The sequence below is a fragment of the Janthinobacterium sp. GW458P genome, assembly GCF_002127585.1.
Taxonomy (GTDB): domain Bacteria; phylum Pseudomonadota; class Gammaproteobacteria; order Burkholderiales; family Burkholderiaceae_D; genus Janthinobacterium.
Genome location: NZ_NEGZ01000016.1, coordinates 1 through 88,973 on the forward strand (window position 1 = coordinate 1; position 88,973 = coordinate 88,973).

The 88,973-nt window shown below is 61.6% G+C and carries 77 protein-coding genes, 1 tRNA gene and 2 pseudogenes; 63 read left to right on the top strand and 17 right to left on the bottom strand.

What is annotated here, in order from left to right; translation table 11 throughout:
• Nucleotides 1-53: 53 nt before the first annotated feature.
• A pseudogene (locus CBW50_RS11705) lies at nt 54-1,432 on the top strand (IS3 family transposase).
• 153 nt (nt 1,433-1,585) lie between these two features.
• Here CBW50_RS11705 and CBW50_RS11715 read toward each other — a convergent pair.
• Nucleotides 1,586-3,931 carry a penicillin-binding protein 1A gene (locus CBW50_RS11715; RefSeq protein WP_086145716.1) on the bottom strand — a complete coding sequence of 782 codons (2,346 nt, stop codon included), beginning with the start codon at nt 3,929-3,931 and terminating at the stop codon, nt 1,586-1,588.
• 291 nt (nt 3,932-4,222) lie between these two features.
• Here CBW50_RS11715 and pilM point away from each other — a divergent pair, with 291 nt between their 5' ends.
• The 10 genes and pseudogenes from pilM to CBW50_RS11765 all read left to right on the top strand — a co-directional run bounded on the left by pilM (nt 4,223) and on the right by CBW50_RS11765 (nt 18,246).
• A complete protein-coding gene (gene pilM, locus CBW50_RS11720) occupies nt 4,223-4,864 on the top strand; it encodes a pilus assembly protein PilM (RefSeq protein ID WP_086145717.1) in 642 nt (213 codons plus the stop codon).
• Nucleotides 4,861-5,433 (top strand): PilN domain-containing protein, encoded by a 573-nt coding sequence (locus CBW50_RS11725; RefSeq protein ID WP_086145718.1) that lies wholly within the window; start codon nt 4,861-4,863, stop codon nt 5,431-5,433. Before pilM ends, CBW50_RS11725 begins: the two co-directional genes overlap by 4 nt.
• Before the next feature lie 16 nt (nt 5,434-5,449).
• Entirely contained in the window at nt 5,450-6,472 is a 1,023-nt protein-coding gene (locus CBW50_RS11730; protein ID WP_086145719.1) for a pilus assembly protein PilP, read from the top strand.
• A gap of 86 nt (nt 6,473-6,558) precedes the next feature.
• Nucleotides 6,559-7,890: pseudogene (locus CBW50_RS11735) on the top strand (type IV pilus secretin PilQ); the annotation flags it as partial.
• Between the two features lie 121 nt (nt 7,891-8,011).
• Nucleotides 8,012-10,180, top strand: coding sequence for an Ig-like domain-containing protein (locus CBW50_RS11740; RefSeq protein WP_226936294.1), 2,169 nt, complete (start codon nt 8,012-8,014; stop codon nt 10,178-10,180).
• 12 nt (nt 10,181-10,192) lie between these two features.
• Nucleotides 10,193-11,839: a bifunctional shikimate kinase/3-dehydroquinate synthase AroKB gene (gene aroKB / locus CBW50_RS11745; protein ID WP_086145778.1), complete on the top strand. Its 1,647-nt coding sequence runs from the start codon at nt 10,193-10,195 to the stop codon at nt 11,837-11,839.
• A 2-nt stretch (nt 11,840-11,841) separates the two neighbouring features.
• A complete protein-coding gene (locus tag CBW50_RS11750) occupies nt 11,842-12,978 on the top strand; it encodes a deoxyguanosinetriphosphate triphosphohydrolase (protein WP_086145721.1) in 1,137 nt (378 codons plus the stop codon).
• A gap of 209 nt (nt 12,979-13,187) precedes the next feature.
• Nucleotides 13,188-13,898, top strand: a complete 711-nt coding sequence (gene dsrO, locus CBW50_RS11755; protein WP_086145722.1) for a sulfate reduction electron transfer complex DsrMKJOP subunit DsrO — start codon at nt 13,188-13,190, stop codon at nt 13,896-13,898.
• A 3-nt stretch (nt 13,899-13,901) separates the two neighbouring features.
• On the top strand, nt 13,902-15,014 hold the full coding sequence (gene nrfD / locus CBW50_RS11760; RefSeq protein WP_086145723.1) for an NrfD/PsrC family molybdoenzyme membrane anchor subunit: 1,113 nt from the start codon (nt 13,902-13,904) through the stop codon (nt 15,012-15,014).
• 10 nt (nt 15,015-15,024) lie between these two features.
• A complete protein-coding gene (locus CBW50_RS11765; RefSeq protein ID WP_086145724.1) occupies nt 15,025-18,246 on the top strand; it encodes a molybdopterin dinucleotide binding domain-containing protein in 3,222 nt (1,073 codons plus the stop codon).
• Here the strand turns inward: CBW50_RS11765 and CBW50_RS11770 are convergent.
• From CBW50_RS11770 to mutM, 5 genes are read right to left on the bottom strand one after another with little or no spacing between them, the layout of a single operon-like run.
• Nucleotides 18,243-18,857 carry a response regulator transcription factor gene (locus CBW50_RS11770; RefSeq protein WP_086145725.1) on the bottom strand — a complete coding sequence of 205 codons (615 nt, stop codon included), beginning with the start codon at nt 18,855-18,857 and terminating at the stop codon, nt 18,243-18,245. The genes CBW50_RS11765 and CBW50_RS11770 overlap by 4 nt on opposite strands.
• Entirely contained in the window at nt 18,854-20,647 is a 1,794-nt protein-coding gene (locus CBW50_RS11775; RefSeq protein ID WP_086145726.1) for a sensor histidine kinase, read from the bottom strand. The genes CBW50_RS11770 and CBW50_RS11775 overlap by 4 nt, the downstream gene beginning before the upstream one ends.
• Nucleotides 20,647-21,810 carry an A/G-specific adenine glycosylase gene (gene mutY / locus CBW50_RS11780; RefSeq protein ID WP_086145727.1) on the bottom strand — a complete coding sequence of 388 codons (1,164 nt, stop codon included), beginning with the start codon at nt 21,808-21,810 and terminating at the stop codon, nt 20,647-20,649. Before mutY ends, CBW50_RS11775 begins: the two co-directional genes overlap by 1 nt.
• A 34-nt stretch (nt 21,811-21,844) precedes the next feature.
• Entirely contained in the window at nt 21,845-23,746 is a 1,902-nt protein-coding gene (locus tag CBW50_RS11785; RefSeq protein WP_086145728.1) for a dynamin family protein, read from the bottom strand.
• 35 nt (nt 23,747-23,781) lie between these two features.
• Nucleotides 23,782-24,618: a bifunctional DNA-formamidopyrimidine glycosylase/DNA-(apurinic or apyrimidinic site) lyase gene (gene mutM / locus CBW50_RS11790; RefSeq protein WP_086145729.1), complete on the bottom strand. Its 837-nt coding sequence runs from the start codon at nt 24,616-24,618 to the stop codon at nt 23,782-23,784.
• A gap of 166 nt (nt 24,619-24,784) precedes the next feature.
• Here mutM and CBW50_RS11795 point away from each other — a divergent pair, with 166 nt between their 5' ends.
• From CBW50_RS11795 to pth, 7 genes are all read left to right on the top strand, one after another.
• On the top strand, nt 24,785-26,575 hold the full coding sequence (locus CBW50_RS11795) for a tetratricopeptide repeat protein (RefSeq protein WP_086145730.1): 1,791 nt from the start codon (nt 24,785-24,787) through the stop codon (nt 26,573-26,575).
• Nucleotides 26,576-26,636: 61 nt separating this feature from the next.
• Nucleotides 26,637-27,287: an outer membrane lipoprotein LolB gene (locus tag CBW50_RS11800; protein ID WP_086145731.1), complete on the top strand. Its 651-nt coding sequence runs from the start codon at nt 26,637-26,639 to the stop codon at nt 27,285-27,287.
• Nucleotides 27,284-28,168, top strand: a complete 885-nt coding sequence (ispE, locus tag CBW50_RS11805; protein ID WP_086145732.1) for a 4-(cytidine 5'-diphospho)-2-C-methyl-D-erythritol kinase — start codon at nt 27,284-27,286, stop codon at nt 28,166-28,168. The genes CBW50_RS11800 and ispE overlap by 4 nt, the downstream gene beginning before the upstream one ends.
• A 78-nt stretch (nt 28,169-28,246) precedes the next feature.
• Nucleotides 28,247-28,323, top strand: a tRNA-Gln gene (locus CBW50_RS11810).
• Between the two features lie 150 nt (nt 28,324-28,473).
• Entirely contained in the window at nt 28,474-29,424 is a 951-nt protein-coding gene (locus CBW50_RS11815; protein ID WP_034753270.1) for a ribose-phosphate pyrophosphokinase, read from the top strand.
• Nucleotides 29,425-29,589: 165 nt separating this feature from the next.
• Nucleotides 29,590-30,198 (top strand): 50S ribosomal protein L25/general stress protein Ctc, encoded by a 609-nt coding sequence (locus CBW50_RS11820; RefSeq protein WP_086145779.1) that lies wholly within the window; start codon nt 29,590-29,592, stop codon nt 30,196-30,198.
• Nucleotides 30,199-30,313: 115 nt separating this feature from the next.
• Nucleotides 30,314-30,898: an aminoacyl-tRNA hydrolase gene (pth, locus tag CBW50_RS11825; protein ID WP_086145733.1), complete on the top strand. Its 585-nt coding sequence runs from the start codon at nt 30,314-30,316 to the stop codon at nt 30,896-30,898.
• Here pth and CBW50_RS11830 read toward each other — a convergent pair whose 3' ends face one another.
• Nucleotides 30,899-31,996, bottom strand: a complete 1,098-nt coding sequence (locus CBW50_RS11830; protein WP_086145734.1) for a serine hydrolase — start codon at nt 31,994-31,996, stop codon at nt 30,899-30,901.
• 117 nt (nt 31,997-32,113) lie between these two features.
• Between CBW50_RS11830 and CBW50_RS11835 the strand changes: the two genes are divergently transcribed.
• The 18 genes from CBW50_RS11835 to CBW50_RS11900 all read left to right on the top strand — a co-directional run bounded on the left by CBW50_RS11835 (nt 32,114) and on the right by CBW50_RS11900 (nt 45,934).
• Nucleotides 32,114-32,689, top strand: a complete 576-nt coding sequence (locus CBW50_RS11835) for a hypothetical protein (RefSeq protein ID WP_086145735.1) — start codon at nt 32,114-32,116, stop codon at nt 32,687-32,689.
• Entirely contained in the window at nt 32,689-32,922 is a 234-nt protein-coding gene (locus CBW50_RS11840; RefSeq protein ID WP_086145736.1) for a helix-turn-helix transcriptional regulator, read from the top strand. Before CBW50_RS11835 ends, CBW50_RS11840 begins: the two co-directional genes overlap by 1 nt.
• 152 nt (nt 32,923-33,074) lie before the next feature.
• Nucleotides 33,075-34,166 (top strand): redox-regulated ATPase YchF, encoded by a 1,092-nt coding sequence (gene ychF / locus CBW50_RS11845; RefSeq protein ID WP_086145737.1) that lies wholly within the window; start codon nt 33,075-33,077, stop codon nt 34,164-34,166.
• 225 nt (nt 34,167-34,391) lie between these two features.
• Nucleotides 34,392-35,561: an integrase arm-type DNA-binding domain-containing protein gene (locus CBW50_RS11850; protein ID WP_086145780.1), complete on the top strand. Its 1,170-nt coding sequence runs from the start codon at nt 34,392-34,394 to the stop codon at nt 35,559-35,561.
• Entirely contained in the window at nt 35,558-36,382 is an 825-nt protein-coding gene (locus CBW50_RS11855) for a hypothetical protein (protein WP_139842480.1), read from the top strand. Before CBW50_RS11850 ends, CBW50_RS11855 begins: the two co-directional genes overlap by 4 nt.
• 123 nt (nt 36,383-36,505) lie before the next feature.
• On the top strand, nt 36,506-36,685 hold the full coding sequence (locus tag CBW50_RS30325; RefSeq protein WP_086145739.1) for an AlpA family transcriptional regulator: 180 nt from the start codon (nt 36,506-36,508) through the stop codon (nt 36,683-36,685).
• The gene (locus CBW50_RS28805; protein ID WP_139842481.1) at nt 36,682-37,185 is read left to right on the top strand and encodes a hypothetical protein; all 504 of its coding nucleotides are present in this window, start codon (nt 36,682-36,684) and stop codon (nt 37,183-37,185) included. The genes CBW50_RS30325 and CBW50_RS28805 overlap by 4 nt, the downstream gene beginning before the upstream one ends.
• A complete protein-coding gene (locus CBW50_RS28810) occupies nt 37,182-37,469 on the top strand; it encodes a hypothetical protein (RefSeq protein WP_139842482.1) in 288 nt (95 codons plus the stop codon). The genes CBW50_RS28805 and CBW50_RS28810 overlap by 4 nt, the downstream gene beginning before the upstream one ends.
• A complete protein-coding gene (locus tag CBW50_RS11865; RefSeq protein WP_086145740.1) occupies nt 37,469-39,238 on the top strand; it encodes a replication endonuclease in 1,770 nt (589 codons plus the stop codon). Before CBW50_RS28810 ends, CBW50_RS11865 begins: the two co-directional genes overlap by 1 nt.
• Nucleotides 39,239-39,372: 134 nt before the next feature.
• A complete protein-coding gene (locus CBW50_RS11870; RefSeq protein WP_226936296.1) occupies nt 39,373-39,711 on the top strand; it encodes a single-stranded DNA-binding protein in 339 nt (112 codons plus the stop codon).
• Nucleotides 39,712-39,732: 21 nt separating this feature from the next.
• Nucleotides 39,733-39,819 (top strand): tail virion protein G7P-2, encoded by an 87-nt coding sequence (locus CBW50_RS30330; protein WP_226936322.1) that lies wholly within the window; start codon nt 39,733-39,735, stop codon nt 39,817-39,819.
• Between the two features lie 301 nt (nt 39,820-40,120).
• Nucleotides 40,121-40,336 (top strand): major coat protein, encoded by a 216-nt coding sequence (locus CBW50_RS11875; RefSeq protein WP_086145741.1) that lies wholly within the window; start codon nt 40,121-40,123, stop codon nt 40,334-40,336.
• A 66-nt stretch (nt 40,337-40,402) separates the two neighbouring features.
• Nucleotides 40,403-41,974, top strand: coding sequence for a hypothetical protein (locus CBW50_RS28815; protein ID WP_139842483.1), 1,572 nt, complete (start codon nt 40,403-40,405; stop codon nt 41,972-41,974).
• A gap of 23 nt (nt 41,975-41,997) precedes the next feature.
• A complete protein-coding gene (locus CBW50_RS29345; protein ID WP_172404744.1) occupies nt 41,998-42,408 on the top strand; it encodes a hypothetical protein in 411 nt (136 codons plus the stop codon).
• Nucleotides 42,409-42,418: 10 nt separating this feature from the next.
• Entirely contained in the window at nt 42,419-42,721 is a 303-nt protein-coding gene (locus tag CBW50_RS11885) for a hypothetical protein (protein ID WP_070345888.1), read from the top strand.
• Between the two features lie 198 nt (nt 42,722-42,919).
• Nucleotides 42,920-44,074: a zonular occludens toxin domain-containing protein gene (locus CBW50_RS11890; RefSeq protein WP_086145743.1), complete on the top strand. Its 1,155-nt coding sequence runs from the start codon at nt 42,920-42,922 to the stop codon at nt 44,072-44,074.
• Nucleotides 44,071-45,360, top strand: a complete 1,290-nt coding sequence (locus tag CBW50_RS11895) for a type II secretion system protein GspD (protein WP_086145744.1) — start codon at nt 44,071-44,073, stop codon at nt 45,358-45,360. Before CBW50_RS11890 ends, CBW50_RS11895 begins: the two co-directional genes overlap by 4 nt.
• Nucleotides 45,361-45,706: 346 nt before the next feature.
• Nucleotides 45,707-45,934 carry a hypothetical protein gene (locus CBW50_RS11900; protein ID WP_086145745.1) on the top strand — a complete coding sequence of 76 codons (228 nt, stop codon included), beginning with the start codon at nt 45,707-45,709 and terminating at the stop codon, nt 45,932-45,934.
• A gap of 794 nt (nt 45,935-46,728) precedes the next feature.
• Here CBW50_RS11900 and CBW50_RS28820 read toward each other — a convergent pair.
• Together CBW50_RS28820 and CBW50_RS11905 are read right to left on the bottom strand one after the other, a co-directional pair.
• Nucleotides 46,729-47,205 carry a restriction endonuclease subunit S gene (locus CBW50_RS28820; RefSeq protein WP_139842484.1) on the bottom strand — a complete coding sequence of 159 codons (477 nt, stop codon included), beginning with the start codon at nt 47,203-47,205 and terminating at the stop codon, nt 46,729-46,731.
• Entirely contained in the window at nt 47,202-49,160 is a 1,959-nt protein-coding gene (locus tag CBW50_RS11905) for an N-6 DNA methylase (RefSeq protein ID WP_086145746.1), read from the bottom strand. Before CBW50_RS11905 ends, CBW50_RS28820 begins: the two co-directional genes overlap by 4 nt.
• Nucleotides 49,161-49,835: 675 nt before the next feature.
• Between CBW50_RS11905 and CBW50_RS11910 the strand changes: the two genes are divergently transcribed.
• The 9 genes from CBW50_RS11910 to CBW50_RS11950 all read left to right on the top strand — a co-directional run bounded on the left by CBW50_RS11910 (nt 49,836) and on the right by CBW50_RS11950 (nt 61,172).
• A complete protein-coding gene (locus tag CBW50_RS11910) occupies nt 49,836-50,354 on the top strand; it encodes a sigma-70 family RNA polymerase sigma factor (protein ID WP_086145747.1) in 519 nt (172 codons plus the stop codon).
• Nucleotides 50,355-50,357: 3 nt separating this feature from the next.
• Entirely contained in the window at nt 50,358-51,326 is a 969-nt protein-coding gene (locus CBW50_RS11915) for a FecR domain-containing protein (protein ID WP_086145748.1), read from the top strand.
• A 95-nt stretch (nt 51,327-51,421) separates the two neighbouring features.
• A complete protein-coding gene (locus CBW50_RS11920; protein WP_086145749.1) occupies nt 51,422-53,200 on the top strand; it encodes an ABC transporter ATP-binding protein in 1,779 nt (592 codons plus the stop codon).
• Nucleotides 53,194-54,948, top strand: a complete 1,755-nt coding sequence (locus CBW50_RS11925) for an ABC transporter ATP-binding protein (protein ID WP_086145750.1) — start codon at nt 53,194-53,196, stop codon at nt 54,946-54,948. Before CBW50_RS11920 ends, CBW50_RS11925 begins: the two co-directional genes overlap by 7 nt.
• A 13-nt stretch (nt 54,949-54,961) precedes the next feature.
• Nucleotides 54,962-55,918 carry an ABC transporter permease gene (locus CBW50_RS11930; protein WP_226936297.1) on the top strand — a complete coding sequence of 319 codons (957 nt, stop codon included), beginning with the start codon at nt 54,962-54,964 and terminating at the stop codon, nt 55,916-55,918.
• Entirely contained in the window at nt 55,915-56,865 is a 951-nt protein-coding gene (locus CBW50_RS11935; protein WP_086145752.1) for an iron chelate uptake ABC transporter family permease subunit, read from the top strand. The genes CBW50_RS11930 and CBW50_RS11935 overlap by 4 nt, the downstream gene beginning before the upstream one ends.
• Complete coding sequence (locus CBW50_RS11940; protein WP_086145753.1) at nt 56,862-57,632, top strand: ABC transporter ATP-binding protein; 771 nt, start codon at nt 56,862-56,864, stop codon at nt 57,630-57,632. The genes CBW50_RS11935 and CBW50_RS11940 overlap by 4 nt, the downstream gene beginning before the upstream one ends.
• A gap of 1 nt (nt 57,633) precedes the next feature.
• A complete protein-coding gene (locus CBW50_RS11945; protein ID WP_086145754.1) occupies nt 57,634-58,617 on the top strand; it encodes a siderophore ABC transporter substrate-binding protein in 984 nt (327 codons plus the stop codon).
• Nucleotides 58,618-58,736: 119 nt separating this feature from the next.
• On the top strand, nt 58,737-61,172 hold the full coding sequence (locus CBW50_RS11950) for a TonB-dependent receptor (RefSeq protein ID WP_172404745.1): 2,436 nt from the start codon (nt 58,737-58,739) through the stop codon (nt 61,170-61,172).
• 12 nt (nt 61,173-61,184) lie between these two features.
• On the opposite strand, the gene CBW50_RS11955 is transcribed toward CBW50_RS11950, so the two are convergent.
• Nucleotides 61,185-62,021 carry a MipA/OmpV family protein gene (locus tag CBW50_RS11955; RefSeq protein WP_086145756.1) on the bottom strand — a complete coding sequence of 279 codons (837 nt, stop codon included), beginning with the start codon at nt 62,019-62,021 and terminating at the stop codon, nt 61,185-61,187.
• Between the two features lie 14 nt (nt 62,022-62,035).
• Entirely contained in the window at nt 62,036-62,530 is a 495-nt protein-coding gene (locus CBW50_RS11960) for a tetratricopeptide repeat protein (RefSeq protein WP_086145757.1), read from the bottom strand.
• Between the two features lie 132 nt (nt 62,531-62,662).
• Between CBW50_RS11960 and CBW50_RS11965 the strand changes: the two genes are divergently transcribed.
• The 3 genes from CBW50_RS11965 to CBW50_RS11975 all read left to right on the top strand — a co-directional run bounded on the left by CBW50_RS11965 (nt 62,663) and on the right by CBW50_RS11975 (nt 65,960).
• Nucleotides 62,663-63,757 (top strand): type II asparaginase, encoded by a 1,095-nt coding sequence (locus CBW50_RS11965; protein WP_099375267.1) that lies wholly within the window; start codon nt 62,663-62,665, stop codon nt 63,755-63,757.
• Nucleotides 63,758-63,877: 120 nt separating this feature from the next.
• Nucleotides 63,878-64,729, top strand: coding sequence for an MOSC N-terminal beta barrel domain-containing protein (locus CBW50_RS11970; protein ID WP_086145759.1), 852 nt, complete (start codon nt 63,878-63,880; stop codon nt 64,727-64,729).
• A 142-nt stretch (nt 64,730-64,871) separates the two neighbouring features.
• The gene (locus tag CBW50_RS11975) at nt 64,872-65,960 is read left to right on the top strand and encodes a diguanylate cyclase (RefSeq protein WP_226936327.1); all 1,089 of its coding nucleotides are present in this window, start codon (nt 64,872-64,874) and stop codon (nt 65,958-65,960) included.
• On the opposite strand, the gene CBW50_RS11980 is transcribed toward CBW50_RS11975, so the two are convergent.
• Nucleotides 65,961-67,940, bottom strand: a complete 1,980-nt coding sequence (locus CBW50_RS11980; protein WP_086145760.1) for a monovalent cation:proton antiporter family protein — start codon at nt 67,938-67,940, stop codon at nt 65,961-65,963.
• Nucleotides 67,941-68,048: 108 nt separating this feature from the next.
• Here CBW50_RS11980 and CBW50_RS11985 point away from each other — a divergent pair, with 108 nt between their 5' ends.
• The 8 genes from CBW50_RS11985 (at nt 68,049) to CBW50_RS12020 (ending at nt 74,751) form a co-directional block, all read left to right on the top strand.
• Nucleotides 68,049-69,059 (top strand): SIS domain-containing protein, encoded by a 1,011-nt coding sequence (locus CBW50_RS11985; protein WP_086145761.1) that lies wholly within the window; start codon nt 68,049-68,051, stop codon nt 69,057-69,059.
• On the top strand, nt 69,059-69,592 hold the full coding sequence (locus CBW50_RS11990) for an HAD family hydrolase (RefSeq protein WP_086145762.1): 534 nt from the start codon (nt 69,059-69,061) through the stop codon (nt 69,590-69,592). The genes CBW50_RS11985 and CBW50_RS11990 overlap by 1 nt, the downstream gene beginning before the upstream one ends.
• Before the next feature lie 45 nt (nt 69,593-69,637).
• Nucleotides 69,638-70,249 carry an LPS export ABC transporter periplasmic protein LptC gene (gene lptC, locus CBW50_RS11995; RefSeq protein ID WP_226936299.1) on the top strand — a complete coding sequence of 204 codons (612 nt, stop codon included), beginning with the start codon at nt 69,638-69,640 and terminating at the stop codon, nt 70,247-70,249.
• A gap of 25 nt (nt 70,250-70,274) precedes the next feature.
• Nucleotides 70,275-70,868, top strand: coding sequence for a lipopolysaccharide transport periplasmic protein LptA (gene lptA, locus CBW50_RS12000; RefSeq protein ID WP_086145764.1), 594 nt, complete (start codon nt 70,275-70,277; stop codon nt 70,866-70,868).
• Nucleotides 70,868-71,623 (top strand): LPS export ABC transporter ATP-binding protein, encoded by a 756-nt coding sequence (gene lptB, locus CBW50_RS12005; RefSeq protein ID WP_086145765.1) that lies wholly within the window; start codon nt 70,868-70,870, stop codon nt 71,621-71,623. Before lptA ends, lptB begins: the two co-directional genes overlap by 1 nt.
• Before the next feature lie 4 nt (nt 71,624-71,627).
• Entirely contained in the window at nt 71,628-73,106 is a 1,479-nt protein-coding gene (locus CBW50_RS12010; RefSeq protein ID WP_086145766.1) for an RNA polymerase factor sigma-54, read from the top strand.
• 69 nt (nt 73,107-73,175) lie between these two features.
• On the top strand, nt 73,176-73,538 hold the full coding sequence (raiA, locus tag CBW50_RS12015; protein ID WP_086145767.1) for a ribosome-associated translation inhibitor RaiA: 363 nt from the start codon (nt 73,176-73,178) through the stop codon (nt 73,536-73,538).
• 127 nt (nt 73,539-73,665) lie between these two features.
• A complete protein-coding gene (locus tag CBW50_RS12020) occupies nt 73,666-74,751 on the top strand; it encodes an enoyl-CoA hydratase/isomerase family protein (RefSeq protein WP_086145768.1) in 1,086 nt (361 codons plus the stop codon).
• A 159-nt stretch (nt 74,752-74,910) separates the two neighbouring features.
• Here the strand turns inward: CBW50_RS12020 and rapZ are convergent, their stop codons facing one another.
• The 5 genes from rapZ to ilvA all read right to left on the bottom strand — a co-directional run bounded on the left by rapZ (nt 74,911) and on the right by ilvA (nt 80,417).
• Complete coding sequence (gene rapZ, locus CBW50_RS12025) at nt 74,911-75,774, bottom strand: RNase adapter RapZ (RefSeq protein ID WP_086145769.1); 864 nt, start codon at nt 75,772-75,774, stop codon at nt 74,911-74,913.
• Between the two features lie 338 nt (nt 75,775-76,112).
• Nucleotides 76,113-77,048, bottom strand: coding sequence for an HPr(Ser) kinase/phosphatase (gene hprK / locus CBW50_RS12030; protein WP_034753337.1), 936 nt, complete (start codon nt 77,046-77,048; stop codon nt 76,113-76,115).
• A gap of 36 nt (nt 77,049-77,084) precedes the next feature.
• Nucleotides 77,085-77,567, bottom strand: coding sequence for a PTS sugar transporter subunit IIA (locus CBW50_RS12035; RefSeq protein WP_071079718.1), 483 nt, complete (start codon nt 77,565-77,567; stop codon nt 77,085-77,087).
• A 336-nt stretch (nt 77,568-77,903) separates the two neighbouring features.
• Complete coding sequence (gene queF, locus CBW50_RS12040) at nt 77,904-78,746, bottom strand: NADPH-dependent 7-cyano-7-deazaguanine reductase QueF (RefSeq protein ID WP_086145770.1); 843 nt, start codon at nt 78,744-78,746, stop codon at nt 77,904-77,906.
• Nucleotides 78,747-78,881: 135 nt separating this feature from the next.
• A complete protein-coding gene (ilvA, locus tag CBW50_RS12045) occupies nt 78,882-80,417 on the bottom strand; it encodes a threonine ammonia-lyase, biosynthetic (protein WP_086145771.1) in 1,536 nt (511 codons plus the stop codon).
• 200 nt (nt 80,418-80,617) lie between these two features.
• Between ilvA and CBW50_RS12050 the strand changes: the two genes are divergently transcribed.
• From CBW50_RS12050 to ubiE, 7 genes are all read left to right on the top strand, one after another.
• Nucleotides 80,618-81,109 (top strand): YqaA family protein, encoded by a 492-nt coding sequence (locus tag CBW50_RS12050; RefSeq protein WP_086145772.1) that lies wholly within the window; start codon nt 80,618-80,620, stop codon nt 81,107-81,109.
• A 257-nt stretch (nt 81,110-81,366) separates the two neighbouring features.
• Nucleotides 81,367-85,407, top strand: a complete 4,041-nt coding sequence (locus tag CBW50_RS12055; RefSeq protein ID WP_086145773.1) for a DUF3683 domain-containing protein — start codon at nt 81,367-81,369, stop codon at nt 85,405-85,407.
• A 23-nt stretch (nt 85,408-85,430) separates the two neighbouring features.
• Nucleotides 85,431-85,853, top strand: coding sequence for an HIT family protein (locus tag CBW50_RS12060; protein WP_226936329.1), 423 nt, complete (start codon nt 85,431-85,433; stop codon nt 85,851-85,853).
• A gap of 9 nt (nt 85,854-85,862) precedes the next feature.
• Nucleotides 85,863-86,327: a gamma-butyrobetaine hydroxylase-like domain-containing protein gene (locus tag CBW50_RS12065; RefSeq protein ID WP_086138995.1), complete on the top strand. Its 465-nt coding sequence runs from the start codon at nt 85,863-85,865 to the stop codon at nt 86,325-86,327.
• 96 nt (nt 86,328-86,423) lie between these two features.
• Nucleotides 86,424-86,768: a YciI family protein gene (locus CBW50_RS12070; RefSeq protein ID WP_086145775.1), complete on the top strand. Its 345-nt coding sequence runs from the start codon at nt 86,424-86,426 to the stop codon at nt 86,766-86,768.
• Between the two features lie 2 nt (nt 86,769-86,770).
• The gene (locus tag CBW50_RS12075; RefSeq protein ID WP_086145776.1) at nt 86,771-88,012 is read left to right on the top strand and encodes a sigma-70 family RNA polymerase sigma factor; all 1,242 of its coding nucleotides are present in this window, start codon (nt 86,771-86,773) and stop codon (nt 88,010-88,012) included.
• 29 nt (nt 88,013-88,041) lie between these two features.
• Entirely contained in the window at nt 88,042-88,776 is a 735-nt protein-coding gene (gene ubiE / locus CBW50_RS12080) for a bifunctional demethylmenaquinone methyltransferase/2-methoxy-6-polyprenyl-1,4-benzoquinol methylase UbiE (RefSeq protein ID WP_034753359.1), read from the top strand.
• Nucleotides 88,777-88,973 lie beyond the last annotated feature (197 nt).

The window sequence follows — 88,973 nt, forward strand, 5'->3', positions numbered from 1 at the left end:
TGACCCGTCCTGGAATAAGTTGACACTTTTTCGTTACAGAGAAGGAGTGTCCGATGGAACAAGGGTTTCGACGCAGTCAGCGAGATTACAGCCTGGCTTTTAAATTGAGCGTTGTCGAGCAGGTTGAAAAAGGCGAGATGACGTACAAGCAGGCGCAAACGCGCTACGGAATACAGGGTCGGTCGACAGTTTTGGTATGGTGTCGCAAACACGGCCTGCAGGATTGGACGCATCCCAGGGGCCGAAGCCAACGGRGAGCGACCATGACAGACACACCAGCCAGGCCACTGACGCCAGAGCAGCGCATCAAGGAGCTGGAGCGTCAGCTCAAGGAAGAAAAACAGAAATCCGCGCTGTTCGAGGCGGTTCTCGACGTCCTGCGTGACGAATACGGGGTGCCGGTAAAAAAGCCTTTGGGCAGGTCATCGCGCGCAAGCAAGTCGAAGGATTAAGCGTCGAACGGGCCTGCCGCTGTGTCGGCATCAGCCGCCAAGCGTATTACCAGCGCYGTCAGCGCGAGCGACATTGCCTGGACAGGGCGCAAACTGTCGTCAAGCTGGTGCAGCCGATACGCCTGCGCCAGCCACGCATCGGCACGCGCAAGCTGCACAGCATGCTCGGTGCAGCCTTTTCCGGTGCAAAAATCAAATTGGGACGCGATGGACTCTTTGATATCTTGCGCCAGGAGCGGCTGCTGGTGCAACCACAGCGGGCCTATCATAAGACCACGAATAGCCATCACCGCTTCCGGCGCCATCCCAATTTACTCAAGGAGGGGCCGGGACAAGTGCTCGCCACGCGGCCGGAGCAGGTGTGGGTAGCCGATATCACGTATCTCCCGACCGCCGGAAAATTCGTCTATCTGAGCTTGGTAACGGATGCGTATTCGCGCAAGATCGTGGGCTATCACGTGCACGCAAGCCTGCAAACCGAAGAGGTCAGCGAGGCCTTGAAGATGGCCCTGCGAGCACGACAGCGCAAGAYGCCGCTGATCCATCATTCAGACAGGGGCATCCAGTACTGCTCGACTTACTATCAAGAAATTCATCGTCGTCATGGACTGACTTGCTCCATGACCGACGGCTACGACTGCTATCAGAATGCGCTGGCCGAACGTATCAACGGCATTCTGAAAGGCGAGTTCTTGCTGAATCGACCTGCAGACCTGAAACAGGCGAGCAAAATGGTGGCGCAATCGGTGCGGATATACAACCAGGAACGACCACATACGGCCTTGAAGTACAAAACGCCCGATGCGGTGCATCGGGCGTTTGTGCAGCAATAAATACTGTCAACCTATTTTAGGACTGGACACAAACAGGCGAGCAAAATGGTGGCGCAATCGGTGCGGATATACAACCAGGAACGACCACATACGGCCTTGAAGTACAAAACGCCCGATGCGGTGCATCGGGCGTTTGTGCAGCAATAAATACTGTCAACCTATTTTAGGACTGGACATTAAACACCTAACAAAACCGTAGCGAGCGGATGGGATTTGCGGTTGAGAAGCGGAGCTGTGCTTTAGCACAGTGAGCATCTGAAACCGCAAAGCGCGACGCGCAGCAGGTCTGGTTGGGTGTTTTTAGAACAATTCGTTCTTGACGGCTTCCTTGGCTTTCTCTTCCTCCGGCGTGCCGCGCGCCGCGCCTTCCAGGCTGCCTACGCCCGTGCCCGGTGGATTTTCCGCGTAGTAATACTCGTCGCCCACATGGATCAGGCCTTCCGGCACGGCACGTTCCTCGACGGGAATGCTTTTCAGGGCTTTGGCCATGTAGTTGATCCAGATCGGCAAGGCCAGGCCGCCGCCCGTTTCCCGGTTGCCAAGGTTGCGCGGCTGGTCGTAGCCGATCCAGGCGATGCCGACCAGCTTGGCCTGGTAGCCGGCAAACCACGCATCGATGGAATCGTTGGTGGTGCCCGTCTTGCCCGCCAGGTCAGGGCGCTTCAATGCCATGGCTTTATTCGCCGTGCCGAAGCGCACCACGTCGTTGAGCATGCTGTTCATCATGAAGGCATTGCGCTCGTCGATGACGCGGTTGGCTTCCTCGCCCGCCAGGTCCGGCTTGGCTTGCGACAGGACATTGCCGTCGCTATCGGTCACCTTGGCGATCAGATACGGGTTGATCTTGTAGCCGCCGTTGGCGAATACAGCATACGCGCCGGCCATCTGCAGCGGCGTCACGTTGCCGGCGCCCAGGGCCAGGGTCAGGTAGGGCGGGTTCTTGTCCGCGTCAAAGCCGAAGCGCGTCGCGTATTCCTGGCCGTACTTGGCGCCGATCTTGTGCAGGATGCGGATGGAAATCATGTTTTTCGATTTCATCAAGCCCTTGCGCATGGTCATCGGGCCATCGTACTTGCTGTCGTAGTTCTTCGGTTCCCACGCCTGGCCGCCCGTCTGGCCCGCGTCGAACGAGATCGGCGCATCGTTGATGATGGTGGCCGGCGACAGGCCCCGTTCCAGCGAAGCGGAATAGATGAAGGGCTTGAAGGCCGAGCCGGGCTGGCGCCACGCCTGCGTGACGTGGTTGAACTTGTTGCGGTTGTAATCGAAGCCGCCCACCATGGCGCGGATGGCGCCGTCCGTGGTGCTGGCCGACACAAACGCCGATTGCACTTCCGGCATCTGCGTCAAGACCCAGGTGTTGCCTTCTTGCATGACGCGGATCACGGCGCCGCGCTTGATGCGGCGGTTCGGCGCCGCCTTTTCCGACAGCCAGGCTGCGCCGAAGGTCAGGGCGGGACCGGTAATGGTGATTTCCTCGCCGGCCGAGGTGACGGCCTGGATGGACTTGGGCGAAGCCTGCAGCACCATGGCGGCGATGATGTCATCGCTGTCCGGGTGGTCGGCCAGTTCCGTCTCGATGGCGTCGTCGGCTTCGGCCTTGGTTTTCGGAATCTCGATGTAGGCTTCCGGGCCGCGGTAGCCGTGGCGTTTCTCGTAATCCATCACGCCCTTGCGCAGGGCGATATAGGCGGCGTCCTGGTCGGCCTTGGTGATGGTGGTGTAGACGTTCAGGCCGCGCGTGTAGGTGTCTTCCTTGAATTGCTCGTAGACCAGCTGGCGCGCCATTTCCGACACATATTCCGCGTGCACGCCGAAGGCGCTGCTGTCGGTTTTCACTTTCAGCTCTTCATTCTTGGCTTCCGTGTATTGCTCTGGCGTGATGTAGCCCAGCTGCGCCATGCGCTGCAGGATGTATTGCTGGCGCATGCGCGCGCGTTTCGGATTGACGACGGGGTTGTAGGCCGACGGCGCCTTCGGCAGGCCGGCCAGCATGGCCGCTTCGGCCACAGTGAGGTCCTGGATATTCTTGCCGAAATAGATTTGCGCTGCCGAGGCGAAGCCGTAGGCGCGCTGTCCCAGATAAATCTGGTTCATATACACTTCCAGGATCTGGTCCTTGCTCAGGTTCTTCTCGATCTTCCAGGCCAGCAAGACTTCATATGCCTTGCGTTTCAAGGTCTGTTCGCTGGACAGGAAGAAATTGCGCGCCACCTGCTGCGTGATGGTCGAGGCGCCTTGCTTGGCGCCGCCCGTCAGGTTGTGCAGGGCCGCGCGCGTGATGCCCAGATAGTCGACGCCGCCATGTTCATAGAAGCGGTCATCCTCGATGGCCAGCACGGCTTTCTTCATGACATCGGGAATATCCTTGATGTGCACCATGTTACGCCGTTCTTCGCCGAACTCGCCGATCAACACGCTGTCGGACGTGAAAATCCGCAGCGGCATCTTGGGCTTGTAGTCGGTCAGGGTGTCGAGCGCGGGCAGGTTCGGATAAGCCATGGCCAGGCCGAAGACCACCAGCAGCACGCCGACCACGCCCAGGCCCAGGAATGAGAGCAGGGCCATCAGCAGGAAGCGTTTGGGTTTGCTGCCCTTCTGGGGCGGTTTCGAGCCGGCGTTGCCAGCGGAGGATGAAGATGTCATGCGTCTAATGTCTTTCGGTTAATTATGCCGGTCAATTATAAGCGAGCTTGCCGGGCTGGCAGCGCGCCGTGGCGCTTGCCTGGGGCAGTGTCGAAACTTGCCGATACTCTATATAAGCGTGTATTGGCCGGCTGGCAACCAGGATTTGGTAACAATTAATCTGCGCCAGATCACAGCCGGGCCAGATAGGCGCCGCACGCCGCAGACTCGGGCGTGAAATGCATTTACAAGCGATCGCCACCGGGACTAGGATTTCTGCTGACAGCGGCTATCGCGCAGTGACGTTTCTCCATGAAAAACATATCCATCAGCAGTCTTCTTGCCAGGGGCTTGCTCGGCGTTGACATAGGGCAAGACGCCGTGCGTGTCGTCGAGCTGGTCCGCCGGCGCGGCATGCTGTCGTGCCGCCATTGCGGCGCCGCCGCGCTGGCGCCCGGCGTGATACTGGAGGGTAACGTCGAAGACATGGCGGGCCTGGCGGATGCCTTGCGCCAGGCCCACCGTGACAGTGGCAGTGCTTGCACGCGGGTGGCGCTGGCCATGCCGGCCACAGCCCTGATCACGCATGCGATCCGCCTGCCTGCCGGATTGCCGGAAGAGCAACTGGAAATCCTCGTCGAGCTGGAAGCGGCGCAATACATGCCGTTCGCGCTGGAAGACGCCAACCTGGACTTTTTCATTCTCGGCCCCGCGCCGCCGCTGGCCGGTACCACAGGCAAGGAGGTTGACGTGCTGCTGGTGGCGGCGCGGCGCGCCAGCGTGCAGCGCCGTCTCGACGCGGCCAGGGCGGCCGGCTTGCTGGCCGTCGTCATGGATAGCGAGGCGCTGGCCTTGCAGGCGGCCAGCGCGCAGGGCGGCTGGCAAGCCTTGCCCGAAGGCGGCGCGGCCTACCAGCTGGCCTGGGGCCTGGCCTTGCACCGGTACGCCCGATGAAGACCGCGGCGCAGGGACAGCGCGTCAACCTCTTGCCGTACCGCCAGGCGGCGCGCCGCCGACGTGTCCAAGCACTGCTGTGGCTGCTGACCGGCGGCGCCGGGCTGGGATGGCTGCTGGCGCTGGCCACGGCGCTCTGGCTGCAGGCCAGCCTTGGCGAATCGCTCCGGCGCCAGGAGGGTTGGCGTCGCGCCACGCAGCAGGTGGCGGCAGTCCTTGCCACGGGCAAGCGGGTGCAGGACGAGACGGCGGCGGTGCTGGCGCGCCGGCAGGCTATTGTCGTATTGCAAGAACAACGCAATGCCTGGGTGCACATGCTCGAAGTCCTGGCGCGGTCCATGCCGGCCGGCGTGGTCTTGCGCAGCGTGCGCCAGGAGGCTGCAATGCTGCGTCTGCAAGGGCATGCGCTGGCGCAGGACCACGTCGCGGCATTGCTGCTGGCGCTGGCCGAGGCGGCACCAGCGTCGCAGCCGGAACTGCTGGAAGTGCGCGGCGTGGCCGACGGTGCGGTGGAGTGGACGATACGGCTGGTATGGCCGGCGCCGGCGGCGTCGGCCCCGCCATCCTAGACAGAGGAGGCTGATCATGCTGAGCCTGAAAAAAGCGTCGCTGTGGCCTCTGCCGGCGCGCCTCGCCTGCGCCGCCCTGAGCGCGGCACTGGCGGCCGCGCTGCTGCACCTGGCCTGGATCGAAGGATTGCTGTCCGCCGTACAGGCCGCGCACGGCGAGGAGGCGCGCCTGCGCAGCGCCTATTTTCTGGCCAGGGCCCAGGCGGGTCACCTGCCGCGCTGGCGTGAACAGCAGCACCTGGCCAGTGCCGAGCTCGCCAAGCTGGAACAGCAACTGCCGGACAGCCAGCAACTGGCGGTGCTCTTGTCTGATATCAATGAGGCGGGCCGGGCGCGGGGCCTGCAGTTTGCCCTGTTCAAGCCCGGTGCGCCCCAGCCGCAGGCGCATTACGTGGCGCTGCCGATTGCCGTCCAGCTGCGTGGCGGCTATCACGCCATGGGCGCGCTGATGGCGGACCTGGCGCGCCTGCCGCGCATCGTGACCGTGCACGAGTTGGCGTTGACTGGTGGCAAGGATGGCATGCTGACTCTCGACGCCATGCTGCATGCGTATCGTCTGCCTGATGCGCGGGAGCGGGCCGCGCAAGCCCGTGTGCCGCCGCCGGCCCGGCCCGCGTCACTGGCCTGGCAGGCGGCGCCCGTCTTCGTGCCGCGTGCATATGAAGGCGCGGCCTTGCCCGATCCGTTCGGCGCGCCGCTTGCGGGGCCGCCGCCAGCAACGGCCGGCGTGGCCGGCCCGGATCTGCGCCGTCCGCGCGAACCGCTGGAAAGCGTGGCCATGCCAGCCCTTGCCATGGTGGGCAGCGTGCGCCACGCCGACCGCCTGAGCGCGCTGGTGCAGGCGGGGCAGCATGTGCACCGGGTGGAGGTGGGCCAGCATCTGGGGCAGGATCATGGCGTCGTGACGGCCATCAGCGAACAGGCCGTGCAGTACCGTGAACTGCTGCGCGAGGCGGACGGTTCCTGGCATGAACGGCGCGGCAGCCTGGCCTTGCAGGCGGCGGGAGCGAAGGCCAGCCTGCCCGAGGCGGCGCCGTGAAGCCGCGCCGCATGCTCGTGGCCACACTGCTGTGCCTGCATGCCAGCGGCCTGGCCCAGGAGGCCGTGGTGCATGTGTCGGCCCCGCGCCTGTATGCGGGCGAGAAAATTTCCGTCGACTTCCAGAACGTGGGCGTGCGCGCGGCCCTGCACATCCTGGCCGATGCGTCCGGGCAAAACATCATCGCCAGCGACAGCGTGGCGGGCAACGTGACCCTGCGCCTGCGCGACTTGCCGTGGGACCAGGCGCTCGATGTGCTGCTGCAGGCCAAGGGCCTGGACATGCGGCGCAATGGCAACGTGCTGTGGATCGCGCCGCGCGAGGAAATCCTCGCGCGCGAAAAGCTGGAGCTCGAAACGCGCGCGCAGATCGCGGAACTGGAACCGTTGCAATCGGCCATCTTCCAGCTCAATTACCAGAAGGCCGAAGCATTCCGCACGGTGTTCGGCCTCGATGCGGGCGAGGGGCGCAGCCGCCTGCTGTCGCGCCGTGGCAGCGTGCTGATCGAGCCGCGCACGAACCAGCTGTTCGTGACGGACGTGCCGGCGCGCCTGGAACAGATCCGCTTGCTGATCGCCAGGACGGATATTGCCACACGGCAAGTGATGATCGAGGCGCGCATCGTCGAGGCGAACGACAGTTTCAGCCGCAACCTTGGTGCGCGCCTGGGCTTTACGGACCAGCGCCTGGCGGCGGGCCAGGCGCCCGGCTTTTCGCTGGGCGGCAGCGGCCGCCGCGCGGCCATCGGCGGCAGCTACCAGGGCGTGGGCGAGGCGACGGGGCAAACGGTGGCCGGCAGCGGCGCCTTCGTGCCGAACACGCAGTTCGTCAACTTGCCGGCCGCCAGCATCAATGGCTTGCAGCCGGCCAGTTTCGCCCTGAGCCTGTTTTCGGCGGCCGCCAACCGGTTTTTGAACCTGGAGCTGTCTGCGCTGGAAGCCGATGGCAAGGGCAAGATCATTTCCAGCCCCCGCGTGGTGACGGCCGACAAGGTGCTGGCGCTGATCGAGCAGGGCATCGAATTGCCGTACCAGGTGGCCACCAGCAGCGGCGCCACATCGATCACGTTTCGCAAGGCCAACTTGCGCCTGGAGGTGACGCCGCAGATCACGCCGGATGGCAACGTGGTGCTGGAAGTGGACGTCAACAAGGATAGCGTGGGCCAGGAAACCCGTTCCGGCTTCGCCATCGACACCAAGCATGTGCGCACGCAGGTGATGGTCGAAGACGGCGGCACGGTGGTGCTGGGTGGTATTTATCAGCAGTCGGAACGGGGCACGGACAGCAAGGTGCCGCTTCTTGGCGACATCCCCTTGCTCGGTGTTTTTTTCCGCAGCACGGGTCGCAGTCAAGAAAAAACGGAACTGATGGTGTTTATTACACCGAAAATAGTGGCAGATCGGCCAGCAACACGTTAATGTCACATCTTTACGTTTAAGTAACAATGCAGACGAAAGCGGACTGATGGCGACTATGCGGAATTTTTCTTTAGGCAATATTTCTTGGGGCAGGGCATTGAATTGGCTGGCCTTGCTCGTCATGAGCGCTGTACTGGCCGCCTGCGGCGGCGGCGGCGGCGATCCGACCCTGGGCGTCAAGGATGGGGCGAATGCCGGTGTCGGCAGCGTGGCATTGATTGCCAGTGCGACAACGATAGTGGCGTCGGGGGCGGACGGTACGGAAGTGGTGCTGACGGCTATTGTTAAAAATGCCAGTAATAACGCCATGCAAGGGCAGACGGTTTCATTTACCGCCAGTTCAGGCACCATCAGCAATACCAGCCGCGTCACTGATGCGAACGGCACGGTGACGGAAAAACTCAGCGTCAAGGGCGACGCCTCGCTGCGCGACATCACCATCAAGGCCAGCAGTGGTGGTGTGGAATCGCTTCCGGTGGTGGTGAAGGTCGTGCCCGTCACTTCCGGTATCGCCAGCCTGTTGCTGACGTCTTCCGGCGGCACCCTGGCTTCGTCGGGCGGAACCGGTGTTAACGTGATCGCGTTTGTCAAGGATGCCAACAATGCCGTGGTGCCCAATGCCAGCGTGACATTCAGTGCCAGTTCGGGCGCGCTGGGGGCAACGCAGGTCAGCACCAATGCGCAGGGGCAGGCGTCGGTCAGCCTGAATACGGGCGGCGACGCCAGCTTGCGCACGATCAAGGTCACAGCCAGCGCCGGCGCGCAAACGGCCAGCACGGATGTCGGCGTCAGCGGCACCAAACTGGTCATCAGCGCCTTTTCGACGGTGAACCTGAAGACGAGCACCGACATGGTGGTCAAGCTGGTCGATTCGAGCGGAAATCCGCTGGTGGGCAAATCGGTGGCGTTCAGTGCCCAGGTCAATGCATTGACGGTGAAGGGCGGCGGTTCCAGTCCGGCCCTGACGGACAACAACGGCCAGTTGGTGCTGAGCTACAACGCCCAGGCGGGCAGCAGCGACAGCATCAGCGTCAAGGCGCAGGGCGACAGCGTCCTGCTGCCTGTCGCAATCAATGCCTCCAATTTCACGATTAACGCTGTATCGGGTTCGAATGTGGCGCTGACCACGCTGGCGACGAATACCTGCTATGCGGTCGCGGTGCACAGCGATGTGGCTGGCGTACCACAGACGGGCAATGTGCGTTTCAGTACGTCGCGCGGCACCATCTACCAGGACGCCGCCTGCGGCATAGCCTTGCAAGCGCCGTTGACGCTGGTCGGCGGCAACGCCATCGCCTACGTTCAGGCCAGCGGCGCCGGCCTGACCGCGCTCACGGCAAAATACGAAGGCAGCGGCGTTTCGGTACAGTCGGACGTGGAGTTTGTGGCGCCGCTGACGGCCCAGGCCAGCATCAGCCTGCAGGCCGATCCAGCCGTCATCGGCGTCAATACGGCCGGCAGCACCGCGCAGCGCAGCGCCCTGCGCGCCATCGTGCGCGATGGCACGGCACAAAACAACCTGGTCAAGAATGCCCAGGTCAGCTTCTCCATTCTGAGCGACGCCAGCAACGGCTCACTGAGTTCGCCGTCCGTGGTCGCGACCGACAGCGACGGCATGGCGACGGTCAGCTATATTGCCGGCCAGGCTACGACGGGTGTCGATGGCGTGGTCGTCAAGGCGCAGTTGCAAGGGGTGTCGAACAATGCCGCCACCGTCAAGCTGACGGTGACCAAGAAGGCGCTGTTCATCAGCGCCGGCAGCGGCAATGCGCTTGACGCCTCGGACAGCAGCACCTATCGCAAGACCTATACCGTGTTCGTGACGGACGCTGCCGGCAACCCGGTGCCCGATGTGATCATCACCGCGGCCGCCTGGCCCCGTCATTACTACAAGGGCTACCTGCAGTATTCGCAGGCCGCCACCGCGTGGGTTGTGGCGGCATCGCTGGCATGTGACAATGAAGACAAGGATCGCAGCGGTACGCTGGATCCGAATAATGATTTGAACCTGAATGGCCGCCTCGACCCCGGCATTCCCCTGAATTTGTCGACGGGCGGCAAGACAGACAGCACGGGAACGGCGAACGTGACGTTGACTTATCCGCGCGACAGGGCCAACTGGCTGGACGTCGAATTGACGATTCGTGGCAATAGTTCCGGGACGGAGGCAACTTATGTCGGTTACACTTTGCTTCCGGGGCTGGCTACGGACTTTAACCGCCTGGATGTTTCCCCTCCAGGCGTCATCAGTCCGTATGGGCAGGCCACTGATTGTCGTAACCCAAATTAATTGTCGCAGCAAATGCAAAATCTGTTTTTAGTAGGCCTCATGGGCGCAGGCAAAACCACGATCGGGCGCATCCTGGCCCGCAAGCTGGGCTTGCGCTTTGTCGATTCCGACCACGAGATCGAGGCGCGCACGGGGGCGACCATTCCGTGGATCTTCGAAATCGAGGGGGAAGCGAGCTTTCGCCGGCGCGAGGCCGAAGTCATCCGCGACCTGAGCGCCCAGGAAGGCATCGTCATGGCGACCGGCGGCGGGGCTATTCTCAACGCCGACAGCCGCGCCTACCTGAAGGAGCGGGGCACGGTCGTGTACCTGCGCGCCAGCGTCAGCAACATCCTGGCGCGCACCAGCCATGACAAGAACCGCCCCCTGCTGCAGACGGCCGACCCGCGCAAGAAGCTGGAAGAATTGACGGCGCAGCGCGAACCCCATTACATGGAAGTGGCCGACATTGTCATCGACACGGGCCGTCCTAACGTACAATCGATGGTTCAGACCATCCTGATGCAGCTGGCCAGCCTCGAATGCGAGGCCTCGCCCAACTGCGTCATTCATGCAGAGCCTTCGATGAACGAGCAATCCAAAATGTTGTTGAGCGTAGACCTCGACGAACGCAGTTATCCGATCGCCATCGGTCCCGGCCTGCTGGCCGACGCCGATGCGCTGCTGCGCCATATCAGCGGCCACAAGGTGGCCATCGTCACCAATACCACCGTCGCGCCGCTGTACCTGGGCCGCCTGCAGGCGGCGCTGGCCAGCGATGGCCGCGAAGTGATCAGCATCGTCCTGCCGGACGGTGAAGAATATAAGAACTGGGCCAGCCTGATGCAGATCTTCGACGCGCTGCTGGCCAATAAATGCGACCGCAAGACCACCCTGGTGGCCCTGGGCGGCGGCGTGATCGGCGACCTGACCGGTTACGCGGCGGCCAGCTACATGCGCGGCATCGGCTTCGTGCAGGTGCCCACCACCTTGCTGGCGCAGGTCGATTCCTCCGTCGGCGGCAAGACGGGCATCAACCACCCGCTGGGCAAGAACATGATCGGCGCGTTCTACCAGCCGCGCGCCGTGATCGCCGATACCTCGACCCTGGAAACCCTGCCGGCGCGCGAGCTGTCGGCCGGCCTGGCCGAAGTGATCAAGCATGGCGCCATCATCGACGCGGCGTTTTTCGACTGGATCGAGGCGAACATGGGCAAGCTGATGGCGCGCGACAAGGGCGCGCTCGCGTATGCGATCGCCCGCTCGTGCGAAATCAAGGCCGACGTGGTGCGCCAGGACGAGCGCGAAGGCGGCCTGCGCGCCATCCTGAACTTCGGCCACACTTTCGGCCACGCCATCGAGGCGGGCCTGGGCTACGGCCACTGGCTGCACGGCGAAGCCGTCGGCTGCGGCATGGTCATGGCGGCCGACCTGTCGTGCCGCATGGGCTATATCGACCGGCCGGCCGTGGACCGCATGCGCGCGCTGGTGGCCGCCGCCGGCCTGCCCGTCAAGGCGCCCGACCTCGGTGTCGAGCGCTGGCTGGAATTGATGGAAGTGGACAAAAAGAACGAGGGCGGCGCCCTCAAGTTCATCCTGTTGAAACCGCTGGGCAGCCCGTGCATCACATCCGCGCCGCATGAACTGGTGCTGGCCACCCTGGCCGCCGGAGTACAGTAATCATGACGCCGGAAGACTTCCTCGCCCCGTATGCGGCCCATTCGGCACAGGGGCAGGGACGTCGCTTTGCCGAGGCGGCGCACGCTTCGCGCAGCCAGTTCCAGCGCGACCGCGACCGCATCATCCATTCCTCGGCCTTCCGCCGCCTCGAATACAAGACCCAGGTTTTCCTCAATCACGAGGGAGACCTGTTCCGCACGCGCCTGACGCACAGCCTGGAAGTGGCGCAGGTCGGCCGCTCGATTGCGCGCAACCTGCGCCTGAACGAAGACCTGGTGGAAGCCATTGCGCTCGCGCATGACCTGGGCCACACGCCGTTCGGCCACGTAGGCCAGGACGTGCTCAATGAATGCATGCAGGCGCACGGCGGCTTCGAGCACAACCTGCAAAGCCTGCGCGTGGTCGACACCCTGGAAGAGCATTACGGCGCCTTCGATGGCCTGAACCTGATGTTCGAGACGCGCGAAGGCATCTTGAAGCACTGCTCGCTGGCGCATGCGCGCGAACTGGGTCCCGTGGCCCAGCGCTTCATCGACCGCACGCAACCGACCCTGGAAGCGCAGCTGACCAATCTGGCCGATGAAATCGCCTACAACAGCCACGATATCGACGATGGCCTGCGCTCCGGCCTGATCACCATCAAGCAGCTGGAAGAAGTGGCATTCTTCGGCCGCCTGTGGCGCGATGTGCAGCAGGCGTTTCCCGGCCTGTCCGGCCGGCGCGCCATCTATGAAACCCTGCGCCGCCTGATCACGGCCCTGGCCGACGACCTGATCGTCACCTCGACCGCCCTGATTGCGGAAGCCGCTCCCCGCGACGTCAGCGAAGTGCGCGCCAGTGCGCCGCTGATCCGTTTTTCGGACGCCATGCGCACGGACGCGACGGAGCTCAAGCGCTTCTTGCGGGCGAACCTGTATCGCCATTACCAGGTCAACCGCATGCGCGTGAAGGCGAGCCGCATCGTGCGCGAACTGTACGACAGCTTCATGGCCGAACCGGCGCTGCTGCCGCCCGACTATCAGCTCAAGGATGGCAATGTGACGCAGCAGGCGCGCAAGATCGCCGACTACATCGCCGGCATGACGGATCGTTACGCAATCCGCGAGCACCGCCGGCTGTATTCGCTCGACGAGCTGTAACCCTCATTTTGGGGCCAGTCGCTTCGCGATCGCAACACGCCCCACTGGGGTGCGTTCCCCCGCCGGGTCTGACCCCAATATTCTCCCTTTGTCAATCGGCATGATCATCTAGGCTTCCGCACGATCCCCCCAATATCCCCGTAGCGCCTTCTTTTCTATCATGGCAGCAAGTCAACAAGGGCTTGCCGCCCATAGTCAAGGAGAGTGTCATGATCGAATCGCGCCGCAGTTTCTTGCGCGCCTTGCCCGCCATTACCGTCGGGGCGGCCATCGCGCCGCTGCCCGGCAAGGCCGCCACCAGGGGCGAGGGCGGGCAGCGCTGGGCGATGGTGGTCGACGTGCAGAAGTGCATCGGCTGCCAGGCGTGCACCGTGTCCTGCATCATGGAAAACGCCGCGCCGGAAAACAGCTTCCGCACCGTCGTCTCGACCTATGAAGTCAAGGAAGAGAACCGCTGCGGCACCTACATGTTGCCGCGCCTGTGCAACCACTGCGCCAATCCTCCCTGCATCCCCGTCTGTCCCGTGGGCGCCACCTTCCAGCGCAAGGATGGCGTCGTCGTCGTCGACGGCGACCGCTGCGTGGGCTGCGCCTACTGCGTGCAGGCCTGCCCGTACGACGCGCGCTTCATCAACCATGAGACGGGCAAGGCCGACAAATGCACGTTCTGCGCGCACCGGGTCGACGAAGGCTTGCTGCCGGCCTGCGTGGAAACCTGCGTGGGCGGCGCGCGCATCTTTGGCGACCTGAATGATCCGGAAAGCATGGTGCACCAGCTGCTGACCGAGAACAAGGTCAAGGTGCTGAAACCCGAGCAGGGCACCCAGCCCCACGTGTTCTACCTGGGACTGGACACGCGCTTCGCCGGCCACGTCGAAGGCGAAGCGACTCTTTGGCAACCGAGCAAACACGGGAAATAAACCATGGACAGCCACATCACCGAAATTCTCAACGTCACGCGCGAAGCGGCATGGCTGCCGTGGGCGGTGCAGTATTTTTTCCTCATCGGCCTCAGTTACGGCAGCTTCATGCTGACCCTGCCGTATTTCGTCTTCGGCCGCAAGGCGTATGAACGCCTGGGACGCATCGCGCTTCTGGCGTCCCTCGTCTGCGGCATGACGGCGCCCGTGGCGTTGCTGGCCGACCTGCACGGGCCGGGCCGCTTCTACCATTTCTACATTTACTTCCAGCCGCAATCGTGGATGTCGTGGGGCTCGTTTTTCATTCCCCTGTATCTTGGCTGTCTGATGCTGTACGCGTGGCTGGCGCTGCGCGTGGACTTCGCCGCGCGGGGGCTGGGCCAGGACCGCCTGGCCTTTGCCTACCGCCTGCTGGGACGTGGCGGCGCCGCATCGCGCAAGGCCATCGTCACCGCCGCCGCATTCACCCTGCTCGCCGCCTTTGTCGTGGGCCTGTACACGGGCATGGAAGTGATGGTGGTGCGCGCCCGGCCCCTGTGGTTCACGCCGTTCCTGCCGGCGCAATTTGCCGCCACGGCCTTTGTCGGGGCGGTTGGCCTGGCGCTGCTGTTCAACCGCATCCTGCCAGGGCGCGACAAGGTGCTGGAAGTATCGCTGAATCGCGCGCTGGCCCTGTCGCTGGCGCTGGTGCTGGCCCTGGGCGGCGGCTGGCTGTTCGTCAGTCTGTCCGGCGTGAGCGCCAGCCACAGCATGGCATTTACCCAGGTGGCCGGCATGCCGCAATGGCAGCTCACTGCCGTCTGGGCGGTGCTGTCGTCCATCGTGCCGATGGCGCTGGCCATCTGGCGGCCGGCCACGAGTGGCCTGGCCAATGGTCTGATCGCGCTGCACAGCGCCTGGATGATGCGCTGGACGATTTTCATCGGCGGCCAGAACATCCCGAAAACGGGCGCGGGCCTGTACGACTACCACCTGCCGATGGGGAACGACGGCTTGATGGGCATTATCGGCACGGCCGGCCTGTGGATCGCGCTGCTGTTGCTGATGCTGGAATTTTTGCCATGGGCCGGACGCGTCGTCGCTGCACGCAGCCGTCCCGCCATGGCCACGCACTGAGGAGTCAAAGATGAACGATCAAATACACGACAACGCAAATACCGACGTCCCTGGAGACGAAAACGAAAAGCGCCGCAAGCTGCTGCGCTACGGCGCCATCGGCGGCGGCCTGGCCGCGTTTGCCGCCGGCTTTTCCACCACGGCCGGCCGCATGGTCGACCATGCGCTGGGCAAGGACAAACCCGTACAGCGCTTGCACGGCAATTCCCTGGCGCCCGAGTTTTCCGTCGACACGGCCACGGGCAAGCTGACGCTCAATCCGGACCAGCAGGTCAGCTACACCATGTGCATGGGCTGCACCACGTTCTGCGGCGTGCGCGTGCGCCTGGATAAAAAAAGCGGCAAGGTGCTGCGCGTGGCGGGCAATCCCTACAGCCCCCTGTCGGCCGATCCGGCACTGCCGTATCAGACACCGATACGCGACAGCTTTATTTCCCTGTCGCGTTTCGAGGAAAAGGGCTTGAAGGGACGTTCCACCGCTTGCGGCCGCGGCAATGGCGTGCTGGAACAGATGGAGTCGCCGTTCCGCGTGCTGGCGCCCATGAAGCGCGTGGGGCCGCGCGGCGGAGGCCAGTGGGAGCCGATCGCCTTCGACCAGCTGGTCAAGGAGGTGACGGAAGGCGGCGACCTGTTTGGCGAAGGCCATGTGCAGGGCTTGCGCGCCTTGCGCGAGCTGGAAAAACCGATCGATCCGGCGCAGCCGGAACTGGGTCCGCAAGTCAACCAGGTGGGCCTGATGTGCAGCACCGACGATGGCCGCCTGGCGTTCGGTACGCGCTTTTTCAAGCAGTCGTACGGCAGTTTGAACCTGGTCAACCACGGCTCGTATTGCGGCGGCGCCTACCGCAGCGGCTCGGGCGCCATGTTCGGCGACATGAAGAAAATGCCGCATGCGAAAGTAGACCTGGAAAACACGGAATTTTGCATCTTTGTCGGCACGGCGCCGGGCAATGCGGGCAATCCATTCAAGCGCCAGGGCACCTTGATCGCCAAGGCCCGTTCGGGCAAGCGCGAATTCAGCTACGTTGTCGTCGACCCCGTGCTGACGAATGCGGACAGCCTGGCCGCGGGCGACCGCAGCCGCTGGGTGCCGATCAAGCCGGGCACGGATGGCGCGCTGGCCATGGCCATGATCCGCTGGATCATCGAGCATGAACGCTATGACCGCAACTTCCTCGTGCAACCGAACCTGAAGGTGGCGGAAGCGGCGGGCGAGGCTGCCTGGTGCAATGCCACGCATTTGATCATCAACGAGAAGGGGCATCCGCGCGATGGGCGCTATCTGCGCGCATCGGACATCGGCGCGGTGGAGCTGCCGGAAGAGGAGCGCTACAAGGATGGCGACGCATTTTGCGTGATCGACGCGGCCACGCAAGCGATCGTGCCGCACAACGCCGCCAAGGGCGAGGCGCGCCTGTTCTTCGACGCCCCGCTGGAGGTGGCTGGCGCGCCGCTGCACCTGAAGACGGCCATGACGATGCTCAACGAGGAATCGCAGCGCCACAGCATGGCAGACTATTCCAGCGCCTGCGGCATCCCGCTCGACGTCATCGAAGGCCTGGCGCATGAACTGACCAGCCATGGCAAGCGCGCGGCCGTCAATGCACACGGCGGCATGATGTCGGGCGCCGGCTTTTACAACGCGTACGCGCTGGTCATGCTCAACACCCTGATCGGTAACTTGAACCGCAAGGGCGGCACCCTGGTCAATGGCGGCAGCTTCAAGGATGCGGGACCCGGTCCGCGTTACAACCTCGAGAGTTTCGACGGCGAGATCAAGACATCCGGCATGCCGATCGGGCGCAATGTGCCGTATGAAAAAACCTCGGAATTCAAGCTGAAAAAAGAAGCGGGCAAGGCATATCCGGCCAGGGCGCCGTGGTATCCGAACGCGCCCGCACTGGCGACCGAGTGGCTCACCAGCGCCATGAACGGCTACCCGTACGCCTTGAAGGCGCTGATACTATGGAGCTGCAATCCGGTGTACGGCATCACGGGCTTGCGCGCGCAGATCGGCAAGGAACTGGCCGATCCGAAGAAGATTCCCCTGATCGTCGCCATCGACCCCTTCATTAATGAAAGCTCGGCCTTTGCCGACTACCTGCTGCCCGATACCTTGCTGTACGAAAGCTGGGGCTGGGCCGGCGCCTGGGGCGGCATGCCCGTCAAAATGAGCACGGCGCGCTGGCCAGTGGTCGAACCGCGCGTGCAAAAAACGCCGGACGGCCAGACCATCTGCATGGAATCGTTCTTCATCGCGCTGGCAAAAACGATGGCCTTGCCCGGCTTCGGCCCCGATGCCTTGCAGGACATGGATGGCCAGCGCTTCCCCCTTCAGCGTGCGGAAGACTGGTATTTGCGCGGCGGCGCCAACATTGCCTGGCAGGGCAAGACGGCCGTGCCGGAGGCCAGCGATGACGATATCGCGCTGTCCGGCGTGGCGCGCATCCGCCCCGAACTGGAACGCACCCTGAAGCCGGAAGAGTGGCGCAAGGTGGCCTTCATGCTGGCGCGGGGAGGGCGCTACCAGAGCTATGGCGAGATGTTCGGCCTGCGCCTGCCGCCGCCAGCGAATGCCAAGGCGCCGGCGGCTCCCGTTCCGGTGGCCGACGAGACGCCGTATCCGCAGGACTGGTCCACGCACCGCTACCTGAAGCCCATGATGCTGTACAACGAGGGGCTGGGCGTGAGCAAGAACAGCTTGAGCGGCAAGCGTTTCCCCGGCACGCCCGCGTGGCGAGTGGCGGCATTTGCCGATGGCACGCCCGTGCGCAAAACCTACCCGGCCAGCGAATGGCCGTTCGAGTTGATCAGTTTTAAATCGGCGCTGCAGAATTCCTACAGCATCGGCGCGCGGCGCTTGCGCGGCATCCATCCGGACAACCCTGTCGCCGTGCATCCCGACGATGCGGCGCGCCTGAAGCTGGAGAATGGCGACCAGATTTACCTGGAAACGCCGGGCGGCAGGGCTAGGGCCACGGTGATGCTGCGCCACGGCGTGCAGCGCGGCGTGATCGCCGTCGAACACGGTTTCGGCCACAAGGAGCATGGCGCGCGCGCGCATCGCATCGGCAAGTTGCGCCAGCCCGATGAACCGGCCATCGGCGCGGGCATCAACCTGAACGACCTGGGGCTGACGGACCCGAGCCGCGGCGACAAGAACGTGTTTGTCGATCCGGTCTCCGGCACGTCGGTGCGGCAAGGTCTGCCGGCGCGCATCGTGCGGGCTTAAAGCTCTCCACAGGCCATCAGCAGCCGGGCTACCTCGGCTGCTGAGTGCAGGCCCAGCTTTTCCATCGTGTTATGACGGTGCACCTGCACCGTCTTGTCGCTGATACCCAGCTCGCGGGCGATGACTTTCGAGGCTTTTCCCTCGGCCATCAGCAGCGCCACTTCGCGCTCGCGCACCGTCAGGGTGGCCAGAGCCGTTTGCGCCGTCGTCGCGCTGGCGGCGCGGCGGCTTTCGTCGATGCTGCGCGTGATGGCGCGCGTGACGGCGTCCAGCAGCACCTGGTCCTTGCACGGTTTTTCCAGAAAGTCGCAGGCGCCCGCCTTCATCGTCTGCACGGCCATGGCCAGGTCGCCGTGGCCGCTGAGGAAAATCACGGGCAGGGAAATTGCGTGACGCGACAGTTCCTGTTGCAGTTCCAGTCCGCTCATCAGGGGCATGCGCACGTCGAGCAGCAAACAGCCCGGTACATGGCCATCGTAGCGTTGCAGGAAGTCGCGCGCGGACTCGAAAGCCTCCACTTTCCAACCGGCCGAATCGAACAGATAGGCCAGCGAGCGGCGCATGGCGGCGTCGTCGTCGACGACAAAGATGATCGCATCGCTTTCATTCATGGTGTTTCCTTATCTACTTCCATATGCGTATCTTCGGGCAGGCGGAACCAGACCGTCAAGCCAGGCGCATCGGCGTTGGCGTGGGCCGACAGGCTGCCGCCAAACGACTCGATGATGCTCTTGCTGAGGGACATGCCCAGGCCCAGGCCTTCGGCCTTGGTGGTGAAAAACGGTTCAAACAGGCGCGCCATCTGCGCCGTATCGAGGCCGCAGCCGGCGTCGCGCACGGCCACCGTACAGGCGCCGTTTTCGCGGTGCAGCAGCACGCCAATCGGGTGCTGCGGATGGTCGTTTTCCACCTGCGCGTCGAGCGCATTCTTGAGCAAATTGAGCAGCACCTGCTGCACTTGCTGCGGGTCAGCCAGCACGCGCGGCCCAGCGCGGAGCGTTTCGTGACGCCAGCTGATCTGCGCCTGTGGATGGGCTGCGCGGAACAGGGACACCGCTTGCTCCACGGCGTCGGCCAGGGCGAAGGCCGTGCTGTGCGCGGGACGTTTTTGCGCCATCGCGCGGATGTGACGGATGATGGCGCCCGCGCGTTCGCTTTGGGTGGCGATTTCCTGCGCGCCGTCGAGCAGCGGGGCCGCGTCCAGCCGGCCCGCCGTGATGCGGCGCGCCATGCCGCGCGCGAAATTGCCGATGGCCGCCAGCGGCTGGTTCAATTCATGCGCGATGGCGCTGGCCATCTCGCCCAGGATGGCCAGGCGCGCCGTGTGGTCGAGCGTGGCCTGGCGCTGGCGCGCCTGTTCTTCCAGCGCGCGCTGCTGGTGCTGCGCCGCGCGCAATTGCTCCGTGCGCCGGCTGACCAGGTATTCCACGCGCACCGTATGCACGGCCCAGGCCACCAGCAGGGCCAGCACCAGCAGCATCCAGCCCCAGTAGCGGCGCAGCGCCGTCTCGAACGTCAGCTTGTCCAGGTAGGCGTAGGGGCCGATGCGCAGTTCGCGGAACAGTTCATCGACAATCTGGTAGTCGCTGGGCACCGTCCAGCTGTAGCCTTCGCTGGTGCGCGGCATGGCCAGCAGGGCCTGCGCCACTTTTTTCGCCAGCGCTGGCGGCGTCTGGCGCAGAGCCACGAAGGGCCAGTCCGGATACAGCCGCGACGAGCTGGCGCAGCGAAAGCCGGGAATCGGACGCGTGGTGATCACGCGCAGTTCCTCGGCCCGTACTTCGCCGCGCGCCACCATCTGTTCCAGCAAACAGGTGCGCACGATGCCGGCATCCATGCGGCCCGCACGCACGGCCTCGACGATCTGCTGCGAGGGAAAACCGCTGTAGCGCAGGCTGGCAAAATCGTGCGTGGGATCGATGCCCGCTTCCCGCAGTTCGCGCGCGGCGATCTGGTAGCCGCCAAACGCGTCGGGCGCCACGGCCATCACGTTCTTGCCCGCCAGGTCGGCCAGGTCGTGCAGCGGCGACGCGCTGCGCACGACGATGGCCGAGCCGATGGCCTGGCGCGGCGAGTCCGTCCATGGCGATTCGAGCGTGGCGATGCGGCTGGCGCCGTCGCTGTGTTCGAGCGCCACGTAGTGGCCGCTGCTGGTGATGGCAAAGGCGATGGCCTGCGACTGCACGGCCCGCGTCAATCCGGCCTGGTCGTAGTCGGCCAGGATAAAACGGATGCCGGGAATGCTGGCCTGCAGGTGGCGCGTCACATACGACCAGTCCTGCTGCACGGCGTCGCCGCCCTTGTAGGCCAGCACACCGATGCGTACCTCCGGCAGCGCGTCAGCCGCTTGAACGCCATGCAAACACAGCGCCGTCAGCGCGAACAGTAAAAAACGCCGCACTAGAACATGCTGCGCTGCGCCGCGCGCGCATCGCCGAACAGGTCGAGCAGCAGCTTCTTGATGGGCGCCGGCAGCGGCGCGTCGGCGATTTTCGCGCCGTCGTACCAGACGTGCGTCGCTTCCCCGGCCAGCGTCAGGCGGCGTGCCAGGGTGATGCGGCAGGGGACGATGTGCAGCTTGTAGTGGGTAAATACGTGCACGATGGGCAGCAAGCGCTCCTGCGTTTCGATTTCGCCGAAGGGCGCCACGGCGTGCGCCAGCGCCTGCTGGTCTATTTCTCGCGTTGTATCTTCATCGGCCAGCACATGGCCATCGAGTTCGGGCAGCGACAGCAAGCCGCCCCAGATGCCGGAACCGGGGCGCTGCTCCAGCAGTACCTGGCTGTCGTCGATGATGGCCAGCATGACGGCGTGTTTCTCAGGACTGGTTTTCTTCGGCTTGCGCACCGGCAGATCCTTGGTGCGGCCGGTGGCGTAGGCCACGCAGCGCGCTTGCAGGGGGCAGCGGCCGCAATCGGGACTGCTGCGCGTGCACAGGGTGGCGCCGAAGTCCATCAGGCCCTGCGTGTAGGCTTCAATGCCGGTTTCCGGCAGCAGTGCCTCGGCGCGGCGCCACATGGCTTCTTCGACCCGTTTTTCGCCGGGATAGGCGTCGATGCCGAAGGTGCGCGCAAACACGCGCTTGACGTTGCCGTCCATGATGGCCGCGCGCGTGCCGCTGGAAAACGCGGAGATGGCGGCGGCCGTCGAGCGGCCGATGCCGGGCAGGTCGGCCAGTAGCAGCGGGTCGCTGGGGAAGACGCCGTCGTATTCGGCCACCACGCGCTGCGCGCATTTGTGCAGGTTGCGCGCCCGCGTGTAGTAACCGAGGCCGCTCCACTGCGCCATCACGTCTTCCACCGGCGCGCCAGCGAGGTCGCGCAGGGTGGGGAAGCGTTCGAGGAAGCGCGCGTAGTAAGCGAGGACGGCCGTCACCTGCGTTTGCTGCAGCATGATTTCGGACAGCCAGATCAGGTAGGCGTCACGCGTATTTTGCCAGGGCAGCGCGTGGCGGCCATGCTGCTTTTGCCAGGCGATGACGGTGGCGGAAAAAGTCGGGTCGCTATAATTTTCCAGGGGTGCCCCGTCCGTGGCGGGCGAGAGCGGATGCAGCAGACGTTTCATGCAGGATTCCAGTGTTGTATTCAGTGTGCAGGGTTCATGCGGCGCTGGCGGCGCGCAAGGCGGCCAGCAATTGCGCCAGCTGCGCCTTGTCGCGTTCGAGCGCCGCCAGGCTGGCTTCAAAGCCGGCGATTTTCTGTTCCAGGCTGCCGGTGGCGTCATGGATGCGCTGGATCGAGGCAAAGCGCAGTTTCAGCTGCTCCTTGTATTCGACGATCTGTGCTTCCAGCGGTGCCATGATGACTTTCAGCCAGGCGCTGGCGTCGTCGTTGGCGTTGGTGAAACTGCGGCGCACGCGCGAGGCGATGGTGTCGAAGAATTTTTCCATCAGCACAGTCCTGCTGGTGGTGAGCAGGGTGGCCGTACCGAACTGCTTGTGGTACACGGCTTCGATATCGTCGATTTCCTGGCGATAGCGGGCCAGCGAAAACGGCATCGGCGCGGCCAATGCCAGGCCATGTTCGGTGGCGAATTTGCCGTACATCACCTGCATCATTGCCATGATTTCGGCCGTCTTGCCTTCAGACCGCTCCAGGTTGCTGGCGATGCGTTCGAAGTACTGGCGCATGGCTTCGCGCAGGCCAGTGAAAAAACGGCTGCGCTGCATTGCCGTGCGCACGGCGTCGATGTCGTCGCGCACGATGTCCATGCCCAGACTCGTGTACAGCTCCGTCGACAGGCGGGTAAACACGGCGCGCGTCGCTTGCAGCTTGAACAGGCTGCTGTCGAACTCCTTTTTCTCGATATCGATGCGCCGCATCATGTGCGCGATCACGCTCTGGTTCTTGCCGCGCAGGCTATGCAGCTCATGCAGCTGCTCGGCGCCGCCGCGCGCGCGCGCCGCATACTGCACCTGTTGCGCCGCTTCGATGGCATCGACGTCGAACGCCAGCTGGCGCCGGATGATGTCCTTGCGCGCAGGGATCAGTTCTTCGAACAGGGCCGTCTCCAGCGCCTGCAGGCGGCTTTTTTCCAGCAGCGCGACGTCGTGGTTGATCTTGCCCACCAGGGCTTTCTGCGCCGAGACGGGGAACACCTGGCCAGCGTCCAGGGTCAGCAAATGTGCCACGCTGGCCTGCTGGCGCTCGATCGCTTGCGCCACCTCGGCGTCGCCGCGCAATTCGTCCCACATGCTGTCGATCTTGTTGAGTACGACCAGACGTCCGGCGCCGGCACCGATATGATTGCGCCAGACCTCGATATCGCTGCGCGTCACGCCCGTGTCGGCCGCCAGGATGAACAGCACCGCGTGCGCGTTCGGAATCAGGTTCAGGGTCAGTTCCGGCTCCGTGCCGATGGCGTTCAGGCCGGGCGTGTCGAGGATGACCAGGCCCTGTTTCAGCAGCGGATGGGGGAAGTTGATGATGGCGTGGCGCCACATCGAGATTTCCACCTGGCCGTCCTCATCGACCATCGCGGGCGCGTCCGCGTCGTCGGCGTCGTACAGGCCGTAGCGCGCGGCTTCCTCGATGCTGACTTTTTTCGTCAGGCTGACCTGGCGGATGGCTTCCTGCATGTCGCCGCCCGCGTCGATGTTCAGGGGCAGGACGGTCCAGGCGGCGGGCAGGTCGCGGTAGTCGCTGGTCGACAGGTTCTGCGCGCGCGTCTCGATGGGCAGCAGGCGGATCGACGGCTGCCACGCCGCGTCGTACAGCAGTTCGGTGGGACACATGGTGGTGCGCCCCGCCCCGGACGGCAGGATGCGCTGGCCGTAATCGGCAAAGAAAATGGCGTTGATCAGCTCGGATTTGCCGCGCGAGAATTCCGCCACGAAGGCGACAGATAAACGGTCATCGAGCAGGCGGGAGCCACAGCGGGCCAGGCGCAGCGCGGAGGCGCCGTCGACCAGGCCTGCCGCGCTGGCGGCCTGCCGGTAAGCCTGCAAGGCGGCCAGCACGTCCTGGCGCCATGCGCTGTATTGTTCCAAGTCCCTGACCATCTTGCTCCCTTTAATAATGACCTGCTTTTGACGCGCTATTTCTGGCAATTCACGCAATAAAACGTGGAACGCTGTCCCTGCACGATTTGCCGGATAGGCGCGCCGCACACGCGGCAGGGCTTGCCCGCCCGGTTGTACGTGTAATACGTCTGCTGGAAATAGCCGGACTGGCCGTTTACGCCGATGAAGTCGCGCAGGGTGCTGCCGCCTTGCACGATGGCTTCGGCCAGCACGTCGCGGATCGCCTGCGCCAGTTTCTCATAGCGGGCCAGGCCAATGCGCCTGGCCGGCGTCTTCGGGTTGATCCCCGCGCGAAACAGGCTTTCGGAACAGTAGATATTGCCCACGCCGACGACGATGTCGCCCGCCATCAGCACCTGCTTGATGTTGGTGCCCTTGTTGCGCGTTTTTTCGAACAGCAGCTGGCCCGTGAAGCGGCCCTCGAGCGGTTCCGTGCCCAGGCCGCGCAGCAGTACGTGGCCATCCAGCGGACCGTCGGCCTCGTCGTGCCACAGCACGGCGCCGAAGCGGCGCGGGTCCGTCATGCGCAGCACCTGGCTGCCGCCGTCGGCGTCTTCCACGATCAGATCAAAATGGTCGTGTTTTTGCGCTTCCGTCCCGGGCGGCAGCACGCGCAGGTGGCCCGACATGCCCAGGTGGATAATCAGCGTGCCGTGCCGGAAGTGGATCAGCAGGTATTTGCCGCGCCGTCCCGTCAGGCCGATGGTTTGCCCGGACAGTTGCTCGCCCAGGGCAGGGGGGAAGGGCCAGCGCAGGCCGTCGCGGCGCAGCACGACGGAACGCACGGCGCGCCCTTCGAGATGGGGCGCGACACCGCGCCGTGTAACTTCGACTTCTGGCAATTCTGGCATAGGGCTCGAACGGATAAAAAGCGGATAAAAACAGGCGGGCCGCCGGCTGATGGCTGGCCCGGAGAGCATACGTCACGCCAGCGTATATATTTCGTTACATACGTGAAGTACGCAATCTGCGGGTTGGGCGTAGAATCAAACTTTGCCGTTTAGCCAGGATCAGCCTTTGAAAAACGCTTTCGCCATTGTAACCTTGTCCGCCCTGATGGCCACGCATGCCATGGCGCAGACGCCTGCCGCCCCTGCCGATGCCGCGGCCAGCCCCTCTGCGTCCGCGCCCGCCGCGCAGCAGGAACCGGATGCCGACGCCCAGGCGGACGCCAAGGCGGAGGGCTTGCCCAAGGTCGAACTGAGCAGCGACCTACTGTACAAGCTGACCAAGGCGGAAATGGAATTCAAGAGCGGGCAGTGGCAAGGGCCGTACGTGACGATGATGGTGGCGGCGCAGCAGACGCGCGATCCGCGCCTGGCGCGCCGCGCCTCCGAAATGGCGCTGGCGGCCAAGCAGGGCGGCGAGGCGCTGGCGGCCATCCGCCTGTGGCGCGAGCTGGCGCCTGCATCCGACGAGGCGACGCAGTTTTTCCTTGGTTTCGTCGTCCTGACGGACAAGATCGAAGAGGCGGAGCCGATTTTTGCCGAACGCCTGGCCAATGCGCCGGCGGGGGCGCGCGGCGTGGCCCTGTTCCAGATGCAGCAGATCCTGTCGCGGGCGAATGACAAGCTGTATGCCTACTCGATGGTGACGCGCCTGGTACAGCCCTACCTGGACATGTTCGAGGCCCACCTGGTACTGGCGCAGGGCGCCCTGTCGATCGGCGAGCGTGACCGCGCCATCGGCGAGGCGAACAAGGCGCTGGCCATCAAGCCCAATTCCGAACTGGCCGTGCTGACCCTGGCGCAGGTGACGGGCGAGCCCGAGGCGGCTGGCAAGGTGCTGGCCGCCTTCCTGCAGAAGAATCCGGACGCCGTCGAGGTGCGCGGCGCCTATGCGCGCCTGCTGGTCGAGCAGAAGCAGCTGGAGCCGGCGCGCGAGCAGTTCCTGCTGCTGCTGAAAAGCCAGCCCGATAACGTGGGCGGCCTGTACGCGCTCGGCATCGTGGCGCTGCAGCTGGAAGACACCAAGGGCGCCGAGCAGTACTTCAAGCGCTTCCTGGCCGTGCTCGACAAATCGCCCGGCGACGCGCGCGATCCGTTCAAGGCCCTGATGATCTTGTCGCAGATCGCCGAGACGCGCGGCGACACGGCGGGCGCCATCGCCTGGCTGGACAAGATCGACAACCGCGAATCAAGCGGCTATTTCGATGCCCGCCTGCGCCGCGCCCAGCTGATCGCCCGTGGCGGCAATCTCGATGCGGCGCGCAAGGCGCTGACGGAAATCGAAACGGACGATCCGGCCAACAAGGCGCAGGTGCTGCTGGTCGACGCGCAATTCCTGCGCGACGCCGGCTATGTGCAAAGCGCCTACACGGTGCTGGAAAACGCGCTGCTGCGCTTCCCCGACAATCCTGAATTGCTGTACGACTACGCCTTGCTGGCCGAGCGTCTCGACAAGCTGGACCTGATGGAGGCCAGCCTGCGCCGCGTGATGGCGCTGGCGCCCGACAACCAGCATGCGTATAACGCCCTGGGCTACTCGCTGGCCGAACGGGGCATCCGCCTGCAGGAAGCCCATGCGCTGATCGAAAAAGCCTTGCAGATGGCGCCCGGCGACCCCTTCATCATGGACAGCATGGGCTGGGTGCAGTTCCGCATGGGCAACCTGGCTGCCGCCGAAAGTGCGTTGCGCCGCGCCTATGCCGTGCGCAGCGACCCGGAAATCGCCGTCCACCTGGGCGAAGTGCTGTGGCAGAAGGGCGACAAGGCCGAAGCGCAAAAGCTGTGGCGCGAAGCGCAAGGCAAGGACCCGAAAAACGATGCGCTGAAAAGCACCCTGGCGCGCCTGAATGTCAGTTTGTGATTGTATCGATTAATTCAACTATAAAAAACCAGCGCCATGGCGCTGGTTTTTCCTTGTGCCCATGTTAAAAAAACTCTTTCCCCTGACGCTCGCCTGCCTGGCCCTCTCGGCCTGCTCGACCCTGAGTTCCCCATTCTCGTCCGGCGCCGCGCCATCCGCTACTACCGTCGCGCCCTACCGTGAGCAACTGGAGCTGACGGGCCGCCTGAACGTCGTCTACCAGAAGGATGACAAGCCCGAATCGGCCACCGTCAATTTCAACTGGCAGCAGACGGCCGAGCGCACGGACGTGACCCTGTATTCGCCCGTGGGCAGCACGCTGGCGACGATTGCCGTCACGCCGCGCGAGGCCGTGTTGACGCAGAGCGGCAAGGCGCCGCGCAGCGCGCCCGACGTCGACACCCTGAGCGCGCAGCTGCTGGGCTGGTCCTTGCCCGTGTCGGGCTTGCGCGACTGGCTGCAGGGCTATGCCATGGGCGCCGACGGCAAGCGCTTCGTTGCTTCACCGGCCAACGACAGCGTGACGACCAGGGACGGCTGGCGCTTGCGCTATGTGTCGTGGCAAGAAATAGGGCAAAATGCGGCCGACACTAGACCGGGCGCCTTGCCCCAACCACGGCGCATCGATGCCGAACGCAATGCCAGCGCGCAGGCCGATGCCGTCTCGCTGCGCATCGTGCTCGATCCCGCCCCATCCGCACCAGCACCATGACGTTGACTACCCTGAATAACTGCCCGGCCCCGGCCAAGCTGAACTTGTTTCTGCACGTCAACGGCCGCCGCGCCGACGGCTACCATCTGCTGCAGACGGTGTTCCAGTTGCTCGACCATGGCGACACCCTGCACTTCGCGCTGCGTGACGATACGGTCATCCACCGGGTGACGGCGCTGGCCGGCGTGCCGCAAGAGCAGGACTTGATCATCCGTGCCGCCAGATTGCTGCAGGCGGAAGTGCTGCGCCGCACGGGCGCCTTGCCGCGCGGCGTCGATATCGCCATCGACAAGGTGCTGCCCATGGGCGGCGGCCTCGGCGGCGGCTCGTCCGACGCGGCCACGGCGCTGATGGCGCTCAACCGCCTGTGGCAGGCGGGCTTGACGCGCGAGGAACTGATGGCGCTGGGCTTGCCGCTGGGCGCCGATATCCCGTTCTTCATCTTTGGCGAAAACGCCTTTGCCGAAGGCGTGGGCGAGGCCCTGCAGCCCGTCGCCACGCCGGAATGCTGGTATGTGGTGATCGAACCGGGCGTGCAAGTACCCACCGCCGCAATTTTTTGCGCGGAAGGCTTGACGAGGAATACTGAACCCGTCACAATAGCGGACTTTTCCAGGCACCTCGCAGAAGGAAACGATGCGGGCGGGTTTGGTAAAAATGATTTACAGCAAGTGGCATGCAGTCTTTTCAAGCCGGTAGCAGATGCGGTAGAATGGCTGGGTGCTTACGGTGAGGCCAGGATGACTGGTTCCGGTGCTTGTGTGTTTGGTGCGTTTGGCAGTCAGGAAGAAGCGGATGCGGTGCTCAGCAATGTGCCACCAGTCTGGATCGCCTGGAAGGCTAAAGCGCTGAATCGCCACCCGATGCTCACCATGTTGTAAAGAGCAAAAAAAGATTTTGCTTAGCGTCAAAAAGTCGGTATAATGCTGGCCAACATGACGGCAAGCAGTCAGTAACGTAGGGGAATCGCCAAGCTGGTTAAGGCACTGGATTTTGATTCCAGCATGCGAAGGTTCGAATCCTTCTTCCCCTGCCACCATTTCACCGTAGTCTGTCGATGCGAAGTTGGCGTCCAGTGCGGGAAAAAGCAGATATGCTGCCACGCAGCATATTCTAAACAATGACTGACCGGGCCTATGCCCGGTTAGTGCTTTTCAAGACTTCTATATCACCTCTTGGGACTCCCATGGCTTACGAAAACCTGATGGTTTTTACCGGCAACGCGAATCCAGCGTTGGCAGAGGGGGTCGCAAAAAACCTCGGCATCCCTCTCGGTAAAGCAAACGTTTCGAAATTCTCCGACGGCGAAGTAATGGTCGAGATTAACGAAAACGTGCGCGGCAAGGATGTTTTTGTTTTGCAATCCACCTGTGCTCCAACCAACGACAGCTTGATGGAAATCATGCTGATGGTTGATGCCTTGAAACGTGCTTCCGCCGGCCGCATCACCGCCGCGATTCCCTACTTCGGCTACGCCCGCCAAGACCGCCGTCCACGCTCCGCGCGTGTGGCGATTTCGGCCAAGGTGGTGGCGAACATGCTGGAAGAAGCCGGTGTCGAGCGCGTCCTGATCATGGACCTGCACGCCGACCAGATTCAAGGTTTCTTCGATATCCCAGTCGACAATATTTACGCTTCGCCAATTTTGCTGGGCGACCTGCAAAAGAAAAACTACCAGGATCTGCTGGTCGTGTCGCCGGACGTCGGCGGCGTGGTACGTGCGCGCGCCCTGGCAAAACGCCTGGGCTGCGACCTGGCCATCATCGACAAGCGCCGTCCAAAAGCGAACGTGTCCGAAGTGATGAACATCATCGGTGAAGTCGAAGGCCGCAACTGCGTGATCATGGATGACATGGTCGACACGGCAGGCACCCTGACCAAGGCTGCCGAAGTGCTCAAAGAGCGCGGCGCGAAAAAAGTCGTGGCGTATTGCACGCACGCGGTGCTGTCGGGCCCGGCGATCGACCGTATTTCGGCCTCGCCACTCGATGAGCTGGTCGTGACCGACACGATTCCCCTGTCCGAAGCGGCCCTGGCCTGCGGCAAGATCCGTCAATTGACGTGCGCGCCGCTGCTGGCCGAGACGTTCAAGCGCATCATCAAGGGTGATTCGGTTATCTCGCTGTTTATTGACTAAATAGCGTAGCAGTAAAAGACGTAATGCCTGCGGCGCGACCGGCTTTTTGCCTGTTGCGCCGCAGTGTTTTAGTTTTCGGGGTGTTTTTCACCCATTTTCGAGGATTCCTGGTCGCGGGAATCCTCATAACACAAGGCGCAAGCCTTGTTCTTCTTGGAGTTTCACATGAAAGTTATCGCATTCAAACGCGAATTGCAAGGTTCCGGAGCGAGCCGCCGCCTGCGCATTTCCGGCCAAACCCCTGGTATCGTCTACGGCGGCGCTGAAGCCCCTGTGCTGATCTCGCTCGATCACAACGCCCTGTACCACGCGTTGAAAAAAGAAGTGTTCCACTCGTCGATCCTGGACCTGGAAATCGACGGCGTTTCCCAGCAAGTTCTGCTGCGTGACTTCCAAGTCCACGCATACAAACAACTGGTTCTGCACGCTGACTTCCAGCGCGTTGACGCTAAGCAAGCTATCCACGTGAAAGTGGCGCTGCACTTCGTAAACGCTGACGTTTCCCCGGCAGTCAAACTGCACGGCGCGACCATCAGCCACGTAGCCAACGAAATCGAAGTTTCGTGCCTGCCAGGCCAACTGCCAGAATTCATCAACGTTGACCTGTCGAACATCGACGTCGGTCACTCGCTGCACGTCGGCGACCTGGTCCTGCCAGCTGGCGTGACCGCTGTCACCCACGGCGCCAACCTGACCATCGCTACCGCTTCGGTACCGGCTGGCCACGTTGCTGCTGAAGCCGCTGCTGCTGAAGTTGCTGCTGACAAGAAGTAATTTTGCCGCCGCAGCAATGCGGTAGTTGCAAGGAAAAACCCGCCAGGTTCGCCGCGCGGGTTTTTTTCCGCCTGTTTTCACCGATAATGCTTTCTTTTACATTGCAGACACAGCCATGCCCATACGCCTGATCGTCGGCCTCGGCAACCCGGGACCCGAATACGAACAAACCCGCCACAATGCCGGCTTCTGGCTGGTGGACAATCTTGCCAACAGCTTGCCTGGCACGCGGCTGCAGCGCGATTCGCGCTATAACGCCATGCTGGCGAAAACCTCGATCGGCGGCAACGAAGTCTGGCTGCTCGAACCGCTGACGTTCATGAACCGCTCGGGCCAGTCCGTGGGCGCGCTGGCGCGCTTTTTCAAGATTGCCGCCGATGAAGTGCTTGTCGTGCATGATGAACTGGACTTGATGCCCGGCATCGCGCGCCTGAAAAAGGGCGGCTCGGCCGGCGGCCACAATGGCTTGAAAGACATCACGGCCGCACTGGGCACGCAGGATTACTGGCGCTTGCGCCTGGGCATCGGCCACCCGCGCACCCTGAGCCTGCAGCAGCAGGTGGCCGACTTCGTGCTGCACCGCCCGCGCCGCGAAGACCAGGAACTGATCGAGCAGGCGATAGAAAAATCCCTGCAGGTCATGCCGCAGATCGTCGAAGGCAAGTTCGAGGCGGCCACCATGAAGCTGCACACAGCGTAGTTATTTCCCCGCCTTGCCGAAGCCGGCCATGATGGTTTTCGCCATCTGCTGCTGGCTGGCCTGGGCACTGCTGCCTTCGCCCGCGTTGGCGGCGATCAGCAAGCCGTCGCCGCTGCCGGGCGCCAGGGCGATCAGCGCATGCCAGTAGCCGTTCGAACCCAGATGCGTGAGCACGCGCTGCGGCGCCTGCGGTGGAAAATGCATCACGCCCCAGCCCAATGCCGCATTCGTCTCGCCTTGCGCCGTATGCAGCAAGACATACGTTTCCTTCCTGAGCAATTTCCCCTTGCCCTGCTCGCCCTGCAGTTGATCAAGCGCAAACTTAGCCCAGTCAGCCATGTTCAGGTGAATTTCCCCGTCGGGCGCCATCATCAGCGGATTGCTCGCCATTAAGCCCGCGATGGGCTTGCCTTCCTTGTGGCCCAGGTTCTGCCCGCGCACGGTGGGGCCGAAGGCGGCCTGCATGCCCAGCGGGCCGAACACTTCCGCCTGCATCAGTTCTTCATACGTCTTGCCCGTGACGCGTTCTGCGATGGCGGCGGCAATCATGGCGCCGCTGTTCGAATAATGCGATTCGCCGCGCGGCGTGGCCACGGGCGCGTCGGCCAGCGCGCGCTGCGCGTATTCCAGGCGCTGCAGCGGCAAGGCGCGCGCGTCCGTGTAAGTGGAATTGATCCATGCCTCATCCGGATTGGGCGGCAGGCCGGCGCGGTGCGCCAGCAGATCCATCAGATTGACGTCGCGGTATTCGGCGCGCATGCCGGCACTCAGCGCGGGCAGCATGGTTGAGAGCGGCGCATCCCACGCCAGCACGCCCCGTTCCACCAGCCGCGCGATCAGTGTCACCGTCATGGCCTTGCCGTTGGAGCCGATATTCCACACGTCATCGGCGCGCACGGTGTCGTGGCCGGCATTGGCGCGCAGGCCAGCTTGCGCCTGCGCATCGATCTTGCCGTCGCGGATCACGAGTATGGCCATGGCCGGCACGCTCTTGTCGGCCAGCGCCTGCTGCAGCATGGCGTTCAAGTCATGGGCGCGGGCGGCGCCGCCGAGCAAAAAGGCGGTGCTGCAAACGAGTGCGGCAAGCAGGGTTTTCATGGTGCCTCCAGTCGGTAGGGTAAGGGAATATGCTAAAATGTTCGCAAAACATGATCTAATTATTGTTTTACGATAATTTATTCTAGCAACACTTTCCGCATCCGTATACTTTTGAATATGAAAAAAAATCAGACGGGGCCGGCGGCGCTGAGCCGGCGCGTGCGCTACGGCGTTTCGGGATTCTTTCTGCTGTACCTGCTGCTGACGGTGCTGGGCTGGCTGGCGCCTGCGCCGGCCGCGCAAGGCAGCCTGGGCGGCGTCGGCATGTATGAACTGCTGCTGCAATTGCAGAGCCAGCCATTCGAGCGCCTGGCCGCCATGCCCCTGTGGCAGCGGGGACTGGGCCTGGCGCTGGCCTTGCCAGCCCTGTGCGTGCTGGGCGACGCCGTGCGCCAGCTGGCCCTGGTCTTGCGCCAGTTCGAGCAGGGCGTGTTTTTTACGCCGCAGGTGGCGCGCCACTTTCGCCGCTTCGCCGGCGGCTTGCTGCTGGGAACGGTGCTGACTTTGCTGGAACCGACCGTGCGCGGCATGCTGTTCGGCTTGCTGGAAGAGGGAACGCGCCAGCTGCGCCTGGTTGTCGACCTCACGGGCGGCGACCTGTGGACCTTGCTGCTGTGTTCAGTTTTCTTTGCGCTGGCGCAAATCCTGCATGAAGGCCAGAGATTGGCCGATGAAAACAGCGGGTTCATCTGATGGGCATCGTCGTGCGCCTCGACCTGATGCTGGCCAGGAAAAAAGTGAAATCGAAGGAACTGGCCGCCTTTGTCGGCATCACGGAGCAGAACCTGTCCCTTTTAAAATCGGGCAAGGTGCGCGGCGTGCGTTTCGACACCTTGTCGAAAATCTGCGAAATGCTCGAATGCCAGCCCGGCGACATCCTGGAATTCGATGCGTCGCAGCCGGACGACGGGGATGGCGACAGTTAAGGTCGCCGGGGCGGTTTTTTTGAAGAGTAGGGTGCATAGAGGTACAATTGACCCTTAGAGCATGAATACAGCAAGATTATCCAGAAAACGCCCGCAACGGCCGTTTTGCACCAGCCGCTTGCCGGCAATATTTGATTAATTAAAGGTTTTCCATGAGTCTCCAATGCGGTATCGTCGGCTTGCCGAACGTCGGCAAGTCCACCCTGTTCAATGCACTGACGAAAGCCGGCATTCCGGCTGAAAACTATCCATTCTGCACCATCGAGCCCAACGTCGGCGTCGTCGAAGTGCCGGATCCGCGCATGGATGCGCTGGCCGCCATCGTCAAGCCGGAACGCATGGTCAACGCCATCGTGGAATTCGTCGACATCGCCGGCCTGGTAGCCGGTGCATCGAAGGGCGAGGGCCTGGGCAACCAGTTCCTGTCGCACATCCGCGAAACGGACGCCATCGTCAACGTCGTGCGCTGCTTCGAAGACGACAACGTCATCCACGTGGCCGGCAAGATCAATCCGCTCGACGATATCGAAGTCATCCAGACCGAACTGGCGCTGGCCGACATGGGCACCGTGGAAAAAGCCATCCACCGCGAAAACAAGAAAGCCCGCTCGGGCGACAAGGACGCAGCCAAGCTGCTGGCCATCATGGAACGCATGATGCCTTACCTGAACGACGCCAAGCCCGTGCGCGCCATGGGCCTGGACGCCGACGAAATGGAACTGATCAAGCCTTTGTGCCTGATCACGGCCAAGCCGGCCATGTTCGTGGCCAACGTGTCCGACTCGGGTTTTACCAACAACCCGCTGCTGGACCAGCTGACGGCGTATGCGCAATCGCAAAACGCCCCCATCGTCGCCATCTGCGCGGCCCTGGAAGCGGAAATCGCCGACCTGGATGACGCCGACAAGGGCGCTTTCCTGGCCGACATGGGCATGGAAGAGCCGGGCCTGGACCGTCTGATCCGCGCCGGCTACAAGCTGCTGGGCCTGCAAACCTACTTCACGGCCGGCGTGAAGGAAGTGCGCGCCTGGACCATCCCCGTAGGCGCCACGGCACCGCAGGCGGCCGGCGTGATCCACACTGACTTCGAACGCGGCTTCATCCGCGCGCAAACCATCGCCTATGACGACTTCATCGCCTACAAGGGCGAAGCAGGCGCCAAGGAAGCGGGCAAGATGCGCGCCGAAGGCAAGGAATACGTGGTCAAGGATGGCGACGTGCTGAACTTCCTGTTCAACGTCTAAATTGGGAGTGTTGTTTCATGGCATTTCATTGTGTTTCATGATGCCGAAAAATTCTTGAATTTTTCCTATGAGAGCCGCGAAATTCGCGGCTTTCTCGTTTCTGATTGTTTCACAATATTTCTTGAGTATTCATGAAAATTGCGGGTACATGGGTGGGTACAATTGCTTGGCATTGCGGGTGTTGGTGGGTACAATCCGGTAACTCATCAATTGCCCGGAGACAAGATGCTGACTGACGCACGCTGCCGAAGCGCCAAACCGATGGAAAAGCTCTACCGGCTGAACGATTACAAGGGCTTGTATCTTGAAATCAAGCCGAGTGGCGTGAAGGCATGGCGCTATCGTTTTAAGCTCGGAGGTAAGGAATCGCTTTTTGCGCTTGGCGACTACCCCAGTGTTGGCCTCGCCGATGCCCGCGAAAAATGCGAAGACGCGCGTAAGTTGGTAAGGCTGGGAGTCAGTCCTGTTCAAAATCGACAGTTTGAAAAAATTAGGCGTGAGATGGATTCCGCTAATACTTTCGAGGCCGTTGCAAAAGAATGGTTAGCGTTGAAAGATTGGGAGGATGTGACCAAGACGCGACGGTTGGACATGCTTCAGAGGGTAGTCTTCCCGTCAATTGGGAAGTTGCCCGTGCGACAAATTACATCCGCTCATGTACTCGATATTCTCATGAAGACTGTTAAGCGCGGAGCGCCGTCCGTTGCCGCCGAAGCCAAGCGAACGATGTCGTCGGTGTTCGAACTTGCGGTTGCGACGCTGCGCGCCGATGTCGACCCGGTGTGGGCGGTGCGTAAATCGTTGCCGCCCAATAAAACCCAGCACAAGCGGGCTTTGTCAGTTGAGGAAATTGGCAAGCTGCTTGTTGATTTTGACGGCCACGGAGGTAACTTCCAGACGATCAATGCATTTCGATTGATGTGGTTGACGCTTACGCGACCTAATGAATCGGTTAAGGCAGAGTGGTCTGAGTTCGATATCGAAAATGCGCTTTGGAAAATTCCAGCGCAGAGGATGAAGGCACGTCGAGAGCACCTGCTACCGTTGCCGACGCAGGCGCTTGACTTGCTGAAGGCTATGAGGCCCGTAACGGGGAATACGAAATTCGTTTTCCCAAATCGAGATGACCGTGCGCGCCCGATGGCCGATGCGGCTTTGCGGCAAGCTTTGAAAAAGCTGGGATGGGCGACCAAATATAGTCCGCATGGGACGCGAACAACTGGCTCTACTCGATTGAATGAAATTGGCTTTCGCCATGATGTTATAGAGGCTCAGCTTGCACATGCGGAGCCAAACGCTGTCCGTCGCGCATACAACCATGCCACCTACCTTGAGGAGAGGCGTGTCATGATGCAAAAATGGGCCGACCTTCTGGATGAGTGGAGAAAACAATGACGAGTTCAATGTCTTTTGGTGGCGAGATAGGTGTTCAGGAAAACGATGTTCTGAGGCGTTTTGTCGAGTTTGTCGAAACAGTTCGTGAGTCGCGCAGGAATCGTGGAGAGTCGGTGATTCTGGGCGCGCAAGTGTTTATCGGGAAGTTGCTTGATCTGCGTCGCTTATATGCTGCCCAGCGCGACCGGGAGTGCAAGATCGATGCGGCTCGAGATCGTATTGTGCACATTCGGAAGTTGTCGGTGGCGCTTCTTGATGCAATTCATGGGCTTGATGATTTTGAATCGAGTGTCCTGTTTGAATCGCGTGCTTCTTCTGATGTAGTCGAGTGTACTAGGTGGTTGGCAGGGGCAGCTACATCGCTATCTGGAGGTCATTCTATAGGGCGTAAAGGGGATGTGGTGGTTCGCAATCTTGCATCGGAATTCGTGATCATGTGTATTGAGCACGATTGGCTGCCTATTCGCGTCGCCAATTCGGCCGTGACCGAAGCGGCCACTTCGGATCATTGTCGGTGTCTTACGATGGTGCTTGAGGCGTGTGGCCTGTTGGACCAAGTAGCGTGTTCGAAGGACCGGGCTGATCTGTTACGTACCAAGGCAAGTTCAGCATTACGAAGCTTAAGAAAGGGATTTGACTACGTGGCGGCCCAAAGCGAGGCACAGCGCGAATTCGGCGAATCTTTTCTATACAAAGCGCAGTTCGATGGAAAGACGTTCATTTCCGTCGTGGATGAAAGCGTTTTTGATACCTGGCTCGACGATGACATTGATATCGATTCACTTCCAAACTTCATTCCCCCTGGTGCGCCAGCCGTCTAGCACGGAAACAACTCCCCGTCACGGGCATTAAATGGCCGCTCTAGGCCAGTATTTATTGCCCGTGCCTTCTATCTTTCCCTCTGCCAACATTCTCCCCGGTTTCATTGTCTTTCGGGGAGCGCCATGCGCATTCGTTCATATTCAGATGTTCTAGAAATTCTCGGCATAAGTCGTGTGACGTTGTGGCGTTGGCTGCGTGACGACGGCTCAAATTTCCCACGGCCAGTTTGTTTGGGTAAGCGCAAGTTGGGTTTTGTCCAGAGCGAACTTGATGCGTGGATAGCCGGGAATCGTCGTTCATGAATCAAACTTCCATTGTGAAAAATTCTTGTGGCCATGGCTCTCCTCGCGCACATCCGGTATTTACGTATCGGATTTTCAGTGGTGTAACCATGCTTTCGCAAGGTGCTTTCAACGACTTTTTACTTTGCGTGTTGACCGCTCAGCAGATCAAAAATGAATCCCTTTCGAAACTTTTGGGAAGTGTTTTGCGTGTTGAGGTTATTTATCCTCATGGCGCACGTGTCCCATCTGCGGACCTTTTCGCGGCTGAAGCAGCCCTCGCTGCACCTGCGCCTGGAACTGAGTTTGGTTGTCCGATTCGGAAAAATATAGGTCAACTTGTCGAGTCTCGTCGCGGTTCAGCCTCGCCGAGTTTCATGGTTATTGACAATCTTAGTACGGCGTCACGGCAAAGCTCGAACGTGCACGCGGTAGCGGGTGCGGGCGAATTTTGCCGTGTGTCCGCCGAAGGCGGACCTGCTCGTCAGAATACTTTAAATTCAAAGGAATCTGCGGCATGAAGCGCTCCGTACAAATGCACAATTTAAACCCAGCGATTCGTGCTGTCGATGCAGAGGCTGTTCGTGCCATTTTTTGGTCGCGTGCGTCAATCTCAGCCCGTATTGTTGCTGTTATGGCGGCAGGTTTCCCCATGGAGCGCGCCAATAGCAGTCTAATGTCCTTTGATACGAGCGAGCGAGATATCGTTTGGAGCGCGCTTCAGAATTTGCTTTGCGAGCTTACCGCTATACAAAAATGCATGTGCGGCGGGCATGCCTCCAACGTGGCAAGTAAGGTACATTGATGCTGGACATGGGGATTCCGTCGCGCATGGCCAATGCCGTGCATCGTCTTTTTGGCGGCCTCAATGAGCGTCGTCAGAGGGTTGTCGATGCGGTGCTGAACGACGATCTGCGTTTGCCGCTGGTCGACTTGTGGGGCGCAATGACTTCGCCTGCCGCGATTACCACAGCAGCAGTCCAGGCCGCACGCGAATGCTACCAGGTCTGTGAGCGAGTGCAGACGACTGACGGTATCGAGGCCGGTATTGCCGAGATATGCGCCAGACGCGGCGTGGCCGTGCCGGTGGCCCGAACCGTGGCCGGATACATCGCCCGTGCCGTGGATAAGTGTTGGTGGCGCCGGGCGCTGCGCCGCGAACTAATTCGCCGGTTTGAGTATACCTCTATCCAGCTAGGTTTGACCCATGTGTCCGCTGACCCATATATCAGTCGCGAAACGTGTCTGGCGCAGGCCGCACAAAACTACGCTAACCAGAAAATGCTGGAATCGGTCACGGCCACTAATGAGCACGGTGACGTATACAGCTTGGCCGAACTGGCTGCGCTGGGAATGGGTAACAAGACGTTGCGTCGCGGCGAGTTGATGCTGCGCATACGCGGTTTTGAAGAAATAGCCAGCGCGATGCGTCATGTGGCCATGTTCTGGACGATCACATGCCCCAGCAAATTTCACTCGGTGGGTGGAACAAACGAGAAATACAACGGCGCCACGCCACGCGATGCACAGGACTACCTCGTCGCTGTGTGGGCACTTATCCGTTCGGCGCTGCACCGTCGCGGCATACAGCCGTATGGATTTCGCATTGCCGAGCCTCACACGGATGGATGCCCCCATTGGCACATGCTGCTTTTCGTTGCACCTGAACACCAGGATGAAATGGAGCGCGTGATCCATGCCTACGCTTTGGCCGAAGACGGCGACGAGGACGGCGCGGCAGCGAATCGCGTCAAGCTGGTGCGAATCGAGGCTGGTAAGGGTACGGCTGCCGGCTATATCGTTAAATACGTTAGCAAAAATATCGACGGCACCGCCGTGGGCGATCACAAAACGTTTGAAAACGGCCAGACCTACATCATCGCTCCAGACCTGTTCGGTAATATGGAATTCACGGCATCGCAGCGCGTGACCTACTGGTCACAGGTATGGGGCATTCGCCAGTTCCAACAGATTGGCGGCGTGCCGGTGGGCGTATGGCGCGAGTTTCGCCGCCTGTCGGCTGAGTCTATACAGCACGCGCCGGAGGTAATCCGTGAGGCCTACCAGGCCGCCCAGAAAATCGATTCCGACGATCCATTATTAGCGCAGCAGTGCGATTTCGCCAGGTTTATACGAGCGATGGGCGGCCCGACATGCGGCCGCCGCGCCGTGATCAGGCTGGCGACACGAGCTGAGTCCATACAAGGCCGCTATGAGCTTGAGGACGCGCACAGGCCCGTAGGTGTGTATCTGGCGGCGCAGCCACATACCGTGTATGAATCGACGCGCTACGAGTGGACGATAGACAGGGAGCGCGCCGGGGTGGCCTTTGCCGTTCCTAGGACTAGTGTAAATAAGTATATGCAGCAGGCAAAAGCCGAACCAGCATATCAGCCAAAAAATAAATTTCCTGCTCCATCCTTTGATGATGGGCGCAGCTTTCACCCGGACACCGGCAAGCCTTGCATCAAGGTTGACCACGCTGGGCTTTACATGCGCCACAAGAAACGCCCGCCAGGTACGCCAAGTGTGCACTTAACCTACCTGAGGGAAAGATATCAGAACTTCCACTAGATGTCAGTCATGGCCTTGCGCACGCCGCGTGCCTACTGAAGATTTTTATCAAGCGATTGCGCTTTGTACCGGCGCGCAATCGTGAGAAGTACCACGCAAGCCGGAAATTATGCAGAAAGTTTAGGGGAATAGAAATGGCGGAAGCGAACGTAATGATGAAGGTGGACGACAAGAAGGGCCATCAGGCAAGCAAGGTAATGCAGGTAATGGTGAGTGGTCGTATCGAGGGTTCCAAATCCTATGAGGGAAAGCGCTACACACAGGTGATCACGCCTGCAGCCGATGTCTATTCGCGGCCGCAGATGGTTGAGATTCGTAGCAAAGCTCGTCTGGGCGATAAGGGCGAGGAAATCTCAGTACCGTGTGCGCTGGGCGGTTTCCAGCGCAAGCCGTATGAAACGAAGGATAAGCAAACCGGTGAGGTTGTGAAGGTAGTGCCGGTTGAGCATACGCTCGATCTCATCGAAGAATAATGGTTGCTAGGCGAGGAAGACATGGATGCTGTTTCATCTGAAGTTGTGATTTCAATTGCAGTTGTTGTCTTGTTCGCTCTCGGTTGGATTGCGGGAGGCCAACGATGACCGGCCTGTTCAAGTCGCTCGGGCCGATCCTATTCCTGACAGGACTATTTGTCGCCGCCGTATATCTTGTCAAGTACGTCATTCATCGGATTGTGGACCACAAATGACCATTTACCAGGTTGTCGGCTACTGCCTAACTGCGTTCGGCCTGGGCTATGCGGGAGGCGCGATTCGACGTATTGCGCGTCAGGCTATCGAGTCGCTTGATTAAGCCTGTGATTTGTCACGATAAAGTTTTCGAAGCACTCCCCGGCATTGCCAAACCGGGGTTTTATTAACGGCATTTTTTAGAGAGTCACACATGAAAGTAATCACTAAACAGGCGCTGGTTGCCGCTTCCGCAATGGCCGCTACCGGTGCAGCCTTCGCAGCTGGCGATCCGGGCGTTGAGGCCATTACTGCGCTGTCCGCGCAGGCGCAAACTTATATCACTGCTGCTTTCGCGGTCGCCGTGTTGGTTGCGGGGGGCTTCTGGGGCATCAAGATGATGAAGAAAGCGTTTGGTAAAGCTGGCTAATCTTTTTCCCGATTTACCTTGCGGCCAGCGTTTAATCACGTGGCCGTTTTATATGGCATCCACTCCATGGCATCGTTCAAGAAAACTGTCGTCATCCTATTTGTATCTGCCACGCTTGCGTTCGTGCCAATCCGGTCTCAGGCGATTGTTCCATTGATTGCGGGCTGGCTTTTAGAGATCACGTACGGTTCTATTCTCATCAGCGATATTGTTGCCGGGGTGACTGGCACGATATCTGCAATTTTTTGGTATGAGTGCAATAAGTTTGGAAGTATCAATACGAGTGTGTGTAATAACAAGCCTCCATCGATGCCTGCCGCACAGGCTCCCAAGCCAGCTATCACCGTTAGTCTTAAGCCTGATGCAAAACGAGAAAATCCCGATCCAAAGAAGTTCTCCGACCCGGCCCCAGGTAGTGGCAAGCGCGATGTGACGCCGAAACCGCAGATTGCAGCTAGCGGTAATCCACCCCCTCCACCTCCTGCCGGTCCGATTAGCATTGGTGTCTTTGCACAAAATCCGTCCGAACCGCACAACGATCCTTCTGCTGAGTCTACCCGTATTTGGATGGCCAAACAGTCACATGCCTATGGAGATGGGTATGTTGCCGGTGTTATTACCGTCAAGCAGATGTTTGCGCCAGACCGCGCTTTTCCTTTTGTCGCCAAAGTTGTCACATGCAGGTTTCGTCCAGATATTAATCCTAGCTCCGAAGAAGGGTTGGCTGAGGGCGCTGATTGTCTGGCAAAAGCAGACGCGAGTAATGCTGCCCTAGAAGCGCGTTATCTTACGTCTGCTCGCGATTCATATTGGATTCGCATTCCCTCAGAAGGGTTACGCCCAGGTGACCTTAACGTTAGCACTGATGTTAGAGGCAAAGCTGTTGTGTTCTATGATCAGGCCCGTGATGTCGATGTTAGCTGCGATCCTGGCTACAGTGCGTCGGCTTCTGATTCGAGCAAGTGTGATCTCACGAATGTATCTGCGGTGAAGAAGCCTGCCGATACAACTTGTGAAATTTTGTTCGACCCTGCGACTAAGCAAATGTTGACGGATAAGGCGAACCCGGCGTGTGATGGTTTGTCCGATACGGCCAAACTGACGCTTGCATCCCAGGACGGTTCTCAATCCATCGAGGTGGGCGCCAACGCTGGTAATGGATTCGACATCAGCATTACCAAGTCGGATGGCAGCAAGACGGGCCTCGACACTGGAGTGTACGATCCTGGAACCGGGGGCTATGTCATCGTTCACGTCAACATTACGCCTCCCGAGAAACCCGACAAAGGCTTGGGTTGTGGTGGGCCTGGTCAAAGCGCGTGCAGCGTTGAGTTTGCACGCGACGATGCCACTAGTGTCAAGTCCAGTGATACCAACGCCGCCAACCGGACTGCCGACACAGGCATGAAAGGTAAGCTTGATGCGATTAGCTCAAGTCAGTTCAACTGGTCTTTTATTCCCTCGATACCTACGGCAGTCTGTAAAAATCCCTCGCTCAAAAGTCCCATAGGCAACGTTACTATCAACATGGATATTTGCGTCTGGTTTGACCGTCTCTCGTTCTTTATCAACGCTGTGCTTGGCGTGCTGTGTGTTTACGGCTGCGTTAACCAAATTCAGTCTGCCATTCGGGACTGATCATGAGGCGACTCCCTTTCCTAATGCTGGGTTTATCCGTCATAGGCCTTGCGATGACAGCCTCGGTCAATGCACAGACTACTAGCTCGGCATGTGGCGGCTCTTCGCAGCCTCGTTGCCAAGTCACGGCACCTGCCGATCAAGCCACAACCGATTACACGAAATCAAATACGGACAATATTGGCTCTTGGAATACTTATTCTCAGTCGCAGGTCAATGTCGCATCGAGTCGTTTCACTTGGTCGTTCATTCCTAGAATTCCGACTGCGGCCTGCGTCAATCCCATGATCGATAGCCCCAATGGTAGTGGTGCGGTGATGATGGACATTTGCTCCCCGCTCGCCACCTTTCAGACGTTCATTAATGGCGTCTTGGCTTTCTTCTGTCTGCTGGGCTGTGTCCAGCAAATCCGGGCCGCACTGGCCGTCAACTAGGAGCATCATCATGTGGGCAACTCTTATTGGTTATCTCGGTTTCGAGAACACCGCCAAAGTCGGGATGCGCGTTTGGGCAGTCACCACGCTAACGGCGATGGTCGCCGCGCTGTGGGCCGCTGGCCAAGTCTGCGCAAACGTTGTTTGCGGTCCCGTCATTCAAGGCATTAGCCAGTCTCACCCTAACTTCGCAGTGGGCTTGTCGCTTGCATTCAACCCGGTCACGTACACGCTCGCCAGCGTCTATTGCAGCGTGTGGGCAGCATGCGCCCTATACACGTACAAGAAAACGATCCTCGATAAGTTGATTTGACATGGTCGTCTCTACGATCTGGCGAGCCGCTACTTGTCCGCTGACGCGGTATGTCAGTTTTACATCTACAAGAAACGCACTTTAGATAAATTGGTTTAATGATGGTCATTTATAAATTTTTTTTGGTTTTTTTGGCTGGCTTGGTTGTTGGTTTTCTTATCGGCTTGTTCTCGTCTAAGCACTATTGGAGACTGTGATATGGCTGTCTACGCAATCACCGGCAAGCTCGGAAGCGGCAAGGGCAAGGGCGCGATGAAGCTATTGCGCGACTACCTGCGCGCTGGCAAGCGCGTTGCGACAAACTGTGACGTGTTCATGGAGCATATGATGCCAGGGCAGTCGAAGCAGACCGTTATTCGCGTACCGGATAAACCCACGTCGGCGGACCTGTACGCCATCGGCTCAGGCAACCACTTCATCGACTTCGAGCCTGTGCTCAAATATTCCGCCAAGGGGTTCGAGTACACACCGCCCGCGCCGCAGCTTCTCCCCGGTTTCGATGAGTCGCACAACGGGGCGCTATTCCTCGACGAATGCGCGTCCTGGTTGAATAGCCGGGACTTCCAAGCTGGCGGACGTAAGGAGCTGCTGGAATGGGCGATCCATGCACGTAAGTACGGATGGGATGTGTACTTCATCTGCCAGAACATCAGCCAGATTGACAAGCAGCTGCGTGACAGCCTGTTCGAGTACGTGGTGCGTATGAGCCGCCTCGACCGAATGAAAGTGCCGTTTGTTTCGGCCGCGTTCAAGCTGATCACGGCAGGCCTCAGCGACGGATCACTGCCTCGCATGCATATCGGCGTGGTGCGCCTCGGTTGCTCTCCGGATGGCGTCGTAGCCGACCGCTGGCACTTCCGGGGTGATGACCTGAACCGGGCCTATAACACCACACAAGTGTTCTCGGACAGCTACCCGCATGCTATCCATTGCTTGCTACCTAGCTGGCACTTGCAGTCACGCACCGGCATCCGTCCTGGCTTCGTTGGCCCTGTACGTATTCCCCAGGACTACGAACTTCTCGCAGTCCGCCCGATTCCTCCCAAACCACCGCACAAGCACATGACCAAGTTTCTCGCAATCGCTCTAATATTTGGCCTCGTACTCGGGGGCGTAGGCTCTCATGTACTTGGGCCGATGTTTTTCACCCCCTCTGCCGCCGTGGCCGATGCCGCCAAGCCTGCCAAGTTCTCCGAGACCGTTACCGGCAAAGGGTTTCTCACCAATTCCGGTTCTGTGAGCGTGGTTCTTTCCGATGGCCGTGTTGTATCGCCCCTTCACTTCAAGTCTGGTGCCAGCGGCTGGGAGGCTGAAATCGAGACAGGGCTGTGGGTCAGAGGAGGTGCGCAATGAGACGCTTCCTGTCTTCCCTGATCCTTGCCCCGGTCTTGGCGTTTGCCGCACCTGCTTCGGCTCCGGTTTCAATGAGCTTCGATGCTACGCCGCTGATAGCGTTTGGCGAAGCTATGTTCAAGGCGATCATGCACCGGGACTTTGTGGTATCTCCCGACGTTATCGGAATCGATAAACGAATTACGATCAAGGTAAAGAACATCGACCTCGCCGAGCTGCCACGCTTCGTTGAAGACCTGCTGCTTCGCGAAGGAATTGCGACGACGCTCAAGGGCGGTATCTACTACTTGTCGCTGAACCGTGAGAGCGGCCCTCAGAATGTCATTGCGAGCCAGCAGCTACCTGCGCACTCGGCTAGTCAGGCAATGAGCTTCACCAGCCCGCAAATCGCGCCGATTGGCATCGATGGTCACGTGTTGGAAAATGCCGTTGGTTTTCAAACCAGGAAGGAAGACGAAGAGTCGGAACTTTTTGCGCCAATTCACCGGACCAGCGAGTTTGTAGCCGCAGTCGTCTCCGCTGGTTTCGGCGCCAAGGCTGCCACCGTCGCTGGCGAATTGGTGGTGCTTACTGGCTCTAAAGCAGCTGTTTCCAAGATGCTTTCGTTGTGCCGCAGTCTCGACACGCACGCCAAGATGGTCGACGTCTCCGCATCGTGGATTGAAGTCACTAACAGCAGCGGCTCTGGCCGTGGCATTTCATTGGCGGCTTCCTTTCTGGGGGCCAAGCTGGGAGCCTCGCTCGGTACAACTAATTCGGGTTCGGCCATCAGTCTGAAGAACACACGCTTTGAGCTGGTGATCGATGCGCTGAATAGCGATACCCGTTTCAAACAGGTTACGAACAGCCGTCTTGTTGGCTATGACAGGACCAAGCTTAAATTGACGGTGGGTGACAAGACGGCCACTGTTTCCAGTAGTGGCAACGACAATGCAGGCAATCGGGTTCAAAACATCGTGTATACGCCGTCCGGGGTCATCATTGATGCCTTGCCTCGGGTATTGGGGAGCGGAGAGATTAGCCTGGACGTGGACGCGCAGATCAGTAGCTTTAAAGCAAATAGTAGCGGGCTTGTCGGGTCTCCGACACTTATCCTGCGCCAGTTGACCACCACCGTAGGTCTCAAAGACGGTGACGTAATACTGTTGGGCGGCTTGCAGGATACTCAGTCGTCGGAATCGAAATCCGGGTTGAGTTTCCTACCTGCATCCTGGTCCGCTGGGTCGGACAGCAAGACTCAGACCGATCTAGTGCTCGTGGTATCGGCAAAGGTCTTAGAGGACTAAGGTAAATTGTATTGCGATTTGCACCAGCTGCAACAGGCTGATGAACGAACGTTTCATCGCCGTATGTTGTTGCGATTCCGGGATTATCATGGGATCGTTGTACGGGGTAATGGCTCAACTAAGTGAGTATGGCAACTCGGCTCAAACGCGACTGGCTCTCGGCTTCTGAGTGTTTATGCGTACATATTTTGGGCTTCGTCCGTCAGGAAAGTTTGAAGGCCTTGACCGATTTTATCAACGAAAATTTATCGTGAAAAGCCGCTAATACCTAGCTGTCGCCACTGACGCCGAAGCGACCAAGGCTATGGGAAATCGTTGCCCCCTATCAATGACCCGAGGAGAAATAATGAAAACATATGTTCGCCTGACTGATGCCGGTTTCGCCGCCCAGATGGAAGATGGGCGTTGCATCGAGCGCTTCGATTTGTTTGACCTGGCTCATGAGCTACACGCTGCTGGTGTAAATGCTGATGATGTGTCTTGCGGCGATTGGCGCGAAGGCGAGCATGTTTTGATGTCAGGCCAGCAGGTCGCCTTGAAATTTGAGTTGCGCCGACTCGGGCTGCGCACATGATTCTATTCTTGGGTGTTGCAGCTGAAGTCGAGTTGTCCCTGAGCGTCAAACCCGAGTGGCCCTAGTAATCTGAGTGTTTATGCGTATACCGTCTCAGCCTCATCGGTCATCTTAATCTTTAATTCGCGCGCGATGCGCGACACCGAAGCTCCTTCGATCAAGGTACGCAGCGCACCGCTGTGAGTTTGAAATCTTCGCCGTGCTGGCGATACGGACCGCGTTTGGCCTGGATGGGGAGTGGTTGAATTATTGTGTCCATAAATAAATTTGTGGACACAATCAATTTGCATCCCAAACGCCATCATGGGCGGCAAGGCCGTTCACGTACAGACGGCGCTGGGATTACCAGGAACTATATTCCAGACGAAAGGTTCTGTTTTCAGTACTGCGGAACTGAGCTACGATACCTCGCTTCTCTCTGCACTTACGAGATAGAAAGAGCGTCGTTGCAGCAGTGACGGGTACCTTATTTGCAAAACTCGGGGTAAAGGCGAGGAGACAAGAAAGCGCGCCAGCGGGCCGGTCTTTCGCTTTAGCGGCCTGATCCCCGTGAAGGGGATCACTTGATGTATCATGGCGCCCCTCCAGGGCGACAGCCGTTGTCTGGGGAATCGTCAACTAAGTGCCAACCGCATCAGAGAAAAGTTTGACGCGGCGACTAGCTTTTATAGTGAGACTGAAGCGCCCCCACTTTTTGGGGGCAAATGGTCAACTTAGGGCATTCAACAGTTGATTTTGATGACGACGATTACTAGTAATATACTCGGCACTGCGTTGTACAGTGCTGAGCAGTTCTATGGTTTGACAAGACTGCCCAAAAAACCGCTCCATTCTTTCGCTACGCCTTCGAACGAATCATGCACCCAAGTCGGAATTTCGCTAATCGCGGGAATCGGTATGTCCTTTAGAGTTCGATTGGCTTGACGACCGTAATTGAACCTGTATTTATTTGCGCGAATGCACATACAATAGTACAGTTTCTGCTCGAGTGACATCTCTAACTTAGGACGTAGAAAATATAGATCTCGGCCGGAGTAAAAAGGCTCTAATTGCACAAACGTTTCGAGAACAGAGCCGCCTCCGGCTACAGTTAGCACACCTGCTTCGATAGGGGTGACATCGGAAATCACCTGAACTTTCCCTGTGACGCCATTATTCTTCGCAGAACGTCCAACAAAATTGATACCATTTGCGTCGCGAATTAACTTATTAAGTTCTAAGTTAACGCCGTATATAACATCAAAAAGCTCTGATATCGGAACGAGTTTCATTCGTCCTCTCCCTCTATTTCTTCATCTGATTCTGCCGCTTCGTTTACCAAACGGCTCAAAAGGAATTTCTTTACTGTACGCTCGAAGGAAGCCTTGCCTAGGTGAGCGTAATCTGTTTCAAGATATGCCTCAGCGCACCATTCATCGGATGCGGATACATGCTTTGTTACACTGGTTCCGACGATAACTTCACGGTTCCTGAACATGTCTACCCAGCTGTCTCTAATTAAAGGCCAGCGCTGGTCTGGGTCAATGCGACCTCGATGCCTAACTACTGAGTAGCCGTCGTCTTTCCAGTAGCCAAACCAAGTCTTCTTCTTGCTTGTAGCATGAGGGACATGGGCCGTAAATACCATGATGCACGTTATCGTGCCGACCGGATAAAATAGCAGGTCGGGCATAGACATTACCGCTTCGAGTGTATGATGTTTCAGTAATTCACCCTTGGCGGTATGAGGGGCTATTGCGCATGACATCGGCATAATTGCTACGCCAATACCATGTGGCCCTAGGCAGTCCAGCATATGTTTCGTAAAGTACAGCTCATGCAGGCTCGCGTCGCTTTGCGAAAACGGAGGATTTAACATCCCCGCCGTCGCTGCATGTTTTTTTATTGCTTTGGTAATGGCAGTGTCAAAGCAGGAGCCTTGATAAAGATTTGCCTTCCCATCACCCCGAAGAATCATATTGCTAGCTGCAAGCGCGAACATATTCGGTTGCTGCTCGACACCTATTAAGCCATTTGCTTTAATGGTTGCTCTATCTACTTCGGTAATTGCATCTCGAATCATGTGGTGCATAGCAGAAACAAGGAAGCCGCCAGTTCCCGCGCAGATATCTAGCACTTTGCTATTTTTGTCCACGTTCGCCAGCAGAGCGAATAACTCAGTAATATGACGTGGTGTTAAAACTATACCAAGTGCTTTTTTATCGCCACTGGTATATTTCAAGAATTCACCGTAGAACTGCCCTACGACATCGAAATCGTGGTAAACACTGATGAAGGGCCAGACTCTTTCGTTTAATGCCTTCACCAATTCATGCAAAATTCCTTTTGGAAACTGGGAAGTCGCACGACCAAGCTCAGGGTGCACTGCAATACTTGAGTATGGCTGCACCATGTTGTCTTTTTTAGCTTCGGGTATATCCGCAGAACGAATTTCGTCTTTTATGACACGCATCCATTCGCGTTGTAAGTTTTCCGGGCTGTGAGCGTGATAGCTTACTGAAAACGCTTTGTTACGAAGAGCTATGAGGGTGCCACTTACTAGCAACGGCTTCTCACTCTCGGTCAGTTTTGCGTGGTCGCGCATGAATGCATGAAGTTCACCAGCAAAGCTCATCAATTCACCAAAGCGCAGCTTTTGCACTTTGGGGTCAAAAGTTGCATGTTCGACATAATCTGACCATCCGATTATGTTATTGATACTTTTTCCGTCTTTTGTTACCAGTGGCGAAGGGCGCGGCGCACCCTTTGTATGAAGATATGTCGATACCTTCATGCTACTTTTCGTCTCTCCGCTTACTGCCACGGCTATAACGTTAAATTCCTTGGATAAATGACGCGCGTAATGTAAAGCGCCATCGGCCGCGAAGCGTTGAATTCGTTTGACAGCGTCTACATCAGTTTCAGACAGGTCTATGCCTTCGATGAGTTCATCAATTCTCGAACTAGCGTGATCTTTAACGTCGGCTTTGCATTCAAAAATAACAATAATATCCGGAGTAATGATATCGCTAATTATAAATTCAGGGGCGCCGATGCCACCCTTCCCTGATTTGCTGGCCGCCTTGAGCAATTTTCGGACTGCATCGGAGTTGCTTTTCTGCTCCTCTACTGCGATGGTGCCTTCTTCATCATAGTAGTTTAGTGCCATTAATGAATTGCGGACTAAGTTCTCGGTTTTCCTCTCATTTTTGGACTTCGAGAGTGGTTTTATTGTGGGAAGCGACATGGATTTCTAGAGTGCTGGCGGCTTACATGCGGATTGCTTGGCGCCAATTGTAACCGCGTAAGTATATAGCAGATAACTACGTCGTTAGCTAGGGGTAAAGCGCTGCCATGACCTCGGCGGCGAGGGTGTAGCACTTGCGTAGCACCTCCGTCGCGCTTATTCTCGGTATCATTGAGCAAGCTGGAGCTAGTCAGAATGCCCGGACATATGCCCTCCGATATCGTAGCCCGCGCAGTCGTCGGAAATTTGCATTGGGATTCCCGTGGCCGGCTTAAGAGTAGAAGAGGGCGGGATATCCCAGTGTTGCTCTTGGGGAAATATTTTAGGAGAGCCATGCTCGTCAGTTTTTGTATAGCCTTGGTGAAAGTGGGTACGTTAGTGAGTACAGAAGAGGATGGTGTGTATGTTTGTTAATTTAATCAACCATATATGATCGAACTTTCTGTTCAACGTCTGATCCAGACCTGGCCCCATGCGGGGCTGCAACGAACCCTGCAAGTCATTGATTTGCAGGGTTTTTTATTGCCCGTTTGTTTGATCCCATCGCCTTGCCATGCCGCGCGTTCCGGCCCGGCCGGTTGCGCCTGTCTTGCTTTTTCGCATACAATGAGAATAATTCTCATTTATATTGATGCGCCTGCCGTCCCGCTGGCCATCGACCACAGGAAGGGTATCGTGAGCACCGCCGAGTTAGCGCTTCAGCAGCAAGTGAGCAGTCTGTACACCGACCACCATGGCTGGCTGCGGGGCTTGCTGCGCCGCAAGCTGGGCAATGCCATCGATGCGGCCGACCTGGCGCACGATGTGTACCTGCACCTGATGAAGACGGGGCGCGTGCCGCCGGCCGGGGAATCGCGCCGCCACCTGACGCAGATCGCCAACGGCATGGTCATCGACCTGTACCGCCGCCGCCAGATCGAGGCGGCCTACCTGGAAGTGCTGGCCCTGGCGCCCGAAGCGCTGGCGCCGTCCGGGGAAGAGCGCGCGCTGGTGCTCGAAGCGCTGGCGCACATCGACGCCGTGCTGCACCGGCTGCCTGCCAAGGCGCGCACGGCATTGCTGTTATGCAAGCTGGATGGCCTCAGCTACCGCGATATCGCCGCCGAATTGCAGGTGTCCGTCTCGTCCGTGGAAAAATACATCGCCGCCGGCCTGCTGGCCTGCTACCAGGCCCTGCACGGGCAGGACGCCTGAGCCATGGAAGTGGTGATTGCACCGGCCATCGTGCAGCAGGCGGCCCAGTGGATGGCGCGCCTGTGGTCCGACGACGCCAGCGATGAGGACCAGGCCGATTGCGCCCGCTGGCGCGCCGCCCATCCGCACCACGATCTCGCCTGGCAGCGCCTGCAGGCGTTCGAAGGCAAGCTGCACAGCGTGCCGCGCGACGTGGCCCGCCATGCGCTGCGCGAACCGGCTCCCGCCGCCTACCTGAACCGCCGCCGCGCCCTGACACTGCTGACCGTGCTGCTGCCCGTGGGCGGCATGCTGTATGCGGCGCGCGGCACGGACGCCTGGCAAGTGGCCACGGCTGGCCATAGCACAGCCACGGGCGAGGTCCGCGAGATTACCTTGCCTGATGGCACGCGCGTGATGCTGGCCTCGGCTTCCGCCGTCGACGTGCGCTTCGACGCCGGCGAGCGCCTGCTGGTCTTGCGGGCCGGCGAAATCCTCGTCACCACGGCCCACGATCCCGACCCGGCGCAGCGGCCGTTCCGCGTGCAGGGGCGCCACGGCACGGTGCGGGCCCTCGGCACGCGTTTTACCTTGCGGCAAGACGAATACACGTCGCGCGTGGACGTCTTCGAGGGCGCCGTCGAGATACGCCTCGCGCATGCGCCCGGCAACGCCGTGGGCGTCGCCACGGGCTACGGTGCCGTCTTCTCGGCCGACATCGTGCAGTCTGCCGCCCCCGTGCCGGCCAGCGCGGCGGCCTGGACGAAGGGCGTGCTGGTGGCCGACCACATGCGCCTCGATGAGCTGCTGGCCGAACTGGCCCGCTACCGGCCCGGCCTGCTGCGCTGCGATCCGGCCGTGGCCGGCTTGAGCGTCAACGGGGTGTTTTCGCTGCGCGACACGGACCGCGCGCTGCACAACCTGGCGCTGGCCTTGCCGGTGCGGATCGTTGCGCGCACGCGCTTTTGGGTCACGGTGCAAGCGGCTGCCTGACAATGTTGCGGGCCCGATTGAGGGTTTTGTCATCTCGTTCGGGATATAGGGTGAGAGCCACTCTTTTCTTTTGACACCATGCCTGTCCTTTTTTCATGAGCACCCATGACGCGGCCCCGGCCGAAACCAAACAGCCTGGCCCCATCAGGCGGATACTGCAGCCCATCCGCGGGCGCCTGATCGCCGCCGCCATGCTGGCCGCCAGCGGTTCCATGCTGACCCTGGCGCCGCTGGCGGGCATCGCGCGGATCGCGCACAGCGCCTTTGCGCCGGCGCACGGCGATATCTGGCCCATCATCATCGCCAGCGTCGCCTGCCTGTTCCTCGGCATGGCGCTGATGTCGCTGGGCGAGCTGGCCGCCCACCTGGCCGACAACCGCCTTACCCACCAGCTGCGCCTGCAAGCGATGCAGCGCCTGGGGCAGGTGCCGCTGGGCTGGTTCACCAGCCGGGCCTCGGGCGAGGTCAAGCAGGCGATGCAGGACGACATCAACACCCTGCACAGCCTCACCGCGCACTTTTATACAACGACGGGGCGCGCCGTGGGCGCCATCGCTATCTCGGTGGTGTACCTGTTCGCCATGGACTGGCGCCTGGCCCTCATCGCGATATTACCGTTTCCCGGTTTTTTCCTGTTCTTCGGCCGGGCCATGAAGGCCAGTAGCGGCAACATGGCGCAATTCGTCGCCGGCATGGGACGCATCAACAATGCCGTGGTGGAGTTCGTCAACGGCATTCCCGTGGTCAAGGCCTTCGGCGCCACGGGACGCGCGCACGGCAGCTACCGCGCGGCCGTCGATGCGTTTGCCGATGCGTTTGCCGCGTTTACGCGGCCGCTGGTCGGTTCGATGGCCAATGCCAATGCGCTGATCGCGCCCGTCGCCGTGCTGGGCGTGGTGGTGCTTGCCGGTACCGTGTTCGTGGCGCTGGGAGCGATGGCGCCCGTGGACGTGCTGCCCTTCGCCCTCGTGGCGCCCGGCATTTCCGCGCCCATGCTGCTGCTCCATTACCTGACGCACGACCTCAACAACGCCACCGGCGCCGCCCAGCGCGTACTGGCCTTGCTCGATACGCCCGTGCTGGCGCAGCCGGCGCCCGGCCAGCAGCAGTTGCCGAACGGCACGGAGATCCGCATGGAAGGCGTGGGCTATGCCTACGACGGGCAGAACAAGGTGTTGTCCGGCTTCAATTTGACCTTGCATCCCGGCACGGTGACGGCCATCGTCGGCGCTTCCGGTTCCGGCAAGTCGACGCTGGCGCGGCTGCTGCTGCGCTTTTTCGACCCGACCGAGGGGCGCATCACCCTGGGCGGCGTCGACCTGCGCCACATCGCCACGCCCGAGCTGTACCGGCGCATCGGTTTCGTGCTGCAGGAAGTGCGGCTGATCCACGCCAGCGTGCGCGAGAACATCGCGCTGGGGCGGCCATCGGCCAGCGCGCGCGAGGTCGAAGCGGCGGCGCGCCTGGCGAACATTCACGAACGCATCCAGGCCTTGCCACGCGGCTACGATTCCGTCATCGGCGAGGACGCGCAGCTGTCCGGCGGCGAGCTGCAGCGCGTGAGCATCGCCCGCGCCGTGCTGCTTGATCCAAACGTGCTGGTGCTCGACGAAGCGACGGCCGCGGCCGATGCGGAAAACGAAGTGGCGATCCAGGATGCGCTGTCGCGCTTTGCCCGGGGCCGCACCTTGCTCGTGATCGCGCACCGGCTCGACACCATCATGCACGCCGATCACATCGTCGTGGTTGACAACGGCGCCATCGCCGAGCAGGGCAGCCATGCCAGCTTGCTCGCAGACAAGGGCCGCTACGCGCAATTGTGGGCGCTGGGCGGCTATCAGGCATCCCCGGAAGAGGCTCCCCCATCATGCTGAAGACCTTCATTCAACTGCTGGGCGACGATGCGCCCGTGTTCCGCCGCTACTGTGCCATGGCGCTCGCGTATGGCGTGCTGAGCGGCTTGACGATCACGGCGCTGGTGCTGGCCCTGGGCCGCCTGCTGGCCGGCGACGCGGGCGGCGCGGCCCTGTGGCTGCTGGTGCTGCTGGCGGGGCTGGTGGCTTGCTGGGGCTGGCGGCGCCAGGTGGAAAAGGCGGGCGTGCGCGTGGGCGTGACGGTGCTGCAAGGGGCGCGCCAGCGCCTGGGCGACCATGTGGCGCGCCTGCCCGTCGGCTGGTTCACGCCGGAAAACACGGCGAAACTGGGCCATGTCATCACGCAGGGCATGATGAACGTGGCCCAGCTGCCCGCCCACGTACTGACGCCCGTGATCTGCGGCGCCGTCACGCCCGTGGTATTGCTGGCCGCGCTGTTCGCGCTGCACTGGCCGCTCGGCGTGACAGCCTTGCTGGCGCTGCCCCTCCTGGCAGCTGCCTTGCGGCTGACGGCGCACCTGGGCCAGCGCGCCGACGATGCTTATCACCGCCATTTTGCCCGGACCAGCCAGCGCCTGGTTGAGTTTGCGCAAGCGCAATCCGTCTTGCGCGCATTCGGCGGTGACGGCACGCGCTTCCTGCAGCAAGCCATCGACGGGCAGCGCCACGCGGGTACGCGGCTCATTTACCTGTCGGCGCTGTCGTCGGTGCTCAATGCCTGGGCCGTGCAAGCCATCTTTGCCGCCCTGCTGGCCGCCGCCGCGCTGTGGTTCGATAGCCGCCTTGGCAGTGTGCTTGAAACGGCAGACGCCATCGCCGTCATCGTGGCGCTGCTGCTGGTGGTGCGCTTCGTCGACCCGCTGCAGGAAGTGGCCAGCTACGGCGAAGTGCTGCGCGGCGCGCGCGGGCCGCTCGATGCTGCGCGCGATATTTTCGCCGTGCAGCCCTTGCCGGAAGCACACCAGCCGCAAGCGCCGCGCGACGGCGCGGTCGAATTGCGCCATGTGCACTTCCGCTATGCACAGGACCAGCCCGACGCATTGACAGATATCAATCTGCAGATTGCGCCGGGCAGCATGACGGCGCTGATCGGCGCTTCCGGTTCCGGCAAGACGACCCTGGTGCGCCTGATCGCGCGTTTCTTTGACGCCAGTGCAGGCGCGGTGCTGGTGGGCGGCGTCGATGTGCGGCACATGTCCAGCGAGCAATTGGCAGGGCAGATCAGCCAGATCTTCCAGGACAGTTATCTGTTCCAGGGCAGCATCGCCGACAATATCCGCCTCGGCAAGCCGGGCGCCACCGATGCCGAGGTGCTTGACGCGGCGCGCCAGGCGGGCGTGGCCGAAATCATCGCCCGCCTGCCGCAGGGGCTGGACACGCCCGTGGGCGAGGGCGGCGCGCGCCTGTCCGGCGGCGAACGCCAGCGCATCGCGATTGCCCGCGCGCTGGTCAAGGATGCGCCGATACTGCTGGTCGACGAGGCGACGGCCGCGCTGGACGCGGAAAACCAGGCCGCCATCGCCGAGGCGCTGGCGCGGCTGCGCGGCAAGCGCACGGTGATCGTCATCGCCCACCAGCTGTCGACGGTGGCCATGGCCGACCGGATCGTCGTGCTCGACGGCGGCGTGCTGCGCGAGCAGGGCGCGCCAGCCGCCTTGCGCGCGCAGGGCGGCCTGTATGCGCATTTCCTGGCCCAGCGCCAGGCGGCCAAGGGCTGGCGCATCGCCGCACCGGGGCGCCAGCCTTGAACGGGATGACGATTTGACCCGCGCGCGTCTGTTTTTCCTGTTCTTTTTGCTGTGTGGCGCCTCGCTGCTGGTCGGCGTGCGGAATATTGCCTGGACGCAGCTGTTTGCACCGTCTGACGCGCTGTTCGCCGATGCCTGGCTGACCCTGACGGCCAGCCGCCTGCCGCGCCTGGCGGCGCTGGTGCTGACGGGCGTGGGCCTGTCCGTCTGCGGCGTCATCCTGCAGCACATCGTGCGCAACAAATTCGTCGAGCCGGCCACGTCGGGCGGCCTCGACGCGGCCAAGCTGGGCATCCTCGTCGCGCTGACCGTGGCGCCTGCGGCGGGCACGGCGGGCAAGATGGCGTTCGCGCTGGCCTTCTGCCTTGCCGCCAGCGCCTTGTATGTGGCCCTGATCCGCCGCATCCGCTTCAAGAACACGATTCTGGTGCCCGTCATCGGTCTCGTGTATGGCGGCGTGCTCAGCGCCGTGGCCGAGTTTTATGCCTACCGCAACAACATCCTGCAAAGCATGCAGGGCTGGCTGCTCGGCGATTTTTCAAAAATCGTCCAAGGCAACTATGAAATCATCTACCTGGTCCTGCCCATCGTTGCCCTCACGTATCTGTACGCGCAGCGTTTTACGGTGCTGGGCATGGGAGAGGGGATGGCCACCAGCCTGGGACTCAATTATGGCGCTACGGTGGCGCTGGGCCTGATGCTGGTGGCCGTCACGGTGGCGGCCACGGTCATCACGGTAGGGGCGATTCCGTTTGTCGGGCTGGCCATCCCGAACCTGGTGGCCTTGCGCTACGGCGACAACCTGGGCCGCACCCTGCCCATCGTCGCGCTGGGCGGCGCTTCGCTGCTGCTGGCCTGCGACATCGCGGGGCGCTTGCTGATCTACCCCTTCGAGGTGCCCATCGGCCTGACGGCGGGCGGCGTGGGCGGCCTGCTGTTCCTCATATTGATCATCCGGGGGCGGCAATGAGGCGCATGGTGACGCAGCGGACGCTGTGGCTGGCCGTGCTTGTTTTGGCGCTGGTATTCCTTTGCGCTGGCGCAAACTTCGATGTGGATTACATCCTCCCCAAGCGCCTGGCGCGGCTGGCCGCCATCGCCATCGGCGGCGTCTGCGTGGCCGTGTCGTCGATCGTGTTCCAGACCATCGCCGGCAACCGGATACTGACGCCGGCCGTCATGGGCTACGAAGCCGTGTATCTGCTGCTGCAGTCGCTGCTGGTCCTCGTCATGGGCATGCACAGCGTCGTGCTGCTGGGACCGAACGGCAATTTCGCCGTGTCCATCGCGCTCATGCTCGCGTATTCCTGGGCCATCCATTACTGGCTGTTTCGTGATGGCAAGAAAAACGTGTATTTCCTCTTGCTGCTGGGATTCGTGCTGACGATGGTGATCGGTACGTTCACCCAGTTCATCCAGCTGCGCATCAGCCCCGGCGAATTTGCCATTTTGCAAGGATTCAGCCAGGCCTCGTTCAACAAGGCGCAGCCCGCGCAGTTGCTGTACGCGGCCCTGCTGGCGGGCGCCGCCGGCGTGGCCGTGCTGACAACCTTGCCGGCGCTCGATGTGCTGGCGCTGGGGCGCGAGCAGGCCATGTCGCTGGGCGTCGACTACCGGCGCATGGTGCGGCTGCAGCTGGCGCTGATCGCCGTGCTGGTGGCGGTATCGACGAGCCTGCTGGGTCCGACGGCCTTCATGGGCATCTTTGTGGCGAACACGACTTATGCCCTGGCCCGCACGGCGCGCCATCGCGTGACCTTGCCGCTGGGCTGCGTCATCGCCATCGCCATCTTCCTCGCCGCCCAGCTGCTGGTCGAGCACGTTTTCAATTACCGGACCACGGTCGGCATCCTCGTCAACCTGGTGTGTGGCGCGTATTTCCTCGCGCTCATGGTCCGCACCCGGGGCACCGCATGATCCACGTCAAACAGATTAAAAAAAGCTACGGCAGCAAGCGCGTGCTCGACAACGTCAGCGTGCAGTTTCCCAAGGGCAAAGTGACATCCTTGATCGGCCCCAACGGCGCCGGCAAGACGACCTTGCTGATGCTCATCGCGCGCCTGCAGGAAGCGGATGGCGGCGAGATTGTGGTGGACGGTCGCCGCATTGGCGATATCCGCATCGGCGACTATGCGCGGCAGGTGGCCACGCTGCGCCAGTCGCCCGATTTTCATTTGCGCCTGACGGTGGAGGAGCTGGTCGCCTTCGGCCGCTTTCCCTACAGCCGAGGTAACCTGACGCCGCAGGACCGGCAGGCGATCGCCGATGCCATCGCCTTTTTGTCGCTGGAATCGCTGCGCACCGCCTACGTCGATGAGCTGAGCGGCGGCCAGCGCCAGATGGCTTTCCTGGCCATGACGATTGCCCAGCAGACGGATATTTTGCTGCTCGACGAGCCGCTCAACAACCTCGACATGAAGCACGCCGTGCAGATCATGCGCGCGCTGCGCCGCCTGTGCGACGAGCAGGGGCGCACCGTGATCCTGGTGATCCACGACATCAATTTCGCCGTCAATTACTCGGACCACGTCGTCGCCATGCAGGGCGGCGCCGTGCGCTGTTCCGGCCCCGCGCACGAGGTCGTCACCGAGCAACGTTTGCGCGCCCTGTACGACATCGATTTCCACATCGTGCGCGACGAGCGCGGCTGTGTCTGCAATTACTTCACCCCCACAGGAGCTTGACATGATCTGCAACCAACCCCGCCTGGCGCTGGCCATGCTGCTCGCCGCCGCGGCCATCCTGCAAGGCTGCAGCGACAAGACGGCGACAATGCCGCCGGCGCCCGCCGCTGCCGCCCCGCAGCCGGCGTTTGCGCCCATCACCATCGTGCACAAGCTGGGCACGACGGTGATTGCGCAGCGTCCGCAGAAGGTGGCCGTGCTCGACATGAACGAAGTCGATTTCCTCGACCAGCTGGGCGTGCCCGTGGCCGGCATGGTGAAGGATTACGTGCCGCACTTTCTCGCGCGCTACAGGGATGACGAGGCCATCCGCGACCTGGGTGCCATCGTGCAGCCCAATCTCGAACACATCCACGCGCTTCAGCCCGACCTGGTGCTGATGACCTCGATCCAGGCCAGCCATTACCAGGACTTGAGCCAGATCGCGCCCACGGTGCATTTCGACGTCGATTACCAGAACAGCGAGAGCAAGCACATCAGCGTAGTGAAGGAGCACTTGCTGACCCTGGGGCGCATCTTCGGCAAGGAGGATATTGCACGCCAGAAAGCGCAGGAGCTGGACGACAAGGTGGCGGCCGCGCGCAAGGTGACGCTGGTCCGCCCCGAGAAGGCGCTGATCGTGCTGCACAATAACGGCGCCTTCAGTGCATTCGGCGTGCAGTCGCGCTACGGTTTTGTTTTCGATGCGCTGGGCGTGAAACCGGCCAGCACGGCCGTCGAGGCGGGCTTGCACGGCCAGCCCATATCCAGCGAGTTCATCCAGCAAGCCAATCCCGACATCATCTACGTCATCGACCGCACGGCCGTGATGGAGCACCGTCCCGTCATGACGGCCGAGCAGATGGCCAACCCCCTCTTGCGCCAGACCAATGCCTGGAAGAACGGCCGCGTCGTCTTCGTCGATGCCGATGCCTGGTACATCACGGCGGCCAGCGTGACGTCGCTGCGACGGGTGATCGACGACGTGCTCAAGGGCTATCAATAAGATATCTTATTTTTGTAATGATTCGTATTTGCATTGAGGGTTTTGCCTTTTCGTTCGGGAGATAGGGTGAGAACAAGCAATCTTCCCCTCTGAAAAGGACTTAACTTATGGCAACACGCATGGCGACACGCCACCTTCCCGCCTTGACCCTGGGCCGTATCGCCACCGCCGTGCAACTGGCGCTCGTCACGGGCTTGACCATGGGGGCGCTGGGCGTGGCGGCTCCGCCGGCCTGCGCGCAAGCGGCGCAGGCCCGCCAGGCGTTCAGCGTGCCGGCCGGCTCGCTGGGCCTGGCGCTCAACAGCTTCGCGGCGGCGGCCGGCATCGAACTGACGGTCGATGCAGGTTTACTGCAGGGCAAGAATAGCGCCGGCCTGTCCGGCAGCTACAGCGTAGCCGAAGGATTTTATGAATTGCTGCGCGGCCAAGGCTTGCAGGCCGTGCGCGAGGGCAATGGCAGCTATACGCTGCGCCGCGAACCGGCACAGAATGCCGCGGCAGAGGCCGCAGCGACCATGCCGGCCGTGACGGTGTGGGGTAAAGGCAATACCGTGACGGAGGTCTATGCCGGCGGGCAAGTGGCTGCCGGCGGCCGCGTGGGATTTCTTGGTGACAAGGATTTCATGGAAACGCCGTTCAATACCATCAGCTATACGGACCAGTTCATCGAAGACCGGCAGGCGCGCGACATCACCGATGTGATCTCGGCCACCGATCCCACCGTCTTCAGCAGCGGCATGACGGGCATCATCGGCGAAAACTATTCGATACGGGGTTTCAGCTCCGCCACCAGCGATGTCGCGTTCGGCGGACTGTTCGGCGTTTCGCCCGTGTACCGCACCTCGCCCGAAATGTTCGAGCGCATCGAAGTGCTGAAAGGGCCGTCGGCCTTGCTCAACGGCATGCCGCCGGGCGGCTCGGTGGGCGGCAGCATCAACCTCGTGCCCAAGCGCGCGGGCGAGACGCCGCTGGCGCGCGTGACGGCGTCGTACATGTCCGATGCGCAATGGGGTGGGCATGTTGATCTGGGTCAGCGTTTTGGCGAAAATAAACAGTTCGGCATCCGCGTCAACGGCGTCTACCGCGACGGCGACGGCGCCATCGACCACCAGAAAAAGAAGACCCGGCTCGCGTCCGTGGGGCTGGACTGGCGCGGCACAGGCGCGCGCCTGTCCGCCGACCTGTACAGCAGCGAAGACCGCGCGCGGGGCTTGAACCGGGGCGTCAACCTGGCCGCCGGCCTGCCCGTGCCGCGTCCGCCGAAACCGGAAACCCTGCTCAACCCGAGCTGGGCCTTCTATGACACGCGGGACAAGGGCGCGCTGCTGCGCGGCGAATATGACGTGAACGCACAGCTGATGGCGTATGCGGCCATCGGCGCCGGCAAGGCCGATTACCAGTCGACGGGCGCCTATCTGATCCAGGTGTTCAATACGGCCGGCGACTACCGCACCAACCTGGCCGATCTCGGTTTTAACCTTGAAAAACAATCGGCGGAAGTGGGCGTGAAGGGCAGGTTCCGCGCGGCCGGCATCGGCCACCAGTGGGCGGCCAACGCCACGTATTACCACCACACGGACCAGCAGTTCGGCCGCAGGAATACCCTGGCGCAGGACTGGATCACGAATATCTACCGCCCCGTATGGGGACCTGCCACGCGCTTTGACGCAGCGCAAATCTCGAAGACGGCACTGCGCCTGGCCAGCTATGGCCTGGTCGATACTGTGTCGTTTGCGCAGGATCAAGTGCAGCTGACGGCGGGCTTGCGGCGCCAGGAGGTGCTCAGCGACAGCTTCAACGTCAGGACGGGCGCGCGCAGTTCCCGCTATGACGCCGCCGCCACGACGCCGGCCGTCGCCCTGCTGGTCAAGGCCGCCAGAAACGTTGCGCTGTACGCCAATTACATCGAAGGCCTGAGCCAGGGGGCGACGGCGCCCATGACGGCGGCCAACGCGGGAGAGGTCTTTGCCCCGTATAAATCGAAGCAGATGGAGGCCGGCGTCAAGGTCGACCTGGGCGAATTCGCCCATACGCTCAGCCTGTATGAAATCAAGCGGCCCAGCAGCTATGTCGACCCGGTCAGCAATGTCTTTTCCTTTGGCGGCGAGCAGCGCAACCGCGGCGTCGACTGGGGCTTTTTTGGTTCGCCCGTGCGCGACGTGCGCCTGATGGGCGGCGTGGCGTATGTCGATCCGGTCTTGAGCAAGACGGTGGGCGGCGCCAACCAGGGCAAGCAGGCAGCGGGCGTGCCCAGGCTGCAGGCCAAGCTGGGCGTGGAGTGGGATGCGCCCGCCATTCCCGGCGTGACTCTGACGGCGAACGCGACGGCGGCGTCCAAGCAGTACCTCAACGAAGACAACTCACTGTCCGTGCCGGGCCGCACCGTGTTTGACCTGGGCGCGCGCTATGCCACCCGCGCCGCCGGCCGGCCCTTGACCGTGCGCGCCAGCGTGAGCAACGTGGGCAACAAGGCGTATTGGGCGCTGCCGCAATGGACCAGCCTGGGCCTGGGCGCGCCGCGCACGGTCATGCTGTCGGCCACGACGGAGTTTTAAGCCGTCTTGCCGCTAATCGTCCGGGCCCCGTGCCTGCCTGTCCGAGCGTTGCCACGTCCACATCAGGCCGATGCCGGCCGAGGTGCCGCTGTTCTGGCGCAACAGGGGGCTGGCGCGGTTGGCGGCGCCTGTGTAATTGTCGTAGCGCAAAAAGGCAAAGACGCGCCAGTCCCGCTGCAGCCGGTAAGAGCCGCCCAGGCCCAGCCGCGTGAGCATCAGCCCGCTTTTTGCCGCATACGCCGGGCGTTCCGGGGTGGCGAAGGCGGCGCTGACGCCATACAGGTAATCGTTGATGCCGCCATTGCCCAGTACGGCGCCGAGGCTGGCGTCGAGGTGCCATGCCTGGCGGTCGCCCTGCAGCGCATACACGAGGCGCGGTTCGAACGTGGCGCCCTGGCGGCGCAGGCCGCCGCGCGCTTCGATGACGGCGCGCAAGGGCAGCTCCAGGCCCAGGCGGCTGTGTTGTGTCGGCTCGGCCAGCTTGATTTTCAGGCGCGGGCCAAATTCCAGCAAAGTCCCCAGGTCCGGCATGCCGCGCCGGGCCGGTACGTCGCTGGAGCGGGCCGGCAAGGACAGGGCAAAACCGATATCGAAATCGAGGCGCTCCGTATCGAGCAGGCGCGCGCCCACGCCGGAGCGGTCGGCGCGCAGGACTTTGCCGCGATAAATCAGATAGGGCAGGGCCAGGGTGCGCGTCGAACGTTCGCCGGCGCCCGGATAGGCAGGCGTGACAGCCGTGCCGCCGAAGATGCCCGCTTCCCATAAAGGCAAGGCGGCTTCGACGGCATACGCGGGCGCGATGGCGGCAAAGAGGGGGGATAGTGCCAGCAGCGTGCGTGTCACTCTCATCGGCATCCCCCGTGCTATGGCGGTGTTCCGCAAGGCTTGCCCACCGGCAGCGATTCCCGGTCGGTAAATGCGCCCAGCGCCCAAGATTGATGAAAGCCCAGTTCATTGCGCACGGCCAAGGCTTGCGTCGCCTTGCCCTGGCGTTCATATTGGTCGATCAGCGCCTTGTAGCTGAGGGCGCTCGAGTATTCGCTCTTCTTTGCCAGCGCGATGGCCTGGCGGAAATGAAATTCGGCCGCATCGTAGCGGCAGGCCCCGCTGGCGGCGCGTCCCGCCTGGTGATGCAGCCGCGCCTGCCAAGCGAAGTCGCCATGGCCCAGTTCGGCATTCTCGGCCGCGGCCGCGTAGCTGCGCATGGCTTGCGCCCAGTCGCCCTGGCTGGCCGCTTCCCGCGCGAACTGTTCCTGCTGCGCCGCCGCGCGCAGTTCGATTTGCGTGGAGCAGGCATTGAGCGCGATCAAGATCAGCGGCAGGACGAGGCAGGAGCGGAAGGGGCGTAATGTGGACATGGCGCCACTGTAGCGCGGATAAGGGCGCGCACGTTTGCGCGGGACACATGAATTGGGGATTTGTGCGCCATTGATGACATATAATTTGCACACGACTTTGTTATCTTTGACACATCACCGAACGGGAGCACCATGTTTTCACGTAAATTCCATTCCTGTGCACAGCTGATGCTGGCCACCTTGCTGATGGGCTTTGTCGCCGCCTCGCCCGCGCGCGCGCAGGAAGCGGCCGTCAAGTTGCCGAATGTGGTGATCCTGGCCACGGGCGGCACCATCGCCGGCAGCGGCGCCGACAGCACCACCACCGTGGGCTACACCTCGGCCACCGTGGGCGTCGAGCGCTTGATCGCCGCCGTGCCGGAACTCAAGAAAGTGGCGAATGTGAAAGGCGAGCAAGTGTTCCAGATCGCCAGCGAAAGCATGGGCAACAGCCACTGGCTGACCCTGGCCAAGCGCATCAATGTGCTGCTGGCCTCCGCCGACGTCGACGGCGTGGTCGTTACGCATGGCACCGACACCATCGAAGAGACGGCGTATTTCCTGAACCTGACCGTGAAAAGCCACAAACCGGTCGTCGTGGTGGGCGCCATGCGTCCGTCGACAGCCATTTCGGCCGACGGCCCCATCAACCTGTACAACGCCGTGTTGCTGGCGGGCAGCAAGGAAGCCGTGGGCAAGGGCGTGCTGGTGGCCTTGAACGACCAGATCAACGCCGCGCGCGAAGTGACCAAGACGAACACCTCGACCACGGACACCTTCAAGTCGCCGGAACTGGGCATGCTCGGCTACATCCAGGGCAGCAAGCCCTTCTTCTACCGCCAGTCGACGCGCAAGCACACCCTGGAGTCGGAATTTGACGTCAGCAAGCTCGACGCCTTGCCGCAAGTGGACATCGTCTACGGCTACGCCAACATGAACCGCGTCGGCATGGACGCCTTCATCGCCGCCGGCGCCAAGGGCATCATCCACGCGGGCGTGGGCGACGGCAGCGTGGCCGCGCAAATGAAGCCGGCGCTGGTGGAAGCGCGCCAGAAGGGCGTGCTGATCGTGCGTTCGAGCCGCGTCGGCCAGGGCATCGTGGCGCGCAATGGCGAAGCCAACGACGATGAACTCGACAGTGTCGTCTCCGATACCCTGAACCCGCAAAAAGCCCGCATCCTGCTGATGCTGGCCTTGACCAAAACCAATAGTACGCAAGAAATCCAGCGTATTTTCTACACATATTGATCGTCGTCACGCCGGCCCGGCCACTGCGGCTGGGCTTGGCGGATTTACGCTTGCCCGCTTTGCTGCCATACTGCGTTTCTGAATAACTTCCTGGCAGAAGTTGCAATACTGCCCCGGCCCATGGCTATCCTGTCCGACATCATTCTGTATCCCATCAAATCCTGCGCCGGCATCCACCTGCGCGAGGCGGTCCTCACGCAGTCGGGGCTGATGAGTGAGCACGTATTCGACCGCGAATGGATGGTGGTGGACCCGCAGGGCCGCTTCCTGACCCAGCGCGAACATCCGCGCATGGCGCTGATCGTGCCGCGCATCAAGGCCGCCACCCTGGAATTGCGCGCGCCGGGCATGCTGCGCCTGGAAATCGAGCTGGGCTTGCCGGATCCGCAACATGCGCCCATGCTGGAAGTGCAAGTGTGGGACGATGCCGTGCGCGCCTACGACTGCGACGAAGTCACGGCCACCTGGTTTTCGCAGGCCATCGGCGTGCCATGCCGCCTGGTGCGCTTTCACCCGGACGTGGTGCGCGCCACCAGCACCAAGTGGACGAATGGAATTGCCGCATCGACCATGTTTGCCGATGGCTACCCGGTGCTGATCGCCGGCAGCGCCTCGCTGGCCGACGTCAATGACAAGCTGCGCGCGGCCGGCCGCGAGGCGCTGCCGATGAACCGTTTCCGCCCGAACCTGGTCATCGGCGACATCGGCGCCTTCGAGGAGGACTACGCGGCGTTCCTGCAATTCGGCGCTACCATATTAAAACCCGTCAAGCCGTGCTCGCGCTGCCCGATTCCGTCGGTGGACCAGGCGACAGGCGTGCCGGGGCCGGATCCGCTCGACGTCATGCAAGGTTACCGTGCCAGGCCCGAGCTCGACGGCGCCATCTGCTTCGGCATGAATGCCATCGTCACGCAAGGCGGCGATGAGCGTATTGTGGTGGGACAAGACATCGGTTTCGAACTGGCATTTTAAGCGCGGCGCCCGCACAGAAGGGTTTAAGGTTTCTATGAATCAAGCAATACCGCCAGAGCCGGGCCAGCCGGGGAACGATGCCGTCGCACCGGCCCAGCGCGTTGCCAGCCTCGAAGCCGAGAATCAGGCCTTGCGCGCGCGCATGGCCTTTCTGCTGGAACAGGTTGAGCGCAACCACGACATCATGTGCCGCCACCAGGCGTTCGACCTGGAAATTGTCGGCGCGTCCACCTTTCCCGAGCTGATCGGTACGATATTCCGTACCCTGCCCGTGATTTCCGACCTTGACGGCGTCACCCTGAGCCTGCTCGACGAGGATGACGATATCTTGCTCGTGATGGAAAAGCTGGGCGTCGATTTCAGCGCCTTTCCGCAGTTGCTGTTCGTGCATGCCGTGGCGCAGCTGGGCTTTGCGCCGCAAGCCACCGTGGCCGCCGGCGACGCCTCCTTGCCGCCGCTGCCGCTGCTGGGGCCGTTCGATGCGGCCGTGCATGGCCCCCGTTTTCCGGGCATCGACGCGCCCCTGCGCAGCGTGGCCCTGGTGCCCTTGCTGCGCAACAAGCGCCTGATTGGCAGCCTGAATCTCGCCAGCAGCGACGTGACGCGCTTTACGCCCGTGCTGGGCACGGATTTCATCAAGCACATGGCGTCCATCATCGCCATTTGCCTGGAAAACGTGATCAGCAATGAAATGCTGAAGTACATAGGCTTGACCGATTCCCTGACGGGCGTCTACAACCGGCGCTATATCGACCGCCGCCTGCTGGAAGAAATCGCCCGCGCGCGGCGCCAGAATTATTGCATTTCATGCATGTATATCGACATCGACCATTTCAAGTCGGTCAACGACACGCATGGCCACCAGGGCGGCGATGAAGTGCTGCGCGAAGTGGCCACGCGCATCCGCACGGAATTGCGCCGCTCGGACGCGCTGGGGCGCTTCGGCGGCGAGGAATTCGTCGTGCTGCTGATCGATGCGGACCTCGATAGTGCCACGTTCGTGGCCGAACGCATCCGCGCCAGCATCGCCGGCACCATGTTCGACCTGCCGGGCAGCGCGCAGGCGTGGGTCAGCGTGTCGATCGGCGTGGCCAGCCTGGAAGCGGACGCGGCGCTGCTGCCCATCGAAGCCGTGGCGCAGCAGCTGGTGGCGCGCGCCGACCAGGCCCTGTACCAGGCCAAGGCGGGCGGGCGCAACAAGGTCGTCAGCTGGCAGGCGCAGGTCGAATAGTTATTTCAACAGCAAGGTTTCCGCCTTGGCCACGGCGTCGGCGCTGCCGCGCAGCACCACCACGTCGCCGCTGGCCAGCTGCGTGTCGGGCGTGACGTCAAGGCGGCCGCGGCCGCGGCGGATGGCCGTCACAAAGGCGCCGCAGGCGGCCACGTCGATCGTGCTCAAAGGCAAGCCCACGCAATGGGCGCCTTCGCTGACGGTGACCGTGTGCAGGCGTTCCAGGTCGGCATCGTCGTCGGCGTCGCTGGTGCCGTGGAAATAGCCGCGCAGCGAGGCATAGCGCTCTTCGCGCGCCGCCTGCACGCGGTGCACCACGCGGCGCAGGGGCACGCCCATCATGATCAGCGCGTGCGAAGCGAGCATCAGGCTGCCTTCCATCAATTCCGGCACCACTTCGGCCGCGCCCGCGTTTTTCAGCTGGTCGAGGTCGCTGTCGTCATGGCTGCGCACGATGACGGGCAAGGTCGGCGCCATTTCGTTAAGTAAATGCAATAACTTCAGTGCCGACGGGGTATTCGCATAGGTGATCACGACGGCGCTGGCCCGGTAGATGCCGGCCGCCACCAGGCTTTCGCGCCGGCCCGCGTCGCCGTACGAGACGTGGGCGCCGGCCAGCTGGGCTTCCTGCACCCGCTCCGGGTCCAGGTCCAGCGCGTGGTATTCGATTTTTTCTTCCGTCAGCAGGGTGGCCAGGCTTTGCCCGCTGCGCCCGAAACCGGCGATCAGCACGTGTTTTTGCGCGGCCATGGTACGCGTGGCGATCTTTGTCAGGGCCAGTGATTGCATCATCCAGTCGTTGGCGGCCAGTTTCATGACGATGGCGTCGGACTTGGCGATGAGGAAGGGCGCCACCAGCATCGACAGCACCATCGACGCCAGCACCACCTGCACGACGAACGGGTCCATCAGCTTGATGCCGCCGGCCAGGTTCAGCAGCACGAAGCCGAACTCGCCCGCCTGCGCCAGGGCCAGGCCCGTGCGCAATGACACGCCCGTCGACGAGCCGAACAGCCGGGCCAGTCCCGCGATCAGGGCAAATTTCAGCAGCACGGGGCCGCACAGCAGCAGCAGCACCAGCCACCAGTTGTCGAGCACGACGCGGATATTGAGCAGCATGCCGACGGTGATGAAGAACAGGCCCAGCAGCACGTCGCGGAACGGTTTGATGTCTTCTTCCACCTGGTGCTTGAATTCCGTCTCGGAAATGAGCATGCCGGCCACGAACGCCCCCAGGGCCAGCGACAGCCCGGCCCGCTCCGTGATCCACGCCGCGCCCAGGGTGATCAGCAGCAGATTGAGCATGAACAATTCCTGCGAGCGGCGCTTGGCCACGATGGTCAGCCAGCCGCGCACCATCTTCTGGCCGATGAACAGCAGCAGGATCAGCACGACCAGGGCCTTGCCGCCGGCCCAGGCCAGGGTTTCGGCCAGGTTGTCCGAATCGCGCGTGAGGGCGGGAATCAGGATCAGCAGCGGTACCACGGCCAGGTCCTGGAACAGCAGGATGCCGATGATCTTGCGGCCGTGCTCGCTTTCCAGCTCCAGCCGTTCCGTCAGCATTTTCGAGACGATGGCCGTCGACGACATGGCCAGCGCGCCGCCCAGGGCGAACGCGGCTTGCCAGCTCAGGTGGATGTAGGCGGACAGGTAGCGCCCGACGAACCAGCCGAAGACGACGGTGGCGACGATGGTGGTGGCCACCTGCGCCATGCCCAGTCCGAAGACGATGCGCCGCATGGCGAGAAACTTGGGCAGAGAAAATTCGAGCCCGATGGAAAACATCAGGAAGACGACGCCGAACTCGGCCAGGGTATGGCTCGCTTCATTCTCGGCTGCCAGGCCCAGCGCGTGGGGGCCGATGACGATGCCGACGGCCAGGTAGCCCAGCATGGGCGGCAAATGCAACATTCTGAAAGCGACCACGCCCAGCACGGCGCTGCCGAGTAACATCAGGGTCAGTTCAAGCGAGGAAAACATGGGTTGCCCGGGGAGCTCAGTGGAAATCGTTGTTTGTTGTGACTGGCAAGTTTTTTGCTTTCCTAATTCGTTTATACTTTGGGCATGAGTGTAACCCATGAAAAAACAATGCTGAAAGCTTTTGATCGAATTGACATGCAAGCGACCACCGAGCGCGCTGTCGCGCTGGCCCGCACCACCCTGCAGATCGAGTCCGACGCCATCAACGCCCTGCATGCGCGCCTGGCCACGGACGACAGTGTCGGCCGCGCCGTGGCCCTGTTGCTGCAGTGCAAGGGACGTGTCGTCGTCTCCGGCATCGGCAAGTCCGGCCATATCGCGCGCAAGATTGCCGCCACCCTCGCTTCCACCGGCACGCCGGCCATGTTCGTGCATCCGGCCGAAGCGGCCCATGGCGACCTGGGCATGGTCACCTCGGACGATGCTTTTATTGCTATTTCGTACTCGGGCGAGTCGTCCGAACTGATGGCCATCATGCCTGTCGTCAAGCGCATGGGCGGCGTGCTGATCTCCATGACGGGCAAGCCGAACTCCAGCCTGGCCCAGCTGGCCGACGTGCACCTGGATATTTCCGTCGAGAAAGAAGCCTGTCCGCTGAATCTGGCCCCGACGGCCAGCACCACCGTCACCCTGGCCCTGGGCGACGCCCTGGCCGTGGCCTTGCTCGACTTGCGCGGCTTCAAGGAAGAAGATTTTGCCCGCTCGCACCCGGGCGGCGCCCTGGGCCGCCGCCTGCTGACCCATGTGCATGACGTCATGCGCAGCGGCGAACGGGTGCCCAAGGTGCCCGTGGACGCTTCCTTGCTGCAGGCATTGGAGGAAATGACGAAGAAGGGCATGGGCATGACGGCCGTCGTCGATGCGGACAACCGCCCCGTGGGCGTGTTTACCGATGGCGATTTGCGCCGCATGTTCGAGCGCGTGCAGGATTTCACGCAAGTGGCGATCCGCGACGTCATGCATGCGCAGCCGCGCAGCATCGCGCCCGAGCGCCTGGCCGTCGATGCCGTGGCCGTGATGGAGCAGTTCCGCATCAACCAGATGCTGGTGGTGGACGCCGACGGCAAGCTGGTCGGCGCGCTGCATATCCATGATCTGACGCAAGCGAAGGTGATCTGATGGACAGCGTGGCGGACAACCTGGCGCGGGCGGCCAAGGTCAAACTGATGATCTTTGATGTCGACGGTGTGCTGACCGACGGCAGCCTGCATTTCGGCCCCGATGGCGAAATGATGAAAACGTTTAATGTGTATGATGGCCTGGGCATCAAGCTGCTGCAGGAATCGGGCGTGCAGACGGCCATCATCAGCGCGCGCCGCTCGGCCATCACGGCGCGCCGCGCGCAGGACCTGGGTATTACCCATGTGCACCAGGGCGGCCACGATAAACTGACGCCGTTCCGCGAGTTGCTGGCGCTGACGGGCTTGACGGAAGAGCAATGCGGCTACATCGGCGACGACGTCATCGACGCTCCCCTGCTGCGCCGCGTGGGCTTTGCCGTCAGCGTGCCGGGCGCACGCCCGGAAGCGCTGGGCCTGGCGCACCATGTGACGCAGGCCGGCGGCGGCCGCGGCGCGGTGCGCGAGATCTGCGAATTCCTGTTGCGCGCGCAGGACAACTATGCGCGCGTCATGGCGCCGTTCCTGGAGTGAGGTGCCGTGCCTCGCCGCCAGTGACATTTGAAAGAGTGAAGCAATATGCGTAAGCCAGGAGGCGCCCATCGCTGGCGCATGAGTTTTACCGTGCTGGGGGCGGTCATCGTCGCGCTGGGCAGCTTCTGGCTGCTCGAAGTGATGAACAAGAATGCCCAGGACATTACCGCCAGCAAGCATTTGAATGAACCGGACTATTTCATCACCAATTTCAGCCTGGTGCGCATGGATTTGACGGGCAAACCCAGCTACATCGTGTCCGGCACCAAGCTTACGCATTACCCGGCCGACGATTCGTCCGATATCGACCAGCCTTTCGTGCGCAAGCTGACGCCCGACATGCCGCCGATGAACATGAATGCGGAACTGGCGCATATCGATCAGGATAATACCCGGCTGCAACTGCACCGCAATGTCGTGATCGACCGCATCGCCAGCCCGAAGGCGCAGAACCTGACCTTGAAGACGGAAGCGCTGACGGTGTTTCCGGATGAGGAAAGAATGGAAACGGACATGCCTGTCGACATCCTGACGGGCGCTTCGCGCATCAACGGCGTGGGCATGAAAGCCAACAACGCCACCGGCGTGGTGGAAGTGCATCAGGCGCTGCGCATGGTCCTCCCGCCGAAACCGCGCCCGGCCGCGACGGCAAAATGACAGAATGAAACAAGGAAACCATACTATGAAGAACATCTTGCTGCTGACTCTATTCTCGACCGTTTGCTCGCTGGGCGTGATGGGCGCGGCGCATGCCGAGAAGGCCGATTCCGAGAAGGAAGCCGTGATCACGGCGCGCAGCGGCCACGTTGATGACATCAAGCAGGTGCGCACCCTGACGGGCGACGTGGTGCTGGTCAAGGGCACCCTGACCATGAAGGCGGGCCGCGCGCTGATCACGGAAGACCCGCAAGGCTACCAGTTCATCACTTTCTGGGCCGACCCCGGCAAGCTGGCCACGTTCCGCCAGAAGCGCGATGGCGCGGGCGACCTGTGGGTGGAAGGCGAAGCGGAGCGCGTGGAATATGACAACAAGACGGAAGTCGTGAAACTGTTTTCCAAGGCCAAGGTGACGCGCCTGGAAGGCACGAAAGTGACCGACGTGGCCAATGGCGCCTACATTTCGTATGACAGCCGCAAGGAAGAATTTGCGATGGAAAATTCCAACAGCGGCACCAGCACCCCCGATGGCGGCAGCGTGCGCATGGTGATCCAGCCGAAGAACAAGGCTCCTGCGGCGGAGAAGACGCCGGCGACACCCGCGCCAGGAAAGAAATAATGGAAAATACACGTTGCGGCAGCACCCTGATCGTTCGCGGGCTGCAGAAAACCTATGGCAAGCGGCAAGTCGTGCATGATGTCTCGCTGCAAGTCGAATGCGGCGAAGTAGTGGGACTGCTGGGCCCGAACGGCGCCGGCAAGACCACCTCGTTCTACAYGATCGTCGGCCTGGTGCCGTCCGATGGCGGCAGCATCGATATCAGCGGCGTGGATATTTCCAGCCTGCCCATCCACCGCCGCGCGCAGATGGGCCTGTCCTACCTGCCGCAGGAAGCGTCCGTCTTCCGCAAGCTGACGGTGGAAGACAATATCCGCGCCGTGCTGGAAATCCAGACCGTCGAAGGGCGCCCGCTGAAGAAGGCCGAGATCGAGGAGCGCCTGGATAAATTGCTGGCCGACCTGCAGATTGAAAAGCTGCGCGAGAACCAGGCCCTGTCCCTGTCGGGCGGCGAGCGCCGCCGCGTGGAAATCGCCCGCGCGCTGGCCACCGACCCGCGCTTCGTGCTGCTCGACGAGCCGTTCGCCGGCGTCGATCCCATCGCCGTGATCGAGATCCAGCGCATCGTGCGTTTCTTGAAGGAGCGCAATATCGGCGTGCTCATCACCGATCATAATGTACGCGAGACGCTGGGTATTTGCGACCGTGCCTACATCATCAACCAGGGCTCGGTGCTGGCGTCGGGACGCCCCGATGACATCATCGCGAACGAGTCGGTACGCCGGGTCTATCTGGGCGAACACTTCCGCATGTGAGCCAATGAAACAATCATTGCAGCTGCGCACCTCGCAGCACCTGGCACTGACGCCGCAGTTGCAGCAATCGATACGGCTGCTGCAATTGTCTACCCTGGAACTGCACCAGGAACTGGAGCAGTTGCTGACAGACAATCCCCTGCTCGAGCGCCTCGACGACCCGCTCGACCGGTCGCTGCGCCTGTTGTCCGACGGGGCCTTGAGTTCCACGGCCGCGCCGGCCGAAGCGCCGCCCCAGCCGCCAGGCCAGGAAGCGCCCGCCGCGCCGGCCGAAACGGACGGCTTTGACGGCGAGGCGGGCGAGGGCCCGGCCGCCGCGGACGGCGGCGACAGCGACTGGAGCGAGGCGAGCCGGGGCAAGGCGCCCGACGACGAAGATTCCCGTCCACAACTCGAAGCCCACCACTGCACCTTGCGCGAGCACCTGATGGAGCAGATGCGCGTGACGGTGCTCGAATTGCGCGACCGCGCGCTGGTCGAGCTGATCATCGATGCCCTCGACGACAATGGCTACCTGGAGGAATCGCTCGACGACATCCTGGCGCGCCTGCCGGAAGAGCTGGAAATCGACGCCGACGAACTGCGCACGGCGCTGGCGCTGCTGCAAAGTTTCGACCCGCCCGGCGTGGGCGCGCGCAATGCGTCCGAATGCCTGGCCCTGCAAATCAGGCGCTTGCCGCACATCGCCCTGGTGACGCGGCGCATGGCCCTCGTCATCGTGGAAAAGCACCTGGCCTGGTTTGCCCAGCGCGATTTCAACAAGCTGAAAAAAGCCCTCGATTGCGACGATGAAGACTTGCGCGAGGCGCAGACGGTGATCCGGCTGTGCAACCCGCATCCGGGCGCCGTGTTCGCCTCCGACGTGTCCGACTACGTGGTGCCCGACGTGGTCGTCAAGCGCGCGCGCAATGGCTGGCAGGTGAGCCTGAACAATGACGTCATGCCGCGCCTGCGCGTGAACGCCATGTACGCCAATTTGTTGAAGCAGGGCAAGGGCGAAGGTGCCATGGGCGCACAGTTGCAGGAAGCCAAGTGGCTGATCAAGAACATGCGCCAGCGCTTCGATACGATCTTGCGCGTGGCGCAGGCGATAGTAGAAAGACAAAAGAACTTTTTCTCGCATGGGGCCGTTGCCATGCGGCCCCTTGTGCTCCGTGAAATAGCTGATACACTGGGATTACACGAGAGTACTATCTCGCGGGTAACAACCCAAAAGTACATGCTGACCCCGCATGGCATGTTTGAGTTGAAATATTTCTTTGGTAGCCACGTCGCCACCGAAGCGGGGGGCGAAGCGTCATCGACGGCGATACGGGCATTGATCGTGCAACTGACAGGAGCAGAAGACCCTAAAAATCCTTTATCCGACAGTAAGATTGCGGACATGCTGGGGGAACAAGGCATGGTGATTGCGCGACGTACTGTTGCCAAGTACCGGGAAGCGTTGAAAATTCCGCCAGTGAGCCTGCGTAAGTGTTTGTAAGTTTTTTTCGGTTCCTCTGCGGGCCGGATAGGATGGACCGCACGAACCCGATCATCTTTAGGAGTGTGTATGAATCTCACCATCAGCGGACATCATCTTGAAGTGACACCAGCCATCCGTGAATACGTACAAGCGAAGCTGGAGCGCGTGAAACGTCATTTCGATCAAGTCATCGATATCGCCGTGATTCTGACCGTGGATAACCTCAAAGAGAAAGAAAAACGTCAAAAGGCCGAAGTCAACCTGCGTCTCAGCGGTAAAACTGTCTATGTGGAAAGCCTGGCGCATGACCTGTATGCCGCGATCGATACCCTGATCGACAAGCTCGATCGGCAAGTGATGAAATACAAAACCAAAGTGCAAGGGCACGGTAAAGAGGCGATCAAGCATCTGCCAGACAACTCAGAGGAAGACGCCGTCGTCGCCGTCTAAGGCCACCGGTTTCCCCCAGTTGTGATCAACTAAGGGCGCACATTGCGCCCTTTTTTGCGTCCTGCGAAACGCAATGTCCGTGGTGAAAGCGCTAGAATGCGCCATCCTCACTTCTTTCCATCCTGCCATGAGCGATTTCGTCCACACCTCCATCCGCAACCGCACGGGCCACATCGTGCTCGACCGCCCGAAAGCCTTGAATTCCCTGTCGCTGGAGATGGTGCGGGCCCTGAGCGCGGCCCTGCTGGCCTGGCGCGACGACCCGCAGGTGGACGCCGTCGTCATCCGCTCCAGCAGCGAAAAAGCCCTGTGCGCCGGCGGCGATATCCGTTTCTTTTACGATGCGGGCCTGGCCACGCCGCAGGGCGGCAGCGCCCAGCTGGAAGATTTCTTTACAGAAGAATATGCTTTAAATCATGTCATACACTTCTATCCGAAACCGTATATTGCCGTGATGGATGGCGTCGTGATGGGCGGCGGCATGGGCGTGGCGCAAGCGGGGCCCGGCAACCAGTTGCGCATCGTCACGGGACGTACGCGCATGGCCATGCCGGAAGTCAATATCGGCCTGTTCCCCGATGTGGGCGGCAGTTACTTTCTTTCCCGCCTGCCGGGCCGGCTGGGCCTGTACCTGGGTTTGACGGGGCTGACCATCGGCGCGGCCGATGCCCTGTACACGGGCCTGGCCGATGTCTACCTGCCCGAGGCGCAGATGGCGGCGCTGCAGGCCCTGTTCGAGTCGACGCCGGGCGAGGCCTTGCCGGTGGCCATCAAGGCGCTGGCAGCCCCATTCCAGGCCCAGGCGGGCGAGTCTGTCCTCGCTCCCGTGCGCGCGGCGCTGGACCGCCACTTCAGCGCCGGCTCCGTGGCGGCCATCATGGCTTCGCTGGCGCAGGACGACAGTCCGTTCGCGGCCAAGGCCCTGGCGGCCATGCGCCTGCGCTCGCCGTTGATGATGTCGGTGACCCTGGAATTGCTGCGGCGTGGCGCCCACCTGGGCGTGGCCGATTGCCTGCGCATGGAGCGCACGCTGGTGCGCCACAATTTCGCGCATGGCGAAGTGCTCGAGGGCGTGCGCGCGCTGGTGGTCGACAAGGATAACGCGCCGCGCTGGAACCCATCAAGCCTGGACGAAGTCGACGCGGCCATGGTGGCGCGCTTCTTTGCGCCCGTCTGGCCGGCGCTGGCGCATCCGCTGCGCCACCTGGATTAACTAAGTCACCCCCAATAAATTATTGTGTTTTCTGACTTCCATAACCGGCGTTGCGCGGTGTTGCCGCAGCTAGCAGTGCCCGCACTGCGTCGCTGCTGGCGCCTTGCACAGCATCCGGTTGTGTTCGTCATAATTTCACAATAATTTCCTGAGGATTACTTAGGCGCGTTCGCGGTGGCGCAGGACCACGCGCTCGCGCGCGCCGAAATACTGCGCCAGCCGCTCCGCCATGTACACGGAGCGGTGCTGGCCGCCCGTGCAGCCCAGCGCCACCGTCAAATAGCTGCGGTTGTCGGACTTGAACGACGGCAACCATTTCTCGATGAAGGCGCGGATGTCGGCCAGCAGCTCCAGAGCGCTGGGCTGCGCGTCGAGAAAGGCGATCACGGGCGCGTCGCGTCCGTCCAGCGGACGCAGGGCCAGGTCGTAATACGGATTCGGCAAGGCCCGCACATCAAAGACGAAATCGGCGTCCAGCGGCACGCCCAGCTTGAAGGCGAACGATTCGAAGAACAGGGTCAGCGGCGCGCGCTCGGAGGCGACGATATCCTTGATCCAGGCGCGCAGCTTGTTGGCGCTCAGTTCCGAGGTATCGATCACATGGCCCAGCTGCTCGATGGCCGACAGGCGTTCGCGCTCTTCCGAAATGCATTCGATCAGCGTGCGGCGGCTGGCCGGATTGTGGTTCGGACGCAATTCGTGCGACAGCGGGTGGCTGCGCCGCGTTTCCGAAAAGCGCGCCACCAGCGAATGCGTGGTGGCCGTCAAAAACATGACCTTGACGTCATGCCCCTGGTCGCGCAGCAGGGCCACATTGTGCGGCAAGCTGACGAGCGACTCGGCGCTGCGCGCATCTACGGCCACGGCCAGTTGCGGCGTGCCTTCGTCAAGCAAGGTTTGCACCAGGCTGGGCAGCAAGGCCGGCGGCAGGTTGTCGACACAGTAATAGCCGGTATCTTCCAGCACATTGAGCGCGACGGATTTACCGGAGCCGGATATTCCGGTGATAAGGACGATATGCATAGGCCGATCATACAATAAAGAACGGCGCTCTGCTTTCGAAGCAATTATCTTTACAAATTATTGCAATTTGGACTGTAGTCTTGGTTAAATAAAATCATCCCATCAGGAACTTGTTCTCTCAGGCAACTAATCGCCACTCATGGCGAGGCGTTGGTGCAGCAGGGAATTCACGCAGCAYAGCTGCGTGCCTGCGCAACGGTTCGCCCTTGCAAGGGCGGACTCCTTGGCAGCATTAATCGCCACTCATGGCGAGGCGTTGGTGCAGCAGGGAATTCACGCAGCACAGCTGCGTGCCTGCGCAACGGTTCGCCCTTGCAAGGGCGGACTCCTTGGCAGCATTAATCGCCACTCATGGCGAGGCGTTGCCGCTCCATGAATTCCTGCAGGGTATCGATGCCGCGCAGCTGCAAAATCGTATTGCGCACGGCCGCTTCCAGCAGCACGGCGATGTTGCGGCCGGCGGCGACGGGGATGACGACTTTGCGCACAGGCAATCCCAGCACGTCTTCCGTGGGGAACAGGAAGGGCAGGCGCTCGACTTCCTCTTCCAGCGCGTTGCGGCGCACCAGGTGGACGATCAGTTTCAGGCGCATCTTGCGGCGCACGGCCGTTTCGCCAAAGATGGCCTTGATATCGAGCAAACCCAGGCCCCGCACTTCCAGCAGGTTTTGCAGCAGGGGCGGGCAGCGGCCTTCGATCATGTTGGGCGCGATGCGCGAGAATTCGACGGCGTCGTCGGCCACCAGGCCGTGGCTGCGCGAGATCAGCTCCAGTCCCAGTTCGCTCTTGCCCAGTCCCGAATCGCCCGTGATCAGCACGCCCACGCCCAGCACGTCCATGAACACGCCATGCATGATGATGCGCTGCGCCAGTTTTTTCGACAGGTAGACGCGCAGGAAGTCGATCACCTGCGCGGCCGGCAGCGGGGTCGAGAACAGGGGGATGTTTTGTTCGTCGCAGATGGCGAGGATGTCGGGCGGCGTTTCCAGTCCTTGCGCGATGATCAGCGCGGGCGGACCGCCGGCGATCAGCTCGCCGATCACATGGGTGCGCGTATTGACCTTCAGGCGCTGGTAGTAATTGATTTCCTGGTGGCCGAAGACCTGGATGCGGCCCGGATGGATCAGGTTCAGGTGGCCCACCTGGTCGGCGGCCGACGAGACGTCGCCCGAGATCAGGCGTTCGCCGCCGGGGAAGCCGGCGAACCAGCCCAGTTGCAGACTTTCACGATTATCGTCGTACAGGCGTTGTATCGTCAGCGGCGTTTGCAACATGGCAGTCTTCTTCAGGAGTGGAGGAATACCTGAAGTTTAACCCGCCGCTTGCAGACTGGGTTGCCAATTGACGATGCGCGAATGCACGGATTTCGGTTCCGGATCCGTGGCCAGCGCCGTGCGGAAGGCGTCGTCGGAAAACATTTCGGCGATTTCCGACAGGATTTCCAGATGTTGCTGAGTGACATGATCGGGAATCAGCAGGAAAAACAGCAGGTTGACAGGCTTGCCGTCGGGCGACTCGAACGGAATCGGTTCGGCCAGGCGCACGAAGGCGCCCAGCGGGGCTTTCAGGGTCTTGCTGCCTTTGACTCTGCCATGCGGCACGGCCACGCCGTGGCCCAGGCCGGTCGAACCCAGGCGTTCGCGGGCAAACAGATTGTCCGAAACGGTGGAGCGGGCAATGCCGTAGTTGTTTTCGAAGATCAGGCCGGCTTGCTCGAAGGCGCGCTTTTTGCTGGAAACTTCCAGGTCCAGCAAGACGTTTTCGAGGGATAGTATTTTGCTAAGATTAGTCATGACACTCAATGAAATGGTGCAATGCGCAGAGGGCTTGCGAGCCGAATTATAGGCCTGTTTTCGCGGCCTGTAACGCCAATTCTCAACAGTATACGCCCGCTGCGGGCGCAGTGTGCGCGCCGCCCCGCGCCGTCCTCATTTTAACAAAAAACCAACACTGGGGTGCGCCGGCTATTTCGTGATTAAAAAGGCGGTGCGCGCCGCTTTTTCCGTCGCCAAATGGCGATTTTCCGACTTTTCGGCGCTTTGATGATGCTGCAAAGCATGACCGCAACGTTGTTTTAAAACACAGTGACCATGCTCGTCGGCATCGCTTTTTCGCAACTGCGCGTGGTGTTACTGGCGTGCATTGCGCAGGTTGCCCGGCATCACTCCCGTGCTGTAGTTGCTGCGCCACGGATTGATGTCGAGTCCGCCGCGGCGCGTATAGCGCGCATACACGGACAGCTTCTGTGGTTTGCACTGGCGCAAGATGTCGACGAAGATGCGCTCCACGCATTGCTCGTGGAATTCATTGTGCTCGCGGAAACCGATCAGATAGCGCAGCAGGCTTTCCTGGTCGATCTGCGGGCCCGCGTACTCGATCTGCACGCTGCCCCAGTCGGGCTGGCCCGTCACCAGGCAATTCGATTTGAGCAGGTGCGAAACGAGTTTTTCTTCCACGGGCGCTTCCTCCAGCGCCGCCTTCAACAGCAGCGGCGAGGGCGTGTACTGCGTGATTTCCAGGTCCAGGCGATCGAGCAGCACGCCGTCGAACTCACCCATTTTCAGCTTGTTAAAATCTTCCTGCAAGGTCAGTTCCACCTGCACGGGGGCGCCGAAGCCCTTCGATAAATCCTGTTTGAGCAGGGTCAACAGGGCTTCCGGGCTATCCAGTCTGGTCTGGTTGAACGAGTTCAGGTACAGCTTGAACGATTTCGATTCGATGATGTTGGGCGAATCGGCCGGCGCGCTGATCCTGGCGATGGCCACCTGCGGCTTGCCGCGCTGGTTCAGCCACGACAGTTCATAGGCATTCCAGATGTCGAGGCCGAAGAAGGGCAAGGTGCCGCGCAATTCCAGCTCGTCGCGCTTGCCCTGGCGCGGAATGGGAAACAGCAGTTCCGGCGCGTAATCGGTGCGGTAGGCGGAGCTTTTGCCCAGCGGAGATTGTTCGGCGAGGTCGTTGGTGGTGGTCATGGTCGTGTGGCGTGAATTCGGTCAAGCACGCATGGTAGCCTATTTCAACCCACCAGCGACGGCTGGGTTCGGACGCGCAGGAGGAATACGGCCCGATGGGACGTATTCCGATCGCGAAGCGACTGCCCCCTTCTTTTACCCCAGGAACAGCTTATACACAGGATTGCTGCTCTCATCCCAGTAACGGTACCCCAGGGTATCGAGGAAACGGGCGAATTCTCCCATTTCATCGGGCGGCACCTGCAGGCCGATCAGGATGCGGCCCACGTCGCCGCCCTGGCTGCGGTAATGACACAAGGAAATATTCCAGTTCGGCGCCATGCTGTCGAGGAAGCGCATCAGCGCGCCCGGGCGTTCGGGGAATTCGAAGCGGTACAGCAGCTCATCCTGCGCCAGCCGGCTCTTGCCGCCGACCAGGTGGCGGATGTGCGACTTGGCCAGCTCGTCGTGCGTCAGGTCCAGCGTCTTGAATTCATGTTCCTCGAAGGTTTTCGCCAGCACACTCGATTCATGCCTGTCGGCAATCTGGATGCCGACGAACACGTGCGCCGCTTTTTCATCGCTGATGCGGTAATTGAATTCCGTCACATTGCGCGCGCCGATGAGCGAGCAGAAGCGCTTGAAGCTGCCACGCTGTTCGCGCATGGTGACGGCAAACACGGCTTCGCGGAATTCGCCCAGCTCGGCCCGTTCCGCGACAAAACGCAAACGGTCGAAATTCATGTTCGCGCCGCTGGCGATGGTGACCAGGGTTTCATTGTTGACCGGGTGCCTGGTCAGGCTGGCCCGCTCCACATAGGCCTTGGCGCCGGCGATGGCCAGCGCGCCGGACGGCTCCAGGATGGAGCGCGTATCCGTAAACACATCCTTGATGGCGGCGCAGATGGCGTCCGTGTCGACCGTGATGATTTCATCGACATACGCCTGCACCAGGCGGAAGGTTTCCTCGCCGGCCAGGCGCACGGCCGTGCCGTCGGCAAACAGGCCCACGTCGTTCAGGGTCACGCGCTCGCCCGCCTTCAGCGAGCGGGCCATGGCGTTCGAATCGACGCTTTGCACGCCGATGATCTTGATGTCGGGACGGATCTGCTTTACGTAGGCGGCGATGCCGGCGATCAGGCCGCCGCCGCCGATGGGGGCGAAGATGGCGTGGATGGGGCCGGCGTGCTGGCGCAGGATTTCCATGCCTATCGTGCCCTGGCCGGCGATCACGTCCGGGTCGTCGAACGGGTGCACGAAGGTCAGCTTCTGTTCCTTTTCCAGGGTCAGCGCGTGATTGTAGGCATCCGTGTAGGACTCGCCGTGCAGCACCACTTCCACGTTCACGCCGCCGCGCCCCTTGACGGCCTCGACCTTCACCAGCGGCGTGGTGGTCGGCATGACGATGACGGCGCGGCAACCCATGCGGGCGGCCGACAGGGCCACGCCCTGGGCGTGGTTGCCGGCCGAGGCGCAAATCACGCCGCGCTTGCGTTCCGCTTCGCTGAGCTTGGACATCTTGTTGTAGGCGCCACGAATCTTGAAGCTGAACACGCTTTGCATGTCTTCGCGCTTGAAATAAATCTGGTTGTTCAGGCGCTGCGACAGGGCCGGGGCCAGTTCCAGCGGCGTTTCGGTGGCGACGTCATAGACGCGGGCGGTCAGGATTTTCTTGAGGTAGTCGATGTTCATAGTCTGCAAGCAAGTGATTCTGGGCCAGAAAGGGTCTGGAGCGTGTCGGTCGATAGCGGCTGCGCAGGGCGGATAGCCAGGCAACAATAATGCTCTGTGGAACTATGGGCCGGTGGGCCCCTGCCGGTTGGCGCGATGTGTGTGGCGCCCAGGCTGCTCTTCATTATAATGGAGAGCCTTACCGCATCGCGAAGTGTTCAATGATCGAATCCGCAATCGCCTGGCTGCTGCAGCTGATCGCAGCGCCGGAAGTCGGGCTGACATCGGTCTTTCTGATCAGCTTTATTTCCGCCACCCTCTTGCCGCTCGGCTCGGAGCCGGCCGTGTTTGCCGTCATCAAGGCCAATCCCCCCCTGTTCTGGGCCGCCATCGGCGTCGCCACCCTGGGCAATACCCTGGGCGGCATCGTCGACTACTGGATGGGCTACCGCGCCAAGCAGGCCTTCGCCAGGGAGCGCGACACGCGCTGGTTCCGCTGGCTGGCCCGCTATGGCGCCAAGACCATGCTGCTGGCCTGGCTGCCCATCGTCGGCGACCCCCTGTGCACCTTGGCCGGCTGGCTCAAGCTGCCGTTCTGGCCCAGCGTGGCCTACATGGCCGTCGGCAAGTGCGCACGCTATCTGACCATGACGACCCTGCTGCTGTACGTGCCCGACGGTTTCTGGCACCGGATCGGCCAGATGCTGGCTTGAATGGGGCTGGTGCAACGCCTGTTTGCTGCATTTTCAGGCAGGCCGATAGTTTGCAGTAGAGTCCGATTCTTGGCATTTTTATGTAAAAAATGCAGGTGTGCTGATTTTTTATTCATGAAAAATGCGAGTGGGCCATATTTGCTATGGCAGAGATGACCCCGCTTAAACCTTGGGCGGCATAAGGCTGTTCCCGCATGGTGCGGCGCAATAAGATAAAATGGCTCTTTAGGGTCCAGTCCACATCGTCACCATACTCCATGAACGCTCCCGCACAAATCCAAGCTTTACTGGCAGAAACGCCGAATGGTCCCGCAGCAAGCCGCCTGCGCGAAATCCCGTATAACTACACGTCGTTTTCCGATCGCGAGATCGTCATACGCCTGTTGGGGGAGGACTCCTGGCGCCTGCTCGACGAGCTGCGCGGCGCCCGCCAGACGGGCCGCTCCGCCCGCATGCTGTACGAGGTGCTGGGCGACATCTGGGTCGTGCGCCGCAACCCGTATCTGCAGGATGACCTGCTCGACAACCCGAAGCGCCGCCAGGGCTTGATCGACGCCCTGCATCACCGCCTGGCCGAAGTCGACAAGCGCCGCTTGAGTATCGATGCGGCCGGCGGCGACGCGCTGGCGGCCGGCGAAGCGCCGGAAGTGGCGCAGGCGCGCAGCAGAAATGTGGAATTGCTGCTCAAAGCGGCCAGCAAGGCCGTGGCCGACTTTGGCGACGAATTCCGCAAGACCTACGATTTGCGCAAGCGCACGGTCAAGGTGCTGGGCCGCTACACGGAAAAGCACAACGTGCGCTTCGACGGCATGACGCGCGTCTCGCACGTGACGGACGCCACCGACTGGCGCGTGGAATACCCGTTCGTCGTGCTCACGCCCGACACGGAAGAGGAAATGGCCGGCCTGGTGAAAGGCTGCATCGAGCTGGGGCTGACCATCATCCCGCGCGGCGGCGGCACCGGCTACACGGGCGGCGCGATTCCTTTGACGCCGATGTCGGCCGTCATCAACACGGAAAAGCTCATTACCCTGGGCGCCGTGGAAATGACGGTCCTGCCGGGCCTCACGCACGAATACGCGACCATCCATTCGGGCGCCGGCGTGATCACGAACAAGGTCTCGGAAGCGGCGGAAAGGGCCGGTTTCGTGTTTGCCGTCGACCCGACGTCCGCGCACGCGTCTTGCATCGGCGGCAACGTCGCCATGAATGCGGGCGGCAAGAAAGCCGTGCTGTGGGGCACGGCGCTCGACAACCTGGCGTCGTGGCGCATGGTCGACCCGAACGGCGACTGGCTCGAGGTCACGCGGCTCGACCATAACCTGGGCAAGATCCACGATATCGCACTGGCACGTTTCCAGCTGGAATGGCGCCACCCGAGCACGCGCGACGCAACGAAACCGAACGCGCCGTTCAAGACGGAAATCCTGGAAATTCCCGGCCGCAAGTTCCGCAAGGAGGGCCTGGGCAAGGACGTCACCGATAAATTCCTCGCCGGCTTGCCGGGCATCCAGAAAGAAGGCTGCGACGGCCTGATCACGTCGGCGCGCTGGATCTTGCACAAGATGCCGAAGTTCGCCCGCACCGTCTGCCTGGAATTCTTTGGCCAGGCGCGCGACGCGATCCCGTCGATCGTGGAAATCAAGGATTACCTGGACGGCTTGCCGGCCAAGGGCGAGCAATACGCGACGATCCGCCTGGCGGGCCTGGAACACCTGGACGAGCGCTACCTGCGCGCCGTCGGCTACGCCACCAAGTCGAAGCGGGGCGTGCTGCCGAAGATGGCCCTGTTTGGCGACATCGTCGGCGACGACGAGAACGCCGTTGCGCAAGCGGCGTCGGAAGTGGTGCGCATCGCCAACACCCGCGTGGGCGAAGGTTTTGTGGCCGTCAGCCCCGAAGCGCGCAAGAAATTCTGGCTTGACCGCGCCCGCACGGCCGCCATTGCCAAGCACACCAATGCGTTCAAGATCAATGAAGACGTCGTGATCCCGCTCAACCGCATGGGCGAATACACGGATGGCATCGAACGCATCAATATCGAGCTGTCGATCAAGAATAAACTGCAACTGGCGGATGCCTTGAGCGAATTCTTTGCCAGGGGCAACTTGCCAGTAGGCAAGAGCGACGACGCTTCCGACGACCGCGTCGACGATGCGGAAATGCTGGGCGACCGCGCCGAGCAGGCGCAGCAGTTGCTGGCGCAAGTGACGCGCCGCTGGACGTATCTGCTGGCCCAGCTGGACCGTCCGCTGGCGGACGTGAAGGGCGAGTTGGCCAAGCTGGGCATGGAGCGCCTGCTGCCCGTCTTCGATGCGCGCCTGGAAACGCAGCCGGGCGCCACCCTGTTCGACGTGGTGCAGGACCGCACGGTGCGCATTACCTGGAAGCAAGAAATTCGCGCCCAGCTGCGCCAGATCTTCAATGGCGCCGCCTTCAAGCTGATCCTCGACGAGGCCACGGCCATCCACGCGCGCATCCTGCGTAGCCGCGTGTTTGTCGCGCTGCACATGCATGCGGGCGACGGCAACGTGCACACGAACTTGCCCGTCAACTCGGACAATTACGAAATGCTGCAGGACGCCCACCAGGCCGTGGGCCGCATCATGATCCTGGCCCGCTCGCTGAACGGCGTGATTTCCGGCGAGCACGGTATCGGCATCACCAAGCTGGAGTTCCTGACGGAAGAAGAAATCGGCGACTTCCGCAGCTACAAGCAGCGCATCGATCCGGAAGGCCGTTTCAACAAGGGCAAACTGCTGAACCTGCCGGGCATGGGCGCGGACTTGCGCAATGCCTACACGCCATCGTTCGGCCTGATGGGCCACGAATCGCTGATCATGCAGCAAAGCGATATCGGCGCCATCGCCGACAGCGTCAAGGATTGCTTGCGCTGCGGCAAGTGCAAACCCGTATGCTCGACCCACGTGCCGCGCGCCAACTTGCTGTACTCGCCGCGCGACAAGATTTTGGCGACCTCGTCCCTGATCGAAGCCTTTTTGTACGAAGAACAGACGCGTCGCGGTATTTCCATCAAGCATTGGGAAGAGTTCGAGGACGTGGCGGACCACTGCACGGTCTGCCATAAATGCGTGACGCCTTGCCCCGTGAACATCGACTTCGGCGACGTGTCGATGAACATGCGCAATTTGTTGCGCAAGATGGACAAGAAGAGCTTTAATCCGGGCACCAAGGCAACGATGATGTTCCTCAACGCCACCGATCCCGTGACCATCAACGCCACGCGCAAGGTCATGATCGGCTGGGGTTACAAGGCGCAGCGCCTGGGCCACGATCTGTTGAAGAAGTTTGCGAAAAAGCAAACCAAGGCGCCGCCGCCATCGACGGGCAAGCCGCCCGTCAAGGCGCAGGTGATCCATTTCATCAACAAGAAGATGCCGGGCAACCTGCCGAAGAAATCGGCGCGCGCGCTGCTCGATATCGAAGACGACAAGGTCATCCCGATCATCCGCAATCCGAAGACGACGACGGCCGATACGGAAGCCGTGTTCTACTTCCCCGGCTGCGGTTCGGAGCGCCTGTTCTCGCAAGTGGGCCTGGCGACGCAGGCGATGCTGTGGGAAGTGGGCGTGCAGACGGTCTTGCCGCCTGGCTACCTGTGCTGCGGTTATCCGCAGCGGGGCGCGGGCGAGTTCGACAAGGCCGAGAAGATGATGACGGACAACCGCGTCCTGTTCCACCGCATGGCCAACACGCTCAATTACCTGGACATCAAGACAGTGCTGGTGTCCTGCGGCACCTGCTACGACCAGCTGGCAACGTATCAGTTTGAAAAGATTTTCCCCGGCTGCCGCATCATGGATATCCATGAATACCTGCTGGAAAAACAGGTCAAGCTGGAAGGCGTCAATGGCACGCGTTATATGTACCACGAGCCTTGCCACAATCCGATGAAGCTGCAGGAATCGGGCAAGACCATCAATTCCCTGATCAGCACGGTAGACAACGTGAAGATCGAGAAGAATGACCGTTGCTGCGGCGAATCGGGCTCGCTGGCCGTCACGCGCCCCGACATTTCCACGCAAGTGCGTTTCCGCAAGGAAGAAGAGATGGTCAAGGGCGCCGACAAGCTGCGCGGCGACGGTTTCACGGGCGACGTCAAAATCCTCACCAGCTGCCCGTCGTGCCTGCAAGGCTTGTCGCGCTACAATGACGATTCGGGCACGACGGCCGATTACATCGTCGTCGAGATCGCCAAACACTTGCTGGGAGAGAACTGGATGCCGGATTACGTGAAACGCGCCAATGACGGCGGCATCGAACGGGTGCTGGTGTGAGTTCCACCTGCGATTTGTGCAGCTTGCTGGACGGCTACGCCAACAAGCAGGGTTGTGAATCCTTGCTGTGGCGCAGCGAGCGCCTGTCCGTGGTGGCCGTCGACGACCCAAGCTACCCCGGTTTTTGCCGCGTGATCTGGAACAAACATGTGAAGGAAATGACGGATTTGACGCCGGGCGAGCGCAATTACGTGATGGAAGTCGTGTGGCAAGTCGAGCTGGCCGTGCGCGAAGTAATGCAGCCGGAAAAGGTCAACGTGGCCAGTTTCGGCAACATGACGCCGCATGTGCACTGGCACGTGATTCCCCGCTACCGCGACGATGCGCATTTCCCCAATCCAAGCTGGGCCGTGGTGCAGCGCGAAACGGCGCCCGAGGTGCTGGCCGCGCGCCGCGCACTGCTGCCGGCCTTGCGCGCCGCCATCATTCAACGTTTATCCGCATAAAGTATCGTCATGACTGAAAAAACAGCAACACCGCAACCGACCGGCTTGACCGTGCACAACCAGTCGCGCGTGCTCGACGTGGCATTCGACGATGGCAGCACATTTGCGCTGCCGTTCGAATACCTGCGCGTGTACTCGCCGTCGGCCGAAGTGCAGGGCCATGGCAAGGGCCAGGAAACTTTGCAACTCGGCAAGCGCCTGGTGGGCATCACGGGCATCGAACCTGTCGGCAACTACGCCGTGCAGCCGACCTTCAGCGATGGCCACAACTCCGGCCTGTACACCTGGGCGTATCTGTACAAGCTGGGCGCGGAGCAAGCGACCCTGTGGCAAGCCTACCTGGACCAGCTGGCGGCTGCCGGCTACCCCGGTGACAGCGGCCGCGACGCCAAGGCCGACATGACGGTCAAGCAATCGTCCGGCGGCGGCTGCGGTAGCGGCGGCAATGGCGGCGGCTGCGGTCATCAACATTGAATTAAAAATAATGCGGTAAGCTTGTCGGATTGCCGCATATCCATTCGTCGTATGAATGCCCGCGCTTGCGGGCATTTTTCTTTTGGAGAAGAGACTATGGAATACATGATCCTGATCTACGCCGACGAGGCGCGCTATGCCGCCATGGCAGAGGGCCAGATGGCCAGCCTGATGGCCGACTTTGCCAGCTACACGCAGGCGCTGGAAGCGGCCGGCGTGCTGCGCGGCGGGGCCGAGCTGGCGCCCGTGGGCAGCGCCACCAGCGTGCGCGTGCGCAATGGCAAGCCTGTCATCACGGACGGGCCGTTCGCGGAAACCAAGGAGCAGCTGGGCGGCTACTATCTGCTGGACTGCGCCCACCTGGACGAGGCGCTGGCCTGGGCCGGGCGTTGCCCGGCGGCGTCCTTGGGCACCATCGAAGTGCGCCCCGTCACGGCTTGAGCATGGCCGGCGACGCCATCGCGGCCGTCGAATACGTCTTTCGCCAGGAAAAGGGCAGGGTGCTGGCCGGCCTGATGCGTCGCTTCGGCGACCTGGGGCTGGCGGAAGACGTGCTGCAGGAGGCGTGCCGCAAGGCGCTGGAACTGTGGCCGCAGGCAGGCATCCCCGACAATCCTGCCGCCTGGCTCAGTGCTGTGGCGCGCCATGCGGCGCTCGACCATGTGCGCCGCGCGGGCAAGAGCGTCGGCGATGCCGACGCCGTGCTGTCCTGCCTGCCGGCGACCATGGTTGATGAAACGCACGCCATCGAGGACGACCGCTTGCGCCTGCTGTTCATCTGCTGCCATCCCGCGCTGGCGCCCGAGGCGCAGGTGGCGCTGGCCCTGCGCACCCTGTGCGGCTTGTCCACGGCCCAGATCGCGCGCGCCTTCGGCGTGGCCGAAGCGTCCCAGTCGCAGCGCGTATTGCGCGCCAAGCGCAAGATCGCCGAAGCGCGCATCCCGTTCGAGTTGCCAGCGGAGCAAGAATTGCAGCCGCGCCTGGCGCAGGTGCTGCATGTGATTTACCTGGTCTTCAGTGAAGGCTATTGCGCCGGCGGCGGCGATAGCCTGCTGCGCGCGGATCTGTGCGCGGAAGCGCTGCGCCTGGGGCGGCTGCTCGATAGCCTGCAAGCGGGCCAGCCGGAAGTACGGGGGCTATTGGCCCTGATGCTGCTGCAGGCGTCGCGCGGCCCGGCCCGCCTCTCGCCCGAGGGCCAGTTGCTGACACTGGAAGAGCAGGACCGCCGCCTGTGGGATGGCGAGCTGGTGGCGGAAGGGCTGGCGTTGCTGGAGCAGGCGATGGCCGTCCGGACGCCCGGGCCGTACCAGTTGCAAGCGGCGATTGCCGCCCTGCACGCCCGGGCGGCAATCGCCAGCCAGACGGACTGGCGCCAGATCAGCGCCCTGTACGGTGCCTTGCTGCGGCACAAGCCGGAGCCCTTGATCTTGCTCAATGCCGTGATCGCCTGCGCCATGGCGCATGGCGCCGCACACGGGCTGGCGTGGCTGGCGCGGCTCGAAGCCGTGCCCAGCCTTGCCAACTCGCATTATCTGCACGCGGCCCGCGCCGACCTGCTGCGCCGCCAGGGCGACAGGCCCGGGGCGCTGGCGGCGTATGCGCAGGCGGCAATGCTGGCAGAGAATGCAGTGGAAAGGCAATACCTTCTCCGGCGTCACGGGGAAATGCGTCTGCCGCTTGTATAATGCTCGCAAGTTCAAACAGACTGCCTACCATGACCAATACGACCCATTTCGGATACAAAACAGTTGCAGAAGACGACAAAGTGCGCGAAGTCGCCAAGGTGTTCCATTCCGTCGCTGCCAAATACGACGTGATGAACGACTTGATGTCGGGCGGGCTGCACCGTCTGTGGAAGACGTTTACCATCGCCAACGCGGGCGTGCGCCCCGGCTTCAAGGTGCTCGACATCGCCGGCGGCACGGGCGACCTGTCGAAGGCGTTTGCCAAGCAGGCGGGCCCTACGGGCGAAGTCTGGTTGACCGATATCAATGAATCGATGTTGCGCGTGGGCCGCGACCGCCTCTTGAATCGCGGCTTGCTCACCCCCACCTTGTTGTGTGACGCAGAGAAACTGCCATTCCCCGATAACTATTTTGACCGCGTCAGCGTGGCCTTTGGCCTGCGCAACATGACGCACAAGGATGTGGCGCTGGCGGAAATGCGCCGCGTGCTGAAACCGGGCGGCAAGCTGCTGGTGCTGGAGTTTTCCAAGGTGGCGGCGCCGCTGCAAAAGCCGTACGACCTGTATTCGTTCTCGGTCTTGCCGTGGTTCGGACAGAAAATCGCCGGCGACGCGGAAAGCTACCGCTACCTGGCCGAATCGATCCGCATGCACCCGGACCAGGAAACCTTGAAGACCATGATGGAAACGGCGGGCCTGGAGCGCGTGCAGTACTACAATTTGACGGCAGGCATTGCCGCTTTGCACACTGGCATCAAGATGTAATGCATCAACGTTGGTGATTTTAGGAGATGGAATGAAATTGAAGAAATTTATGGTCGGCATGATGCTGGCCGCGACCACGGTATCCATGCTGGGCGAGGCGCTGGCCCGTCCGATGGGCGGTGGCCGCTCGATAGGCCGCCAGTCGCAGAACGTGGGCCGCCAGGCACCCGCTCCTGCGCCAGCGCCGGCGCCGGCCG

Coding starts and splice junctions, on each gene's coding strand:
- CBW50_RS11765 (WP_086145724.1), top strand. CDS start 15,025: ATGAACGATCAAATACACGACAACGCAAATACCGACGTCCCTGGAGAC.
- CBW50_RS11850 (WP_086145780.1), top strand. CDS start 34,392: ATGCTGACTGACGCACGCTGCCGAAGCGCCAAACCGATGGAAAAGCTC.
- aroKB (WP_086145778.1), top strand. CDS start 10,193: ATGCAAAATCTGTTTTTAGTAGGCCTCATGGGCGCAGGCAAAACCACG.
- CBW50_RS11870 (WP_226936296.1), top strand. CDS start 39,373: ATGGCGGAAGCGAACGTAATGATGAAGGTGGACGACAAGAAGGGCCAT.
- CBW50_RS11725 (WP_086145718.1), top strand. CDS start 4,861: ATGAAGACCGCGGCGCAGGGACAGCGCGTCAACCTCTTGCCGTACCGC.
- CBW50_RS11875 (WP_086145741.1), top strand. CDS start 40,121: ATGAAAGTAATCACTAAACAGGCGCTGGTTGCCGCTTCCGCAATGGCC.
- rapZ (WP_086145769.1), bottom strand. CDS start 75,774: ATGCATATCGTCCTTATCACCGGAATATCCGGCTCCGGTAAATCCGTC.
- CBW50_RS29345 (WP_172404744.1), top strand. CDS start 41,998: ATGCTGGGTTTATCCGTCATAGGCCTTGCGATGACAGCCTCGGTCAAT.
- CBW50_RS11965 (WP_099375267.1), top strand. CDS start 62,663: ATGTTTTCACGTAAATTCCATTCCTGTGCACAGCTGATGCTGGCCACC.
- CBW50_RS11715 (WP_086145716.1), bottom strand. CDS start 3,931: ATGACATCTTCATCCTCCGCTGGCAACGCCGGCTCGAAACCGCCCCAG.
- CBW50_RS11960 (WP_086145757.1), bottom strand. CDS start 62,530: ATGTCCACATTACGCCCCTTCCGCTCCTGCCTCGTCCTGCCGCTGATC.
- CBW50_RS11885 (WP_070345888.1), top strand. CDS start 42,419: ATGTGGGCAACTCTTATTGGTTATCTCGGTTTCGAGAACACCGCCAAA.
- CBW50_RS11890 (WP_086145743.1), top strand. CDS start 42,920: ATGGCTGTCTACGCAATCACCGGCAAGCTCGGAAGCGGCAAGGGCAAG.
- CBW50_RS11945 (WP_086145754.1), top strand. CDS start 57,634: ATGATCTGCAACCAACCCCGCCTGGCGCTGGCCATGCTGCTCGCCGCC.
- CBW50_RS12020 (WP_086145768.1), top strand. CDS start 73,666: ATGAGCGATTTCGTCCACACCTCCATCCGCAACCGCACGGGCCACATC.
- mutY (WP_086145727.1), bottom strand. CDS start 21,810: ATGAAACGTCTGCTGCATCCGCTCTCGCCCGCCACGGACGGGGCACCC.
- ubiE (WP_034753359.1), top strand. CDS start 88,042: ATGACCAATACGACCCATTTCGGATACAAAACAGTTGCAGAAGACGAC.
- CBW50_RS11940 (WP_086145753.1), top strand. CDS start 56,862: ATGATCCACGTCAAACAGATTAAAAAAAGCTACGGCAGCAAGCGCGTG.
- CBW50_RS28805 (WP_139842481.1), top strand. CDS start 36,682: ATGAATCAAACTTCCATTGTGAAAAATTCTTGTGGCCATGGCTCTCCT.
- CBW50_RS11935 (WP_086145752.1), top strand. CDS start 55,915: ATGAGGCGCATGGTGACGCAGCGGACGCTGTGGCTGGCCGTGCTTGTT.
- CBW50_RS11905 (WP_086145746.1), bottom strand. CDS start 49,160: ATGTCGCTTCCCACAATAAAACCACTCTCGAAGTCCAAAAATGAGAGG.
- hprK (WP_034753337.1), bottom strand. CDS start 77,048: ATGTTGCAAACGCCGCTGACGATACAACGCCTGTACGACGATAATCGT.
- CBW50_RS11970 (WP_086145759.1), top strand. CDS start 63,878: ATGGCTATCCTGTCCGACATCATTCTGTATCCCATCAAATCCTGCGCC.
- CBW50_RS12065 (WP_086138995.1), top strand. CDS start 85,863: ATGACTGAAAAAACAGCAACACCGCAACCGACCGGCTTGACCGTGCAC.
- lptC (WP_226936299.1), top strand. CDS start 69,638: ATGCGTAAGCCAGGAGGCGCCCATCGCTGGCGCATGAGTTTTACCGTG.
- CBW50_RS11980 (WP_086145760.1), bottom strand. CDS start 67,940: ATGTTTTCCTCGCTTGAACTGACCCTGATGTTACTCGGCAGCGCCGTG.
- CBW50_RS12010 (WP_086145766.1), top strand. CDS start 71,628: ATGAAACAATCATTGCAGCTGCGCACCTCGCAGCACCTGGCACTGACG.
- CBW50_RS11750 (WP_086145721.1), top strand. CDS start 11,842: ATGACGCCGGAAGACTTCCTCGCCCCGTATGCGGCCCATTCGGCACAG.
- CBW50_RS11895 (WP_086145744.1), top strand. CDS start 44,071: ATGAGACGCTTCCTGTCTTCCCTGATCCTTGCCCCGGTCTTGGCGTTT.
- lptA (WP_086145764.1), top strand. CDS start 70,275: ATGAAGAACATCTTGCTGCTGACTCTATTCTCGACCGTTTGCTCGCTG.
- CBW50_RS11985 (WP_086145761.1), top strand. CDS start 68,049: ATGCTGAAAGCTTTTGATCGAATTGACATGCAAGCGACCACCGAGCGC.
- CBW50_RS11815 (WP_034753270.1), top strand. CDS start 28,474: ATGGCTTACGAAAACCTGATGGTTTTTACCGGCAACGCGAATCCAGCG.
- CBW50_RS11730 (WP_086145719.1), top strand. CDS start 5,450: ATGCTGAGCCTGAAAAAAGCGTCGCTGTGGCCTCTGCCGGCGCGCCTC.
- CBW50_RS11835 (WP_086145735.1), top strand. CDS start 32,114: ATGAAAAAAAATCAGACGGGGCCGGCGGCGCTGAGCCGGCGCGTGCGC.
- CBW50_RS28820 (WP_139842484.1), bottom strand. CDS start 47,205: ATGAAACTCGTTCCGATATCAGAGCTTTTTGATGTTATATACGGCGTT.
- CBW50_RS11785 (WP_086145728.1), bottom strand. CDS start 23,746: ATGGTCAGGGACTTGGAACAATACAGCGCATGGCGCCAGGACGTGCTG.
- CBW50_RS11955 (WP_086145756.1), bottom strand. CDS start 62,021: ATGAGAGTGACACGCACGCTGCTGGCACTATCCCCCCTCTTTGCCGCC.
- CBW50_RS30330 (WP_226936322.1), top strand. CDS start 39,733: ATGGATGCTGTTTCATCTGAAGTTGTGATTTCAATTGCAGTTGTTGTC.
- CBW50_RS11900 (WP_086145745.1), top strand. CDS start 45,707: ATGAAAACATATGTTCGCCTGACTGATGCCGGTTTCGCCGCCCAGATG.
- CBW50_RS30325 (WP_086145739.1), top strand. CDS start 36,506: ATGCGCATTCGTTCATATTCAGATGTTCTAGAAATTCTCGGCATAAGT.
- CBW50_RS11950 (WP_172404745.1), top strand. CDS start 58,737: ATGGCGACACGCCACCTTCCCGCCTTGACCCTGGGCCGTATCGCCACC.
- nrfD (WP_086145723.1), top strand. CDS start 13,902: ATGGACAGCCACATCACCGAAATTCTCAACGTCACGCGCGAAGCGGCA.
- CBW50_RS11990 (WP_086145762.1), top strand. CDS start 69,059: ATGGACAGCGTGGCGGACAACCTGGCGCGGGCGGCCAAGGTCAAACTG.
- CBW50_RS12070 (WP_086145775.1), top strand. CDS start 86,424: ATGGAATACATGATCCTGATCTACGCCGACGAGGCGCGCTATGCCGCC.
- CBW50_RS11830 (WP_086145734.1), bottom strand. CDS start 31,996: ATGAAAACCCTGCTTGCCGCACTCGTTTGCAGCACCGCCTTTTTGCTC.
- CBW50_RS11925 (WP_086145750.1), top strand. CDS start 53,194: ATGCTGAAGACCTTCATTCAACTGCTGGGCGACGATGCGCCCGTGTTC.
- pilM (WP_086145717.1), top strand. CDS start 4,223: ATGAAAAACATATCCATCAGCAGTCTTCTTGCCAGGGGCTTGCTCGGC.
- CBW50_RS11800 (WP_086145731.1), top strand. CDS start 26,637: ATGTTAAAAAAACTCTTTCCCCTGACGCTCGCCTGCCTGGCCCTCTCG.
- CBW50_RS12075 (WP_086145776.1), top strand. CDS start 86,771: ATGGCCGGCGACGCCATCGCGGCCGTCGAATACGTCTTTCGCCAGGAA.
- CBW50_RS28810 (WP_139842482.1), top strand. CDS start 37,182: ATGAAGCGCTCCGTACAAATGCACAATTTAAACCCAGCGATTCGTGCT.
- CBW50_RS11770 (WP_086145725.1), bottom strand. CDS start 18,857: ATGAATGAAAGCGATGCGATCATCTTTGTCGTCGACGACGACGCCGCC.
- CBW50_RS12050 (WP_086145772.1), top strand. CDS start 80,618: ATGATCGAATCCGCAATCGCCTGGCTGCTGCAGCTGATCGCAGCGCCG.
- CBW50_RS11740 (WP_226936294.1), top strand. CDS start 8,012: ATGAGCGCTGTACTGGCCGCCTGCGGCGGCGGCGGCGGCGATCCGACC.
- CBW50_RS12055 (WP_086145773.1), top strand. CDS start 81,367: ATGAACGCTCCCGCACAAATCCAAGCTTTACTGGCAGAAACGCCGAAT.
- CBW50_RS28815 (WP_139842483.1), top strand. CDS start 40,403: ATGGCATCGTTCAAGAAAACTGTCGTCATCCTATTTGTATCTGCCACG.
- ispE (WP_086145732.1), top strand. CDS start 27,284: ATGACGTTGACTACCCTGAATAACTGCCCGGCCCCGGCCAAGCTGAAC.
- dsrO (WP_086145722.1), top strand. CDS start 13,188: ATGATCGAATCGCGCCGCAGTTTCTTGCGCGCCTTGCCCGCCATTACC.
- raiA (WP_086145767.1), top strand. CDS start 73,176: ATGAATCTCACCATCAGCGGACATCATCTTGAAGTGACACCAGCCATC.
- CBW50_RS11915 (WP_086145748.1), top strand. CDS start 50,358: ATGGAAGTGGTGATTGCACCGGCCATCGTGCAGCAGGCGGCCCAGTGG.
- CBW50_RS11820 (WP_086145779.1), top strand. CDS start 29,590: ATGAAAGTTATCGCATTCAAACGCGAATTGCAAGGTTCCGGAGCGAGC.
- CBW50_RS11865 (WP_086145740.1), top strand. CDS start 37,469: ATGCTGGACATGGGGATTCCGTCGCGCATGGCCAATGCCGTGCATCGT.
- ilvA (WP_086145771.1), bottom strand. CDS start 80,417: ATGAACATCGACTACCTCAAGAAAATCCTGACCGCCCGCGTCTATGAC.
- pth (WP_086145733.1), top strand. CDS start 30,314: ATGCCCATACGCCTGATCGTCGGCCTCGGCAACCCGGGACCCGAATAC.
- ychF (WP_086145737.1), top strand. CDS start 33,075: ATGAGTCTCCAATGCGGTATCGTCGGCTTGCCGAACGTCGGCAAGTCC.
- CBW50_RS11855 (WP_139842480.1), top strand. CDS start 35,558: ATGACGAGTTCAATGTCTTTTGGTGGCGAGATAGGTGTTCAGGAAAAC.
- CBW50_RS12035 (WP_071079718.1), bottom strand. CDS start 77,567: ATGACTAATCTTAGCAAAATACTATCCCTCGAAAACGTCTTGCTGGAC.
- mutM (WP_086145729.1), bottom strand. CDS start 24,618: ATGCCAGAATTGCCAGAAGTCGAAGTTACACGGCGCGGTGTCGCGCCC.
- queF (WP_086145770.1), bottom strand. CDS start 78,746: ATGACCACCACCAACGACCTCGCCGAACAATCTCCGCTGGGCAAAAGC.
- CBW50_RS11975 (WP_226936327.1), top strand. CDS start 64,872: ATGGCCTTTCTGCTGGAACAGGTTGAGCGCAACCACGACATCATGTGC.
- CBW50_RS11920 (WP_086145749.1), top strand. CDS start 51,422: ATGAGCACCCATGACGCGGCCCCGGCCGAAACCAAACAGCCTGGCCCC.
- CBW50_RS11840 (WP_086145736.1), top strand. CDS start 32,689: ATGGGCATCGTCGTGCGCCTCGACCTGATGCTGGCCAGGAAAAAAGTG.